Consider the following 115343-nt stretch of genomic DNA (forward strand, 5'->3'; position numbering starts at 1 on the left):
AAAAACCTATTTTCTTTATACTTTCAGCAATGCCTTTATTGATATCAACATCATCATTATTCCACACACTTCTATAATTTAATGAATCCGTTTTTTTATACTCATCAAAAGTAATATATTTTTTACCTTCTATTTCATGAGCTCCATAGAAATCCATTTTGCTTGCCAATACTTCTTTTATAGCTAAAGGATCAGAAAACTCGAGTAACTCACTATTTGAATCAAATAATGTAAACTTGTAATTGTTTTCAGAATATTTTTTATATGCAATGGCTATAACATGATCTTTGAATGCAATAATGGCATAATAATCATTATATCCCTGTATAATTCGATCTATATGATGACTGACTTCTTCTTGACTAAAACCAATATGATGAATATTTGATTTCCCCAACCCTTTTTTATTTAATACTTCATTATATTGAACCGACTTTAACGAATCAAAAACAAAGTATTGAACTTTATTACATAACCTTTCCATTTGAAAATATTGAGCAAAAATAATATTTTTTACTTCTTTCATTAAATTTAATACTTCATACTCTTGTATATTATTAAATAAAATAGAGTCTAATTTATTTAGTATAATTTCCTTTTCATTTTGATAAGAAGAAATATTTTCTTTTAGCCAAAATAAATATTTATGCCCCCCTTCTAATCCACTATTTCTAATCTCTAATAAATAACTCAAACTCAAACCATAGCATAATCCAGTAAGTGATTGGACATGACTAAAATCATAATTAGTTTCTTTTGAAGTAATAAGATTAATTCGACTCATTATTTTTTCAAGTGGCTTAAGTAGATCCTCAGATTGTGAAAACCGCTTTACTATATTATTTTTTATTTTGGTCGTAAACCAGCCAGTACCCACTTTGTAAATTAGATGCTCTCCATTTTCGAGTATCTGGCTATATTTATATTTCGCAATCGTAAACGCCTCTTCTATATCATCAGTATAGATATGTAATACTTTCTCGGTTTTTTCTATCTTATCCCGTATAATAAAAATATTTTTATAGGAGAAGCTTTCATTAAGCTCAATAGAAAAACGTGAGTCAATATCTATCTGTTTTTTTATTTTTATATCAATAATAATTTCATTTATTATATCGTTATTACTTACATTCCAATATTCATTTAAATTAAAATAATTAGAATACTCTTTTTTATTATAATTACGATAATATAAAAAATCGTTATTATTATTTTTTTTAATTGTATTTTCTATACTATTAATCAAATCACCTTTGCTATAAAAAAAAACGGATTCACCTTCAAAATCAATTATTTTAAATATATCATTTTCATTATCTATTTCTAAAATAAGTTTTTTGTTCTCCAATTCTACATAATAAGTTCCCGAAGAATGCTGAAAAAGAAGAGTGTTCATACGTTCTTTTTTTATTTTAATCGGCTCTCTAGCTGTTAATTTAGCACTATTTAAAAATAGATTCTCTATACTTAAATTGATTTTTACTCTGACAAAATCAATACTTTTAGTAAATTCATTTTTATTATAGAGTGAAAAATTATTTTCTATTCTTCTAAGAAATTCATTTGCTTCATATTCATTTTTAGAAATAAGGATAGAAGTGTAATTTTCAGTTAATACCCTTTTTACTGATTCAAATTTACAGAATAATTCTGCGCTATGCTCTTTTATATGATTTTCTATTATTAATGCAATTCTATTTATATCATCTTTAAAAATTAACTTTCTGAATCCATTCATATTTCATTCCTTTTTGTTGAATAGATATATTCTTCTAAAAAGAAAATATATAATTCAAATCCACTCTTTTAAATCCTTATTTTCCTATTTTTAAAATTTAGCTCATAAAAAAAGCCCAACATTATGTTGGGCTTTTTTCAGGATAAATAATTAATTAAATTAGAAATTAATTATTTCAAAATTATTAATTTTTATTTAGGCGCTCGTTCTAATAAAAAATCACGTAACTGCGCAAAATCAGCAGGTAAGAAGTGCGAAAGTAATTCTTTATCTGCACGCTCGGCTAGCTCTTTAGGTAATGGCAACTCCCCCCCTAAAATACGCTCTACACTCTCCTTAAATTTCGCGGGATGGGCTGTCCCCAAGAACAGACCATATTCGCCCTCTTTCAGCTCATCACGCAGTAAACGGTAAGCAACCGCGGCATGAGGCTCTGAAATATAGCCTTTCTTCGCGAGTTCACGCACCGTTTCTTCTGTTGTTTCATCACTCACTGAACCATGAGCAAGATCAGAAAGATCCCAACCTTTACGACGATACAATTCTTCAATACGTGGCCAGTTATTAGGTTGGCTAACATCCATCGCATTAGAAAGCGTCGCCACAGTGCGATGAGGTTCCCATTTACCATTATCTAAATAGCGAGGAACGGTGTCATTTACGTTTGTTGCCGCAATAAAGCGTTTTACAGGTAATCCCAGAGATTTAGCGAGTAAACCCGCCGTTAGATCACCAAAGTTACCACTTGGTACTGAAATCACTAGTTGCTCATGTTTTTCCGCAGGAATTTGAGCAACGGCCTCAAAATAATAACAAATTTGAGCAAGCAAACGACTGATATTAATGGAGTTCGCTGAGTTCAAATACATTGTTTTCTTTAAGAACTCATCATCAAAAGCCTGTTTCACTAATGACTGGCAAGCATCAAAATCATCTTTAATTGCAACAGTGTGAATGTTTTCACCTAATGTACAGAACAGTTTTTCCTGTAACGGGCTAATTTTGCCTTCAGGATAAAGAATAACAACTTGTACATTTTCTAATTTGTAGAAAGCATGAGCTACAGCAGCGCCTGTATCACCTGATGTTGCTGTTAAAATAGTAACAGGTTGGTTGCCAGCAACTTCTGACAACATTTGCGCCATAAAACGACCACCAAAGTCTTTAAATGCCAGTGTCGGGCCGTGGAAAAGCTCTAAACAACTTACATCATCTTCAACTTGGGTTACCGGTGCAGGAAATGCAAATGCGGTGCTAATACGTTTTTCTAATACATCAGCAGGAATTTCATCACCAATAAAGGCTGTTAAAATACGGCTACTACGTGTTGCAAAATCAAGTGCTAATAATTCATCAATTTCAGCTTTAGAAAACGAAGGTAAGTCTTGTGGAAAAAAGAGCCCTTGTTGTTTACCCAAACCTTGTTTTACTGCTTGAGCAAAACTGACTTGCTCTTGATTATCTTTCAAATTATATAATTTCATGACTTATCCTATCTGTCTTGCGCCACGCGTATCTATACGGCAGATATGTACAAAGCCTTCACTGTTTTGTACATAGTTTTGTTTCAGCCATTCGGCCATCTCTTGTGCGATTTCTAATGAATCACTAATCGTAAAAATGGTAGGGCCTGAGCCGGAAATACCACAAGCTAATGCACCTTTCTTCTGCGAAGCCTCTCTGGCTTTTTCAAACCCCGGAAGAAGTTGGGTACGATAAGGCTCTGCAATCACATCTTGCATCAAATTAGCGGCTAGTCCTGATTGCTGAGTATGGCAAGCATGAATAAAACCCGATAAATAACGACCGTGGTTAATGATGTCTGCTTTAGAGTATTGTTTTGGTAAAATCGCTCTAGCTTCTGCCGTAGAAACTTTAATTCCCGGATATGCCATAACCCAATACCAATCATCAAATGTTGGTACAGACTGACAAATAGTGCCATTTTGTTCCAAAATAAGTTGTAACCCACCTAAATAACAAGGTGCAACATTATCATAGTGCACACTACCTGAAATACGACCTTCAAGCTCCCCCATCATCAGCAGCAATTGTCTCTCACCAAAAGGCTTTTGGGCAAATTCATTAAGTGCAACCAATGCTGCAACAACAGAACAAGCACTTGATCCTAAACCAGAACCAATTGGCATATTTTTCTCAAGCGTCATTGCAACAGAAAGTTCTTTGCCTAATTTTTCACAAAATAACTGCCAACATTGATACACAATGTTTTGCTTAGGATCTGAAGGTAATTTGCTAACAAAGTGCCCTTTACTTTCAAGTGTAAATGCCGAAGCCGCTTCAACGGTGACACAATCACCCAATAATTGCCCATCAATAGGTGAAACTGCCGCGCCAAGGACATCAAATCCGACACTCACGTTGCCGATTGATGCCGGTGCATAAACTTTAACCACGCTTAAACTCCCAATTTCCATGATAAGGTACGTAATACATCTGCAAACACCCCAGCAGCAGTAACATCATTACCAGCACCATATCCACGTAATACCAATGGAATAGGTTGATAGTAGCGAGTGTAAAAGGCTAAAGCATTTTCACCATTTTTCACTTTAAACAGAGGATCATTTGCATCAACTGCCATTATTTTAACTTGGCATTTTCCTTCATTGATGATGCCAACATAACGTAATACCTTACCTGCTTTTTGTGCTTCTTCGACTTTTGCATCAAATTCAACATCAACTTGAGGTAAACGGTTTAAGAAGCTGACTACATCACCTGAGCTATCAAATGAAACAGGCAGCACAGGCTCTACATCGATATCACTGAGTTCTAATTTATAACCCGCTTCACGCGCTAAAATAAGCAGTTTACGCGCAACATCCATACCAGAAAGATCATCTCGAGGATCAGGCTCTGTAAAACCTTTATCTTTTGCTGAAAGAGTCGCTTCAGATAAGCTTTTACCTTCATCTAGTTGACCAAAAATGTATGACAAGGAGCCTGAAAGAATACCATTAAATTGAACTAACTCATCGCCCGCATTGAGCAAGTTTTGTAAGTTTTCAATAACCGGTAAACCTGCGCCAACGTTAGTGTCATACAAGAACTTACGGCGTGAAGCTTCCGCTGCTTGTCGAATTTGGTAGTAATAGTCCATCGACAGCGTATTCGCTTTTTTGTTTGGTGTAACCACGTTAAAGCCATTTTGTAAGAAATTTGCGTATTGTCGCGCAATTTCTTCGTTTGATGTGCAATCAACGATCACTGGATTTAAGAAGTGGTACTCTTTTTCTAAACGAATAAGCTGACTAAAGCTAAAAGGCTCTTTGGCTTCTTTAAGTTCTTGTTGCCAATTATCTAAATCAATACCTTGCATATCTGTCAGCATGGCTCTTGAGTTAGCAATACCACATACACGAAGATCGATATGCTTATTTTTCAACCATGCTTGCTGGCGATGGATTTGTTCAATTAATGCGTTGCCAACACCACCAACACCGACAATAAAGACTTCAACAATTTGATTAGTGTTGAAAAGCATTTGATGGCATAAACGCACCGCGTTAGTTGCAGAATCATTCGCAATAACGGCAGAAATAGAGCGCTCTGAAGAGCCTTGAGCAATCGCAACGATATTGATATTGCCACGGGTTAAAGCAGAGAAGAAACGCGCTGAGATCCCTTTTAAAGTACGCATACCATCACCTACAACGGAGATGATAGCGACGTTTTCCATGATATCTAATGGATCAAGTACACCGTCTTTTAATTCTAAATAAAATTCATCTGATAAGGCTTTTTGCGCTCTAATAAGTTCTTTTTGCGGTACACAAAAGCTGATGCTGTATTCAGAAGAAGATTGTGTAATCAGAACAACAGAAATACCCGCTCTTGACATAACAGAGAACACTCGAGCGGCCATCCCCACCATACCTTTCATACCAGGGCCTGATACGTTGATCATCGCCATATTATTAAGGTTGGTGATCCCTTTAACTGGTGTACTATCATCTTTTTGACCATCACCAATTAATGTACCTGGCGCATCTGGGTTGCCTGTGTTTTTTATTAAACAAGGAATTTGGAATTGGGCGATTGGAGCAATAGTGCGAGGATGAAGTACTTTAGCGCCGAAGTAAGAGAGTTCCATCGCTTCTTGATAAGACATGCCTTTTAACAGACGTGCATCAGGAACTAAACGAGGATCACAAGTATAAACACCGTCAACATCAGTCCAAATTTCACAACACTCTGCACGTAAGCAAGCGGCTAACACAGCAGCAGAGTAGTCTGAACCATTACGACCTAATACCACGAGTTCATTCTTTTCATTACCCGCAGTAAAACCTGCCATTAAAATCATATCGTCTTTTGCGATATTGAGTTCTAAGATGCGGCGAGTAGACTCAGGAATATCAACTGTTGATTCTAAATAATGACCTTGTGCGAGTAAATTTTTGACCGGATCGATCACAGTGACATTATAGCCACGAGCCTGCAAAACGGATCCCATTATAGCGATAGAGAGCTTTTCACCACGACAAATCATCGCTGCATTGATGCTATCAGGACATTGGCCTAATAAAGAGATCCCATGAAGGATATGTTTGATCTCTGCAAATTCACGCTCAACTTTATCTTTTAAGCGCTCATAGTCAAAACCAGGTTGTTTTTCTCTTAAACCTTGTAATAAGTTGGCAAAAATTTGCTCGGCTTCTCGTACTTGAGTGAGAGGATCTTCGCCTTCTGCCGTTTTTTCAATCATTGCAACCAAGTAGTTAGTTATCTTGGCTGGTGCTGATAATACAAGAGCGACTTGTCCTTGCTCTCTTTTTTTCTCAGCGATATCAGCAACATTCAGCACACGCTCTGCGTTGGCAACTGAAGTTCCCCCAAATTTTAACACTCGCATACAGCTCTCCTGATTTTTCACCCAAAAAAAAACCCGCATTTCTCAATGCGGGCTTTTTCGATTTTCGTTTTTTATATGCGACAGCCCGCCCCGCAATATAAGATTCCGGTGGTGGTGGTAATAATTGTCATTTTAGCTGGGCTGTAAATACGCATAACTATCCTGTCTGTCTCAAATTTAGTTTGACTATATACTGGTTAAAGCAAAGCGAGAGAGATGTCAAATTTTTTCTTTTTTTGCACCAAAAAATAAACTCAACTTAAATAAAATTTATTCGATCCTTACTCCTATTGTAGTATAGATATTGCTATCACAAAGGGATAAACAAAGAAAATAAAGCTACTATTTTAGAGTTATTTGGGGATTTGTACTTTTATTAGGAATAAGGTATTTTATGCTACTTTAAATTGTGTAACAAAACTGGAAAAAAAATAAACCCCCACTATATTTAACATATATTTTTCTTTTACATTACATAAATCAAATTATATAGTTAACTATTGAAATCAAGGTTAAGCTGTTATCTTGATTTTGATATGTGTCAACAAAAGTTAGCTTTTTAGATGGTATTTAATACAACTGGTGTTATATTGCTGTTAATAGACTATGGGCGTTTTGCATTCTGATTTTAGCGTTCATTGTCGATTAAAATTGCAAGTTTTGTAATAACGTGATGGTTATTTATCGAATTTCAATCTGGGTCTAGTTTTTACGTGCTAATAACAAAAATGAATAACCACACAAGCGCACACAGAAGTTAAACACAGATTTCCTTTTTCTATTTTTGGTAATTTTAGGTAGCAAATATGCAAACCCCGCACATTCTGATTGTTGAAGACGAAGTTGTTACTCGTAATACCCTGAAAAGCATATTCGAAGCTGAAGGGTATATCGTACACGAAGCCACTGATGGCAACGAAATGCACAATGTTCTATCTGATCATGATATTAATCTGGTCATTATGGACATTAACCTTCCTGGTAAAAACGGGCTGTTACTTGCTCGTGAATTACGTGAACAGGCAAGTGTTGCATTAATGTTCCTGACCGGTCGTGATAATGAAGTTGATAAAATCTTAGGCCTAGAAATTGGTGCCGATGATTACATTACTAAACCATTTAACCCTCGTGAATTAACGATTCGTGCACGTAACTTACTGTCACGTACCATGAATTTAGTTAATGGCACAGAAGAACGCCGTTTAGTGGAAAGCTATAAATTCAATGGTTGGGAGCTTGATATTAACAGTCGCTCACTAATCAGCCCTGCTGGTGAACAATATAAATTACCACGCAGTGAATTTCGTGCGATGCTACATTTCTGCGAGAATCCAGGAAAAATCCAAACTCGTGCAGAATTACTGAAGAAAATGACAGGCCGTGAACTGAAACCTCATGATCGTACGGTTGACGTAACTATCCGTCGTATTCGTAAGCATTTTGAGTCAACACCAGATACACCAGAAATCATTGCAACAATTCATGGTGAAGGTTATCGCTTCTGTGGTGATTTAGACGAGTGATTTTGATTCTATCTCAAACACTTTCTTAACAAAAACCCCCGAATTACCATTCGGGGGTTTCTTTTATCTAAAGAAGGATTAATAAAATCACAAATAGTGAAAATTGATCTCAGCAACTATTTTGATAAAAAATATAACTTCTTTTTTAAAAAAATTTTAAACCTTATTCGTATTAATTTTATTAACCATTAATTTCTCTAGTAAATAAAAATCACTCTTTCCACGGCATAATAGGTACTGCACTAATCGCATTTTTTGGCGAACCATCAATGACTTTATCTGAGTAAGTCAGATAAACTAAAGCATGGCGCTGTTTATCGTAAAAACGTACAACTTGAAGCTTTTTAAATACTAATGATGTTCTTTTCTGGAAAACAACATCACCATTATTTTTCCCTTTAATAACCTTTTCGCTTAGTTCAATAGGCCCTACTTGCTGGCAAGAGATAGCCGCATCAGCAGTATCTTCAGCAAGACCTAAACTCCCTGAAATGCCCCCAGTTTTTGCTCGGCTTAAATAACATGTGACATTTTTAACTTCAGGATCATCAAATGCTTCAATCACAATTTTATGGTTAGCGCCAAAAAACTTAAATACCGTATCCACGTAGCCAATTTCTTCTGCTTTTGCCATCAAAGAAAAAGGGAGTAATATAGATATTGCTAGCATCTTTTTGAAATTTAACATATTTACCTAGTTCCATTGAAAAGATGAGAAAATAGTTTTGTCTAGAATAAAACAATCTATTACTAACTGATAGAAGAATTTGTGTACATTAGTCGATGAAAAAGACTATATTTTACGATTGTCTAACAATATAACTTGTTATAGATGTTCAGGCTCTTTACCATCTACTTCTACTGCAATAAACAAACGAATATGACTAAGGGAGATGTATGGATCAAACCAACATCATACGTGATTTGCTCGCTTGGCTTGATAATAACCTAGACAAGCCATTATCCCTCGATAATGTCGCAACCAAAGCGGGTTACTCCAAGTGGCATCTACAACGCATGTTTAAAGAAGTTACAGGACAAGCGATTGGTTCTTATATTCGTTCAAGGCGTCTATCTCGTGCAGCCGTTGCATTACGTTTAACGAGCCGCCCTATTTTAGACATTGCTTTGCAATATCGTTTTGATTCTCAACAGACTTTTACCCGCGCTTTTAAAAAGCAATTTGATAGAACACCCGCACTTTATCGTCGTACTGATGAATGGTGTGCGGTAGGAATTTGTCCACCAATTACCTTAGATCCTCAAAATTTACCTAAATGGGAATTTGTAACGCTATCTGAGAAGAAATTAATTGGTATTGAGCAAACTTGTAGCCACACCCTTGAGCAATGGGCTGAAGCCTGCTCTAACATGCGCCAAACCTTCTGGCGTTACTACATGAGCAAGATAAGCGCTGTCCCTCATCAAGTTTATGGGCTTCACCACGCACAACATAGCGATGAGCATGAAGACGAACAACGTGTGCTTTACACAACTGCCGTTGAGCCAGATTATGCAACGTTTATCGATGATGATGCAGCAAATGAAGTCTCTCTTGCTGGCGGTGATTACATTCGCTTTGATTTTGAAGGTGAGGCAAAACGTGGTGCAATGCAGGAATTTTTATTCCTAATTTATGGTGTCTGCTTACCTAATATGGGATTAACGCGCCGTAAAGGCTATGACGTTGAAAAATACTATCTTAAAAATGTGAGTTACAGCAATGAGATGGTGACTGAGCCACAAGATCATATCGAACGTTTTGAATATTACATTCCAATTAAACGCGAAGATGTAACCGCATAAGAAAAAGCTCTCTTTGTAATATGAGAAAGAGAGCTTTTATTTTTTAGCGCTGAACTTCATCTAATGCAGTATCAGTAAGATGACTCACATCACCCGCTGTTTCAATCACCCAACCATTAGCAAGCCAAGGGCTATTTTGATAATCAACGCGTGAAATTGAGCAATTACGCAGTCTTAAACGGCGTTCTGCATATGCAGGTAATCCTAATACCGTACTCAGTAAGCACCCTAAAGCAATACCATGACTGACTAAGAGTGGGCGGCTATTTGCGGGTAAATCAAGACATTGATTTAGCGCAGCCTGCATACGACTTGCTAATTCTGCCATTGATTCTCCTTGGGGAATTCGTCCATCAGGTGTACCATCAATCAAACTCTTGCGCCAAGCCTCTTCTTGTGTCTTTAATGTTGCGATCTCTCGCTGTTCAAGAACGCCCATATTGAGTTCACGTAAACGTGGGTCAGTTATCACTTCACAGCCACAAGCTTGTGCAATGATTTCTGCCGTTTGACGAGTACGGCCAAGATCGCTTGAGATAATGTGGGTAATGCCTGCTGATTTTACTTTTTCAGCAACTTGCTGTGCTTGACGCACACCATTCGCTGTTAGTGGGCTATCAGATTGCCCTTGAATACGTCTCGCCACGTTCCATTCAGTTTCACCGTGGCGAACAAGATAGACCTGTAACATACATTTTTTCCGTTATACTGCTCTAATTTTTCAAAGGATGATTAATTCATTATGTATCATGTCATTGCAGCCACTACGAATCCAGCAAAAATCAACGCGATAAAACTCGCCTTTGAGCAAGTATTCGGTAAAGATACCTTTGATATTGAAGATATTAATGTCGATAGTCGTGTTCCACAGCAACCTATCGGAAATACAGAAACGAGAACTGGCGCACGTCAACGTGTGATGGCGGCTCGTCAAGTTCGCCCTGAAGCTGATTTTTGGGTTGGCGTCGAAGCCGGTATAGAAGATGATATGACCTTTGCTTGGATTGTTGTCGAACATGGTCAAATTCGTGGAGAATCACGCTCAGCAAGCCTTATGCTACCAGAACAGATCTTAAAAGGGATCCGTGAAGGTCGTGAGCTTGGCGATGAAATGGCTTTCTTAACAAAAATTGACAACATTAAACAGCGTGGCGGTGCGATTGGTTATTTTACTGATGGCCTACTCAGTCGTACTTCTGTGTATCAACAAGCATTAGTGCTGGCATTAGTACCAGTCACTCATGATATCTATAAAGAACTCAATCAAAAAGAAGATTAATAATTAATCTAATGCGTTTTTTTAGATAACCCAGCTTCTAGATAAGTTTGTTGTTAGATAAAAAAGAAACAAAAAAAGCCATTTAATCAAATAATTAAATGGCTTTTTATTATTCTAGTCTAGAGAGTAACAACGCGACTATTTTTTCGTCATTAGCTCTTTTTCAAGCCATAATTTCACATCATGTGGCGCTGTTTTTAAACTATTAGAGCCTCTAGTGATGGTGGCAATGCCAACGCCTAGCTCTTCTTTTAACTCACGCTGACTTAAATCCCCTCGCATTAACTCTTGCACAATGCGAACTCGGGTTGCCAAAGCACTACGTTCATCAGGTGTCATTAAAAGTTGTAAAATAGGAAATTGCACATCTTGCTCAAAAGCATGTTGTAATAACTCTACAAATCTTAGCCAGTGCTCATTCTCTTCAGGTGATAATGCAGGATCTTGCATCGTGGGAACCTCTTTTTGCCACACTCATTAACTAGTACAAACTATATCATACTTTGCTAATGTACAAAGAGGCTCCAACAATAAATCCTTTTTTTATCCTTTAATATCGGCTATTCCACTCATTTTCAGTCAGTACTGGCTGCTGTTCGCCCGCAAAATAGCTATAGAAAACAGCAAAAGAGAGTACGTTTTTCACATAACCACGAGTTTCAGCAAAAGGAATACTTTCAACAAAAGCAATTGCATCTAATTGACCATTTGCATCAGATAACCAACGATCAACACGCGCAGGCCCCGCATTGTACGCAGCACTTGCTAAAATACGGTTTTGGTTAAAACGCTGATAGACAGAATCAAGATAAGCGGTACCAATCTCAATATTCTTCACAGGATTTGTCAATTGCGCACTACTTGTATATCCCGTAATCCCCGCTTGTTTTACCGTAAACTCTGCTGTTTTTGGCATAACCTGCATTAAACCTGTTGCACCCGCTGAAGAACGGGCTTGAGGATTCCACGCACTTTCTTGGCGAGCAATCGCCATCGCATAATTGCGGTCGATCGATTTATCTTTCGTATATTGCTCAAACTCATTTTTCCAAGCAAGAGGGAAGCGTTCTTCTAGATGATCCCACATTTTCCCTGTGATCGTGGCTTGCACCGCTAAATCAGCCCATTTTTGCTCATACGCATAACGCGCTAATTCAGACTGTATTTGCGCTGGCTGTGAAGCAACATAGTTTGCCCACTCTGATCGCGCTAAGTTATCCATCTGCCAATACATCAATTCACGAACACGCTGTATTTCTGGCTGATTAGGAATGTTTGATGAAACACTTGGGGCTTTATCTATCACCATCACATAAGGCTTACCTAATTTGGCAGCTGCAACCATTGGGTAAAAACCACGATTTTGTGTTAGCGCTTCTAAAATAGCTTGTGCTTCACTGTTTTTACCTTGTGATTGCAACACCATTGCTCGCCAATAACGCCACTCTTCCTTATTTTTACTTTCCGGAGAGAGCCTTTCTAACCACAATGCCAATTCAGCAGGTTGGTTTTGGCTTAATGCTAGGCGTACACGGCGCTCACGCAATGTATCTGATGCTGTATCTTGAATAACGCTATCACGCCATTTTACCTGCTCTGGTGTCGCATAAGGCATATATTGCCACGCCACAGTATCACGCATTAACTGGCGTTCACTGGCTGTCATTTTTTGTGCATGCGCGATATTGTCCAGTTGTGCTCTTGCTGCATCTGCGTCTTTTCTTGCCCAACGTGAAAATGCAGATTGTATGATTGAACGTGTGAAATCTGTCGGTGAAAGAGTGGTTGCATAGCGTCCAACTAAATTGGGATAGTCTTGCAATTCAACCAAGGCATCACTAATGGTTTGATAATTTTCAGGGAGACGTCGAGCCAAGTAAGCAGCAAGCGCCGTATTACCATTTTTAACCGCTAAATTAATGCGTTCTAACACCAACTCGGGTGTTAATTGATTAGCTTTTTGCCATTCATCAAAAAGTGAATCACAACTTGATGGCATTGATGTGCCATTAAGCCATGCTTCGTTAGCCCCTACCCATGCCGTTTGAATATCACCTGTTGCCCATTTTGCATAATAATAATTACATCTTGCAGCTTTAGGATTTGGTGGATTGGGGCTAAAAGTCAGTAAGTTCTGCCACTCTTGGCGTTTAGCCAATTCATTCACAAACAGTGAAGGAAGCGCTTTTGCTGGTGGTAATGTGGGATATTTAGCAACAAATTCAGTAACCACTGCTGGCGCAATAACATCAAGATTATCCGTAATTTGACGGTATTCCAGATAAGGATAAAGTGGATAGTTTTGTAATGTAGGTAGTAGTTTTTCTACTTCATCTGTTTTTTTCAGATCCCATGCTGACTTAATTTCTTGATAACGGGCACGTTGTTCACTTAATGAATCTGCTTGCACCCATGTAGAAAAACACAATGCCCCAATTGCCAATGCTAACGACCACTTTTGCTTCACCACGTTATTTCTCCCACCTCAAATAGAACCACCAAAGAGTGAATACATTAGCTAATATGATAATCATTAACAATGTAAGTTCCCCTCTTTAAGAGAAATTTTCTTTACTTTCAGAGGAAGTACGAAAGGTGGATAAAAACCTCTCTTTTGACTAAGGTTTTCTTTTATAAATCGGGTATACTGGCGACTTTCATCATTTTCGGGTCTTTGGCAAAATACTGGCATTGACTTTGCTATTGTTCATTTTGGTACCATAAACACGCGGCTTAATCACAAAAAATTTGTTTTTAGCGCAAAAAGTGGCACCTCAGATAAAATCTCTTTTATAATCAAAGGGTAATTATAGTGGCTCAATACGTTTATAGTATGTTGCGTGTCGGGAAAATTGTCCCACCTAAGCGACATATCCTTAAAAACATTTCACTCAGCTTCTTCCCGGGCGCGAAAATTGGTGTGCTTGGTCTTAATGGTGCTGGTAAATCAACATTACTACGCATCATGGCAGGTATTGATACTGATATCGAAGGTGAAGCACGTCCACAACCAGGTATTAAAATTGGTTACTTACCACAAGAACCAAAATTAAACCCAGAACATACAGTACGTGAAGCCGTTGAAGAAGCCGTCAGCGAACTGAAAAACGCATTAAACCGCCTTGATGAAGTTTATGCGGCTTATGCCGATCCTGATGCTGATTTCGATAAATTAGCAAAAGAACAAGGTCAGTTAGAAGCGATTATTCAATCTCATGATGGCCATAACCTTGAAAATCAATTAGAGCGTGCAGCAGAAGCGCTACGTTTACCTGAATGGGACGCAAAAATTGAGAAACTTTCAGGGGGTGAACGTCGCCGTGTTGCTATCTGTCGTCTCCTGTTAGAAAAACCAGATATGCTGTTATTAGATGAACCAACTAACCACTTGGATGCAGAATCTGTGGCTTGGTTAGAGCGCTTCTTACATGATTATGAAGGTACTGTTGTGGCGATCACCCACGACCGTTACTTCCTTGATAACGTAGCGGGTTGGATCTTAGAACTTGACCGTGGTGAAGGTATTCCATGGGAAGGTAACTACTCTTCATGGTTAGAGCAAAAAGACGCGCGCCTTGAGCAAGAAGCGGCAACTGAAGCGGCTCGTCATAAATCTATTCAGAAAGAACTTGAGTGGATCCGCCAAAATCCTAAAGGTCGCCAAGCAAAAGGCAAGGCACGTCTTGCTCGCTTTGAAGAACTTAACAGCGTTGATTATCAAAAACGTAATGAGACCAGTGAACTCTTTATTCCACCTGGACCACGTTTAGGGGATAAAGTGTTAGAAATTAATAATCTAACAAAATCTTATGGTGATCGCGTTCTGATTGATGATTTAAGCTTCTCTATTCCTAAAGGGGCGATTGTCGGTATTATCGGCCCTAACGGTGCAGGTAAATCAACACTATTTCGTATGATCTCGGGTCAAGAACAACCAGACTCAGGTACACTCACTTTAGGTGATACTGTTAAACTGGCATCTGTTGATCAGTTCCGTGACAGCATGGACGACAGTAAAACTGTTTGGGAAGAAGTTTCAGGTGGCCAAGACATTATGCGTATTGGCAACTTTGAGATCCCAAGCCGTGCCTATGTTGGTCGTTTTAACTTTAAAGGTATTGACCAAGGTAAACGTGTTGGCGAACTTTCTGGTGGTGAGCGTGGTCGTTTACACCTTGCGAAGCTGCTACAAGTTGGCGGTAACATGTTGCTGCTCGATGAACCAACTAACGACCTCGACGTTGAAACTTTACGTGCATTAGAAAACGCCCTATTAGAGTTCCCAGGTTGTGCAATGGTTATCTCGCATGACCGCTGGTTCCTTGACCGTATTGCCACGCATATCATCGATTATCAAGATGAAGGTAAAGTGGAATTCTTCGAAGGTAACTTTACTGAATATGAAGAATACAAAAAACGTACATTAGGCAACGACGCTATTCAGCCTCGTCGCATGAAATACAAACGTATGACAAAATAGTTTTAATTATTTTCCTTACGACTAAAAATAAAAGCAGAGATTATTCTCTGCTTTTTTATATTTAATTAGTTTGAAATTTAATAAATATATTTAAAGTTTAAAATAGAAAAAATAAAGTCACATTAATCTAAAATAATCCCGAAAACACAGATATATCTCACTATTACTTAACGGATTATATTATGATAAGAATTAATTATTTTGAATTTTATAATTATCGGACTGAAATATTATTAGGTCATGTTATTCTAAATGGTATAAATGAAATTATCACTCCACTATTTAGAGATAACATTGATAAAGAAAATTTCTATCCTGTTTTTATCACAAAATCATTTATCGGTAGAAAAGAACACAGATGGGAAATAAAAAGTTCAAAAATTCAAACTCTATCTGAGAACAATATTATTATAAATATTTGGCTATCTCCAAGAAATGTTTCAGATGATATTTATTTATCTCAAACATTAAAAAATAAAAATTATAAAAGTGCTAAATCAATATTATATCTTGGTAAAATTATTATTGTTGAATTTGGACATATCTTCTCATGTGTCACTTTGGATGCCAGTATAAAAACAAATAAACGCTATCCTGATAATATTCAACAGGGTGAAATGCATAAGAGAAGGCCTGCGATTGTCGTAAAAGCAGATGACAGAGGAGTTAAAGTCATTCCACTCACATCAAAAAAGCCTCATGACTTAGCCGTTAATTCCTCTATTTTTAAATTATCAGATGAATCAATAAAACACATTGGTGATCTTGCTAAAAAAGAAACTTATGCTTTATGTGATATGATCCAAACTATTTGTGTAACGCGAATACTTCCTCCTTTATTTAAATTAAAAGGATACAATCAATATTATAGAAATGAGGATTATCGAGCTTCACTTTGTCGTAGAGATAAAAAATTATTAGATAAAGGGCTACTATCATCAATATCAAAAAATAAATTATATACAGAAATTGAAGAATTAAGAAAAACAAATAAAAATTTAGAATCAGAGTTATATTCTTTAAAAAATGACTTATTGATATTAAAAGAAATGTATATGTATACCCATGAAAGCAATGCATTATATATTGATGAGGTTGATAATGAGATTTTATTATACAAAAACTCTATTGAATAATTATATTGCTGTTATATTTTCACTATGATACTCTTATTTCGTTGGTGGGGACAAAAGAGGCGGCAATCTTCCCCGCGACGCTGAAAAATTGCGATGCCGACGAACACAAAGATTAAAACTAGAAAACCACCTTACGGTGGTTTTTTAGTTTCTGTTTCTTTAAATTATTTATTTTTAATAGTTAGTTTATTATGTAGTAAATAATTATAAATAATAACTTAGCTCTCTTGCCTATAATCAAACGTTAAAGGCGCAGTAAATGAAATATTACCATTTACTAAACGATAGCTTTCAGGCGCTGGAAATGGCGAAGCACGTTTAATCGTATTTAACGCTTCTCTATCAAGAATACGATTACCTGATGATGTTTCTACTTTCGCGTCTAATAACTCACCTTTTGCATTTAACACAATAGAAACTTGTGTCACGCCCGTTGCTTTAAAGCGCAATGCTGTGCGTGGGTAGCGTTTATAGGCATTAATATGGCTATGAACTAAGCTTTCCCAGCCCATTTGCCCACTCACAGAAGAAGTAGATAAACTATTAAATTGAGCACTACTACTTGTATTAGAACCAGAAATAGGTGCGCTTGTTACATCTGATGGTGCTTCTGAGACAGGAAGATCATCAGGTACTTTCACCGCAACAGGTTTTGGTTTCACCACTGGTTTTACTTTTGGCTTTTCTGGAATACGCTCATAAGTACCTTGTTCTACTACAGGCATTTTAGGTAAATCTAACACTTCTTTGATAGGTTCTGGCTCTACCTCTGCGGGTTCAGGAACAGACATCACTTTTTCAGGCCCAACAGGAACTTCTTTTGTTTCTGCCTGTGCTAATTGATAGATACCAAGATCCATTGTCATCGCTGGTGGTAAAACACCATGGCGTTCATCTTTAGATGTTATCCAGCCAATAGCGACAACAGCTAACGTTGCATGAAATAAAATACTGGCGGTTAATCCACCAATAGAAAATGATCCACGGCGTGAAAAAGTCGCCGACATACTACTCATAATTCTTGCCTCTGATTTTCTTTCTTGTGAATTATAGGCATAATACAAACACAAATGATATTGCTTATTATTAATAATACAATAAAAAATTAGCTTGATAATTATCATAACTTGTTCGCATGAGAAGCAGTAAGAGCTTATTATTTCACTCTTTTTTAGACACCAGAGATTATGGCTAGCGATAAATCATTGGCACAAAAAATTAGTTGTGCCTATCAATCAACCTATGGACAACTTGTGCGTTTTTTCCACAAACGTACGGGTAATTACCATGATGCAGATGATTTGTCTCAAGATGTGTTTACACTATGGCTAAACAGAAAAGAACAAACACCTGTGCAAGAACAGCGTGCTTTTCTGTTTAAAATAGCGAACCACGTTTTGATTGACCATTGGAGAAAAAATCAAAAGCAAAAAGATATCTATCAGGATGATTGTGAATTAGATGACGCCGCTCAAAGTTATACCACGGAGCTTGATCCGGGGTATGTCGTTGAGCATCAACAGCGTTTAGATCTACTTAGCGAAGCAATTGAAACATTACCTCCACGCCGTCGAGAAGCATTTGTTCTTTATCGTTTTGATGGACTATCACAAAGCGAAATTGCAGAGCAAATGGAAATCTCAATCAGTATGGTGGAAAAACATATTGCCGCTGCCCTATTACATTGCAAAAGATATGTCGATGCAGGACAGGAGAAATGCTCGAATGATGAGTAAGCCGGAAAAAAATATACCGGAAATAAAACCTCACACAGATGAGGAGCTAGACTCCCTTTTTTTGGAGACTAATGATGAATTACTCAATGGATCGACTGATGAGCAAGCAGCCCTTTGGTTCACCCGACAATATAGCCAAAGGATGACACCTCAGCAACGTCAAGCGTTTAAAGTGTGGATAGAAAATGATGTAAATCGGCAAGCGTATCAAGATATTGCTGGGATCTGGCGTCAATGCGATGCATTACCACGACCAACAATCGCCACCGTTGAAAAGAAAAAACGCTCTTTTTGGCGCCCAATGATCCACACCACGGCTACTCTTTGTTTACTCACCGTTTTATATCTTCCTTATAGTCATTTACCTGCATTACTGATGGATAATATGACGCTTGCAACCAGCGATTTACCGAAAGAAATGACCTTAGCTGATGGCTCTAAAGTCTATTTAGACAGAAATACACAGGTAAGAGTGGCTTATGTGCAAGAAGAAAGGCGTTTATGGTTGGATAAAGGACAAGCCTATTTCAAGGTAAAATCAAATCCGTATCGCCCTTTCTATGTGCATGCTGATACCCGATTAATTAAAGTAGTTGGCACTGAATTTGAAGTTAGTCGCTATGATAACAATCAAATTAACGTTGCTGTCCATGAAGGGATCGTTGAAGTAAAAGCAACACCGAAATCTTCGCCAGCCTATTTGTACGCAGGCTCTCAGGCTACAAGCAAATTAGCCAGCGATAGCTTTGTTATCTCTTCGGTCAATATTGATTCCGTGGGAAGTTGGCGTTTTGGTCAACTGCATTTCTTTGAGCGCCCATTGAATGAAGTGATAACCAAGCTCAAACCTTATCTTGATATCAATATTCAAATTTCCTCCCCCGAAATCGCCAAAATGAAAGTCTCAGGGATCGCTAACATAAATGATGCCAAAGACTTTATTACCGCAATTCCACTGATATTGCCGGTTAATGTTGTTTTCACTGATAAAAATAATGCTTTAATTATCAATAAGTAAAAAGAAATATGAAAAATATTCTTTTTTACAGGTGAGGATAATTCTCATTTCACCCTCTTCCCTAGTAACAACAATTATTAAGTTAGTGAATGGGATTGGTGAAATGAGAATGAATAACAAAAAAAAGACCCTTAAGAGGTCTTTACTAGCATTGCTAATAAGTACCACTATTGCCACACCTTGCGCTTATGCATCTACAGTTTCAGTGGCTTTACCAGAGCAGTCTTTAGCTGATTCATTAAGTGCCATTGCAAAACAAGGACAAGTACAAATTTTATTTGATGCAAATTCGGTTAAAAACCTACGTGCTCCAGCACTTTCAGGTCAATTTGAAACCCAAACTGCATTACAAAAAGTCTTAATCGGGAGTGGATTAGAAATTATTCCACAAGGCAGTGGGTTTGTTATTCGTCCCCTTGCAACTGCCAACGCGATCGTTATTCCTGAAGTTAAAGTAACCGGTGTCGGTAGTACATATCATCCAGCTACTGATGTGGTTTCAGCCCCACAATACATCACCTCAGAAGAGATAAAACAGCGTAATACAGGTGATGGAAACGTTACTGACTTACTAAAAAGTAACCCTGCTGTTCAATTTTCCAATAACGACAGCACCTCAATGAATCAGGGTGAAATTAAACCTTCGCGTATCTCTATTCACGGCTCTAGTAGTTATCAAAACTCTTACAAACTTGACGGTGTCAGTTTTAACAACGATTTTGACCCTGCTAATTCAGGTTTAGGTGAAACCAACACACGCATTAGTAGTGATGAACAAGGGATGTACCTTGATAGTCGCTTAATTGATAGCGTCGCAGTTTACGATAACAATATTCCTGTCGAATTCGGCGGATTTACGGGGGGAACGGTTGAAGTACAAAGTCGTCGTTGGTCTGGTGAAACACACGCCAACGCCTATTATCGTACAACACGTTCAAGCTGGAACAATATTTTCACCGATCCAAAACTAAATTTTGATACCGCAAATAACGATTTTAGTAATCCTGCTCGATTCCAGAAAAAATACGATAAACAAAACTTTGGTGGTTGGTTTGAAACAGGCTTAACAGACAACACCGGACTTATTTTCTCTGCATCTCGTCGTGAATCAACGATCCCGATGATGATAAGTGCAGAAGGCGGAATTATTCTGACTCCAGATGGTCAGTTAGAACAAGTTGAGCAAACGCCTCATTATAAAGATCAAACTCGAACATCAGATAACTATTTTATTAAATATTCATGGGATATCTCAGAGAAACAATCTCTTGATTTATCGAGCAATATTGCACGTTATAATAGTTATTTATTCTCAGGTTCTGTCTATAACTCAGGCTATGACAACGAACATAATGGTTTAAGTTTTACCGCACTTTATAAACACCAACTTGATCTTGGTTCATTGGAATTAACGGCGGGTTATCAAAACCTTGAAGATAAGCGTACTAATGATCAAGACTACTTTATCACCATTAAAGATTATACCGATTGGCAAAACCCACAGCAGGTTAGCAGTGGTGGTCAAGGTGATCTGAAAAGTAGACAAGAAACCTATAACGCAAAAAGTATTATGCGATTTAACCCTGTTGAATGGGGTGCCGTGAGTCACCAGCCAACGACAGGATTTGAGATTAGCCGAACTAAAGGCTCTTATATCCGCGACAAAACCTATTACAACTACACCTATACAGGTTCCACATGGGATAATCAGTGGATGGGTTCATTGCAGCAAACAACGCGTTTCTTAGCGGGCACATATGATGCTTCGTATACTAACTACGCTATTTATCTCGACGATAATATCCAATATAAACGCCTCACATTACGTCCTGGTATCCGTTTAGATCGTGATGATTTTGTTCAAAAAAATAATATTTCTCCACGTTTAAGCGGAACTTATGATCTTTGGGGAACAGGTGATACCTTAATTATTGGTGGTGTAAACCGTTATTACGGTCGTTCCATGCTGACTTACGCACTGTATGGCGCACAAAATGCAGGCTTACAGCACTGCTATTTCTCTTGTGATAACAACAATCCAAATGATTGGGAAAACCGTACCGACTTTGAAGGTGTTGATTCTCTCAAAACACCGTATAACGATGAAATTACGTTAGGTTTACAACAAGAAATTGTGTCTACAACTTGGCGTCTGCAATACGTTCATCGTGAAGGTCGTGACGAAGTCCGTAGTGATACAAAATACCCGAATGACAAAGACAAAATAAGAATTCGTCACTTCAATAATAATGGTCGCAGCACTCACGATACCTTAACGCTTTCAGTGAAAAACAGCCAGCCTTGGGAATTAGCCCAAGCAGATCATGTTTTTAATGCTTCTATTAGTTGGCAGAAAAGCAAAACCAATACCCCTAAAGATTCTGGTTACGCCAATTTCGATCCTAGTTCACAAGGAATGAACTATGACAAAGTTTGGTATGACGGAAAAATCATCAATGCCAAAGACTTACCTTCTGGCAATTTTAACTCACCATTAAAAGTCACGGCTGAACTCACCAGTGTTTGGGATGATTGGGATATTACTTGGTATAACCGACTTCAATGGAATGGTGCTCGTTCACAAGCAGAAAAAGTCAATAATGGCGCGCCAAAACCAAGTGAATATGGTCCATTATTTGAATACAAAAAACGTAATTACAGTAGTCGTTTTACTTGGGATACCAAACTGGGTTGGAAACCTGAATTTGCTTATGGTGTCGGTATTTCTGTTGAAGTGAATAATGTCCTTAACACCAAAAATGTGGCTGACTACTTCACTTACCAAGATAAAGATTACAAATCTTATGAACCAGGTCGTCAATTCTGGTTACAAGTCAGCTACGACTATTAATAAATTGACGAAGTTAATGTGAGCAACCTAGTCGATAAACAATAAAAATATGACCAATAAGCAATGAAAACAATAAAACAATTTTTCTATTTAGTTTCACCTTTTTGGGGGCGGCGTGCCGCCCTTTACTGCTGGTTTCTGTTGATTGTCTCATTAACCTTAACCCTGTCATCGGTTTGGTTTAACGTCAAAATGAATGAATGGAATGGCAGTTTCTATAACGCATTACAACAACTTGACGGACAAGCGTTATACAAGCTCCTTCAACAATTTGTCATTATTATTGCGGGATTAATTACTGTGGTAGTAATGGGCGATTTTTTACGCCAAAAAATGGTCATTCGCTGGCGAGAAGGCATGACTGAACAAGTGCTTGATCGCTGGTTATCAAAAAACAGTAAACACTATATGTTAAGACTCACTTCTCAAGAGCCTGATAACCCAGATCAGCGTATTGCAGAAGATATTCGTTTACTGATCGAATCAACAATGCGTTTAACCGTGACATTTTTGCACTCGTTACTCACGCTTATCTCTTTTGCCACCATTCTTTGGTCACTGTCTGGCGCTATCTCTTTCACATTAGGTGGTAGCGAGTGGACAATTCCTGGCTATATGTTCTGGGCTTGTATTGTGTATACCATTATTGGGATCACTATTACGCAGTTTATTGGTTCGCCACTGCGTAAAATTAATATGGATAAACAGCGCAAAGAAGCTGATTACCGTGCTGCTCTCATCACCCGTAAACAACATGGCGATGCAATTGCAGGCCAACGTGGTGAAATCAGTGATCGTAATGAATTAATGGGCCGTTTTTTAGGGGTTATTCATAACTGGAATAACCTTATCCGCTACGAAAGAAATCTTGCATTCTTCACTGTGGGCTACCAACAAGCTACTGCAATGGCGCCAATTATTTTTGCCTTACCTAAATTCCTTGCTGGCGAATTAATGCTAGGGGGATTAATGCAGTTGAGACAAGCATTCTCTAGCGTTGCGGGTGCATTAAGCTGGTTTATTTTCTCCTATAAAGAGATTGCTGCATGGCAAGCAACGGTGACGCGTCTTTACAATTTCGTGGTGCTTTTAGAGCACGATCATGAGCCAGAAGTCACTGATTTAAATGATAAACAGATTAAGTTGAAAGCCAATCTTTCTCTATTTATGCAAGATAACAGCCTGTTAATCCAAGATATTAACTTCTCTGTAAAAGCGGGTGAATTAACCGTTATCGAAGGTTGTTCTGGTTTAGGTAAATCAACACTGCTTAGAGCATTAAGTGGACATTGGCCTTATTTCAAAGGGGAAATTCAACGCTCACCAAATGTATGTTGGATCCCACAACGTATGTATCTGCCTTTTGCGCGTTTAGATAGTTTGCTCGCTTATCCTTATCAGCCTAATCAATTCTCCGCCAAAGAGTACGAAGAAGCGCTTCATTCGGTGGGCTTAGATAAAATAAAAAATCAACTTTCACTGGAAACTGATTGGACAACACGCCTATCAGGTGGTGAGCAACAACGCCTTATTTTTGCCCGTTTATTACTCAATAAACCAGAGCTTATTTTACTAGATGAAACCACATCAGCACTTGATGAACAAAATGCATTAAGCATGTTGAAGTTGCTAAAACAACATCTGCCAACTGCGGGTATTGCCTTAGTCAGCCACCAGCGCTTTACACATGTGATTGCAGATAATGTGCTTTCATTAAAAGCCCCTACCGTATCCTCCTCTCAACCTGCTGGAGCTACCGAATATGTATCGTAATTTACTGATTGTTTCAGTCAGTCTTTCACTTTTAGGGTGTGCTGCAAGCACCCCTAATCAAAATGACAAAAATACGCTATCTCTGCGCCCTGATGTTCGCCATTTTACATTAGATAATGGTTTAGACGTCTACTTACTGCAACGCCAACAAACTGGCGTTGAAATGCGTCTTTTAGTGAAAAGCGGTTCTGTGCAAGAAGATGAAAAGCAACTTGGTTTTTCACACTTTACCGAACATATGGCGTTTAAAGGCACCACACACTTTCCGGGTACAACGGGCTTTAAACAACTTGAAAGCCTAGGCATGAAATTAGGTAGCCACGTTAATGCAGCAACTAGTTTAAATGCAACTACCTATAAATTGTCATTGCCGAATGCAAATCCCATCCAAATTAAAACAGGGCTAAAAATCTTATCAGATTGGGCATTTGAAATGACATTTGACCCTATTGAGTTTGATAAAGAGCGCCCTGTTATTGTTGAAGAATGGCGTTTACGTCAGGGGATTGGTTTTCGAATTAACCGCCAGTTAGAAGAATTGCGTTATTACGGTAGCCGTTATCTGGATCGTGATCCTATTGGTGATTTAGACATCGTTAAATATGGCGATGTAAAAGATGCGAAACGTTATTATGATGCTTGGTATCAACCAGAAAGAATGGCTTTAGTGCTGGTGGGTAACTTTAATCAAGGCGATGCAATCGCAGATATTAAACAACTGTTTAACGCTAAAAATAGCGAGAACAAAGGGATTGACGACCCATCTTGGCACAACTTTATCGATCATAAAGATTTACTCGTTAAGACTATTTTCGATAAAGAACAAGGCTCACGTATTTTGCAATTTACCTTGCAACGTACTTTGCCTGCACCTTTAAATAGCCGCCAAGGTCAATATGAAGACCTAATGGATTCATTATGGCTATCGATTTTAAATCAACGCTTCTCAACTATCGTCGATAATGGCTTGATTGCGTCCATTAGCGCTAATGCGCAAGGCGCAATGTTAGACGCTCGTCGCTCACAGCAATTGATGATTGCGCACCCTAAAGGTAATGATTACCAAGGCGCATTAGATATCTTATTTACCGAAGTTCAACGCCTAGCCTCTGTTCCAGTAACTCAAGAAGAGTTAGATAATGCTCGAAATGCGATGTTAAAACGTCTAAGTCAACAAGCAGCGGGCGAAGAACGTTACGAGCACGATTATTTAGCCAATCAAATTACCACTGCGATCGAATTGGAGATGCCAATTCAAACAAAAAAACAGGCATTAAATTTAAGCTATCAACTCATCAATAAAGTGACACCTGAAACACTTGAACACTATTTTGCTCAATACCTAAAACAAGCATCACCACGAGTGGCGGTTATTGGCCCTGATAGTGATGCCAATGTATTTAGTGCAACTAAAGCGGCACAACGCTGGCAAGAAATTAGACAATCAAATCCAGGTGCATTTACGTTAAAAACACAAGCCGTTGTGTTAGATATCAAACCTGAACAAACAGGCTCCATTGTTTCAACGCAATCACTGCCGATTGAAAAAACACAAGCGTGGACACTGAGCAATAACGTAAAAGTGATTGTGAAAAATGACAGTTATCTTAAAGATAATATTCAAGTTTCACTGCGTATTCCGGGTGGTTCATCCCTTGAAACCAATCAAAGCTTAGGCATGGTGCAATGGGCATTAAAATTACCTGAAGTCAGTGGATATGGTCATTATAACGCTCGCGAATTAGCGTTATTTACCAAACAACACCAAATTAGTTTACGCCCTTACAGTGAACTATTATTCCACGGTTTCCGTGGTGAAGCGCCCATTGATGAATTGGAAACTTTACTCACGTTAATGCACTTAAAAATCACATCACCGCAATTTAATGGCGAGAAATTAGAGCAACAAAAACAAGCGATGGCATTAGGCATTTCAAAAACGCCTGTTGAACGCACGTTCTTAGATAATATCAATAAAGAAAGTTATCAAAATGGCGATCGTTTAGTGGTTTCTCCTCAAGGTGCTTGGAAGCAATTTACTGCCCAACAATTACAGCAAACCAACCAAATGATTTTAGGGCAACCTGCTGATATGACGTTAGTTATCAGTGGTCCCGTGAACCTTAATCAAGTTAAACCGTTAATTGAGCGCTGGATTGCGAGTCTGCCAACACGTTCAGAGCAACGCTTATTTTGGGCAGATCCCGCTATTAATCCTAAACTCACCTCGTTTAGCAAAACATATCCTATTGCAAGTAGTGATAAGAGCATGATTAGCATTCAATATGCAGCGCCAGCTCAATGGTCACAGCAACAAGTATTAGCGCTAAATTTACTCGATACGATGATCAGCCAACGCTTAAGACTTAATCTACGTGAACGTGCTGGAGGAATTTACTCTCTTGGTTTCTCTGAAATGTTAACGAAAGTTCCTACAAGCTACTATACTGGCCGTTTAAACTTTACGGCATCACCTGAGCGTGCAGATGAATTAATTACTCTCGCGCGTAAAGTGGTCAACGAAGTTAAGCAGTCAGGCATTACAGATAAAGAGTTACAAGAGGCTAAAAATATCTGGCTAACTGAAAATTCACAAGTAAATGACAGTGCAAGCTATTGGACAGATGCCCTTGCACAAGTTGCAACTGATGACCAGCAGTATCAGCGTTTACTTACTGACCCTGCCATTATAAAAACATTAAGTGTTAACGATATAAACCAAGTAGCTCGTCAGTGGCTAGGCGAAAATGAAAAAGTATTTAAATTAACGCCACCAAATCAAAAATAAAAACGACTTTAGTTTATAAACGATAATTAACTACGTTGTCGAAAACAAAACGCCCAGTTCAAGATAAAACTGGGCGTTCATTCATCAATTTTAATCAAGTTATAAAGATAATATTCAAATTTATTGATTATTAAATTTATTAATCTTTTTTAACAGCGAAACGACCGCTACCTAAAAACATGACAGCAATTGCCGCAAATAAATAGAAGCCCGCGCTTTCTGGTGCCCATCCCCCTGTTTAGGGTTTAGTGCAAATAAATCACCTGAGTGCACCATCAGTACAGCAACAAACATTGTACCCGCTAAAACCAGCGCTGAAGCACGAGTAAATAAACCAATAATCAATAGAATAGGCGCAACAACTTCTCCAATCACTGTGCCATAAGCAATAAATGCAGGTAGATTAGCATTAGCCAACATTCCCTGAATACCTGCTAATCCACCCGGTTCCATTTTATGAAGTCCATGTAATAACATTAAAACGCCAAGAGAAACACGTAATACCAATTTACCCAAGTCAGAACAGTCAACAAGTTGATTAAATTTATTAATCATAACGTCTCCAAATTCAAAATAGTGAAGTGTGTTTTTAATACGTATTAATAGGTACACTACATTATATGATGAAATATTATGAATGAGTGTGATTTTTATTATCACTATTTGTTCTCATTAACTAATCACTTAGATTATTATTGATTTATAGCCCGCCATTCACCTTTTCCATGATTAAGATCACAACTTATTAACATAATAAACTCTTAATCACTCACTTCTCGTTATGCTAATAGATATCTCATCTGACCAGTATAAAAAGGGTATCTGATGGCACATTATTCTCATCTATTTTCGCCTCTTGATTTAGGGTTTACCGTACTTAAAAACCGTATTCTTATGGGCTCTATGCATACTGGACTTGAAGAAAATCCGAATGATGCCCCAAAACTTGCACAGTTTTATGCCCAAAGAGCCGCGGCAGGTGTTGCACTAATAGTGACTGGAGGGATCTCTCCCAATAAACAAGGCGTGTTATTGCCACACGCTGCAACATTGATGTCTGAAAGCCAACTGGCAACTCATCAACTTGTTACTGATGCGGTTCATCAACAAGACGGTAAAATTGCATTACAGATATTGCATACAGGCCGTTATAGCTACCAACCTAATTTAGTTGCACCTTCAGCTATTCAATCGCCAATCACCCCGTTTATGCCAAAAGCCATGAGTCATGAACAAATCGAACAAACCATCAATGATTACATTCATTGTGCTCAATTGGCTCAAAAGGCAGGTTATGATGGTGTTGAGATAATGGGATCGGAAGGCTATTTAATTAATCAGTTTTTAGTCAGACAGACTAATCAGCGAGACGATCAGTGGGGAGGAAATATCGAAAATCGTTGTCGCTTTGCTTTACGTATTCTTGAAGGCATTAAGAAAGCCGTGGGTGAGGCGTTTATTATTATTTACCGCCTTTCTATGTTGGATTTAATCAAAGATGGCGCAGAGGCATCAGAGGTACTTTATCTTGCCAAAGCCATTGAAAAAGCGGGCGCTACAATGATTAATACAGGGATCGGTTGGCATGAAGCGCGAATTCCGACCATTGCCACGATGGTACCAAGAGGCCAATTTGCGAATGTCACACGCGAATTAATGGGAAAGGTGAATATCCCACTGATTACATCAAACCGAATTAACACACCACAAACCGCAGAAGCTATTTTAGCTGAAGGCTGTGCTGATATGGTTTCAATGGCTCGCCCTTTCCTTGCTGATCCTGAGTTTGTGCTTAAAGCACAACAGGGGCGCGAAGATGAAATCAATACTTGTATTGCTTGCAATCAGGCATGCCTTGATGAAATATTTTCAGGTCAAACTTCCTCTTGCTTAGTTAATCCCTTTGCTTGTCAAGAAACCGAACTTCTGGTTATTCCAACTCAACAACCTAAAAAACTGGCTGTTGTTGGTGCGGGACCCGCGGGATTATCTTTTGCGGTAACCGCCGCGAAACGAGGCCATCATGTCACACTGTTTGAAAAAGAAGATGTGATTGGTGGTCAACTTAATATCGCCAGTCAAATTCCGGGGAAAGAAGAATTTCAAGAGACATTACGTTACTTCAAACGACAATTACAACTCACGGGAGTCATTGTTAAAAATAATACCGAAGCCACTCCTGAACATCTTGAAAACTTTGATGAGGTGATTTTAGCAAGTGGCGTTAAACCTCATATTCCTGAGATTGAAGGACTTGATGATCCCATTGTGAAATCTTATCTCGACGTTCTTAAATACCACCAGCCAGTAGGTAAAAATGTCGTGATCATGGGGAGTGGCGGAATTGGCTTTGATACCAGCCTTTATCTCACGCAAAAAGGGCAATGTAGTAGCCTAAGTCCTTGCGCCTTTAATAAAGAGTGGGGTATTGATCCGACACTTTCTTATCGTGGTGGCATAAAACCCGCAAATCATTCAAAAGACGATACTAAACACATTGTTATGACACAGCGTAAAGCAGGGAAAATAGGCTTAAGCTTAGGTAAAACAACGGGATGGATACATCGTTTAACGCTAGAGAAAAAAGGCGTTAAATTTTTAACCCATTGCAACTATCAAAGGATCACACCAGAAGGTCTCATTATTGAACAGGATGGAAAGCAACAGCTTATCCCTGCTGATAATATTATATTGTGTACAGGGCAACGTGCTTATCACCCATTACTTACGCCTTTAGAAAAAGAAAACAAAACAGTTCATCTTATTGGTGGAGCAAAAGATGCCAGTGCATTAGATGCAAAACGCGCTATTAGGCAAGGCACAGAACTCGCCCTTGAAATTTAATCAATTAAAGTTAGCAAGACAAAAAGAAACCCCACAAAATGTGGGGTTCTATTTTTTTATTAATTATTATTTTTACTACTCTTCCTGTCTTACTACTTACCCTTTTTACCCATTATTTTTTTCAGTTAATGGATTTTCTGAAATACGATTATCTTCAGCGATACAAACTGTTGCAGTAAACAGAACATCAGTTGATGAGTTCAGTGCGGTTTCAGCTGAATCTTGTAACACTCCGATCATCACGCCCACAGCAACCACTTGCATAGCGATATCATTGCTAATACCAAACATGCTACAAGCCAGTGGAATTAACAGTAAAGAACCACCTGCAACACCTGATGCACCACACGCACAAATCGCAGCAACAAGACTTAACAATAACGCAGTTGGAATATCGACTGGCATACCCAGTGTATTAACCGCAGCTAATGTCAAAATAGTGATAGTGATTGCAGCACCACCCATATTAATGGTTGCACCTAATGGAATTGAAACAGAATAAGTATCTTCGTTTAAATTCATACGACGACACATTGCCATATTCACTGGAATATTTGCAGCTGAGCTACGTGTAAAGAAGGCAGTTACACCACTTTCACGCAAACATGCCCACACTAATGGATATGGATTACTGCGGATTTTCCAAAATACGATCAGTGGATTCACGATTAAAGCAACGAACAACATACAGCCAATCAATACAGCAAGAACTTGTAAGTAACCTGCTAAGACTTCAAAGCCAGTTGTTGCAATCGTTGATGACACTAAGCCGAAAATACCGATAGGCGCTAAACGAATAACAACACGCACTAAGTTAGTTACTGCGTCAGCTAAATCTTGCGTTAAGGCTTTAGTAGTATCACTTGCGTGGCGTAATGCTAAACCAAGCCCGATAGACCACGCTAAAATGCCCATATAGTTACCATTGATAAGCGCATCAACAGGGTTTGCAACCACATTAATTAATACGCCTTTAAGAACTTCAGCAATATTTTCAGGTGGTGACAATTGTGATTCGTTAACAACTAGCGTTAAAACTGATGGGAACATAAAGCTGGCAACAACTGCGGTTAACGCAGCAAAGAACGTTGCTAACAGATATAAAATTAATACAGGACGAATATTAGATTTTTGCCCTTGACGGTGGTTTGCAATTGAAGCCATAACCAGCACCCAAACTAAGATAGGGGCAACAGCTTTTAATGCACTAATAAACAGAGTACCTAACAGGCTCATCATTTTGGCAGCTTCTGGCGCTAACCAAGCAAGTAAGATCCCTGCGACTAATCCCACGAGAATTTGTTTAACGAGACTTCCCTGAAAGAACAGGCTGAAGACTCTGGATTGTTGTTTATCCATAGCTATTCCATTACTTAAAATAATATTTAAAAAAGGCATTTTTGAGTGTTTGCAATGCCAGTATAAGGAATTGAATCGCGCTGAAAAGCTGATTATGCAAAATATACAGCATTAACCATTTTTGTTAACAATAAAATAACATAACTGTGATCATAATAGGATTTTGTTCTTTTTAATAGACCAACATGAAATGAAAGAAATTATTATTATCAGTAAGTTATACCTAGTCACCTTACTTATTTTTTATTTTGTTTCTCTTCTTTTAGATTTTCTTAATCAATTAATAGTCTTTTTTATTAACATTATCACTAACAATTATTCTCTCTAGCCCTTCTTGATTTGAATAAATAATAAACAAGATAATGCTTTATTTTTGCACAATTAATATTAAAAACTTATCTTTTATGAACGCTATAAAATAGAGAACACCTCTTGGTATTATCCCTCATCTTAAGCTTTTCTTTTTTAAAAGCGCCTATTCTGAACTCAAAAAGAGATTAGATGTCTATTTTTCGAGATCCAATATCCATGTATAAATAGTGTCGTCATCCAGTTAAAAAATTTTCTGTCTAGTTTTTCATGATTTTGTTAGAGTGTTGCTGTTTTAAACAATGAAAAATAGACCCTATGAAGTAGAAAACGGGTAAATAGATTACAACACCTATTGATTCTATATTTACCCCCAAATGACTCAGTTTTAGGAAGCCTTTTATATGGAAATCGTAAGAGAGCTATTCTTGGCGCTATGGCACCAAGATTACGAAACCTTAGCTAATCCTTCATTAATATGGATTATCTACATTTTATTATTCACCATACTATTCCTAGAAAACGGAGTATTGCCCGCAGCTTTCTTACCAGGAGATAGCTTATTAATTTTAGTGGGCGTGTTAATTGCTAAAGATACAATGGATTTTCCATTAACCTTACTTATTTTGACTGCAGGCGCGAGCCTAGGCTGTTGGTTGGGCTATCTTCAAGGGCGATGGCTTGGAAATACTAAATTAGTACGCAGTTGGCTATCGCATCTGCCAGAACATTACCACCAACGTGCTCATGGGCTTTTTCATCGTCATGGCTTAGCCGCACTGTTAATTGGACGTTTTTTAGCCTTCGTAAGAACACTGTTGCCAACAATTGCAGGTCTTGCTGGATTAAACAACACGCGCTTTCAAATCTTCAATTGGTTAAGTGGGCTTTTATGGGTTGGTATACTGACCACGTTAGGTTACTTATTAGGTAATAGCCCGCTCTTTCGCCAATATGAACACCATTTAATGAATATCCTTATGCTATTACCAGTTTGCCTATTAGTTATGGGATTAATTGGTAGTATCTGGGTTGTGATTAAAAAGAAAAAGAAAGTGAGCTAAAGCGCTGCTTTTTCTAATAATATCAAGATATTCTGAATACAAAATAGAGTCATAAAACTCATACTTAAAGCCTGTTTCAGATAACTGAACAGGCTTTTATTTTATGGGTGACCTCTTCTTTTTTTATCTCAAGCAATACAGTAAATATTCCCGTTTAATTAAGACTTTTCTCTTTTTTACCTCATTACATCAATATTTAATTTTATTAAGAGATAAAATTGGTCTATGGTTATAAGTATTAACCTGTCACTATTAAAGGAGTTAATTATGTCTCATCAACGTTCAAATGAAGATCTGCGTAGTGAATTGAAATCTCTTGCTGATACTCTAGAAGAAGTGCTGAACTCCTCTGCTGATAAATCCAAAGAAGAAATCCAAAGCTTACGCGCAAAAGCTGAATCGGCAATCAAAGGTTCTCGTGCAAAATTGAGCGATGCCGGTCGTGAAATTGTCGATAACACCAAAGAAATTGCAGGCAAAGCAGACAACTATGTTCGTGAAAATCCGTGGACAGGTGTCGGCATTGGTGCTGCAGTTGGTGTTGTTCTTGGTGTTCTTCTAGCTAAACGCTAATCACCCATGAGTGATACGCAAAGACCACAGGGCCCCGCATCTGGGGTTCTGAATTCTCTCAGTAAGATTGGCGCTATCATGATAGGCATGGTTGAAACACGCCTAAACTTGATTGCCGTTGAGCTAGAAGAAGAAAAAACCACGCTTATCCAGCTTATTTTAATGGCTGGTGTTACTTTGTTGCTCACCGCTTTTGGCTTAATGAGCCTACTTATTCTGATTTTTTGGGTTATTCCACCTGAATATCGAGTCCATGCTTTAGCCATCACAACCGCTACTTTACTTTTTTGTGCACTGATTGGTGCCATCATGACATTAAGAAAAGCGCGAAATTCCACCTTGTTAGGCGATACTCGCCAGCAATTGGAATTAGATAAACGTCTTTTGGAGCAATATCATGATGAACAAACAAAATAAGCAGGCGATCCTCGCAAGACGTAAAAAGCTGTTGTTGAATAAAATTCAGCAACAGCGCTCTGATTTAGGGCAAAGCACGCAAACTTGGCTTGATGTGACTGAGCCTTATGATAAAGCATGGAGAATTATCATTTCGTTAAAACCCGCGCTTTTAGTGGGTGCCAGTTTTATTTCTCTTTACAGCATTAAACATCCTAAAAAAATCATACGATTAGGACAACGTGCTATCGGTGCAATTGGTTTAATTCGTACAATCCAAAAGTCCTTCAAAAAAACCTCAGATTGAACATCAATTTTTTTGTCTAAGAATGTTAATTCTTCTTAATATCCTCTTTACTCAACTCACATTATTATATATCTCACAACGTAGCCGTGGTTATTAAATCTAAAAACAGAAAAATAGCCGACGAAAATACAATACAAATCGATATACATTGCAAATAATAGAGTTTAATTAGGAATAAACATCATGAAAAAATTTGAAGATATTGCGTTATTAATTGCCCGCATTTTAATGCCAATTTTATTTATCAGCGCAGGCTACGGAAAAATTGGTGGTTACGAAGGTACACAGCAATATATGCAAGCAATGGGTGTTCCAGGTTTCTTATTACCACTGACTATTTTATTAGAATTAGGCGGTGGATTAGCAATCTTATTTGGTTTCTTAACTCGCACAACAGCAATCTTTACCGCGGTATTTACTCTTCTAACCGCACTACTGTTCCATAGTAATTTTGCTGAAGGCATGAACCAATTAATGTTTATGAAAAATATGACAATCGCAGGTGGATATTTATTACTGGTTATCACTGGTCCAGGTAAATGGAGCTTAGATCGTATTTTCAATAAAAATTGGTAATAACGAATTTAGAAACAAAAAAGATCCTCTAGGGGATCTTTTTTTGTTTTAAGCATAAAATCTAAAGATTATCTGAGCTTCAAAACTATTTTTTATTGTTCGCAAAGAGTTTAGGTATTTCACGTAAACACCACGATTTTGCTTCGCCCATGCTGTCTCTTCGCCATGCCATAATAATATTATTTTCATGGTGATATTCAGGGCCAACAACACGTAAACGCCCTTCTTTGATATCATCTTCAATTAAATCAATTGGCATCGTCGCCACACCTAAACCCGCAATTAAAGCACGGCGTTTATCTTCAATAGAACTGACCGTTAAACGGCGCTGTTTATCCAATAGCAGCACAGTTAAAACTGGGCGCTCTCTTGCGGTATCTGCAATGGCAATACCACGATATTTTAAGCGAGTTTCTTCGGCTAATGGCTCAGGTTCGTTATGGATGGGATGATCTGGGCTGGCGACATAAACGCTAGTGGTATTGTATAAAGGACGAAAGTTGATTTCTGATGAAGTGCGAAAATGCATATCGGGTGAAATCACAATATCACATTTACCGCTTTCTAAGCTTTCCCAAGCACCTGCTAAGACTTCAGTCACTAAAGAGAGTTGGGTATTGGATTTTTCAGCTAATTTATCAACCAAAGGAAAGAGTCGAGATGCAGGAGTAAGTGCTTCACAAACGATAGTGATATGAGGCTCCCAACCTCTTGCTAAGGCTTCTGCGTCTGACGTTAATTTGTCAGCAGCCTCAAGTAATATGCGTCCTCTATCAAGCAGCATTCTGCCAACATTAGTAAATTTAGTTCTATGGCCAGAACGGTCAAAAAGGACAACGTCTAAATCTTCTTCTAATTTTTGCATGGTATAACTGAGTGCCGATGGAACTCGATTTAGTTCATCAGCTGCAGCTGCAAAACTCCCTCTACGATCAATGGCATCCATCACTCGTAAAGATTCCAACGTAATTGCTTTGTCTTTACTCATTATACTTATCTCTATCAAATAATTTGATTATTGGCACCAGATTAACTTGCTAACAATAGACAGTCCATACCTCTATGATAAATATATTGATAATCTACTCGAAAAATACCGCTATGATAAAATACAGAACAGCACAACAATGTGGTAAAGCGGATTATGGTTGGCTACAAGCTCGCTACACATTTTCCTTTGGCCACTACTTTGACCCTCATTTTTTAGACTATGGCACGCTAAGAGTTCTCAACCAAGAAGTGCTTGCCCCAAATTCTGAATTTAAAGCAAAGACTTATCCTCATGTTGATGTGGTTAACTTGATCCTTCAAGGAGAAGCGACATACCTTGATAATATGGGACGTACAGTGACGGCAAAAGAAAATGAGTGCTTACTTATTTCACCGCATAATACTGATACGTATGTAGAGAAAAACAGTAGCCCTGATACACCGTTAACCCGTATTCAGTTGTGGTTAAATGCGTGCCCACAACAAGAAAGTTTAGCTTCACAAAAATTGGCTTTAGATGAAAACTTAAAATATCAATTGTTAGCTTCACCTACCGGTGATGATGGCTCATTAATATTAAGGCAAACAATTTGGCTTTATCATATTCATTTGCAAGCAGGCGATGAAATTACGCTACCAATAAAAGGACAGAAAGGCTTTTTACAATCCATAAAAGGTGGCACCTATTTGCAAACATCAACACAAGAAAATGGGCAAATTCAGTGTGGTGATGGAGCTTTTATCCAAGAGAGCCACAGTATCACGTTAAAAAGCTCGGCTGAGTTTCGTGGCTTATTTATTGATATTATTTCGTGATAGTTGATTTAGATTGGCTTAAAAACAGAAAACCCTCGAAACACAATGTGAATCGAGGGTTTTTTATGAGGTGAGTTGACCGTTAAGCCGGGTTCTGTCGTGGACAACCATTCATCTAGGCCAGAACTTGCGCGCTGGCTCCAGCAACCTACCCGGGTTCAATGCGGGCCGCACCATAAGAACCCCTATTTGGTCTTGCTCCGGGTGGAGTTTACCATGCCACAAACTGTTACCAGTTGCGCGGTGCGCTCTTACCGCACCCTTTCACCCTTACCTGATCCTGTAAACAGGCCATCGGCGGTTTACTCTCTGCTGCACTTGTCGTAGGCTCGCGCCTCCCAGACGTTATCTGGCACCCTGCCCTGTGGAGCCCGGACTTTCCTCCCCTCTATCCGTCTCCCCCGAAGGGACAACGATAAAGCAGCGGTTGTCTAGTCAACTCAGGGTGCGGATTATAGGGATTTTGGTAGAAAATGTATAGCAAAAGAAGCTAAAAAATCACTTTACTCGTCTTGAGCTTCACCATTTTGCTCAATGACATGTTTATAGAGTGCATTTTTCTTCACGCCATAAATCTCAGCAGTGACTGCTGCCGCTTTTTTCAGTGGTAACTCTTTTTGTAAAATCGCAAGTGTCCGTAATACTTCTGGGGAAAAATCGTCATCAACGGGTTTTTCATAACCTTCAACAATTAATACCATTTCGCCTTTACGACGGTTTTCATCTTCAAGTACCCACTTAAGTAATTCACCAACAGGCATGCCTTGAATAGTTTCCCACGTTTTTGTGAGCTCTCTCGCTAATACTACGTAGCGATCTTCACCCCAAACTGTCACCATATCAGCTAAACTATCTAACAGTCGATGTGTTGATTCATAAAAAATCAATGTACGAGGCTCTTCTGATAATGCGCGTAAACAATCTTGACGACTTTTTGTTTTTGCTGGCAAAAATCCTTCATAACAAAAACGATCAGAAGGAAGCCCTGCCGCAGAAAGTGCCGTAATAGCAGCACAAGCGCCGGGTAATGGCACGACATTGATGCCATTCTTACGACATTGATTGACTAAATGATAGCCAGGATCGTTAATTAATGGTGTACCTGCATCAGAGACTAATGCGATACTTAGCCCCTGTTGTAATTTGCTAATTAATTGATCCGCTTTTTGCTGTTCATTATGATCATGTAACGCATACAAACGTGCGTTAATGGCAAAGTGCTGTAATAGAAGCCCTGTATGACGGGTATCTTCTGCAGCAATTAAATCGACATGAGACAGCACATCAAGTGCCCGCTGGGTGATATCGCCCAGATTACCAATAGGTGTGGGTACTATGTACAGTGTGGATGTCGTTACCGCTGCTCGATTAGGTTGATTCATTGTTTATTCCGAATGACCGATTTAAAATTGAGCATAATTATAAAACATCACTGGGTACAGTATGCTTTCCTCAATTTTTGTGCGTTTTAAAACAGGTTTATCCTATACTGCGATACTCTCTGCGTTGATTATGTCAGGTTGTACCCTGACGGGGCAACAAGAACAACCTCTCACTCCAGCTGCAAAAGCAGAAATGGAGATGAAACAATTTCAAAAAGTGATTGATGACGCTCAAGGGCTAGCATCTTTAGATGTTATTAGAGCCTATATTGGGTTAGAAACATTAATTACTGATCCTCAACTGCATCAGAAAAATATTGATGATACATGGCTCACGCTAACCAAACTCACACCAGAGCAACGCCGTGGCGTTGTTATCAAAGCAGATGAAAATACACTGCAAGGTTGGTTAGATTTACTGAATACCTATGAATACAACAAAGATGATGCTGATAAGCTATCAGCGGCAGTCAGAGAATGGCAGACTCGCTATCCTCGTAATCCAGCGGCATTAACCCTTCCAGCAGCATTATTACGTCTTTCACAACCCTCTGTGAGTACGAGTAGCCAAATCGCATTATTATTACCTTTAACAGGGCAAGCGAAAGTCTTTGGTGAAGCTATTCGCCAAGGTTTCCTTGATGCACAAAGTGGTTTACCGCAACCTCAAGCTATGCCAACAGCACCGCAAGAGCCTAAAAAAGATGACAGCCTTGCATCAATTTTAGAAGAGTTGGGCATCAATAATACAGAGACGCCAGCAACAGATACGGCAAAAGAAACAACCGAAAATACGCAAGCGACTCAAGATCAAGGAAAAGAGAGCTCAACATTTTCTGGTGATACAACATTACGCTTAGATCCTATTGCACAAAACTCACGCCAAGTGATTGTTTATGATACCAATAGCCAGCCTATTGATGTTTTAATGAAAAAAGTGCAGCAAGACGGCGCTAGCTTAATTGTTGGCCCGCTGCTAAAACCTGAAGTCATGAAGACGATAGAGCTTCAAAGTGGTTTACCTGTATTAGCACTCAATGAGTTAGATAATGTGCCTTCTGCAACCACGGTTTGCTTCTTCTCGCTTTCGCCAGAAGATGAAACACGTAATGCGGCACAACATTTACGTCAGCAACAAAAATCAAACCCATTAATTATTGTTCCTGATAATAAATTTGGTCAAAGAATGGCTCAAACATTTGCTGATGAGTGGCAACGCACAGGTGGTGGCACCGTTTTACAACAAACTTTTAGTTCTGTTGATAGCTTAAAAGCCTCTATTAACCGTGGTGTGGGTATTCGTATGACAGGTACGCCTGTTCTACCAACAGCTAATGCACCTTTACCATTAGAGACACAATCTATTCCATCTGCGGGTGGTGCCATTGATTCGGTTTACATCATTGCCACCAGCGATGAATTAACCTTAATTAAGCCAATGATTGATATGGCGATCAGCACCCAAAAACGTCCACCAATTTATGTTAGTTCGCGGAGTAACCAAGGTGGAACAGGCCCTGATTTCCGTATGGAGATGGATGGTATTCAATTTAGTGATATTCCATTGATGGCTGGCGCTAATTTGCCATTAATGCAAAAAGCATCCAGCAAGTTTGCGAACGATTACTCATTAATGCGTCTTTATGCCATGGGAATTGATGCATGGTCATTAGCAAACAATTACAATGATCTGACAAAAGGCACATTACGTTTTAATGGTATTTCAGGTTCATTACGTGTTGAAAACAACTGTACTGTTTATAGAGAACTTCCTTGGATGCAGTTTAAACAAGGTAAAATTGAACCTGTGGTACAGTAATACACATATTTAGTTATCATTAAAATAAACCGCCATAAAGGCGGTTTATTTTATGAGTGAGATAAAGAAGGAAATCATGGATGATTTTTTCTAAAAACCCTTATTTTTTAGGGCTGTATTATGAGCAAAAAGCGCTAAAATATTTACGCCAACAAGGATTAGTATTGATTGAGCGTAATGTCCGATATCCCTGCGGAGAAATTGATCTTATTATGCAGGAAAAGAGGACATGGGTATTTGTTGAGGTTCGTTTTAGACGTAACATCTTATTTGGTGATGCAATAAGCTCTATTACTGCCTCAAAACGACGTCGCTTGTGGCGTACAGCACAGTGTTGGTTAGCACAACGCCAAGAAAGTATCGAGACATCAGACTGTCGCTTTGATATTTGTGCATTTAATCAACGCCAGCTAATATGGTTAAAAAACATTCTCGATTATACGGAATTTATTCGTTAAATTAGATTATATAGGTCTTAACGTGCTTGATAGAATCAAAGTCTGCTTTACAGAGAGTATTCAAACTCAAATTGCAGCAGCAGAAGCATTACCAGATGCCATTTCCAGAGCCGCCATGATGATGGTTCAATCTTTGTTAAACGGCCATAAAATATTAAGCTGTGGAAACGGTAGCTCAGCAGCAACAGCACAGCGATTTGCCGCAAGCATGATCCATCGTTTTGAAACTGAGCGCCCAAGCTTGCCTGCATTATCGTTAAACACAGATAGCGTTGTGATGACTGCAATTATGGGGAATCAGCAGCACGATGAAATCTATGCAAAACAAGTGCGTGCATTAGGACAAGCTGGAGATGTGCTACTTGCTATCTCAACGCACGGTAACAGCAGAAGTATTATTAAAGCCGTTGAAGCCGCTGTTACACGAGATATGACCATTGTTGCATTAACAGGTTATGATGGCGGAGAGCTTGCTGGGTTATTAGGCCCTCAAGACGTTGAAATTCGTATTCCATCTCAACGCACCGTCAGAATACAGGAAGTTCAGATGCTAACAGTCAATTGTCTCTGTGATTTGATTGATAATACATTATTCCCACATCAGGATGACTAAGGAGTTACTATGAAATTGCTTCCTATCACTGCAGTGCTGTGTTCTGCACTTTTACTGCAAGGTTGTATCGGCGCAGCTGTTGTCGGCACAGCCGCAGTTGCGGGTAAAACTGCAACCGATCCTCGCTCATTAGGGCAACAAGTTGACGATGGTACCTTGGAAGCTCGTGTTTCTGGTGCTCTAAACAAAAACGAACAGATCAAGAAAAGTAATTCACGTATTGTGGCGACTGCTTACCAAGGCAATATTCTGTTAACAGGTCAAAGCCCTGATATGTCTGTTGCGAATACGGCAAAACAAGTCGCAAGTCAGGTTGAAGGGGTGAATAACGTCTACAACGAAGTGCGCCAAGGTGAGCCTGTGACATTAGGCACTGCATCTTCAGATACATGGTTAACAACCAAAGTTCGCTCTCAAATTTTAGGCAGTGATTCAGTAAAATCCTCTTCTGTAAAAGTGATCACTGAAAATGGTGAAGTGTTCTTGTTTGGTATTTTAACCCGCCAAGAAGGGGCTGCTGTTGCAAAAATTGCCAGTGAAACCAAAGGGGTAGTAAAAGTCACTACCGCATTTACTTACCTTAACTGATCCCATTGCTAATATCGTTTTTAGATTATCCTGACAGTATCGGTCTTTATAATAAAATGACCGATACTATCAGTTTCTTTCTCGACTAAAACTCGCCTTTACTCAACAAGCAGTTAGCGTCTTAACATCCCTTTATCAATGATAAAATCGATAATCGTTTCCAAGCCAACTTTTTCTTTTAGATTTGTGAAAACATAAGGCTTCACAGGGCGCATTCTTGCTGTGTCTGCTTCCATCACTTCTAATGATGCTCCAACATAAGGTGCTAGATCGATCTTGTTGATCACGAGTAGATCGGAATGAGTAATACCAGGACCACCTTTACGAGGGATCTTTTCACCTTCGGCAACATCAATTACGTAAATAGTTAAATCAGCAAGCTCAGGGCTAAATGTCGCACTTAAGTTATCACCACCGCTTTCCACAAAAACGATATCAAGATTTTTGTGGCGCATAGCTAATTCTTCAACCGCCGCAAGGTTCATTGATGCGTCTTCACGAATAGCAGTATGAGGGCAACCGCCCGTTTCGACACCAATAATACGATCCGCATCTAATGCTTCAGCACGTGTTAAGATCTTGGCATCTTCTTGAGTATAAATATCGTTAGTCACAACCGCGATTTCATAAGTGTCGCGCATTGCTTTACAAAGAACTTCTAACAGTGCGGTTTTTCCTGATCCAACAGGGCCACCCACACCAATACGTAGTGGTTGATTATATTCTTGCATATAGATTTCTCATGAACGAAAAAGTCGAGTGTATTGTGTTTCATGGCGACTACTGGCAATAATTTGTGCGGGTGTAAAACTCCCAATATCTTCCGTTGCCCAATGTGCGGATTGCTCAACAATTGCAGGGATCTGCTCTGCTAATGTAAACAATATTTTCTGCCCCGCACTTTGCCCTAATGGGATCAGTTTTACGCCTGACATCACTGTATTTTCAAGCCAACCCCAAGCGTAAGCACAACATAACTTTTCAGAGGAGATATTCCATTTCACAGCAGCTAACGCAAACGCCATGAGTTGTGTCTGTTTTACACATGCTTGTAAAGTTTCATCTAACTCAATATCTAATTGAGGAAGTAAACGAGCAAAAGCGATACCTCGTTGGCGCTCTTCTTGTCTTAACTCTTTAGTTTCACGACTTGCGACAATAAAATCACACCAATATTTCACTTCACTCATTTTGGCTTGTGCCAAATTTTCTTGTAATCGCCGTAAGATAGGGAGCTCTAACGTTGCTATAGTGCTGGTCATTTGGGTACTTAGCCAATCCGATAATGTTTGCGGACAACAAACCCAATCCTTTTCAATCGCCCACTCTAATCCTTGGGAATAAGTAAACGATCCCACAGGTAAAGAAGGACTGACTAATTGATATAAGCGCAGATCTGCAAGCATCAATAGGCTCCCTTATTCAAATAATTAGTAATGATGATGGTGATCGTCATGAGAGTGATGGTGATGATGACCACCTGACGATCCACCATAAGCGCCTGGCTCAGGTTGGTATTTCTCCAAACCCACCACTACATTGGCGCCTAAACCTCTCGCCATATCATCTAAAACATGATCATGAAAATAGCGACACCAACCCGCTTCGATTTGTAATGGAACATGACGATTACCTAAGTGGTAACAAACACGAGCCAATAACAGCGGATCGTCACTATACACGGTTGAAACTTGCTCTTTAGCTGCTTCAATCGTTACCAGCGTATTATCTTCTGACAGTAAGATATCGCCCTCTTTTAGCACCGTACCACGGGGCAAAAATAGCCCAGCTTCTTGCCCATCACTTAAGGTCACTTTTAAACGACTTTTGGTTCTTTCATCCATCGTTAAGCACAAAGTAAGAGCCTGTTTTTCTGAAGTTGCTATTTCAAGCGCTTTTTGTTTATCAATAAGTTGAGTAAATCTTTTCATTCTCTACATTCTCGGTAAAACGCGGATCAAAAGAGGAAATAGCGTTGTGCCATAGGTAATTGCGTTGCAGGTTCGCACACTAATGGCACACCATCCGCTTTCACAATATAGGTTTGAGGATCAAGCTCGATATGAGGCACATAACTATTGTGGATCATCGAAGCTTTAGTCACATTACGACAACCTTTAACACGACCAATTAAGCTCTTTAAGCCCAGCTTTTCAGGTACACCTGCGTCGATCCCCGCTTTCGACATAAAGATCATCGACGTTTGATATTTCGCTTTACCTAAACACGCATACATTGGACGATAATGCACAGGCTGAGGCGTTGGAATAGCCGCGTTAATATCACCCATTGGCGCATAAGCCACCATGCCACCTTTCATGATCAATGCGGGTTTCACACCAAAGAAAGCCGGATCCCATAAAACCAGATCAGCCAATTTTCCTTTTTCAATAGAACCAACTTCATGTGCAATACCATGCGCTAAAGCAGGATTAATAGTGTATTTCGCCACATAGCGTTTAATGCGATGGTTATCACTTTCAGGTGTGTCACCTTCTAATATGCCACGTTGTAATTTCATTTTGTGTGCACATTGCCAAGTACGAAGGATCACTTCACCTACGCGCCCCATTGCCTGCGAGTCCGACGACATAACAGAAATAGCGCCCATATCATGCAAAATATCTTCTGCAGCGATAGTTTCACGGCGAATACGAGATTCAGCAAAAGCCACATCTTCAGGAATAGAAGGATCAAGGTGATGGCAAACCATCAACATATCAAGATGCTCATCTACCGTGTTAATGGTATAAGGCATTGTAGGATTGGTTGAAGCGGGGAGAATATTCGGCTCTCCGACTGATTTAATTACATCGGGGGCGTGCCCTCCACCCGCGCCTTCGGTGTGGAAAACGTGGATCACACGACCAGCAATTGCTTTCACAGTTTCTTCATAGAAACCGCCTTCATTTAAGGTGTCAGAGTGAATAGCAACTTGCACATCCATTTCATCGGCAACATTAAGGCAGTTATGAATTGCCATTGGTGTTGCGCCCCAATCTTCATGAATTTTTAAACCAATAGCACCCGCTTCAATTTGCTCACGAACGGCTTCAGGTTGACTCACACAGCCTTTACCAAATAAACCAACATTAATCGGGAGTTCATCAACAGCCTCTAACATGCGGTGCATGTTCCAAATACCCGGAGTGACTGTGGTTGCATTTGTTCCAGCTACTGGTCCTGTACCACCACCAATAAACGTGGTGACACCAGACACCAAACCTTCTTGTGCTTGTTGAGGGCAGATAAAGTGAATATGCGTATCAACGCCACCTGCGGTAACAATTTTACCTTCACCAGCAACCACTTCAGTAGCAGGCCCTACAACAATATCCACATTAGGCTGTACATCAGGATTACCAGCTTTACCGATACCCACAATGCGACCATCTTTAATACCGATATCCGCTTTTACGATACCCCAATGATCTAAAATAATGGCGTTTGTAATAAGTACATCGACACATTCAGCATTGATGACTTGGCTCTGCCCCATACCATCACGAATAACTTTACCACCACCAAACTTGACTTCTTCGCCATAAGTGGTGAAGTCTTTTTCAATTTCAAGAAAAAGCTCAGTATCGGCTAATCGCAGACGGTCGCCAGTTGTTGGGCCAAACATATCTGCATAAGCTTGACGTGAGATAGTTTTCATTTTTTCTCACTCTCCAATTTACCCATCACTTTGCCATGAAAACCGTAAATTTCACGTTTTCCTGCAAAAGCCACCAATTCGACTGTGCGGCTTTGACCGGGTTCAAAACGAACCGCCATGCCCGCTGGAATATTTAAACGAAAACCCAAAGTGCCTTCTCGTTCAAATTTCAGTGCGTCATTCACTTCATAAAAATGATAATGAGAACCAACTTGCACGGGTCTATCACCATGATTGGCAACCTGTATTGTTTTTGTCTCTCGACCGGCATTAAGCTCGATATCCCCTAATGCCTGATTAACTCTAATTTCACCGGGTATCATGTTGTTACCTACACAATAGGATCGTGAATAGAAACAAGCTTTGTGCCATCAGGGAATGTGCATTCTACTTGAATGTCTTTGATCATTTCTGGCACCCCTTCCATGACTTGTTCTGCCGTCAAAACAGTACGTCCATCACTCATCAATTGGGCAACAGTTTTACCTTCGCGCGCGCCTTCCATAATGGCGCAACTGATAAGTGCAACCGCTTCAGGATAATTAAGCTTGAGCCCTTTCGCTAAACGTCTTTCAGCAACAAGACCCGCTGTAAAAAGCAGTAATTTATCTTTTTCTCTTGGTGTTAATTCCATTTCTGCTCCTAAAATTAACGATTATGTCGCCCATATACGAGGCGGCTCAGGGCAATACCCTAACCAGTGTTGTCTGACGGTTTGCCAAACTTGAGCAAAACACGCCATCATCGGCTCTGTTTGCGAGCCTAATAACCGTAAAACTAAAATACCGTCTACATCCGTTAAACCATATTCAATAACAGGATCGTAAGTGGCTGAAGAAATCTCAACGCTCTGTTGAATAAGGTTTTTTAATTCGTCTGTTGCGGGATAAATATAAAGTGACCCCAACATAGGAAATTCACGCATGGCAGCCGATCTTTTTTGTAAACCATCGACAAAAAGCGACTCAGTTAATGTCAACTTTTCATCAATATAGAAATTTAAACACCCTTTTACATTGCCATTTTCAAACCATTCATTTAAAACAGGGCGACCAAAACATTGGATTTCCCAGCCAATAAATCTGGCTGTAGATGCAATATGAATATGCGTTTCTAGGCAAACTTGAGCTTCAGGAAAAAAGATATTTTCTTGAGGTAACCACTCTAAAAAGCCATTAGCTGCCACTTTTAAGGTTTGAACTTGCCGAGCAACACCGCCTGCACTACGGTAAAACTTAGTGGCTCCAGGTGTTGTAAGCAACGCGTGCGCTTGAGGCTGCACATCAATATTGATCAATAGGTTATCGCCACCAACCACACCGCCTGGGGGATGAAGCAAATAAGTGTGTGCAATACCTTGCTCAGGATAAAAAGGACGCTGAACCATTAATGGGCCGATATGGCGCTTTTCTGTAAGACGTGTTATTTCACGTTTTACTTCATAACGTAAAACGATTTCAGCAAGCCAACCCTTCCCTGAAAAGTCAGACATACTCACTCCTGCCAACTCGGCAAAATTATCAATAAATCAGGAAAATACGTGAATACATACAGCGCTATCCATAAGATTGAGTCATTCAAAATCAAATAGAAAATAAGCTAATGAATGTTGGATAGGGTGTGGATAAAAGACAAACAGTGATATCCTAAGAACAGGATAATCTCCTTCGTCTTTGACGCGCGATTCTACACCTTATTACGAAAAATGCGTTTTGAATAAATAACAATTTATTTAGAAAAAATGACACTGTTTAAAATAAATGTAAAAAATGAGCAAATATCTATATTGTCATGTTTTATCAGCAAGATTATATTCTGTTTTGCTCTCATTCAGCTTTGCATGACAACACTAATTTAAACTAGAATAATCTCTCTATTTATTATTCTAGACGTGGCTTATCAGTTTATACAGCAAATGAGCTAATTTTGAGTATTGTTCATTTAAGCAAGATTAATGCTTAACTTGCCTACGGTATATCGGAGATCATGGAATACAAACACATCCTGTCCTCTAACCAAATGTCTTTAAAAACGTTTTACATCGAAAACCCGATGATAGCGATGGTTAGTGGCGCAAAAGGTACAATTTGCATCAATGGGCAAACTATTGATGTATCAAGCCATTTAACCCTTATTATTCCGAAATACAGTCAAATTTCTTGCGATATTGTCAGCCAATTTACGCATAAATCTATTGAACTACACACTCTGGTGTTATGTGAAACAGAGCTTCAATCGGTTTTCTCTTTACTAAAACCTTTAATTAAATCTAGCTCGCCACTCACAAGCCACCTTCCTTCTTACCATTTATCAACTCCTGAAGTGATAAAAAGTAATTTTGGAATTTTAAAACAGTGTTTACCGCTACCACATGGCTCTCCATCACAAGAAACCATGTTTATGCAGCAGTGCTTATTCTTTATTTTAATGGCGGTACATCAGGCAGGTGTGGATATTCTAAATATCTTTCGTTTTAACTATGATGAGCCGAAAAATCAGGCCATTACACACCTGATAACACAAGATCCACAGCGAAAATGGCATTTAGAAGATGTCGCAAAAACATTGTTTACGACGCCATCGACATTACGTCGGCATTTAAATAAAGAAGGGGTTTCATTCTGCCAATTGCTATTAGATGTCAGAATGGGGATCGCTTTAAACTACCTCACATTCTCTAATTACTCGGTATTTCAAATCAGCCATCGTTGTGGATTTGGAAGTAATGCTTATTTTTGTGATGCCTTTAAACGTAAATATGGCATGACACCGTCACAGTTTCGCATTCAATCTCGTCAAGCTAATGATCCATCGACGATAAACAAAATGTCAGAAAAAATTGCAGAGCCAGAAAGTAAAGTGTTTCCGACCTTATAAAGGTGTTACAAATTATTTTTCTTTAAAAAGGCTATTCCACCCATTAGTCGCATCTGATTTAAGATCCACTGTTGCCGTTTTAAGGTATAAGCAGAAGGTTTATTTACGTGATAAATATGCGGGTTAGGCAATACCGCAGCCAATAATGCAGCTTCATGGCTTGTAAGTTGTTTCGCTGGCTTTCTAAAATAGTGTTGAGAAGCCTGCTCTACACCGAAGATCCCATCACCAAATTCAACAATATTCAGATACACCGTTAAAATACGTTTTTTTGACCAAATAAGCTCGACAACTGGCGTCATTCCCGTCTCAAGCCCTTTTCTTATCCAACTACGACCATCCCATAAAAAGAGATTTTTGACCGTTTGCTGAGAAATAGTCGATGCACCACGTAATGTTTTCCCGTTGTTATGATTTTTTTTGAAAACTTTCTCAATAGCATCAAAATCGAAGCCCCAATGTTTGGGAAAATTTTGATCTTCAGAAGCAATAACGGCTAAATACATCACAGAAGCTATCTCTTTTTCACTTACCCAAGTAGAATGTGATACATAAGAGAAATCAAACTCACTCCAAGCAGAAATTTGTCTTTGAACCATAACAGCAGAAAAAGGCACAGGTAAAAAAGAAAACAGAACAACTGTTAACAGCCATAAAGCAATTAAAATAATTAATAGTTTCTTTAACTTTCTCACCAGTACCATCTGCTGTTTTTACCTACTATTTATGCCATCTCAAGGACTTTCTTAACTAGTTTCTCAATACCTACCTGTGCTTGTGCAATAGATTGTGCAAGCATATACGCAGGAGTTGTGACAACACGATATTTTTCATCAACAACAATATCATCAACCGGGCAATCTATATGGATGCCACCCATCTTTTCAATTGCACGAGCTGTTTCTGCGTCATTTCCAATTGTTAATTTTACTGGAGAATTTAACATTTTTGGTAACATTACAGGCGCAATACATATTAACCCTAATGGCTTATTTTGCTGATGCATCTCTTGTACAAATCTTAAGAGATCTTTGTTAATTTCACAGTCACTCCCTTTTGTTGCGAAATTGCATAAATTCTTCGCCGCACCAAAGCCACCAGGAATAATGACAGCATCAAAGTTTTCAGCCTTTGCCTCTGATAAAGGGGAGATTTTTCCACGAGAAATACGAGAAGATTCTTCCATCATATTCCTTTTTTCTGATTTTTCCTCACCTGTAATATGATTAATTACAGTTGGTTGCAAATCATTAGGTGAAAAATAATGAACTTCAGCATTATTTTGGCTTAAAGCAAGCATTGTGAGCACTGATTCATGGATTTCACTCCCATCGAATACACCACAGCCACTTAAAATTACCGCAATTGATTTCATATCTTTCTCCGTTTGTAGTAGATTACTAGTTACCCATTTATAGGTGTAAACACCAATCGGCATCACATATTTAAATGTTTCTTGTAACAAAAAAACTTATCTTTGCTATTTTGTTGCTTGTATGATGTATGGAATAGTTTCATCCTATTCGCCTATGTAATGAGAATCAAAAAAAGCGGATAGAAAAGTTTCCCTGGTGTTGGCGCAGTATTCGCGCACCCCAACTTCGGTTGGGGTTATTTTTTTCTAGCGTCTGCCAACCAGTTTCTTAAACTTTCTACATCCTTTCTCCAATCCTTCCCTAGCTCATCGACCCACTCTTGTACATTGTCCCACCAAGCAGGTAATTCCGGTGATTGGATCTGTTTAGCGAGTTGCTGTAAATGTTTTAAACCAATAGAACCTGCTGCACCTTTAATTTTATGTCCTTCCTCAGTGATGCCCTTCTGATCACGCGCTGTTAGGTTAGATTCAAGAACTGACATATAACTTGGCATCATCTTTTCAAAAACATCTAAACCATCAGTGATTAATTGAGGTCCGACAAGTTCGATGTATTGATTCAGCATGTCTATATCTAATAATTCTTCATTTTTATTCAACAATTCCGATGACTCATTACATGGCACAGAAACCGCACCATCACCCCAGAATTTGTTGATAATCGCGGTAAGTGCATCCACAGAAAGTGGTTTACTTAGCACATCATTCATTCCCGCATCCAAATACTCTTTTTTGTCTTTCAAAACATTTGCTGTTAAAGCGATAAGAGGAGGAAGTTCATTACTGTCGAATTCTTGACGTAATTTTCTTGAAATATCGAAGCCAGTCATATCAGGTAATTGAATGTCTAGTAGCACTAAGTCATATTCATCAGGCTTAAACATCGATAACGCTTCTTGTCCTGTCATTGCCACATCAACGGTATTACCCAATTTTTCTAAAACAGAGCAGGCAACAATCACGTTAAGTTCTATATCTTCAACAAGCAGAATATTTAAAGCAGGTAATAAGAGTTCATCATCACTTTCGATATCGTGGTGCTCTTCAATCGCAGGAGCGACGATAGAGAGGGTAAAGGTAGAACCCTCACCTAACTCACTCTCAACACGAATATCGCCGCCCATATGCTGTGCTAGGCGTTTTGAGACAGCAAGTCCGATACCCGTTCCCGTTGCAGAACGACCACCTTGACTATCATTGACTTGATAGTACATAGCAAAGATCTTCTCAAGCTCACTTTTTGGAATACCAATTCCGCTATCTTTCACTTCAAATAACAACTTATCTGGCGCTTCTTGCCAAATACGCACTTTGATTTCACCTTCTTGAGTAAATTTCACAGCATTACCAATGAGATTCCATAAGATCTGACGTAATCGAGTCCCATCAGAGGTTATCTTATGCGGTAGCGTTTCTTCAGCTTCGAGTGTGAATTTCAATCCTTTTGGCTGTACTAACAATCCAGACAGGTTTTCTAAATCAGAAATAAATTCAGTAAAGTCAATTGGCTGGTTATCTAACTGAATTTTTCTACGCTCAATTTTGTCCATCTCAATCACGTCATTAAAAATATTCCCTAACGTAATCGCACTCACATGGATCGTTTTTAAGTAATTGAGTTGTTCTGGTGAAAGCTCGGTATCCAATAAGATACGGCTTAATCCAACAATACCATTTAGCGGTGTACGCAATTCATGGCTGATTGTTGAGATAAAGGTGGTTTTATCACGGCTCGCGTTCTCTAATGCGTCTTGATAGCGCTTACGCTCTGTAATGTCACGTCCAAAGCCCATTAAGCCATGACGTTTACCAATACGATCATAAAACGGCACTTTGCGCAGTTCAAAACAAGCCTTGCGGCCATCAGGATAAACTAACCACTGCTCATAAGTGAGCGACACATTATGACGGAAGACTTTTTCATCCGTTTCCATCACTTTTATCGCAATATCTTCGTCATACACATCAAGTGGTGTTAAACCGATAAGTTGCTTTTCACTTTTGCCTGTCAGTAATTCCGTCGCACGGTTACATCCTGAAAATTCATTATCTTCATTGCGGTAATAAACTAAGTCAGGAGAGGCATCTAAGAATGAGCGTAAAAGTGAGGATTGCTGTTCAAGCTCGATTTGCGTCAATTCACGACGCTTCATTTCACTTTTTAGTTTTTCTAGTAGTTCAAGGTGTGCTTTTTCAACTTTTTCACGCTCTTGAATTTCCAAGTTTAATTGCTCAATATTCTCTTTCAATTGAGAGTTAAGCTCTAAGTCGCGCTGGCGCATTACACCTAGTTTATCCACCATACGAGATAAACGGCGTCGTGATTCTTCAAGTTGTTCAACCACAACAGAGAGAAAATAGACAGCCCAAGGCGTAATAATCAGCCCAAAGAAAATAGAGCGAACAAGGTCAATACTGGTAACATCACCTGCAAGCAAGAATGTCACCGCCATTTGAACAACCATCGCTAAAACAACTAATGCAGAAGCTAACAACAATGAGAAGCGAATTAGCCCCAGCCTCATCATTAAGTCAACGTAGTATTGGGCAAGCCCTTTGAGCAATTTCATTGAAAACTCCAATATATTGAATCTATGGAATGATAACCCAAAAATGAATTGGCGCAGTGGCGAACATTCAGAAATCTTGCTAAGAGTGGTTATTTCTCATTACTTTGTTTGATTTAACCCTCTATTTTCTCTCAACGAATCTATTCAGACATATGCATTCATAAAAATAATACAAAAACTAAGCAACATAGACGATAGCAATATCAACGATAAATAGACCTTATTAGAAAAAATTCAATTTGTCTTTTTTTATACAAAATGTATAAAAACAATAAAACTCCAAAATCAATATATTCAGTAGAATAACTCACTACCCGTTTTTATCATTAAAGGATGAGATAAAGCTAAACCGCTCAAATAAAGTGATATAGCTCACATTAAAAAATCGCTCTCATACTATTTTAAAATAGAATAATTTAGTTATTAATCAATGCATTAAAATAAAAATATCCTTATCTATTTTATCTCAGTCAAATATCCCTACACATTGACCTGATTTTTATTTATCGATAAGTTGAAAAGGCATTGCATAGCAATATAAAAAACACTCCAAGCTAGGCAAATACAACATCACCCGACTGAGCACCCATAAATTTACCTACATACTTTGAGCCAAAACGTTCCTTTTGCGCTCTGTTTTGAGGTGCTCAGTAAACAAAGTAGGAAGCAAAAAAATGCTCTATCAAAAGACACAGGAAAAAGACAATTGTGGGTTTGGGTTGATCGCGCATATTGAAGGGCAAGCCAGCCATAAGATTGTCAGAAATGCCATACATGGTCTTGCCAGAATGCAACATCGTGGTGCTATTCTTTCTGATGGTAAAACCGGCGATGGATGCGGATTACTCTTACAAAAACCAGAGCGTTTCTTCCAATTAGTTGCACAAGAAAAAGGCTGGCATTTAGCAAAAAATTACGCCGTAGGGATGCTATTTTTAAGCCAAGATCCCAATATTGCCAAACAATGCCGTCTCATCGTTGAAGAAGAGCTACAACGTGAAACACTTTCTATTGTCGGCTGGCGTGAAGTGCCTATTAACACTGATATTTTAGGGAGTATTGCCCTTTCTTCTCTTCCTTTAATCGAACAAGTTTTTGTTAATGCCCCCGCAGGATGGCGGATAAGTGATATTGAGAGACGACTCTTTGTTGCCCGCAGACGTATTGAAAAGCGCATTACTGACAATGATTTTTATATTTGTAGTCTTTCTAATTTAGTGACCATCTATAAAGGTCTCTGCATGGCCATTGATTTACCGCGCTTTTTTACCGATCTTGCCGATCTACGCATGGAATCTTCAATTTGTTTATTCCACCAGCGTTTTTCAACTAACACCACACCAAGATGGCCTCTTGCGCAACCTTTTCGCTATCTTGCTCATAATGGTGAAATAAATACCATTACAGGCAATCGTCAATGGGCAAGAGCGCGTGCCTATAAATTCCATACGCCACTTATTCCTGATCTACAAAGTGCAGCACCTTTTGTCAATGAGAGTGGCTCAGATTCAAGTTCACTCGACAATATGCTAGAACTTTTTCTCAATGGCGGTATGGATATTGTTCGTGCAATGCGATTGTTAGTGCCGCCTGCATGGCAAAACAATCCACAAATGGATGAAGATCTTCGTGCCTTTTTTGATTTTAACTCAATGCATATGGAGCCTTGGGATGGCCCCGCAGGTATTGTATTATCAGATGGTCGTTACGCTGCGTGTACGCTAGATAGAAACGGTTTGCGCCCTGCTCGTTACGTTATTACCACAGATAACATCATCACTTGTGCTTCTGAAATTGGTATTTGGGATTATCAGCCTGATGAAGTGCGAGAAAAAGGACGTGTAGGTCCTGGCGAGCTGATGGTCATTGATACTCATCAGGGGCGTATTTTGCACTCTGCCGAAACCGATGAAGATTTAAAAAGACGCCATCCTTATAAACTGTGGTTAGAGCGCAATGTCAAACGTTTAACGCCCTTTGAAGAGTTACCAGAACAACAAGCTACAGGACAACGTGCCTTTGATGACACTTTATTAGCCACTTATCAAAAACAATTTGCATATAGCCAAGAAGAACTTGAAAGCATTTTGCATGTGTTTGCAGAAAACGGGCAAGAAGCCACAGGATCAATGGGCGATGACACGCCATTTGCTGTACTTTCTCAACGCCCTCGGCTTATTTATGACTATTTCAGACAAAAATTTGCGCAAGTAACAAATCCTCCCATAGATTCATTAAGAGAAGCACATGTTATGTCTTTAGCGACCTGCATTGGGCGCGAGATGAATGTGTTTTGCGAAGCGGAAGGTCAAGCTCATCGACTGAGTTTTAAATCGCCTATTTTGCTTTATAGCGATTTCCAACAGCTTATTAATCAAGAAAGTCCTTATTACCAATCTGTTCATCTTGATATCACATATCAACCAACAGAATGCAACTTAGAAACAGCGTTACGCCAATTATGCGCAAAAGCACAACAGGAAGTTCACCGTGGTGCGGTATTATTGGTTTTATCAGATAGAAATATCACTAAAGAGCGATTGCCTATTCCTGCTCCTATGGCAGTTGGCGCGGTACAAAAAGCATTGGTAGATAATAACTTACGCTGTGATGCCAATATTATTGTCGAAACCGCTAGTGCCCGTGATCCTCACCATTTCGCCGTATTACTCGGATTTGGTGCTACCGCTATTTACCCTTACCTTGCTTATGAATCTTTAGCCCAACGTGTTGATAAAAAAATCCTGCAAGCAAGCTATGCCCAAGTAATGCTTAATTACCGCAACGGCATAAATAAAGGATTGTATAAGATCATGTCCAAAATGGGCATTTCAACCGTAGCTTCCTACCGTTGCTCTCAACTTTTTGAAGCGGTGGGATTAAATGATAGCGTTGTCGAACTCTGCTTTGCGGGCGTTGATAATCGGATTAATGGCGCTGACTTTAGTGATTTTGAACACGACTTATTTAATCTATCTAAACGAGCTTGGTTAACCCGTTACCCTTTAGATGCGGGGGGATTATTGAAATATGCACATAAAGGGGAATATCACGCCTACAATCCTGATGTCGTTCAAGCACTGCAACAAGCGGTAAATAGCGGGGAATATGCCGACTATCAGCATTATGCTAGTCTGGTACAACAACGCCCAATAACCACATTGCGCGATATGCTAGTCCTCAATAACAAGGCAACGCCTATCTCGATTGAAGAAGTCGAACCTGAAACAGAATTATTTAAACGCTTTGATACCGCCGCAATGTCAATTGGGGCACTAAGCAAAGAAGCTCATGAGGCCCTTGCGCAAGCGATGAATACATTGGGCGGCTTTTCAAATTCAGGCGAAGGCGGTGAAGATCCGGCTCGTTACGGTACTAATAAAGTCTCACGCATTAAACAAATTGCCTCGGGTCGTTTTGGCGTGACGCCTTCTTATCTAATGAGTGCAGATGTTTTGCAAATCAAAGTCGCACAAGGAGCAAAACCCGGTGAAGGAGGACAACTTCCCGGCGATAAAGTCACCCCTTATATTGCGCAATTACGCTACGCTGTTCCTGGTGTTACTTTAATATCACCGCCACCTCATCACGATATCTATTCTATTGAAGATTTAGCACAGCTTATTTTCGACTTAAAACAGATCAATCCTACTGCACTGATTTCTGTAAAACTCGTATCAGAGCCTGGTGTGGGCACCATTGCTACTGGTGTTGCCAAAGCCTATGCGGATTTGATAACCATTGCAGGTTATGACGGAGGTACAGGTGCAAGTCCTTTAACTTCTGTAAAATATGCAGGTAGTCCGTGGGAATTAGGTTTAGTGGAAACCCAACAAGCGCTAGTGGCAAACAATCTTCGTCATAAAATTCGTTTACAAGTCGATGGCGGATTAAAAACAGGACTCGATATTATTAAAGCGGCGATTTTAGGCGCAGAGAGTTTTGGTTTTGGTACAGGCCCTATGGTCGCGTTAGGCTGTAAATACTTACGTATTTGTCATTTAAATAATTGCGCAATGGGTGTTGCAACTCAAGATGAAACGCTACGTCGTAACCATTATCATGGATTACCTGAACGTGTTATTAACTACTTCCGCTTTATTGCACAAGAAACCCGTGAGTTAATGGCATTGCTCGGAGTACGAAAAATTACCGACTTAATCGGTCGTACTGATCTGCTTTCTTGTTTAGAAGGTGTGACAAGCAAACAACAAAAACTATCATTAGGCGGATTACTAGAAACAGTGACATCCCCCATAGGTAAATCCCTTTATTGTCAGGAAAATAATGAAACTTATGATAAAGGTGAATTAAACCAGCGTATTGTTACTCAAACGATTGAAGCCGTTGAACAGCAAAAAAGCCAAACACACTATTTTGATATTCGTAATACAGACCGCTCTGTGGGTGCAACGTTATCTGGCATTATTGCTAAGAAATATGGCGAGAATGGGTTATCTGCAACACCTATAAAACTCAATTTTACGGGCACCGCAGGTCAAAGCTTTGGTGTCTGGAATGCACAAGGCGTTGAATTAACCTTAGTCGGTGATGCAAATGATTATGTTGGCAAAGGTATGGCGGGCGGTCGTATTGTAATTTCGCCTCCAGTTGGTTCTGCTTTTAAAAATCATCATGCAACCATTATGGGTAATACGTGCCTTTATGGCGCAACAGGCGGGAAACTGTATGCTTCAGGCTTGGCAGGTGAACGTTTCGCCGTCAGAAACTCCGGCGCGATTGCTGTTGTTGAAGGCGTTGGTGATAACGGCTGTGAATATATGACGGGCGGTATTGTCTGCGTTCTCGGTAAAACAGGGATTAACTTTGGTGCAGGAATGACGGGGGGATTTGCCTATCTATTAGATGAAGACCTCACATTATCGCAACGGATCAACACTTCGTCGATTGAGTTGCTTCCTGTTGCATCCTTTGCCATTCTCGCTGAACATCTACGTGGCATGATTGCAGAACATGTCAGACTAACAGGCTCACAGCAAGGAGAAAGATTACTTTCACAGTGGGAATATTGGTCACAACACTTCAAGTTGGTTAAGCCAAAGTCCAGTGATGTCAATGCGTTGCTTGGTCATCCTCGTCGTTCATCTGCTGAATTACGCGTTCAGGCACAATAGGAGAATATTATGAGTCAGAATGTGTATCAGTTTATCGACTTAAATCGTGTTGAGCCGACTAAAAAACCGTTAGCAATTCGTAAAATTGAGTTTGTTGAAATCTATGAGGCCTTTTCACCACAGCAAGCCTCCGCACAAGCTGATCGCTGTTTAGGTTGCGGGAATCCTTATTGTGAATGGAAATGCCCTGTTCATAATTACATTCCTAATTGGTTAAAGCTGGCAAACGAAGGACGTATTATTGAAGCGGCCGAGCTTTCTCATCAAACAAACAGTTTGCCTGAAATTTGTGGTCGCGTTTGTCCTCAAGATAGGCTTTGTGAAGGTGCCTGTACGCTTAATGATGATTTTGGTGCAGTCACAATTGGCAATATTGAACGTTACATCAATGACACCGCCTTAGCACAAGGATGGCGCCCCGATCTTTCTCACGTCACAATGACTGATAAAAAAGTTGCGATTATCGGCGCAGGCCCTGCGGGTCTTGCCTGTGCAGATGTTCTTATTCGTCAAGGTGTGAAACCAGTTGTTTATGATAAACATCCAGAAATTGGGGGATTACTTACGTTTGGGATACCCTCTTTTAAACTCGAAAAATCACTGATGATCCGACGCCGCGAATTATTTAGTGAAATGGGTATCGAGTTTTGCCTTAATACGGAAATAGGCAAGGATATCGCCCTAAATACCCTAATAACACAATATGACGCGGTTTTTCTAGGATTGGGCACTTATCACAGTTTAAGCGGTCATTTTCCTAATGAAAATGCTGATGGTGTTTATAGCGCCCTACCTTATTTAATTGGTAATACACGTTATTTAATGGGTTATGGTGAAGATCCTCAAACACCTTATATCGACCTTAAAGATAAAAATGTAGTGATATTAGGCGGTGGCGATACCGCAATGGACTGTGTGCGTACTGCAATTCGACAAGGTGCAAATAAAGTCACTTGTGTTTATCGTCGTGATGAAAGCAATATGCCAGGTTCAAAACGTGAAGTAAAAAACGCCAAAGAAGAAGGCGGCGAATTTTTATTTAATCTTCAACCTATAGATATTGAAGTTGATAATCAAAATAAAGTGGTTGGTATTCGCGTTATTAAAACTCAAAGTGATAAAACATTAACGCCGATTGAAGGAAGTGAGCATTTGTTATCTACTGATGCGGTTATTCTGGCATTTGGCTTTAAACCTGCACATTATCCATGGTTAGATGAAAATAATATTGAATATGCATCTTCAGGCAGAATTATTATTTCAGATAATCAAGAAATACCAAATCAAACAACAAATCCTAAAGTGTTTGCTGGAGGCGATATTGTACGAGGCTCTGATCTTGTGGTAACAGCAATAGCAGAAGGAAGAGAAGCTGCCGAAGGAATATTGCAATATTTATCATGTTAAATATTTTTTATTTCCGTTATTTTAAATAACAATTTCTCTTGTTTATTATCCCATTTAATTTAAGTGGGATAATTTTGCAATATTATCGGTGAAATTAATAAATAGTATTTAAGGATCATCAAGATATCAGACCAAATAATCATTCTCATTACCATTTAATATAATTTATAGAATAATATTTTGATAAAAAGCGATATTCTTTTTTGTATCAAAATAACACTCCTTATCTATAGTAAATATAATTTATTTTCGTATTTTTTACTTTATCTCTTTTTATTTAACCTTTTTGTCATCTTTTAATGATCATTGTTTTACAGCATTTGTTAATAACATCACAGTCTAAAAAAATAGATTTTATTTCGGCTATTAAATTTGATAACAATCAAATATTGTCAACCTACCAACTTCATAATGGAGTCACCTAATAACTTTACAGAAAAATATAATTTATTGATGTTAGGTTCGCTTTCATAATTAATAGTATTGTCATAATTAACTAGGGGATCACCATGGTGATGCAACTTATAGCCGTAGCCGTTATTATCGTAACTGTCTATTTGCTAATAAAAAAATATGAAACCCGAATGGTACTTATCGGTGCGGGTTTATTGCTTTGTATTTTGAGCCTAAGCCCATTAGATGCGTTTGCCGCATTTAGTGAGCGCATGGTATCTTCATCATTAATTCAAGCAATCTGTTCGAGTATGGGTTTTGCTTATGTTATGAAATATACCAAATGCGATATGCATCTGGTTCATGTTTTATCAAAAGTAATGACTCGTCTGGGCTTCTTCCTTATTCCAGCTACGGTTGTCGTAACGTATTTTATTAATATCGCAATCCCATCAGCAGCAGGTTGTGCGGCAGCGGTAGGTGCGACACTCATTCCATTATTAATCGCAGCACGTATTCACCCAGCTATTGCTGGTGGTGCAGTGTTATGTGGTACTATCGGCTCAATGCTAAGCCCAGGTATGTCGCATAACGCCTTCGTTGCTAACATGGCGAATATGGAAGTGGTTGATTTAATCGCTCGCCATAGCCCATATAGCTTAATGGCTGGTGGTATCGCAGCAGTTTCACTGGCGGTTGTCGCTTTAGTGAAAAAAGAGTTCAAAATGGCTTCTGTTGCGGGTGATGCATCATCTTCATCAGCACAAGCAACGCCAGAAGCTATTCGCCCTAACTACTTATATGCAACAGCACCTTTCATTCCATTAATCCTGTTAATTCTGCCATTCTTCGAGACTTTCAGTACATTTAAACTGTCTGTACCAGCGGCAATGTTAATCGGTTCTATCTATGCTCTGTTCATCACATTAACTAACCCAGCTCAAATTACGAAAGAGTTCTTTAAAGGTATGGGTAATGCTTATGGTGATGTATTAGGTATCATCATTGCAGCAGCAGTATTCGCAGCAGGTCTGAAAGCATCTGGTTTAATCGACGCGTTCATCAACTTCTTAACTCATTCTCCTGAATTCGCTCGCTGGGGTGGTACTTTAGGGCCATTCTTAATGGGTATTATCACAGGTTCTGGTGACGCAGCAGCATTCGCATTCAACGAAACAGTAACACCTCATGCTGCACAATTCGGTTATGAAATCCCAGACATGGGTATGGCAGCGGCATTATCTGGCGCGTTAGGTCGTACTATGTCACCACTGGCAGGTGCAGCAATTGTTTGTGCTGGTCTTGCAAACGTAAACCCTATGGAAATCGCAAAACGTACTGCACCGGGTATGATTATCGGCGTCATCGCTGTTGCGTTATTCATGTTATAAGTGGAGAAATGAATATGTCAGCAATTACACTAGAAAAATTAATTAAATGGCGTCGTGAGTTTCACCAATATCCAGAAATTGGTTGGTCAGAATTTTTAACCACAGCAAAAATCGTCAAAGAACTACGTAGCTTAGGTTTAGAAGTTAAAGTTGGCCCAGACGTTATCAATCAAGAGTTTGCTTTTGGTCGCCGCCGTCAAGTCGTTGAAAAAGGTCTAGCTGTTGCAAGAGAGCATAAAGTTGATGAAGCTCTACTTGATGAAATGAAAGAGCTAACTGGCTGTGTGGCTATCTTTGACAGTGGTAAAGCAGGCCCAACAGTAGCACTGCGTTTTGATATTGACTGTGTTGGTGTTAACGAAGCAACAGAAGCAAAACACCGTCCTCATGCAGAAAACTTTGCTTCTTGTCACGCAGGCGAAATGCATGCTTGTGGTCACGATGGACACATCTCTATCGGTTTAGGTGTTGCTCACTGGTTAGTTGAGAATAAAGATAAAGTGGTTGGTAAAGTTAAAATTCTATTCCAACCAGCAGAAGAAGGTGTTCGTGGTGCTCGTGCAATGGCAGAAAGTGGTATCGCAGATGATGCTGATTACTTCTTAGGTGCTCACTTAGGCTTTATCGCCAACAGTGGTGAAATTGTTATTAACCCAACACATTTCTTATGTACCACTAAATATGACTTCCGCTTTAAAGGCGCACCATCTCACGCAGGCGCAGAGCCAGAACTTGGTCGTAATGCTTTAGCGGGTGCTTGCCACGCGGCAACACAAATGCTGGGCATTTCTCGCCATGGTAAAGGAATGTCACGTATCAACATCGGTGTATTAAAAGCCGGTGAAGGCCGTAACGTCACCCCAGCTAACGCAGAAATGCAAATTGAAGTTCGTGGTGAAAATGAAGAGATCAACAGCTTTATGGCTGCAAATGCAGTACGTATGGCTGAAGGCGCAGCACATAGCTTCCAGTTAGAAATGGAAAGCGAAATCATGGGTGAAGCCGTTGACTTGACGAATGACCAAGAACTGATTGATGTTATGACCAAAGTTGTAGGTAAACATTCTGAACTAACTGCGGTTGCAACTCGCCCATTCGGTGGTAGTGAAGATGCAACAGTATTAGCAAAACGTGTACAACGTTGTGGTGGTAAATCACTGTACTTCGTTGTTGGTGCCGATAGAACAGCGGGTCACCACCAAGCAGGCTTTGACTTCGACGAAAAACAATTAATGACTGCAGTTAATCTTTACACTGGTTGTTTAGAAGAACTGCTGAAATAATTTCAGCCCAATCATTAATTTAAACGCCCTATAGAAATATAGGGCGTTTTTTTATGTACAAAAAAAACCAGTTCAATGAACTGGGTTTTTCATTAATACAAATAAGATAATCTCTTATTTCACTACACGCAATGATGGACGACCTGTAGGACGAGGTGGCTCTGGATCATCATCTGGTGGCGTTACATCATCAGAAACAGGTTTATCCGTTACTAATGATAAGACTTCGCCAACAGGAGCATCTGGTGTTTCTTGATGCTCATCTTCAGCAAACTGTAATGATGCACCAGATTCATAAGCAGGCTCTGGCTCAAACATCATTCCCGCACCGTTTTCTCTCGCATAAATAGCCATAACAGCAGCCATAGGCACTCGCACTTTACGAGGTATGCCACCAAAGCTTGCACTAAATAAAACCTGATACGGTGTTAACTCTAATTCATCTACAGCACGAGATGAAATATTTAGTACAATTTGACCATCATGCGCATATTCCATTGGGACTTGAACACCGACAACATTCACATCAACAACTAAATGTGGTGTTAAATCGTTTTCGATGATCCAGTCATAATGCGCACGTAATAAATGCGGACGACGCGGAGACATATCCATAATCTCCATACTTAATTACCCTCTTGAAGGTAAGCGCATCTCACGCTCTGCTTCGGTTAATGACGCGAGGAAAGAATCACGCTCAAAAACACGCTGCATATAAATTTGTACATCTTTAGCGCCAGCACCACTTAAATCTACACCGAGCACTGGTAAACGCCATAACAGAGGAGCAAGGTAGCAATCTACTAAGCTGAACTCTTCACTCATAAAGTAAGGATATTCTTTAAACACAGGAGATACAGCCAGTAGCTCTTCTGCTAACTGTTTACGAGCAGCATTTGCTTGCTGTTCAGTTCCTTTTTCGATGGTGTTCATTAAAGAATACCAATCATGCTCGATGCGATGCATCATTAAACGGCTGCTACCACGAGCAACAGGATAAACTGGCATTAAAGGAGGATGAGGGAAGCGTTCATCAAGGTATTCCATGATGATGCGTGAATCATACAGAGTCAGCTCACGATCAACCAAAGTCGGTACACTTTGGTAAGGGTTTAGATCGATAAGATCCTGTGGAAGATTACCAGCTTCAACCTGTTCAATTTCAACACTGACACCTTTCTCCGCTAGGACAATTCTGACCTGATGGCTGAAAATATCAGTCGGACCGGAAAACAAAGTCATTACCGAACGTTTGTTGGCAGCGACAGCCATGAAAACCTCCAAGTTAATCAATTAAAGAAATGAATTAGCACAATGCCTTTTCCATTTCCCCATTCCTAAAAGACAAGCACACAAACGCAGTAGACCTAAATAAACATTTAAGCTATTAACTGCATTGGGTAACTACCTGTATAACAGTGTTATCGTGGGATAATCATATTTTACAGGGTTAAAAACTCACCTGTCTTTGCGGCACATATCATTATCAAGTAATACCAAAATAATCATTCAACAATCATATTGTCATAATAATTTTGGTATGACTTTCAAACTCATCACTGGTATTACGATCAATATACCCATTGGCAACATGATGAAGTCATAGAAAGAAAGACATCAAAGCTCGCTATTCTACCAGAATTCATGTTACTTAGGGGGGCTAATGCAAATAATTCAACACAATATGCCACACTACCTTAAAAGTAAGATTATAATATCAAAAAATGAAATTATTTAGAGATAACATCTGAAAAATAGACTTTTTAATACTATCGTTATCTTACATATAGCCTGTTTTATGAGTAACAGCCTCATGTATTAGCAACATTATGTTTTTATTATTAATAAGCACAAATAAGTTAAAAATAAAAAACCCGCCTGTGAAGACGGGTTTTCAACATCAAATTGATATCTAAAAGATAACAAATTAACGTTTAGAGAACTGTGGACGACGACGTGCTTTACGCAGACCCACTTTCTTACGTTCAACAGAACGCGCATCACGGGTTACGAAACCAGCTTTACGCAGATCAGAACGTAGAGTCTCATCATATTCCATCAGTGCACGAGTGATACCGTGACGGATCGCGCCAGCTTGACCAGAAATACCACCACCTTTAACAGTGATGTATAAATCTAATTTACCCAGCATATCAACTAATTCCAGCGGTTGACGAACAACCATACGTGCTGTTTCGCGGCCGAAGTAAACTTCTAGGCTACGTTTGTTGATTACGATATTACCGCTACCTGGCTTAATGAAGACACGTGCGGAAGAACTTTTGCGGCGACCTGTGCCGTAGTATTGATTATCAGCCATTGCCTATTATCCCGATTAAATGTCCAGAACTTGCGGTTGTTGTGCCGCGTGGTTGTGCTCAGATCCTGCGTAAACTTTCAGTTTACGATACATCGCACGACCCAGAGGCCCTTTTGGCAGCATGCCTTTTACCGCGATTTCGATTACACGCTCAGGACTACGGGCGATCATCTCTTCGAAAGTCGCTTGTTTGATACCACCTACGTGACCAGTATGACGGTAGTAAACTTTGTCAGTACGTTTATGACCAGTTACCGCTACTTTCTCAGCGTTTAAAACGATGATGTAATCACCAGTATCAACGTGCGGAGTGTATTCCGCTTTGTGCTTACCGCGTAAACGGCTAGCAATTTCAGTTGCTAAACGGCCTAAAGTTTTGCCGTCTGCATCAACAACGTACCAGTCGCGTTTTACGGTTTCTGGTTTAGCTGTAAAAGTTTTCATTATTGAAAATTACCCAATGTTTAGTTACACGTTGGTGAACGCTCGGTTCAAATACTATTGAGGTTCACACGACTCTTGTGTCCAGCAAACCTACCCCTTCGAGTAGCACTGCTGACTCTAAAATGCGAGTTTTTTGGGAAATAAAAAACTTGCTGCAACGTGGGGTCGCAAGATTATAGAGAAGTCAGAAAAAAAAATCGAGTCATAATTGAAAAACAATTGAATTCTTTTTCAATATTTCAGCGAAAAAAACGAATCTGGCACTTTTTCTGATTTGACTGATAAATTCTTGCTACCTGAAGAGAAGAATTGTTCCTTTCCAGAGCGCTTGTAAGCTGCCTAATGCACTCTATTTTCATAGAAAAAAACATCAAGCAACTTAACCTGCGTCATCCTACCATAATGAAAGATGACTTTCTTCAAGAATTAAAAATTAAGCGAGATGGGGTTGTACTAAATATTCTTCACTTTGCATCTCTTGTAAACGAGATAAGCAACGTTGATATTCAAAACGTAAAAAATCACCTTGGTAAATCTCGTTCATTTCTACATTTGCATTAATAATAAGTTTCACCTTACGCTCATAAAACTCATCAACAAGCGCTAGAAACCGACGCGCAGCGTCTTCATTTAATGTCCCCATTTGCTCCATGTCATATAACAAAACAGAGTGGTAATGCTTAGAAAGCTCAATGTAATCAAGCTGACTACGTGGTTCCATACACAAGGTTGAAAAATTAATAGCGAGTACCCCATTAGATGCTTTTCTTACTTTCATGGGGCGATGGTTAATGGTTAAGGTACAATCAACTTGCGGTTCGCTGGTTGCCAAGTGCATGAAAATTCTATCCATCTCCTGACGATTTTTATCATTAAGTGGAGATAAAAAAAGATGCGCTTGCGTTAATGTTCTTAGTCGATAATCAATCCCTGCATCCACATTTAAAATATCGCAGTGTTGTTTGATTTGCTCTATTGCAGGTAAAAAACGAGAACGCTGTAATCCGTTACGATAAAGCTCATCAGGTGGAATATTTGATGTCGCCACCAATGTGATACCTCTAGCAAATAACGCCTCAAGCAAGGTACCTAAAATCATCGCATCAGTAATATCAGAAACGAAAAACTCATCAAAACAGAGCACATCAGTTTGCGTTTTAAATCCATCAGCAATAATTTCTAGCGGATTTTCATGGCCTTGTAAGTTTTTTAGTTCTTCTTGAACACGTAACATAAAGCGATGGAAATGTAAGCGAAGCTTTCGTTCTGTCGGCAAGCTTTGATAAAACATATCCATGAGCCATGTTTTACCTCGTCCAACACCGCCCCACATATATAGACCACGTTCTGGTGTAACAATCTGTTTTTTTGTACGAATTCGCCCGAATAATCGTTGGGTTAGCGAATTTTTTTCTGGTGGAGTCTCTTTTAATAATGCATGGTATATCTGTTGAAGATGAAGAACCGTTTTTCTCTGAACATCATCAGGTTGATAATCACCTTGCTTCAATGCGGCTTCATAAAGTGATAACGGCGTACTAACAGTCATGAATGCCCTCTTATCCTTAATTTTCTGACATACTGATTTGTGTCTGTCGAATGGCTCTATTATAAGCATTAAGAATTGTTTTAACATCAACGTAACACACGAATTTTATATTAAGCTTAAGGATATTATTCCACCCATGCCTTTTAGCGGTTATGATGTTATAAGAATCCATCGTCCTCACTATTAGATGAAAAGGAGTTGCCATGGTTTGGGTTTATGCACTGATTGGATTAGTTGTCGGTCTTATTATCGGCGCACTTGCAATGCGTTACGGTAACAGCACCCTTCGTCAACAAGATGCTATCAAAGCAGAGTTAGACACAAAAAAAGAAGAACTTGATACTTATCGCAATGAGCTTGTCAGCCACTTTGCTAGAAGTGCTGAACTATTAGATAACATGGCGAGAGATTACCGTCAGCTTTATCAACATATGGCAAAAAGCTCTAATGAGCTCATGCCTGATATGCCTGCTCAAGAAAATCCATTTAATTACCGTTTAAGCGAATCAGAAGCAGCGAATGACCAATCTCCAATAAAAATGCCACCTCGTGATTACTCCGAAGGAGCATCTGGATTGTTCAGACCCACAGATAAAAAAGACAGTTAATATTAAAAACGCCACATTTTTTGTGGCGTTTTTCTTTCTAACAAACGTCATAAAATGACAATTATTTGCTATGGTTTTAAAGATAGCTTTTGTCTTGTAAATCCGTGTAAAAGGAAGCAAAGCACATCATGTCTTAATGAACTTTCCTTTGTCAGTACAGGTCTTAGTGACATCGCGCTCATTTTGAGCAAAAACTTTTATTTTGATAACTGTATCAAGAGACTCTAATTCATGTTGACTAAAAAAAGAAAATTATTACTTAGTGCATTAGCAATGAGTGTCGGACTTTCACTCTCTACTATTCCAGCAACCAGTATGGCTGCACTACCTGCTGTGATGCCATCAGGCGAACAACTGCCAAGCCTTGCACCGATGTTAGAAAAAGTGTTACCTGCGGTTGTCAGTGTGCACGTTTCAGGAACGCGAGTACAAAACCAGCAAGTGCCCGAAGAGTTCAAATTCTTCTTTGGCCCCAATTTCCCATCACAACAACAAAGTGTACGCCCTTTTGAAGGCTTAGGCTCTGGCGTCATTATTGATGCACAAAAAGGCTATGTATTAACAAATAACCACGTTGTTGATGGTGCAGATAAAATTCAACTGCAAATTAATGATGGCCGTGAATTTAGTGCAAAATTAATTGGTAGCGATCCACAAACCGATATCGCATTACTGCAAATTGAAAAACCAACCAACTTAACCGCAATTAAAATGGCGGATTCTGACCAACTACGTGTTGGTGACTTTGCGGTTGCAGTCGGTAACCCATTTGGTTTAGGCCAAACAGCAACATCCGGTATTATTTCCGCACTAGGTCGTAGCGGTTTAAATCTTGAAGGTTTAGAGAACTTTATCCAGACCGATGCTTCAATCAACCGTGGTAACTCTGGTGGCGCGCTCGTTAACTTGAATGGTGAGTTAATCGGAATTAACACTGCTATTTTAGCACCAGGTGGTGGCAACATCGGTATTGGCTTCGCCATCCCAAGTAATATGGCGCGTGACCTTAGCCAACAACTGATTTCTCATGGTGAAGTTAAACGTGGCATATTAGGTATTCGCGGTACAGAAATGAATTCTGATCTGGCGAAATCCTTTAATATTGATGCACAACGCGGTGCTTTTGTTAGCGAAGTAATGCCAGATTCATCTGCTGCAAAAGCAGGCATTAAACCGGGTGACGTTTTAATTTCAGTTGATGGTAAACGTATCAATAGCTTTGCTGAATTAAGAGCTAAAGTGGGTACAACACCGCCAGGTAAAGAGATCCTAATTGGTTTAATCCGTCAAGGTAAACCAATGGATGTGAAAGTGACATTAGAGAAACAATCGGCAGATGCAACACGCGCAGATAACTTCTCTCCTGCACTACAAGGTGCAACATTAAGTAACTATGTGAATAAACAAGTGAAAGCTGTTGCAGTCGATTCTGTCGAAAAAGATTCAGCCGCTGCTGCATCTGGTTTACAAAAAGGCGACCTTATTATTGGTATCAATAATACGCCAATTACATCACTAGGCGATTTACGCAAAGCAATTGATGCTAAACCGCCTGTTCTTGCATTGAATATTCAACGTGGCAATGAACAAATTTATCTGCTGTTACGTAATACACCGCGCTAAGAAGTAAGCTTTCACCTATCTAATTTATTGATTTCCTTAGCCCTGTAATATCTATTATAGGGCTTTTTTTATATCTATTTTTGATGAGCGTCATTGGCTTAAAAGGGGATTTTATGCGTTGAGCGATGCTTTCATAAGTTAAACTATGCTATTCTCACCCCTTCTACGCGAATAATTTCACAGTCAGACATAAATACAGGATTTTTATGTTAACTAAATTACTGCGATCAACTCTAATTGGTCTTCTCACAGCAGCAATTCTTTTGATTGCAGTTCCTTCAATTCGCCCTATTTTTATTGAACGCCTACTTAATGGCGATTTTCTCAATGCGCCTTTTAGCTATAACACAGCAGTACGACGAGCCGCCCCTGCGGTTGTTAATGTTTATAGCAGTACGATGGGAAGCTTTTCTCAAGAAGGTCGTGAGCTGACATCTTTAGGCGCTGGCGTCATTATGGATGGTCGTGGTTATATTCTGACAAATCAACATGTTATTAATAATGCTGATCAAATTATTGTTGCGTTACAAAATGGTGATCTCTATGAAGGTTTGCTCGTTGGCTCTGATCCATTAACTGATCTTGCTGTGTTAAAGATTGATGCAGATAAACTCCCGACGATCCCCATTAATAGTAAACGAATTTCTCATGTTGGTGATGTTGTACTGGCTATTGGTAATCCCTTTAATATTGGACAAACTATTACTCAAGGGATCATCAGTGCTACGGGTCGAGTTGGGTTAAGTCCAACACGCTACCAAAACTTTCTACAAACAGATGCCTCAATTAATGAAGGCAACTCGGGTGGCGCATTAATTAATACTGAAGGCGAACTTGTGGGTATTAATACCATGACGTTTGATTCAGGTACTTATAATGGATATCGCCCTAGTGCAGAAGGATTAGGCTTCGCTATTCCGACTGAACTTGCTGTAAAAATTATGAATAAGCTTATTCGTGATGGTCGTGTTATTCGTGGTTTTATTGGTATCACAGCAAAAGAATTACCTAAAATTCGTTCATCAAATACCGACATCAAACAAATTCAAGGGTTGCGCATTTTCCGTATCACACCAAATAGCCCAGCAGATAAAGCAGGAATAAAAACTGGCGATATTATTCTTAGCATTAATCATGCACCAGCGACTTCTGCGATGGAAATGATGGATTATATTGCTGAGACGCGCCCCGGTACGGTATTACCTGTAACATTATTGCGTGATGGCAATGAAATTAATGTCGATGTCACCATTTCGGAATACCAACCAGAATCATAACTAACAAAAAAATCTCCCTATTTTTGGCTAGTAGGGAGATTTCATATAGAACGTTGCACTTTGTAAGCAACTTTCTTTAAAGCTTTGGGTATTACGATAGTCCTCTAATGTGCTGTGATTACAACCGCTATATTGTCCTTCTTTAGTACCATCATTTTGCCAGCCACATACGGGGCAGATCTCAAAAAATGCCTCATCTTTATCTTTGAAAACAAAATAATGGCATGCAACACAGCTCACTTCTAAAGGAAGATGACAACTTCGCTTTTCCATAGGATTAGCTCTCCTATCATATCGTTAATTATACTATTCGCTCTTACTCTCTTTATTAGCAATTGAGTTATTTTCAACAGCATGCCAAATTTTTTCGGCTTTTCGTCCAATTAAAATCAGTGAAACCGCCAAAATAAAGAAAAAAATCGCACTGTGTAAACTATCCCAGAAATATTCAAAGAATCGGGTATAAAGGTTGATACCAAGGAATGTTAGGCCAAATCCTCTTAACATACCGTCATCTGTTTTAAGGCTTATATAAATACAGATAACGGCGACAACACCAAATAATAGCGCCCAAGGCAATAAATTCACACTTGAAGTGCGATACCACGTATCTGGATCGTAATTACCGAAAATAGACATTATCCATAGTGCAATAAACAGATAAGTCAGCCCCATTATTTTTGTCATGGTAAATAAACGACGGTGTATCAATATATTTTGTAGGAAATAACAGCCTGCTAATAATACTGAGCCAAAGAAGACAAAGCGGATAGGATAGTTCATCCCTAACCAATAAGCGCCCCATCCTGACATATAGCCAGTTTCAGCACCAAACCAATTTCCTAACATCAATAAGAAGAATAACCACACCAACGAGGAACGACTGATAAATCCAATTGCACCATAAATAACACAACCGATTAGAAAGAGAGGAGCAATATGACCACTTCCTGTATCCAGTAATTCTCCCAGTTGCCAAAGGAAAATAGCCGTAAACATCACACCTAAAAAGAGAATAAACTCAGTACTGTAATGCCACTGTGTCTCTTCTCGCTGACGTTTAAATCCCCATAAATAGAGCGCAGAAGCAATAAGTGCAGGAGAGATAACTCGCATAATTTCAGAAACACTAAAAATCTCAATTAAATAATAGACTAATGCGCTATCGCTAAAGATACTCCCAGCGGCAATAATCAAACAGACCATTGCTATCCAAAATGCGTAGCGACTTAATCTTTTCCAATCAAAAGGAATACGATGCAACGTACTTCCTAATTGTTGATATTCTTGTGTCGAGATTGCACCAGATTGTTGCCATTCATCCAGTGCTTGGCGAACTAGGCGCTCTTGTTTCCTTGTTACCTGCATATATGTCCCTTCCTTTTAGCTCATAGAGATTTCTCTAAAACAGGTCTATTTTCTTACTGTATCTTGTCACGCAAGAAATGCCTTATGAATTATCCTATTCTATTGAGAGTCCTATTGAAATAATGCGCAAAAAAAACCATAGCACAACAATGCACTATGGTTTTAAATCGCTAAAAAAGGATAACTAAAATAAATTAGTCATTAGAGCGCAAACGTTCTATTTTTGCCCCTAATCCTTGTAATTTGGCTTCAATATTTTCATAACCACGGTCGATATGATAAATACGATCAACAATGGTTGTGCCTTCAGCAATACAGCCTGCAAGTACTAGACTTGCAGAAGCACGTAAATCGGTTGCCATCACTTGTGCGCCTGACAGTTTTTCAACACCGTGGCATAACACAGTATTGCTTTCAATTTCAGCGTGAGCGCCCATACGGATAAGCTCAGGAATGTGCATAAAACGATTTTCAAAAATAGTTTCAGTGATCATGCCCGCGCCTTCAGCAACTAAATTTAAAAGGCTAAATTGTGCTTGCATATCGGTTGGAAAACCCGGATGTGGCGCAGTACGCAATGTTACCGCTTTAGGGCGTTTACCATGCATATCAAGGCTTATCCAATCTTCACCCACTTCAATATCTGCACCAGCTTCACGTAATTTTGCTAACACAGCATCTAACGTATCAGGTTTTGCATTACGACAAACAACGCGACCACGCGAAATAGCAGCAGCAACTAAGAAAGTCCCTGTTTCAATACGATCAGGTAGAATTTGATAAGTACCGCCACCAAGGCGTTCTACACCTTCAATAGTAATGCTGTCTGTACCTGCACCACTAATTTTGGCACCTAATGTATTGAGGAAGTTTGCGGTATCTTCAATTTCAGGCTCTCTTGCCGCATTCTCAATGATGGTTTTGCCTTCAGCTAATACCGCAGCCGTCATAATAGTGATAGTGGCGCCCACACTCACTTTATCCATGACAATATGTGCGCCTTTTAAACGCCCATCAACACGTGCTTTCACATAACCTTCATCCAGTGTAATTTCAGCGCCTAATTGCTCTAAACCTGTGATATGAAGATCAACAGGACGAGCACCAATGGCACAGCCACCCGGTAAAGAAACCTGACCTTGACCAAAACGAGCCACCAGCGGACCTAAAGCCCAAATAGAAGCACGCATGGTTTTTACTAACTCGTAAGGAGCGCAAAATTCATTAATGTTACGAGCATCAACAAAAACAGAGCCATTACGTTCAACATTAGTTCCCAAGCGATTAAGTAACTTAATCGTTGTATCGATATCTTTTAATTTAGGAACATTGGTTAATTCTACTGGCTCTTCGGCAAGGATCGCAGCGAACAGGATTGGTAGTGCGGCATTTTTTGCGCCTGAAATAGTGACCTCACCTGATAAACAGGTTGGTCCTTGTACTCTAAATTTATCCATCTGTAGAACTCTCTTTTTATTTTGCTGTACGCTGTATACCTACTGGATTAAAGCCCGTTAAGTTTACGATCTCTCTTCCACTCTTCAGGTGTGTAGGCTTTAATAGACAAAGCGTGAATACGGTTATCTGCGATATATTCCATCAAAGGGGCATAAATGGTTTGTTGTTGTTTTACTCTGCTCATTCCCTCAAACATTGCGCCAACAACGACAACTTGAAAATGACTACCATCACCATTGACGATGACTTCATCTAACGACAGGCTGTCCATTAATACTTGTTTGATTTCATTTGTATCCATAATTGCTCAATCTCAACGTTAAAATAATAATCAGTCGTCTATCCTAATGGAATCCGCTCTACTCTTAAACCATCAAAAACCCCCTTAATGATAAAAGTATCACGAAGGGGGCTTTTTAATACCTTTACTCAAAAATCTGTATTAGGCAATATTCATAATTTCATCAAGATCATAGAGTGTAATTAATGTTTGAAAACGCTCACTTACACCTTGAATAATAAATTGACGATTTTGCTCTCCCATTTCTGCTTTTAAGTGAACAAAAAGTGCCAACCCTGTTGAATCAATATGTCCTAAGGCAGAAATATCAATGATATTAATATCAGCTAATAATGCTTTACGCTGCTGCCAAGCAGGCAATAACGTTTCACGATCTAGCGTTCCTTGGAAATAGAGGACACCCTCCTTTTTTTCCCAATTTAACGAAGCTGACATGTTATTTTTTCTCATCCAGTGTGATTGGTGTTTTAGCACTGATTTCTAACTGTTTTGTTAAACCATCAACACCTTTAGAATTTAAAATATCTGACCACTCATTCTGTTTTGTTGTGATCATGCTTACACCTTCAGCAATCATATCATAAGCTTGCCATTCACCTGTTTTACTGTTTTTACGCCATTGGAAATCAAGGCGAACAGGTGGGCGGCCATTTGTATCGATAATGGTGACGCGAATAGTTAGCGTTGACTTATCTGCGAAAGGTTTTGCTGGCTCAATACGGTATTCTTGACCTTCATACATGGCTAATGCTTGACCATAGACTTGAGCAAGATACGCTTCAAATGCAGTGAAATAAGCATCACGTTGCGCTGGTGTTGCATTACGATAATGTGGGCCTAACACTAATGCACCTGCATATTTAATATGTACATAAGGCAGTAATTCTTGCTGAACAATTTGACGTAAAAGTTCAGGATTTTTACGAATTTCAGGCTGTTCATTTTTTAATTTACTAAAGGTCTTTTGTGCCGCATCTTCCATCAATGCGTAAGGATTGGTTTTATCTACCGCCATAGCAAAAGGCGTTATCACTAATAGTGCGACCATCAATAAGCGTTTAAACATACGTTCGCTTCTCCTCAAATAGGGTTTCAATAATACGATGCATTTATTACGCTAAATCTAGCTAAATGTATAAGTGCATCGTATAGGAATTCATGATTAAGGTAATGCAGAGTGTTCTTCTGTTGGTTTAGATTCAGATTTAGCTGAATCATCACCATCACCCGTTTTATAAAGGAATTGACCAATAAGATCTTCTAGCACCATTGCTGAATTAGTGTTTGTGATCCGTCCCCCGTCTTTTAACAGAGTAGAATCTAACGCTTCATCATAAAAACCTAAATTCAATGCAAGGAACTGCTCACCTAATAAACCAGATGTACGAATAGACAGTGAGCTACTTTCTGGAATGTGGTCATAAATGCTCAGAATATCGAGCGCGACTTCAGGGCGATAGTTTCCTTCATCTTCTTCTTTTAAGGTGATAGAAGAAACACGACCAATCACCACACCACCAATCTTAACTGGAGAGCGCTCTTTTAACCCACCAATATTACCGAAGCTGGCATAAACGCGATAAGTCGGTTGGTTACCCATTTCTTTAATATCAGCGACTTTAAGACATAAGAAAATCACAGCAGCTAACGCAATCAGAACAAATAGACCAACCCAAACTTCAATTTTTTTACTTTGCATGACTTAGTTCCCAAACATCAGTGCTGTTAGCACAAAATCTAAACCCAATACGGCTAACGATGAATGAACAACAGTACGTGTTGTTGCTCTGCTAATCCCTTCTGATGTTGGGATTGCGTCATACCCGTTAAAGAGCGCTATCCAAGTGACGGTAATGGCAAAAACGACACTTTTAATAAAGCAGTTCACTAAATCGAGTCGCCATTCAACGGCACCCTGCATAGATGCCCAGAAAAAGCCTTCATCGATCCCTTTCCAATCCACACCCACAATTGCACCGCCCCAAATACCGATGGCAACAAAAATAAGTGAAAGTAATGGCATACTAATAAGCCCCGCCCAAAAGCGAGGAGCAACGACACGTCTTAAAGGATCGACTGCCATCATTTCTAAACTAGAAATTTGTTCTGTGGCTTTCATTAAGCCGATTTCAGCGGTTAAGGCTGAACCTGCTCGACCTGCAAATAATAATGCAGTCACCACAGGACCTAATTCTCTTAACAATGAGAGTGCGACCATCATGCCAAGACTAGCTTCAGCACTAAAAGTGGTTAAAACAAGATAGCCTTGTAATCCCAACACCATGCCAATAAACAGCCCAGACACCATGATAATTAATAAGGATTGAACACCAACGTTATACAGTTGCTTCATTAACAGAGGCCACTGTTTACGAAATTCGGGTTTACCGACTAATGCTCGAAAGAGCATAATGCCAGCTCTCCCGAAGGTTGCAAAAATCGCTAATGCTCTAGTGCCAATGCGAGATAATAAATTTACCACGTACTAATTTCCTCGTCCTAATAGGTCGTCCTGATAATCTCCCGCAGGAAAACGGAAAGGCACAGGGCCATCAGCAATACCATCTAAAAACTGCCTTACTTGCCTATCTGGATTATCCTGTAATTCTTGTGCACTGCCTTGAGCAATCACTTTCTGCTCTGCAACAATATAGGCGTAATCTGCGATACTCAACACTTCGGGTACATCATGGGAAACCACAACACAAGTCACACCAAGCGCATGATTTAACTCATCAATTAGCTTAACCAGCACACCCATTGTGATAGGATCTTGCCCAACAAAAGGCTCATCAAACATAATCAGTTCAGGATCAAGCGCGATAGCTCTTGCTAATGCCGCCCTTCTCGCCATTCCTCCTGATAATTCAGAAGGCATTAAACTTGCCGCACCACGTAATCCCACGGCTTCAAGTTTCATCATCACCGTTGTACGGATCAATGCTTCAGGTAAATTTGTATGCTCTCTTAGTGGAAAAGCCACATTTTCAAACACATTCATGTCTGTGAACAGTGCGCCTGATTGAAAAAGCATACTCATTTTTTTTCTTGCCTGATACAACGCAGAACGTGATAGCGCAGGAATATTGTCGCCATCAAACCAAATTTCACCACTATCTGGAAGGATTTGTCCTCCCATTAGACGTAACAAGGTTGTTTTACCAATCCCTGAAGGGCCCATAATCGCAGTCACTTTCCCTCTCGGTACAACAAGATTGATCTCAGAGAAGATCTTTCTGCTACCGCGAGTGAAGTTCATATTGCGCACTTCAATTAGATTGTCAGATTGTGCGTTCATGAATAAAACATCCTCAAGCCTGTCTGCATAAACGAATTTTTACGCTATTTTGGCAGGTCATTCGCCATGTTACAAAGAAATCACCACTATTTAGCAATTTATTGCACGGTTAATTTTACTTTTCGTGCTTGGCTAGTCAAAATATGGTTAATTAGCAAAACCTTTTGACAATATGTTTTTTTATCAGCCCTGTCTTATTGGTTTTTTCTTTATTCGCTCATTGTTGGAAAACTGATGGCATGTTGATTACTTTATCTCTTTTAATTTTTGGGTTGATGTTACTTGTTTATGCATCAGACCGATTAGTTTATGGTGCGAGCGTTTTTGCGCAATCGTTAAAAATTCCGCCAGCCGTTATCGGTATCTTAATTGTAGGTACTGGTACTTCACTGCCTGAGCTTTTTGTTTCAACTGATGCCGCAGTTCATAATTTGCCTGATATCGCTATCGGGACAGCCATTGGCTCGACACTCACCAACCTTCTCCTCATCGCAGGTATTGGCGCGATGATTTACCCCATGAACATTCAGTCCGCGGTGCTAAAAAAAGAGCTTCCCTTGATGATTATAGTCATCATGCTCGTTGGCATTATTGTTTCTAGCGGAAACTTAGGGCTTAGAGAAGGCTCACTGCTCTTTTTTATTGGTTTTGCATCCATTTTTCTAATGATAAAAACAATGCATAAAACACTAACACAAGAGCGCCACGTATTACCTTTAGAAACCTTAACCCGTTTTGAATTACAGACAAATCCCCGTAATTCTGTTGCACTTTTTTGGGTCGTTATTGCTTTACTGATTATTCCAGTTGCGCCCCAAATGATATTAGATAATGTCTTTATTTTAATGCAACAGTATCATCTTAGTGGATTTTTTGTTGGTTTAACCTTGCTATCTATTGGAACAAGCCTACCTGAGTTAGCAACAACCATTGTGGCAGCACTAAGACGCGAGAATGAGTTAGCATTAGGGAATATTATAGGTGCTAATATTTTCAATCTAACTTTTGTCTTGGGCATGCCAGCATTACTCTCACCAAGCACATTTAATATCAATACATTTTATTTTAGTTTTGCTGTACTTGGTGTCGCCAGTTTACTGTTTTCTCTCTTTTCATTAGGGCGCAAACAGCGTCTTAATCGAGGAAAAGGGATATTCTTGTTAGTTTGCTTTATTGTTTATATTACGGTGTTGTGCGTCGCACATTCTCTCTTAACCTAAAATAAATGGTACAAAAAAATGACCGAGTTTGATTTTCAGCAAGCGGGTAAAAAAGTCCTTCATATTGAGCGTGATGGGTTAGCTGAACTAGAACAATATATCAACGATGATTTTACGCTTGCCTGTGAAAAAATTTTTCACTGCCAAGGTCGAGTGATTGTGATGGGTATGGGTAAATCTGGCCATATTGGGCATAAAATTGCTGCAACATTCGCCAGTACAGGAACACCTTCTTTCTTTGTTCATCCTGGTGAAGCCAGCCACGGTGACTTAGGAATGGTGACAGAAAAAGATATCGTTCTAGCGATTTCAAACTCAGGGGAAGCCAGCGAGATCCTTGCGCTTATTCCAGTACTGAAACGTAAACAGATAACACTGATTTGTATGACACGCACTCCTCAAAGTACAATGGGGAAAGCGTCTGATATTCATCTTTGTATCAAAGTACCTAAAGAAGCCTGTCCTTTAGGGCTTGCCCCAACAACCAGTACAACGGCAACCTTAGTCATGGGGGATGCGCTAGCGATCGCACTTTTACGTGCCCGTGGTTTTACCGCTGAAGATTTTGCGCTTTCTCATCCTGGTGGTGCACTAGGTCGTAAATTACTCCTTCATGTCAGTGATTTAATGAATAAAGAGGCAGATATTCCGCGCGTCACCAAAGATGCCACTTTACGTGAAGCTCTTGTCGAGATAACCCGTAAAAAATTAGGAATGACCGTCATTTGCGATGATAGTATGCTGATCAACGGTATTTTTACTGACGGTGACTTACGAAGAATATTTGATTTAGGGATAGATCTAAATAATGCCAAAATCTCAGATGTGATGACAAGAGGCGGTATTCGTATTCGCCCAGATTGTTTAGCGGTTGAAGCACTGAATTTAATGCAAGCAAAACATATCACCTCGCTATTAGTGACGGAACAAGATAGTGATATCCTGTTAGGTGTTTTGCATATGCATGATTTATTACAGGCTGGTGTTGTATAAGATAGTCATAACGTTCGAAGGATAAAAATGAATACAATGATAGAAACTTGTTATGGTGCAGTAAGCGAACAAATCATCAAAAAAGCAGAAAAAATCCAATTGCTGATTTGTGATGTTGATGGTGTGATGTCAGACGGACTCATTTACATGGGCAATAATGGCGAAGAATTAAAAGCTTTTAATGTCCGTGATGGGTATGGCATCCGTTGTTTGCTTACATCCGGCATTGAGGTTGCTATCATTACAGGTCGTCAGTCTAAACTGTTAGAAGGTCGTGCTAAGACCCTTGGCATTACATATCTTTACCAAGGTCAGCATAATAAGCTTTTGGCGTATCAACAACTGTTAGATACACTAAACCTTAAACCTGAACAAACAGCCTATATTGGTGACGACCTGATTGATTTACCTGTAATGGAAAAAGTAGGACTTTCCGTTGCCGTGGCTGATGCTCATCCATTACTTACACCTCATGCTAATTATGTAACCCGCATTGCGGGAGGGCGTGGTGCAGTACGAGAGTTGTGTGATTTAATCCTTTTAGCGCAAGGTCGGCTTGAAGAAGCTAAAGGTCTTTCGATTTAACGTATAACGATACAGAATGAATAAATTAAAATCCTGGTTTACCTTAATTCTTGCCATTATCGCCCTTGCGCTGATTGGCTGGAACTACACTAATAACACTGAATTCGGTGATGGTGAGATTGTTGATGATGGTCAGCCAACTTATCAATCCAAATCATCGATATCTTTTGTTTACGAGCCAACGGGTATACTCGGATATAAACTTGTTGCTGATGATGTCAAAAATTATGCTCAACAGAAGTTTACATGGTTTACTAACCCTGTCTTAACTACCTATTCACCGACAGGGGATGCAACATGGACAGTACGCGCGAATAAAGCCAAGCTGACAAACAGTAAAATGCTCTATCTTTATGGCGATGTTCAAATTGATAGCTTAACCGATGATTCTCAACTACAGAGAATAAGCACAGACAACGCTATCGCAAATTTAGATACACAGGATGTTTCCTCTGATGATGAAGTGACTATTATCGGCGTCGGACTGAAATCAGTCGGCTTAAAAATGCGAGGCAATCTGCGCGAGAAACGTGCAGAGCTGATTGAAAAGGTAAACACCTATTATGAGATCCCTAATGAATCAAAAAATCCGTAATACACTGATTATCGGTACACTTTTAGCGATAAGTGTACCTGTGATGGCGCTTAAAGATGACACACAACAACCTATTGTTGTGAACTCAGAGAAACAGTCGCTTGATCTAGAAAAAAACGTCACAACCTTTACACAAAATGTTGTGATCAAACAAGGATCTATCGATATTCGTGCTGATAAAGTTGTTGTCACACGCCCAGGTGGTGACTCCAAAAGGATCGTCATAGAAGCTTTTGGTAACCCAGTGACTTTTTATCAGTTACAAGATGATGGTAAACCTATCAAAGGTCGTGGCGAGAAAATGACCTATGAAATGGATAAAGAGTTAATGACCTTAACGGGTAAAGCCTATCTTGAACAATTAGACAGTAATATCACCGGTGATAAGATCACTTATCTCGTCCCAACTCAGCAAATGGAAGCTTTTAGCGGTAAAGGTAAACAAGTGACTACTGTTTTACTGCCTTCCCAGTTGCAAGAGAAAGGCCCTGGTGTTAACAACAAAGGTAAGTAACACTTTATGGCGCTGTTAAAAGCTGAAAATTTAGCGAAAGCATACAAAGGGCGCACCGTTGTCGGTGATGTAAGCCTGAACGTTAATTCAGGTGAGATTGTCGGCTTACTTGGACCAAATGGTGCAGGTAAAACAACCACATTCTATATGGTTGTTGGCATTGTCGCTCGTGATGCAGGTAGTATCACAATTGATGATGAAGACATTACGCTGTTACCGTTACATGAACGAGCACGTAAAGGCATTGGCTATCTTCCTCAAGAGGCGTCTATTTTTAGACGCTTAAGCGTTTATGACAACATTATGGGGATCTTAGAAATCCGCCATGATTTAACGCCTGAAGAACGAAAAGATCGAGCAGAAGAACTGTTAGAAGAGTTTAATGTCAGCCACTTACGTAACAGCTTAGGGCAATCATTATCAGGGGGGGAACGCCGCCGCGTTGAAATCGCGCGGGCATTGGCAGCAAACCCTAAATTCATTTTATTAGATGAACCTTTTGCGGGTGTTGACCCTATTTCGGTATTAGATATTAAAAAAATTATCCAGCATCTACGTGATTATGGATTAGGTGTACTGATTACTGACCATAACGTTCGTGAAACATTAGATGTGTGTGAACGTGCTTATATCGTCAGCCAAGGTCACCTTATCGCTCATGGTTCACCAGAAGAAATTCTTGAAAATGAGCAAGTTAAACGTGTTTACTTAGGTGAAGGCTTCCGCCTGTAATCTTTGATTCACTTTTACTCTGTCATGGATGACAACAGCAAAGGACTCATCGCATTATTATGAAACAAAGTCTGCAACTTCGTCTTAGTCAGCAACTGGCAATGACGCCACAGCTACAACAGGCTATTCGTTTGTTGCAACTTTCGACGCTTGAATTACAACAAGAAATTCAGCAAGCGCTTGAGTCTAATCCACTTCTAGAACAAGACGACGATCAACAAGATCCCGTTTCAGATGAGACCTCTCATACAGAGAATCAGTCAGACTCTACAACAGAAACAACAACTGAAAACGGAGTTGAAGAGTTCGACACGCTGGATGCTTTAGAGCAAAAAGAGATGCCTGATGATCTCCCTTTGGATACTCAATGGGAAGAGATCTACACCGCAGGCACGCCTTCTGGCACCAGTAATGACTATACTGATGATGAGCTTCCATTGTATCAAGGTGAAACAACTGCCTCATTGCAAGATTACCTAACATGGCAGGCTGATCTCACTCCATTTTCAGAAACAGACAGAGCGATTGCTATAAGTATTATCGATGCTGTTGATGAAACAGGATATTTAACGGTCACAACAGATGACATCCTTTCTGGAATGGGCGATGATGAATTAGAGCTTGATGAAGTCGAAGCCGTATTAAAACGTATTCAACGCTTTGATCCTATTGGTGTTGCTGCTCGTGATTTAAAAGAGTGTCTTTTGATTCAGCTATCCGCTTTTTCAACAGAAACACCCTACCTTAAAGAAACGCAGTTAGTTATTAGCCAATATTTAGAGTTGCTAGGTAACCGTGATTTTCGTCAATTGATGCGTCAAACAAAGTTACGAGAAGAGACACTAAAATCTGTTATTGAGATGATCCAGTCTCTTGATCCTAAGCCCGGATTAAGTATTGATACAGGCGAGTCAGAGTATGTTATTCCAGATATACTGGTAAAAAAATCAGGTGAACGCTGGCAAGTTGAGTTAAATACAGATAGCATTCCTCGCCTACGAATAAATGAGACTTATGCAGCTTTGGGTCAATCGACTCAAAATGAAAGTGATGGAAAATTTATTCGTGACAATTTACAAGAAGCCAAATGGCTGATAAAAAGTTTAGAAAGCCGTAATGAGACATTATTAAAAGTCGCTCATTGCATTGTTGACACACAGCAGGCATTTTTCGAATTGGGTGAAGAGCATATGAAACCCCTAGTGTTAGCCGATATTGCTGAACAGGTTGAAATGCACGAATCCACCATTTCTCGCGTGACAACGCAAAAATTTTTGCATTGCCCGAGAGGAATTTTCGAATTGAAGTATTTTTTCTCTAGCCATGTGAATACTGATAGCGGAGGCGAAGCCTCTTCAACAGCAATCAGGGCTTTAGTGAAGAAACTAATCGCAGCAGAAAATCCAGCGAAACCACTTAGTGATAGTAAACTGGCTGATATGCTCGCAGAACTTGGAATACAAGTTGCTCGACGCACTGTTGCGAAGTATAGAGAGTCATTATCCATCCCGCCTTCAAATCAACGCAAAGAGTTGGTTTGAGCATAATTGAGAAGGAAGACACTATGGAACTTCAAATCACTGGTCATAATATTGAATTAACCGATGCTCTGCGTGATACCGTCAAAGCAAAAAGCGCGAAATTACCTCAGTTCTTTGACAAAATTAATAACGTTCAGGTTATCCTGAAAGTCGAGAAAGTTAATAAAATCGCGGAAGCGACCATTCAAGTTAATGGCGGTGAATTGCATGCCTCTGCAGAAGCAGAAGATATGTACGCAGCAATTGATGGATTAATGGATAAACTGGCTCGTCAATTAACCAAACACAAAGATAAACTGAGACAACATTAATTCATTTCCCATTGTGAAATGGAGATACAATCGGCGAAGTTACTGCGTTGTTTATGACTCGGTTTAAACCAACGCCTAATCAATATCAGTAACGAAAAACCAGATGTCACTTTGTGGCATCTGGTTTGCTGGTCTAAGTGAATAAGACAATGAACAACGATACAAAGATGAATATTAGCGACGTACTTTCTCTGGCATGTACGCATAATGATGTACATTGCACGAGTAAAAAGCGCGCGTTAGAAATTATCAGTGAAAATGCAGCAAAAGCACTTAATTTACCCGAAACACTGATATTTGAAGCCTTATTGACGCGTGAAAAAGTCGGTACAACAGGGATTGGGGGTGGCTTGGCTATCCCTCATGGACGTATTGAAAGTGATGAAACAGAAAAAGTAGTTGGTGTGTTTCTTCACCTAAGCGAACCTATTGCCTTCGACGCTATTGATAATCAACCTGTCGACTTGTTGTTCGCATTACTCGTTCCTGCAACACAATGTAAGGAACATTTACACACACTGTCTTTGATTGCAAAACAGTTGGCAGACAAAAATTTATGTCGCCGACTACGCTCCGCACAAAGTGATGAAGAGCTTTATCAGATTATCACTGAATAACCCCTACGGGTTTAGTAGGACGCGAATAGCATACAGTGGAATGATATTCATCACTGGGAAATTATAGGGGAGCTACCTCATGGTGCTGATGATAGTCAGCGGACGCTCTGGTTCAGGTAAGTCGGTCGCTTTGCGTGCGCTTGAAGACATGGGATTTTATTGTGTTGATAACTTACCTGTTGATCTTTTACCTGAGCTCGCAAAAACACTGGCTGAACGTGATGCTTCTGCTGCCGCAGTCAGTATTGATGTCCGAAATATGCCAGAGTCGCCGGAGATCTTCGAAAAAGCGCTGGAAAGTTTACCCGCTGAATATTCTCCACAACTCTTATTTTTAGACGCAGATAGAAATACCTTAATTCGTCGTTATAGTGATACACGACGTCTGCACCCTCTCTCAACTAAAAATCTTTCATTAGAAATGGCGATTGATACAGAGAGTGATCTGCTTGAGCCATTACGATCACGAGCTGATCTCATCATTGACACCTCTGAAATGTCAGTTCATGAGCTTGCAGAAATGCTGCGTACTCGCTTATTAGGCAAGCGTGAACGTGAGCTAACGATGGTTTTTGAATCCTTTGGCTTTAAGCATGGTATTCCTATTGATGCGGATTATGTTTTTGATGTGCGATTCTTACCAAATCCACATTGGGATCCTAAACTGCGTCCAATGACAGGTCTAGATCGCCCTGTCGCGGCATTTTTAGATAGACACACCGAAGTTCATAACTTTATTTATCAAACTAGAAGCTATCTTGAACTTTGGTTGCCGATGTTAGAAACCAATAACCGTAGTTATTTAACGGTTGCGATTGGTTGTACGGGAGGTAAACACCGTTCTGTTTATGTTGCTGAGCAACTCGCAGATTATTTCCGCTCTAGAGGGAAAAACGTACAATCACGCCACAGAACACTAGAAAAACGCAAATGACCCAATATCGACAAGTTGCGATTAAAAATCGACTCGGTATGCATGCAAGACCTGCAATGAAGTTGTTTGATTTAGTAAAAACATTTCAATCAACCGTCATTTTACGCAACAACGAAGGGGTTGAAGCACAAGCGGATAGTGTGATTGCTATGCTAATGTTAGATTCAGAGCAAGGCAGTCAAATTGATATAGAAGTTACTGGTAGTGATGAAAATGAAGCTATTGATGCTATTATCGCATTATTTGAATCGGGGTTTGATGAAGAATAATCGCAATAGAAAACAATAGATTAGCATTTCTTAACTAAATAACCCGAAAGAGACTGTGATCACTGTCTCTTTCTTTTTTATACAGAACCGCCTATTATCTCTTATATGAGTTTAACAACACCCCCACCTCACCCGTGGGGGTGTTGTTTTGCATTGGAATAAATTGGAGTGTGGTATGACAAAGCCAACAATTATCATCAACGAACTTGATGCAGAACGTTTAGATTCATTACTTGAACAACCGGCATTTGCAGATAGTCCGATTGCTGAAGCATTGAATGAAGAATTAGATCGTGCTGACATTGTTACACCAGCTGATATCCCTGCTAATATTGTCACAATGAACAGCAAAGTCCGTTTTATGGACTTAAAAAATAATGAAGAGCGCACTCGTACTTTAGTGTATCCCGCTTCATTAAAAGACAGCACTACTGAACTCTCCGTCATGGCACCAATGGGTGCTGCGCTATTGGGTTTAGCCATTGATGATGAAATTAGTTGGAAGCTGCCTAATGGCCTTGAAACCAAGGTTAAAGTATTAGAAATTCTATACCAACCGGAAGCTGCGGGTGAATTACACCGTTAAGCAGAGCTGAAGGTTCGCGTCTTATTTTTATCTTATCGTTTGAAAAGCACACTGATAAACGCGATATCTCAGCCCATTGCGGGCTGAGATTAAAGGTTGTGATGAGTATCTAAAATTTACTCACCTGCAATGCTCATTTCTGGTAACAACAACGATCCACACTGAACATTACTGCGCGTCTCAATATCATCACCCATCGTGGCAATATTTGCCCACATATCTTTTAAGTTACCTGCAATAGTCACTTCGCTTACAGGATATTGAATTTCGCCATTCTCAACCCAAAAACCGCTCGCACCACGAGAGTAATCACCTGTTACTGTACTGACACCTTGTCCCATCAATTCCGTAACAACAAGACCTGTTCCCATCTCTTTTAACAGTGCATCAAACGATAAACCTTGCCCAGGGATATACCAGTTATGAATACCACCAGCGTGACCATTACTCTTTAAGCCCAGCTTTCTTGCTGAATATGTGGTTAACAACCACTCTTGTAATACGCCATCTTTGATAATTTCAGCATCTGTGGTACGCACACCTTCACTATCAAACGGTGTTGATGCCAAACCTCTCATTAAGTGAGGACGCTCTTGAATATTTAACCACTGAGGGAAAATTTGCTTACCTAAGCTATCGAGTAAACAAGATGATTCACGATAAATCATGCTACCACTGATTGCTGCAACCAAATGACCAAAAATACCTGTCGCCACATCTGCCGCAAAAATAACGGGGGCTTTCATGGTTGGTAGTTTACGAGGTGCAAGGCGAGATAAAGTACGGCGAGCGCACTCTTGACCAACCCATTCAGGTGATTCTAGATCATCAAAGCGACGACTAATAGTGTAAGCATAGTCGCGCTCCATATCTTCACCATCACGAGCAATAACACAACTCGACATCGAATAGCGTGAAGATGAATAGCTTTTTAATAAGCCAAGGCTATTACCAAATACACGGGTTCCACTGTGACTATTAAAACTGCCACCCTCGGTGTTGATAATACGGCTATCGCTATCTAAAGCGGCTTTTTCTGCTCTCGATGCTAATTCAATCGCTTTATCTGCTGTGACTTCGGTAGGATGGTAAAGATCAAGGAAAGGTGCATCAAACGCTAATAGCTCTTGATCAGCAGGCCCTGCATATGGGTCAACTGAAGTGTAGCGTGCAATATCCACAGCAGCTTGTACAGCTCGCTTAATCGCATCAGGACTTAAATCTGTTGAAGATGCACTACCTTTGCGTTGTTGTTGATAAACAGTGATGCCTAAAGCGCCATCACTGTTAAATTCAACATTTTCAACTTCACCATAACGCGTACTTACACTAATACCCGTCGATTTATTAATAGCGACTTCAGCACCATCACACTGTTTTGCAGCCAGCTCTAATGCGAGAGAGACGGCGTCTTCAAGCTGTTTTACCTGATCTGAATTATTCATTGAGAACCATTTTTCCTAAGGAGAACACCACTTTTTACTTATTTTTAGCAAAGTAAATCAATTGACAGGTGGTCAACAAGCGATTTTCCCAGTTACAATAGAAGATATATGAATGTTATCACCCGTCGGGCTTTTGGTCATTCACCAAATCACACTCCCGGCTTACTCTGCAACAGGAATTTTTATTATGGCAAAGCAGCCTGAAGAGTGGCATTACCTCAATCCTGAATTTGACGATACCTCGTCAGAAGAGGAAGAAGAGGACGAAATCATCTGGGTCAGCAAAAGCGAAATTAAACGTGATGCTGAAGCACTCAAAAAACTGGGTACTGAATTAGTTGAATTAAGTGCACAAGAATTAGAACGTGTGCCATTAGATGAGAAATTATTAGCCTCTATTCAATTAGCACAAAAAGTACAGCGTGAAGCACGCCGCCGCCAAATTCAATATATTGGAAAACTACTGCGCAATGTAGACGAAGATCCGATCCGTCAAGCGCTTGATAAACTCAAAAACCGCCACAATCAACAGATCTTAGTGTTACATAAACTTGAAGATCTGCGAATTCGCCTTGTTGAAGGTGGCAATGAAGTGATTGAAGAAGTCGTTGCGCTTTATCCAATGGCTGATCGCCAACAATTACGCACACTTATCCGTAATGCGAAAAAAGAAAAAGAAGCGAATAAACCGCCAAAATCATTCCGCTTACTATTTCAATATCTAAAAGATTTATCAGAATCAGCATAAAACCTGATCATCCTGAAAACGCAGTGTAAATTCAGCCTCACTGCGATTTTCAGGGCGTATTTTCTATTCTGAATTACTTTTGTGTTTTATGCTCACAATGAAAGCTTAAAACGTCTTTACCAAGCTCATTTTGTGCTTCTTGCATCAATTCCACCAAAGGTTGAAAATCACAGGAATGATGAGGCAAATGCCTGAAAACAATACTGACTGGCAATTCTATTCCACCCACTAACGCATCCCATAGTGCATCTAGGTTATCGCCAAATTTATCATCTAACTGAAATTGCAGTGCAAAATCGTGATAAAAGGCTTCTCTATCTGCCAGTGTCTTAAAATTGAAGATAACCTGTTTCATTAAGGTGCGACCTTTGTCATTGTACGATAATGATCAGTGGTAACATAAATCAGCCCATCATTCGAATAGAGCAATCTGTCACTGCCACGATGACCACACTGATAATTTACATCCGCTTCATACCACTGGCGTCCAGCTTCTTCTGGCAACTGTTTTTCACGGTTCATAAAGCGATCGCCTCCGATTGCTCTTCCCGGTAAGACTTCACATAAATTGCCCGCTTTCGCATTCCAGCCTTTTTCTCTCGCCTCTTTTTTAGTGAGATAAAAATCTGGCAATTGTTGATGACGTTGCAAATAGTTAGCTACCACATTGGCTTGTGTTTTCTCATCAATAGATAGTGGGATTTGTGCTGGTTTATTGGTGTTATTGCTTGATGATGTCGGAATAGGAGCTGAGGATGAAGGCATTGGCGCTTTGGTTTCAGACAATAAACCTTTATAAAGAACACCAAATAAAACCGCAATAACAATAATAACTGGTAATAAACGTTTACCCATAAGTTAACCCCCTTACTGTTGCTAGGATAAAAAACTCCATCAAAAGATGGAGTTCAATAGATACTGACAAATAACGATAGCGATAATTAAGCTGTACCGCCAACCGTGATTTTATCAAGCTTCAACGTTGGTTGACCCACACCAACAGGGAGACTTTGTCCTTCTTTACCACAAACGCCAACCCCTTTATCTAAAGCAAGATCATTACCTACCATAGAAACTTGTTGCATAGCTTCAATACCTGAACCAATTAGAGTTGCTCCTTTAATTGGTTTGGTTATTTTTCCATTCTCGATTAAATAAGCTTCTGAGGTTGAGAAAACAAATTTGCCCGATGTAATATCAACCTGACCGCCACCAAAGTTTGGTGCGTAAATACCGCGATCAACACTGGCAATAATCTCTTCTGGTGAAGACTTACCTGCTAACATGTAAGTGTTTGTCATACGAGGCATAGGAAGATGCGCGTAAGATTCACGACGACCATTTCCCGTTGGTGCAACCCCCATTAAACGCGCGTTCATCTTATCTTGCATATAGCCTTTTAAGATGCCGTTTTCGATTAAAACATTGTATTGACCTGGTACACCTTCGTCATCAATAGCCACAGAGCCACGACGACCTTCAATTGTGCCATCATCAACAATAGTACAAAGCTCAGAAGTTACTCTCTCGCCAATGCGTCCCGAAAATACAGAGGTTTCACGACGATTGAAATCACCCTCTAATCCATGACCGACTGCTTCATGCAATAACACACCTGGCCATCCTGCGCCCAATACAACAGGCATCGTTCCCGCAGGTGCCGCAATTGCAGATAAATTCACTAATGCCATACGCACAGCTTCACGCGCATAAGTGATAGCGTGGCTTTCACCATCGACTTTAGTTAGGAAATAATCATAACCAAAACGACCACCGCCACCACTTGCGCCACGCTCACGTTTGCCATCTTCTTCCACCAGCACACTCACTGAAAGACGAACTAAAGGACGCACATCGGCGGCTAACGTGCCATCGGTTGCTGCAACAAGCACATGCTCATAAACACCTGTTAATGACGCATTAACTTGTTTAACGCGTTTATCTTCAGCGCGAGCCGCTTTATCTACCTCATGCAATAACGCAATTTTCTCTTCACGAGAGAGGCTTTGCAGAGGATCGTTTAAGCTGTATAGCGGAGAATGTTGAATAGCACCTAAAGTATGGATGCGACCATTACCTTTAGCCTGAACAATACTTCGTGCAGCATGAGCACTTTGGTTAAGTGCATTAAGCGTTAGTTGGTCTGCATAAGCAAAACCGGTTTTTTCACCGTAAATTGCTCTAACACCAACACCTTGATCAATATTGTAAGAGCCATCTTTAATAATCTGATCGTCTAGGATCCAAGCCTCGTGATAACTTGACTGAAAATAAAGATCACCATAATCAATTTGACGCTGTGCAAGCTGCTCTAGTGTTGATGCTAAATCATCTAAACTAAGTTTGTTTGCTTCCAACAGACTTTCGCTGACAACAGCTAAACTCATAATTCTTCTTTATCCTTAACTTTTTTGATTAAGTGGGTCAGTTTCGGGCGAAAGCGGTTATGTTTTACAACCCGTATCTGTTCACGCATACCGTGTAGACTTTCGACACCAACATTCAGCGTTAGCGCACTAACAGCATCAGGGTTCTTTTTCAAGACTTTACCCCAACCATCAATCGCCATCGTATGACCCCAAGTCCGGCGCGTATCATGTGTACCCACTTGTGCTGGCGCTAAGATAATACACTGATTTTCAATGGCACGAGCACGTAATAAAGGCTCCCAGTGCGCTTTACCTGTTAAACGGGTAAAAGCCGCAGGTACAGAGATTATCTCTGCCCCTTTTTCTCTTAATGCTTGGAAAATACCAGGGAAGCGTAAGTCATAACAGATTGTTAAACCTAATTTCCCAACCGGAGTATCAACGACTGTTAGGCGCTCACCGCGTTGATAAATAGAAGATTCGTTATATTCGCCTTGCTCATCATCAATACTGACATCAAACATATGGATTTTGTCATAACGAGCTCGAATAACACCTTCATCATCAAACACCAAACTACTGCTGGTAATTTGGTCTGGGGAGTCTCGACTAATCAATGGCATAGAACCGACTAAGATCCACACTTTATAGCGCTGAGCCATTTTAGCGATAGCATTTTGTAAAGGCCCATCGCCCTGAACTTCAGCATGTTTATGATAATCTTTAGAGTTCGAAAAAAGTAACGCATTTTCAGGTGTTAATACAAGCTTCACTGAATCGGGTAATTGCTTAATCTGTTGCTCAATTTGCGCCAGATTATTTTTTGTGTTTTTACCGCTACAAAGTTGCAAAAGTGCGACATTAACTTTTTTCATAACGCCTGATTCTCCTTAAGCTGACGCAGTACTTCGTCAATTTTGGGTTGTTCCATAGTTCCGGTCACATGATAACGGATAACTGAAATCTTACTCCAAAGTGGCCCCAGAACCTTTGATGCCGCAAACACTGCGGCGCCTGCAATTGGGTTTATCGCGAAAGCCGTAGCAACACCGACAGTTGCTGAAATCTCTGGCGTTACCACAACTTGTAGGTCCATTTTACGTTCAAGTAAATCAACTTTCCCACTTATCGCAATATCAGCAATAACACCATCAACTCGGACACTCTCAGCATTCATAATACCTTGATTGATCGTAATTTCACTCTTAATCGAGTCATACTCAAAATGCTCGCTGAAAGTATCCCTAAAATCAAACTGTAATTTACGTAAAAGCGCATCAAAACTCACAAGGCGCAGTAATTTACCCGCTTGTCCAACATTCACTTTTTCGATACGCCCTTTCCCTAAGACAGATTTAATATCACCATTTAAGGTCGCCAGATTAAAATTCCACGGCGTATCACGCCATTGTAATGAAAAATCAGCAGAAAGTGGGGACTGGATAATAGGAATAATAAAACCGAAATAAGCGGCCATTTCATCAATTTCTTCCGCTTTTAATTTACCTATTAACTTCGTCGTATTATTACCTGCATTATCTTCAGACCACACACCATTAACAGACAATTCACCGCTGCTATTTTCCAACTTACCGTCAGTTAGAAATAAAGCACCCTGATTTTGTTTTAACGAACCTTCAATTTTCCCTAAAAGCAAGCCATTTACCCAACATTCTCGGCACTCAAAATCAATAGAAGGAATGTTTTTAACTGAAAACTTCAATGCATTCACATCAGAAGTGTTTGCCATTTTTAACGGTTTTTCTTCTTGAGATAGAGTTGCACCATTAAAATAGAGATAATTAATATTCACTTGCCAAGGTGTCGATGCTTCAGGAATAAACACATCGCCTCGTAATTCACTTCCTGAAAAGGCAAATTTTACCCCTTCACTAACGCGCATAATCTCAGTTTGAGGATTACGCCATTTTTGCCCTGCAAAATTTAAATCAGGCAAACTGATATGCACATTATCAGGAAAAGTGACTTCATTTTCAGACGGCGTTAAAGACGAAAAAGCCATTAATGTCGGCAACCATTTATCCCCCTCTAATCCTTTAAGAGCGATAGTTAAGCGTTGTTGTGAATTTAATTCAGGTAATTTAATAGAAGAAGAAACAACATGGCCTTGTAATAAACGTAGCTGTTTTCCTAATGCCCACTGGCTATTAAGTTTCCACTGTTTCTCAGCACTGGCATTCACGGTTAAGGTTTCACTGTTACCCTTGGCAGAAATCACAATAGGTGATGAATTTTTTAAATCCTGTGTTTCAGGCGCTGTTAACTTGCTGCTTAATGCATTGATATTTCCGGTTAAATCGACTTGATAATCAACATCACCTTTTTCGGGGATCTTAACATTAACGTTGCCATGCCATGGAAATACACCACTAAACTTATGTTGAATATCGCTAGGTAACCCTTGAATTTTTTGAATATCCCATTGGCCTTTTAAGCCGACATCAACCTGATAATTATCCGTATCATTGTGACTTGTAAATGAGAAAGCAAGCGGCTGCCCAAACCAATTAGCCGTTAATGTATCACTTTCAAGTTTGTCATTATGGTAACGAAACTGCCCACTCACGCCTTTCAATGTGGTATCCATGAAGTTCAAAGTGACATCACTATTTTTTAAATTAACCTCACCAGAAGCCACAACCTCATCACCACCAAAGGGGATATCAAGTTTCAATGTACCGTCAATTTTTCCCGCTACTTTTAGCTCTTCAAGTGTATGACCAATACTCGCCATTTGAGAATCTAAGAAATACTCTTTCAGCTCGTCGCCTGTGGCTTGAATATCCGCATTAATTAAGATTTTTTCTTGTCGATAGCTTTCAATGACTGCACTTAAATTCGTGGCTGTCGCTTTACCCACTTTTGCTTGTGCAGAAGACATCCATAAGCCGTCATTTTTAAAGTCTAGATTAATATCGAGATCAAATAACGCAGGCCATTCACTATCAAATTTAAAGGTCGCGTGTTTGACGGGCGCATAAACTTGGAACCATCCTTTGTGGTTATCAAAAGGAAAATCAGCGGGATCGCCATCAAAAATAAAGGTTCCATTATCGATATTACCCGCAATAATCGCATCTGAGAGATATTGAGTCAGTGCCTTCCCGACATACTCCTCAGGCAAATAACGCCATGTATCACCCGCATTTGTAACTCTAACGCCTGATAAAATGGAAAGACGCTGATCTTCACCTTGTTTCTCATAACGAAAATCGCCCGCAACCCATGCTGATGTAGCTTTAACATCGAGCCCTTGGCTCCAAAGAGACAGGTTATCCCCTGAATGTTGCCAATAAACCGTTCCTTTCCCTTTTTCAATATTCAACGGCGCCTTAAATAATTCGCCCGTGTCTATTTCACTATCTGCTAGGGCAAAGTTAAGCTCACCACGTTGCATACTCCCTTTTAATTGACCGCTGAAATGCTGTACTGAGGGGATCTCTTGCCAACGCTTCCAACTCACATTTTCCCAAGAGAGATTAATAGCGCTTTGCTCGAAGTTTTCTGGAGTGAGATCTAATGCAAAGTCATTAACCACACCAGAAAATTGGCGATACTGCCACTGGCGAACAAAATCAGGTGTTAAAAAAGAGAATAATGGCAATACAGCATATAACCTATCTAACTCAATATTCTTGGCGCGAATGCGCCATGCTTCATCATGCTGTTTTTCTTTTGGTTGATAAAGCACCGCTAAATAACCGTCAGGCCACTCTTCACCATCCATTGTAATTTTTCGAGTATAAGGAACATCCGCAAGCCAGCCATTTTCTTGCCTTCTCATACGTAAAATTAAGTCTTCAACATTTAATACGTGCGAGGTTCCATCACTACTCCAATCCATTTCACCTTGATGAATTTGCAACTGACTTCCAGTAATACGCCCTTGAGTAATTTCAATCCAGTTAGACAAACTGGCTTTAGCTTCACCTACGCCACTATTATTTTTTACCCACTGACTAAGCCAAGGTGAGATATCGATATCATCTGCGGTAAGAAATACTTTACCGTTATCGATCAAACCGTTCTCTTTGGTATAGAGATCAAGGCGTACCTTTAACCCCCCATAATGATTAATGGGTGTATCAAGAGTGACTTCACCTTGAGCTCGGTGACGATTTTTCTGATTCAACCACATTAATTCAGGCACATGTAATGTACTGGTATCTCCTGAAGGGGTTAAAAAAATAAAACGGCTTTCAATCAGTTTAAAACGATCAAACTGTTCGAGAAAAAGTGAAGAAATATCATCAGGTTCGGTTAAGGTAATATCACCACTTTGCCCCGTAAAAATTGGCTGTTGGTAATTAACATATAACTGTTCAAAGGTCAGTTCACGAAAATGAAGACGAAAAGCGAATAATGAACGCCACACGTCAAAAGAAAAAGTGACTTTTTCTGCCGTAACGTTCACATCTTTATTGGTAATATTCAGTCCTTCCACTTGAATATCAGGACCAAAATTTTGCCACTCCCCCGTGATCTTTGTCATTGAGACAGGGCTATTGAGTTGCTTCGTAAGATACGTTTCTATTTCAGGGCGATAACTATCTAAGCGTGGCAGAAAGTAGCGAAATCCGCTTAATACCAAGGCAAAAACGATGAGGCAAAAAACTGTTATCACTAACAGGTATTTAGGCAGCCGCTTCATTTTTGTCTCCTTTCTGCCATCATATTCATTAGGAAGGCGAATCCATTACATCATCACCACATCAAATTGCTCCTGACTATAGAGTAGCTCAGTTTGCACTTTCACTTGTTTACCGACAAAAATTTCAACCTCTGCTAATGCATGTGATTCATCGCCTTTTAATGCTTCTGCAACTGCTGAGGAGGCGTAAACTAAGAAGCGATCTGCATCAATCGTTTTATGCACGCGCACTATTTCACGTAAAATCTCATAACAAACTGTTTCAACTGATTTTACCGTACCTCGCCCTTGGCAAGTTGGGCAGTCATCACAAAGCACATGTTCAAGGCTTTCCCGCGTTCTTTTACGTGTCATTTCTACTAAGCCAAGTTGAGAGAAGCCATTAATCGTTGTTTTCACTCTATCTTTACTTAGCGCTTGTTCAAGTGATGCCAATACTCTGCGTTTATGTTCATCATTATTCATATCAATAAAGTCAATGATGATAATACCGCCTAAATTACGTAACCGTAATTGACGTGCAATGGCTTGGCTTGCTTCAATATTAGTATTAAAAATAGTTTCTTCTAAATTTCGATGACCAACAAATGCCCCTGTATTGATATCAATAGTGGTCATTGCTTCAGTTTGATCGATAATCAGGTAACCTCCTGATTTCAATTCAACTTTGCGCTCTAAAGCCCGCTGAATTTCACTTTCTACACCATAGAGATCAAAAATAGGCTGATTACCTTGGTGTAATTCAAGTTTAGCGGTTAATTCAGGAATATATTCACCAATAAATTCCTGTAGTTGATTGTAGGTCAATTTAGAATCAACTCGTATGCTATCTAATTCAGAGCCTGCAAAATCACGTAAAATACGCTGGGCTAACGCTAATTCGCCATAAATTTGAATACGGGTTTTATTTCTTTTCTTACGCTCAATGATTTTATTCCATAGGCGTTTAAGAAAGGCAGCATCTTGCTTAATTTCGTGTTCACCAACACCTTCGGCAGCGGTACGAATAATAAAGCCGCCATTTTCATCGCAATACTCTTCAACCAATTGTTTTAAGCGCTCGCGCTCTTCTTCACTGTCAATTCGCTGAGAAACGCCTACATGAGACGCACCAGGCATAAACACTAAATAGCGAGAAGGCAATGTAATATCCGTGGTAAGGCGAGCGCCTTTTGTTCCTAAAGGATCTTTAACCACTTGTACAATTAAATCTTGCCCTTGATGCACCAGTTGCGCGATATCACGAACATTAAATTTCTTCTGCTCTTCTCCAGCAATACATTCCGTGTGAGGCATAATATCAGAAGCATGTAGAAAAGCGGCTTTATCCAGCCCGATGTCAATAAATGCAGCTTGCATCCCGGGTAATACGCGACTTACCCGACCTTTGTAGATGTTTCCGACGATACCTCGTTTAGCTTCTCTTTCAACATGGATTTCTTGAAGTATGCCTCCGCGAATATAGGCGACACGGGTTTCAGAAGGCGTCACATTCACTAATAACTCTGCTGTCATGAAATCTCCTTCTCATTAGCTAGAGACGAAAATTGAGCTATCAATGCTTCGGTTTCAACAAGAGGCAATCCGACAACAGCATGATAACTCCCCTCAATCCGTTGAACAAAACGGCCTCCTTTTCCTTGAATACCGTAAGCGCCAGCTTTATCCATTGGCTCTCCTGACTCAATATACGCGCTAATCTCACTCTCTGTCATCACTCTAAAAGTGACGTGTGTGACGACTAATTGACTCAATGTGTGTGTTCTATTAGAGATAGCAATTGCTGTCATCACTTGATGTGTTGCGCCTGAGAGTGAACGTAGAATTTGCGCGGCATGGGTTTTATCACGAGGTTTTTCAAGAATATGACCATCATAAACCACAATAGTATCAGAGCCCAAAACGGGATAATCTTGAGGTGCTTGTCTTACACCTTCTTGTGATTTTTCTTTTGCTAAACGAAGAACATACTCTTCTGGTTTTTCACCTTGTTGCCAAATTTCATCAATTGCTGGCGTGATAATACTAAATTCAACATCTAATAACGCGAGAAGTTCACGTCTTCTTGGTGAGCTGGAAGCAAGGTAAAGTGTGGTCACAAATAATGTCCTCATGACGGTAACGCAAAAGTGACCGCCATGATCCAATAACTTAGTGAACTAAAAACTGGTGACGGATTTTGCGAAGTAAAAAATAAAGCCATGGCCAAAGAATACCACTGACTGGGCTATTCCAGAATACTTGAGGGTGAAAAGTCACAGGTGAAAGTAAAAATTCTGCCCAAAATACAGCAAGATCAACAACGACAACACTTAACATTACCACTAAGGCTTGTTGCCATAACGCTAAATTACAAAAAAGCTGATATTTAAAGGCGATGACATAACTCACTAAAGTATAGGCCAATGCATTGACACCTAGGGTAGTTCCTTGGACTAGATCCATAATCATACCTAAGACAAATGCGGTTCCGACACTAACACGATGAGGTATTGCTGTTATCCAATAAATAAGAAATAACATCGGCCAAATAGGTCGATACACTTCTAACTGTTCTGGCCACGGCATAATTTGTAAAACTAATGCGACAAGAAAAGAGAGCCAAACAACCCAACGCCCACGACTTTGATATGGATTCATCGTGTCTACCTACTTCTATTTGTACTAGTAGGTGTATTTGTTGCAGCAGGTGTTGTTGCTGGTGTCGTGGTTCCGTTAGTTTCTTCTGTCGTACTGTCTAACGGCTCTTGAGACATAGAACGAGGAAGCGGTGGTCCTGCTTGTTCATAATTAGGTAAAACTTGAGGCATCAGTTGCATTAAACGCTCATTAGCCGCGTGATAAACCTCTGAAGGTAGAGGAGGCTCTCCCATTTTGTCTGATGCATTCCATAATAAAAGCAAATAGCGTAAACGTTGTAGCTCTGCTGAAGGTCGAACATTAATCACGGAATAAGCCCGTTGATTATCCACTTTAACTGAAGATACCACACCAACAGGATACCCTTCTGGGAAACGGCCGCCCAATCCTGATGTCACTAAAACATCGCCTACACGAATATCAATATTGGCAGGTAATGCTTCTAACAATAAATCATCGGCACAGCCCGCACCAGAAGCTATAACACGAATATCGTTACGTAAAACTTGTACAGGTAATGCATGAGAAGTGTCGCATATTAATAGTACACGACTCGTAAGCTCACTTACGGCAATAACTTGTCCCACAACGCCTTTATCACTAATAACAGGTTGTCCTTCATAGACGCCATCGTTGGTTCCTTTATCAATAACCACTTGATCTCGATAAGGCGTGCTATTCCCAGACAAAACTTGCGTTACTGTCATTTGTTCATTTTGGCGCAGTGGTGAACCAAGTAATTCTCGTAAACGGGCATTCTCTTGCTTAAATTGCTCCAGTAATTGGCTTTCTCCGCTACGGACTAATAACTCTTTTCTTAACGCTTGATTCTCAAATTGTAAACGCTCACGCGTGGCAAATGTTTCTGAAATTTGATCAAGGAAACGGCGTGGACCATTTGCAAGAAAATAGAAGGGACTAACAGCAGTATCAAGATACTGGCGGACTTTAGAAAATGCACCAATACGGTTATCAGCAATCAATAAAGAGATAGCGACAACCACGGCGATTATTAATCTTAGTTGCAGGGAAGGACCCCGACTAAAAATTGGCTTCATAAACTCTAAGATCACTCACACGGAGAAGTAAAAGAACAGGTGTTAATATTCTCATCAAGGGGGAATCCATTCTCCCTTGTTAGAATTAATCTCAATCTTCGCTAAACAGATCGCCACCGTGCATATCGATCATTTCTAATGCTTTACCACCACCACGAGCGACACAAGTCAGAGGATCTTCAGCAACAATCACAGGAATACCTGTCTCTTCCATTAATAAACGGTCTAGGTTACGTAATAATGCACCACCACCAGTTAATACCATGCCGCGCTCTGAAATATCAGAGGCCAATTCTGGTGGACATTGTTCTAATGCAACCATCACTGCACTAACGATACCCGTTAATGGTTCCTGTAATGCTTCAAGAATTTCATTAGAGTTTAAAGTAAAGCTACGAGGTACACCTTCTGCAAGGTTACGACCGCGAACTTCAATCTCATTGACTTCATCAGAAGGATAAGCTGAACCGATATCGTGTTTGATACGTTCTGCGGTTGCTTCACCAATCAGTGAGCCGTAGTTACGACGCACATAGTTAATGATAGCTTCATCAAAACGGTCACCACCGATACGAACAGAAGAAGAGTAAACGACACCGTTTAATGAAATCACGGCAACTTCTGTTGTACCACCACCAATATCGACCACCATTGAGCCTGTTGCTTCAGAAACAGGTAAGCCTGCACCGATTGCCGCAGACATAGGTTCTTCAATTAAGAACACTTCACGAGCACCCGCACTTAATGCTGATTCACGGATAGCTCTGCGTTCTACTTGAGTGGCTCCTACTGGTACACAAACTAATACACGAGGACTTGGACGCATAAAGCTATTGTTATGAACCTGTTTTATGAAGTGCTGAAGCATTTTTTCGGTTACATAAAAATCAGCAATCACACCGTCTTTCATTGGACGGATAGCAGCGATATTCCCAGGTGTACGCCCTAACATCTGTTTGGCTTCATGCCCTACAGCTGCAACACTTTTTGATGTGCCAGCGCGATCTTGGCGAATAGCGACAACGGAGGGTTCATCGAGAACAATACCCTGTCCTTTGACATAAATAAGGGTATTGGCGGTACCCAAGTCAATAGACAAATCGTTGGAAAACATGCCACGAAATTTTTTAAACATACGAAAGGATAATCCTGCAAGCCGGGACGGAAAAATCCGTCTACTCTATCAACCACAATAAGCAGCGACAAGGCGCGATTCACTACTTAGATTAAAGTGGACACGTAAATAATCATAAAGGCACAATATTCTACGTTACTTTTCCCAATTGGAGCAGAAAAAAACTGCATAAAAATGGGCTAATTAGAACGATTAACGCATAATTTCGATCCTACGCTGTTTATATTTGACTTATGTAACAATACAAACAACGTTCACATCAATAAAGAAAAATCTTACTTAGTTGCCACACTGTGACTCAAAAGTCTCATTGCAAGTTCAAATAAAATTTATTCATTTGAATAAGCACAATTATTCTATTGATATTAAATGGTGTTTCACTGGCAAAATTTGACTGAGATAACAACCAAAGTACCCACCTCGAATACTTCTAAGACAACACATTATCTTTATTTCGAGCATAAAGAGAAATGCTAATTTTTATCCAATCGTAACCCATTAACGGTGTTATCTAATTACCAAGATATAAAACTCAGAATAATCTCTGCACCAATAAACGTAGAACCCCCGTTTATACACTAAAAAAGGATTATTTGTCTCATTATTACAATAGATATTGTGCACAATCACGACGAGATCTAAAAAATCACCTATCATGACACAAATAGAAATCGATGAGGGGTCAAGATGAAAGCATTATTAGTAGAACAAAATGACAACAAACTCAGTACCAACGTACAAAACATTGATGAAAAAATACTGCCTATTCATGAGGTTATTGTCGATATTCATTACTCAACGCTTAACTATAAAGATGGGCTCGCTATCACGGGCAAGGGAAAAATACTGCGCCAATTTCCAATGGTGCCGGGTATCGATTTTTCGGGTGTTGTTCATCACACCGAAGATCCTCGCTTCCACATTGGTCAACATGTCTTATTAACCGGCTGGGGGGTAGGTGAAAATCACTGGGGTGGCCTTGCACAAAAAGCAGGTGTAAAAGGTGATTGGTTAACCGTTGTGCCAGAAGGACTCTCTTTAAAAAATGCCATGATAATTGGGACTGCGGGTTTTACTGCCATGCTTTGTGTGATGGCATTAGAACAAGGCGGCATTACACCTGAAAGTGGTGATATTTTAGTCACTGGAGCCAGTGGTGGTGTCGGAAGTACCGCTATTAGTTTGCTAACAGCATTAGGCTATCAAGTTACCGCATTAAGTGGCAGAGCGAGTAACCATGACTATTTACGCAAACTTGGCGCCAAAAATATTATCACTCGTGAAGAGTTTGAGCCTGCGGGCAGAGCTTTAGATAAACAACGCTGGGCGGGTGCAATTGATACCGTAGGTGGGCAAATTCTTGCCAATATTCTGTCACAGACAAACTATAACGGAACAGTAGCGGCTTGTGGATTAGCTGGCGGTTTCTCTTTACCAACAACTGTCATGCCTTTTATTTTACGTAATGTTCGCTTACAAGGCGTCGATTCTGTTTATTTCCCAGCAGAAAAACGCGCTCAGGTTTGGCAACGTTTATTAAAATTACTACCAGAAACGTTCTATCAGCAAGCGATGACAGAAATTACACTTGATGAAGTTCCTCGTTATGCTCAGATGATTATGGATAATCAAGTGACAGGTAGAACCTTAGTAAAACTGTAACTGCTCCCCACCCGCATTAGGCGAGGGTTTACGGCATTTTTTTGCTAATTCTCGGTTTTTATCTGCTTATTTCTGGCATTAATTCACCTTATTTAGTGCCAGAATAAGCTTCTTTGTGTGTGAAACGAATATGAAATTGTGATTCAGATCACATTTATGATATATATTGATGATTGTTCTCAAAGAAGTTCAGATTTCCAGTGACATCAATAAATAACGTGGTGTTATGATTATTTTTTAGACACCTGTTTATTTTGCTTTCTCGCGTTTACAATCTTGTAAAAACTTTTAACTTTTCATCAAAATAAACCCTTCATTCCCTGATTAGACCAGTATTTTGCTGTTATCTTCTGTGAAATGTCTATAATGTCGGACTTTGTGATATGTATCGTAGCAATGGATACAATAAAAGATGACAAAACGAAAAGCACAGGTTATTTTGTCATTTCGTTGACGAATTGACGGAGATAGAAGCATAATGTCGGAAAATTTTCATATTTTGCTCCTGAATGGTCCGAATTTAAACCTGCTTGGAACAAGAGAGCCGGAAACCTACGGACACTTAACTCTGGATGATATCGTTCAAAGTTTGTCAGCAGATGCTCAGGCATTAAATGTGAAACTCAGTCATTTTCAGTCTAACGCTGAATTTGAGCTGATAAATAAAATTCATGCAGCTCGGGGTAATGTCGATTATATATTAATCAATCCTGCAGCTTTCACGCATACCAGTGTTGCACTGCGTGATGCATTATTAGGGGTGAATATTCCATTTATTGAAATTCACCTGTCCAATGTCTACAGTCGGGAGCCTTTCCGTCACCATTCATATCTCTCTGATATCGCAACAGGCGTAATCTGTGGATTAGGTGCAGAAGGTTATCGATTTGCTTTACAGGCAGCGGTCAGCCGCTTGTCTTAATAAAAAACATCAAAAAGAGTACGGAATCAACTCATGGATATTCGTAAAATTAAAAAACTGATCGAGCTAGTCGAAGAGTCTGGCATTTCTGAACTGGAAATCTCTGAAGGTGAAGAGTCAGTACGTATTAGTCGTAACTCTGGTCTTCAGGGTCAAATGGCTCCTCAGCAATATTTTGCGGCACCAGTGGCACCTCAACCTGCATTAGCAAATGCAGTTGCGCCTGTAGCGCCAGAAACACCAGCGGCTACACCAACGCAAGAAATCAGCGGTCACGTTGTTCGTTCACCAATGGTCGGAACGTTCTACCGCTCACCAAGCCCTGAAGCTAAGAAATTTGTTGAAGTCGGTCAGCAAGTCAATGTAGGCGATACTCTGTGCATCGTTGAAGCAATGAAAATGATGAACCAGATTGAATCTGACAAAGCGGGTGTTGTTAAATCTATCCTTTGCCAAGATGGCGACAACGTTGAGTTTGACGCTCCACTCTTTGTTATCGAATAACGAGGCAGGTCCATGCTAGAAAAAATCCTCATTGCCAACCGTGGTGAGATTGCACTGCGTATCCTAAGAGCATGTAAAGAGCTTGGGATCAAAGCAGTTGCTGTTCACTCCACGGCAGACCGTGATTTAAAACACGTTCTGCTGGCAGACGAGACTATCTGTATTGGTCCCGCTGCTTCAGCAAAAAGTTACCTAAATATCCCTGCAATTATCGCAGCGGCTGAGATCAGTGGCGCACAAGCCATTCATCCAGGATACGGTTTCCTGTCTGAAAATGCTGATTTCGCAGAGCAAGTTGAACGCTCTGGCTTTATTTTTATCGGCCCGAAAGCTGAAACCATCCGTCTAATGGGTGATAAAGTTTCTGCTATTGAAGCGATGAAAAAAGCGGGTGTTCCTTGTGTACCAGGATCGGACGGTCCTTTGGGTAACGACACTGCGAAAAATATTGAAATTGCTAAACGTATTGGCTACCCAGTTATCATCAAAGCCTCTGGTGGCGGTGGTGGACGCGGTATGCGTGTTGTTCGTGCTGAAAAAGATCTAGAACAATCCATTACAATGACGCGTGCAGAAGCAAAAGCGGCATTTAGCAACGACATGGTATACATGGAAAAATACCTTGAAAACCCACGCCATGTTGAAATTCAAGTTATGGCTGATGGTCAAGGTAATGCAATCTATTTGGCTGAACGTGATTGCTCAATGCAACGTCGTCACCAAAAAGTTGTTGAAGAAGCTCCAGCACCAGGTATTACCCCTGAAATCCGTAAAAATATCGGCGAACGCTGTGCGAACGCATGTATTGAAATCGGCTATCGTGGTGCAGGTACATTCGAATTCCTGTATGAAAATGGCGAATTCTACTTTATTGAGATGAACACCCGTATTCAGGTTGAACATCCAGTAACAGAAATGATCACAGGCATCGACTTAATCAAAGAACAGTTACGCATTGCATCTGGCTTACCTTTATCAGTAACGCAAGATCAAGTTAACGTTCATGGTCATGCAATTGAATGTCGTATCAACGCAGAAGATCCAAAAACCTTCATGCCAAGCCCGGGTACAATTACTCGCTTCCACTCACCAGGTGGATTTGGTGTGCGTTGGGAATCGCATATTTACGCAGGTTATACTGTTCCACCTCACTATGATTCAATGATTGGTAAATTGATCACTTATGGTGAAACACGCGAAATCGCGATCTCTCGTATGAAAAATGCGTTGGCGGAACTTATCATTGATGGTATTAAAACCAATATTGAACTGCACCAGTTCATTATGAATGATGAGAATTTCCAAAAAGGTGGTACAAACATTCACTACCTTGAAAAACGTTTAGGTTTAGCTGAGAAATAATCTTTCTCGCTTAACAAAAAAAGGCATAGTTTATTTACTATGCCTTTTTTATTGCTGATGACCCGCCATAAACAGATCCATAGAGGACAAATTAAACGCATTTCTTAATTAAAACCTGTACTGTTTTCTTTCATATTTATATTTAAAAACAATAAGATAATCTATTTTTAATATTCCCTCATGACTTTGTGATTAATTTTCACTGAATCAATACTCACTTTCCCGTACAATCCTCCCATTCATTTTTAACCCTATTAAGATTGGGAGAACAGATGGACAAACGTTTTGTTCAGGCCCACAAAGAAGCCCTTTGGGCCCTAATTTTAACTTTTATGTATTTGTTGGGTTGGTTAATTACCGCCTATTTACCTGATAACACACTAGGCATTACTGGTTTACCTCTTTGGTTTGAGCTTTCATGCTTATTCCTACCTGTTTTGTTTTTTCTGTTGTGCTATCTGATGGTGCGCTACTTTTTCAAAGATATGCCGTTAGGAGATGAGCATGACGATGCAAACTGAGGTCATAGTGCCACTGATTGGCTACCTTCTGTTAGTTTTTCTGCTGTCAGCTTATGCTTATCGTAAGCGCGAAAAAGGCGAATTTCTTAACGAATATTTTCTTGGTAACCGCTCAATGGGTGGCTTCGTGCTAGCCATGACTATCACTGCAACTTATGTCAGTGCAAGCTCCTTTATTGGCGGGCCGGGTGCTGCCTATAAATACGGTATTGGTTGGGTATTACTTTCAATGATCCAACTTCCCGCTATTTGGCTCTCTTTGGGTGTTTTAGGGAAAAAGTTTGCCATTTTAGCGCGCCGTTATAATGCTGTTACCTTAAATGACATGCTTTATGCTCGTTACAAAAGTCGTTTCCTCGTCTGGTTTGCCAGTTTAAGCCTGTTAGTCGCTTTTGTCGGCGCGATGACTGTTCAATTTATTGGTGGAGCACGCTTATTAGAAACTGCAGCAGGCATTCCTTATGAATTCGGCTTGCTGATCTTTGGGATCTCCATTGCGCTGTATACTGCGATTGGCGGATTTAGAGCCAGCGTATTAAACGATGCCTTACAAGGCCTTGTGATGCTACTTGGTACATTTATTCTCCTGTTTGCCATTATCTATAAAGCAGGTGGATTAGATATTGCGATACAAAAACTCAATACCATCGATCCTGCATTAACCTCTCCTCAAGGGGCTGATGGGATTTTAAGTGGCCCGTTTATGGCATCATTCTGGGTACTTGTCTGTTTTGGTGTTATTGGCTTGCCACATACTGCGGTACGTTGCATCTCTTACAAAGACAGTAAAGCCATGCATAAAGGGATCATTATTGGCACAATCGTGATGTCATTATTGATGTTTGGTATGCACTTTGCTGGCGCATTAGGTCGGGCGATCATTCCTGATCTCACGGTTCCTGATCAAGTTATTCCAACATTAATGGTTGAAGTATTGCCGCCTATTGCAGCCGGTATTTTCCTTGCTGCGCCTATGGCCGCCATTATGTCGACGATAAATGCGCAACTGTTACAATCGTCAGCAACTTTGGTCAAAGATCTCTATCTCAATATCGCTCCGCATGCGATAACTAACGAGAAACGCATCTCTCGTTTATCGAGCCTTTCGACCTTGATTTTAGGTGTGTTACTGCTATTTGCAGCATGGAACCCACCATCAATGATTATTTGGCTTAACTTACTTGCTTTTGGTGGCCTACAAGCTGTTTTCTTATGGCCTTTAGTTCTTGGGCTTTATTGGGAAAAAGCTAACCGTTATGGTGCTATTGCGGGCATGATCACAGGTGCCACACTCTATGCCACCCTTGCGACATTTAACATCCAGATCGCTGGATTTCACCCCATTGTTCCATCACTGTTATTGAGCTTAGTCGCGTTTCTTGTGGCTAATCGATTTGGAGAGCATACTCTGCCTCAATCAGCATCATTACAGTGAATTCGTTTTTAAAGAGACTAATTATGCCTTGGATACAATTAAGACTTAATGCAACCGCCGCTAATGCAGAAGCTATTGGTGATGAATTGGTTGAAAGCGGTGCCGTTTCAGTGACTTTCCAAGATAGTCACGATACCCCTATTTTTGAACCGTTACCGGGTGAAACTCGCCTTTGGGGTGATACTGACGTTATCGGTTTATATGATGCAGAAACTGACATGAAAATCGTTGTGGCGATGTTAGAAAATACGCCACTACTCGGTAAAGGCTTCCTGCACAAAGTTGAACAACTCGAAGATAAAGATTGGGAACGTGAATGGATGGATAACTTCCACCCGATGCGTTTTGGCGAGCGTTTATGGATTTGCCCAAGCTGGCGTGAAGTACCTGATCCTAACGCCGTAAACGTCATGCTAGACCCTGGCCTTGCGTTTGGTACAGGTACCCACCCTACTACCTCATTATGCCTTCAGTGGCTTGATGGATTAGATCTAGAGGGTAAAACCGTTATCGACTTCGGTTGTGGCTCTGGCATTTTAGCTATTGCGGCATTAAAGCTGGGTGCAGCTAAAGCAATTGGTATTGATATCGATCCTCAAGCCATCCAAGCAAGCCGTGATAATGCACAGCGTAATGGCGTTTCTGACGCACTCACACTGTATCTTGCAAAAGACCAGCCTGATAACCTCAGTGCCGATGTTGTCGTCGCTAATATTTTAGCAGGTCCATTGCGTGAACTTGCACCTGTTATCAGTACACTGCCACGTCAAGGTGGACACCTAGGCCTTTCTGGTGTGTTAGCGACACAAGCAGAAGGTGTAGCAGCCGCCTATGAAGGACTATTTAACTTAGATCCTGTTGCCGAAAAAGAAGAGTGGTGCCGTATTACCGGTGTGAAAAAATAACATCGAACAAATATTAACCAAAATGAGATAATCTCATTGCGTTAAAATTTCACTTAATTATTGTTTATCAGGCATTAATCACATTTTTGCCTGATAAACTCTACTTAGTTCCACTTGTTTATCAATTCTATATCATCAATTTTTAATTTTTTAAAAACAGATAACGTTATGTTTTTATTGATTAAATAATCAATTCATAAAAAATCAAGTGTAAAAAAGTAACTTTTTTTCGCAATTTGGTTAAACTTTGTCCTTTCATATCTGGCAAAAAATGCGTAATATACGCGCCCTTGCAGTCACAGTTTGGCCCTCTTTTCATCTATGCGAATCGGACAGTATCAGTTAAAAAATTGCCTTATCGCGGCTCCCATGGCTGGCGTTACAGACCGACCTTTTCGGTCACTTTGCTATGATATGGGTGCGGGTATGACAGTTTCTGAAATGCTTTCTTCCAATCCTCAGGTTTGGCAGACAGACAAGTCTCGATTACGAATGGTACATAGTGATGAATTGGGGATCCGCTCCGTACAAATTGCAGGAAGTGATCCCGTTGATATGGCGGCAGCTGCGAAAATAAACGCAGATAGTGGCGCTCAAATTATCGACATTAACATGGGTTGCCCTGCAAAAAAGGTGAATAAAAAGCTAGCCGGTTCAGCACTACTTCGTCATCCCGACCTTGTCGCAGAGATCCTCTCTGCTGTGGTTAACGCGGTAGATGTTCCTGTTACTCTCAAGATCCGTACTGGCTGGTCACCTGATGAACGTAACTGTGTAGAGATTGCCAAATTGGCTGAACGTTGTGGTATTCAGGCTCTCACTATTCATGGACGTACACGCGAGTGTTTGTTCAAAGGGGAAGCCGAATACGACAGTATTCGGACAGTTAAGCAGAGTGTTTCTATTCCCATTATTGCGAATGGAGACATAACAGACCCGCTAAAAGCCAGAGCAGTATTAGACTACACTGGAGCCGATGCTTTGATGATCGGTCGCGCTGCTCAGGGAAGACCCTGGATCTTTCGGGAAATCCAGCACTATCTGGACACAGGTGAACTGTTGCCCCCTCTGCCGATTGCAGAGGTACAACAAATAATGCAAAAGCATGTGCGTGAGTTGCACGACTTTTACGGTCAAGGCAAAGGAACTCGCATTGCACGCAAGCATGTCTCTTGGTATCTCAAGGAACATGCCCCTGATGACCAGTTTCGGCGCTCCTTCAACGCCATAGAGGATGCCAGCGAACAGCTGGAGGCGTTGGAAGCATATTTCGAAAATTTTTTGCGTAAATAAATAAAAGAGCTGACAGAACTATGTTCGAACAACGCGTAAATTCAGACGTACTAACAGTTGCCACCGTAAATTCACAAGATCAGGTGACCCAAAAACCTTTACGTGACTCAGTTAAACAAGCACTGAAGAACTATTTTGCTCAATTAAATGGTCAAGATGTTAATGACTTATATGAGCTAGTATTGGCGGAAGTTGAACAGCCATTGTTGGACATGGTAATGCAGTACACCCGTGGCAACCAAACGCGTGCAGCGCAAATGATGGGCATTAACCGCGGCACACTGCGTAAGAAACTGAAAAAATACGGCATGAATTAATAGAAGTCTTATAACACATTGAATTAAAAAGCCCTTTTCATTATTTGTTAAGGGCTTTTTTGTTATTATTACCCCACCGTGTACCCCACATTAAAGCTCACAGCATCTATTAACAATAATTAGCTCCAGTACATACATATAAGTATTTAGTTATAAAAGGCATGATCAAAATGGTGATACCTGTTTCGCCAGATCGATTACTTAATGTGAAAAGAGAAAGATAAGTAAACTACAAAATTTTAATAGCTTAAATTATGTACAGTACAACTCTATTATCCTGCAATTTGTTCCCTACCCCCCTATAAATCTTTTTGAAGCCCTCAACTGTGCACCCTATGCACCATTAACTTAATCCATTGATATTAAATAATAAATAAGGGTGAACACGGTGTGCACCAACTGTGCATACTGTGCACCTTTTTGCTGATAATTTACTCTTTTGGAGATTTACACTAGGTGGGCGACGCCTTGATATTAAGGCGTCCTAATCGAGGTGAGTGTGTTTAACGTTCTAACCTATTGATAATTTCACAAATATGTTTTTCTCAATAACTCGGGGACAATTTTGTCCTCTGGAAGACCAAAGCACTAATAAATGCTTTGGCTCAGATTTAAGCTGTGGTGTGACTGTAAAGGTATTGCGATTTCCACCATACCTATACTATGGTGATTTCCACCATGGTTGATAACGAAAATTTGCAACTAACAATAAGTCAGCTACACCCCATCAAATGAGGCTAAACGTTCTTTTTGCTCCCCCGTTAAGTTGAAAGCAAAGTCTTCATGCTCAATTTGCCATGTACCAAAGCTCATAAGGAAAGCAATAGCAGGGTCAATCTTGTTGGCTGATTTCTTTTTATTGGGCTTGATATTCGCGTTTGCGTCCGTTTCCATGACGACATTAGCCATCGCCCACGCAAGCACCGGATCGCCATTGTGACGAATGATTTTACGATTAACAAATACCTCGGCTGATTTCGCCACAGGGCTAAACTTCATGTAAGTTTGAGGAAATGGCTCAACATCTAACCCCGCACCTTGTAGCTGTGTCCTTAGGTGAGTTGCATTCCATGTATCAAAGCCTGTCAACTTGATATTGAATTGTTGGCTATCTCTAAGCACATCATCACGAATGCGATCATAATCAATACAATCACCAGGAGTGGTACGAAGCCAACCTGATTTAACCCATTGACGGTAAATCGCCCTGTTCTTATTGGCGGGGTTCTGTAACTGCGCTTCGGGGATATAGTGGCGAGTCAATAACAACAATTCATTATCAACGGGAAAGGTATAGCAGACACTGGTAATATCCCCCGTAGAAGATAAATCCATTCCTGCATAACACGCTAAGCCTTTAAGGTCAGTCTCGGTATAGTCCATTTCACACGCTAACCATGCGCCCTCACCCATCCAAGGCGTTTCCCCCTGACACCAGATATTAAAACGCTTAGTTAACATTTCTGTCCATTGTGAGGGAATACCTCGCGCCTTTTGTATCGTGTCATACAAAGCATCACCATCAACCGACACATTAAGATTGGGGTTCGCCTTTATCCACAGGCGTTCATCGTCAATTTCTTTTTCGTCATCAAGTTCATAAATCAAAGCAAATAACGATTCATTTTGTTCTTCACCAGCGAGAATTTGACAACAATAATCATAATGTTGCTTACAGGCTGAAATAACGTTACTCCCTGACGTTGTGATCGCAAATAAAATCCCCTCAGGACGTGCCCCCATCCCTAACTCAAGAGCAGAATAAACCGCATTATCAGGGTGTAAGTGATATTCATCAACAATCGCTAAACTGGGATTGGTTCCCTCAATAGTGGCGGCTTTAGCGGCAAGAGGTTTCAATAAGCTATTACTTTTCGGATTAATGACTTTATGTTGCTGTATGGCCACCCGTTTTTTAAGCGGTTTAGACAGCACACACATTTGACGGGCATCATCAAAAACAATACGCGCCTGATCTCGACTAACTGCAGCGGTATAAATATCTTGTTGCCCGTTTTCCATCACCAAGAACCAATTAGCCAGTATTGCCGCAACGGTGGATTTTGCATTTTTGCGGGGAACCTGAATATAAGCACTGCGGTATTTTCTTCGCCCCGTTGAGATCACCTTGAAACCAAGGAGATTCGCAAAGGCAAATTGTTGCCACGGCTCAAGCTCTATCGGCTTACCTCGCAAGTGCCCTTTAACATGTGGGCAAACACGGGAGAACCCGATAAAACGCTCTACAATCTCATTATCAAAGGTGTAAAGCGGATTATTTAAGTCATTATAGTAACGTTCAACAGCTTGTTTTAACCGCTGACAGGCGGGGATTTTGCCTGTTTTGATGTCACTTGCGTACTGCTCCCATGCGTTCATAGGCGATCTAATTCGTCCTCTTCCTCGGTTTCAATTGGATTTTTACGACGAGAAACAGGATCGAACCCCAGTAAGGAAGACATTTTAATCATGATTTTTTCAGCATCAGCCTTGGCACTCAATGAGGGATTACGGCTCTCACTGCCTTGACTATTGATAATGCTAAACCCTCGATTATCTAAGTCTTCAACCGCTTTACGGTACATCGCATAATTGACGCAATACAATTCTAAATTGTTCCAATCGGCTAACGTCAGATCGTCACGTTCTGCCAATATTTTGGCTTTTGTTTTCCACTCTTTCGTCGCTATCTCATTAAGATAAACGGGGGGTTTAGGTGCTCTTGCCATAACTATTTCTATTTCCTAGTAAATTATTTTCAAAAAAATTACCGTGCGTAAAAATTCGAGGAGGGGGGCGGTTCCTGAGACGAGGCCGTTTGTCATTTTTGATACCCCTACCCTTTCTATATGTTTCTCTAACGATTTCTGAAACATTCCATTAGCTCCCTATCACGTTGAGTATTGCGCCCTGTAATGGGCTTTGTAGGCGTTTTTAATTGTCGTTGTCTATACGGTTCACTGTGCTTTAAGAGTCCTTTAACCAACTGATTTATTTCATTTTCACGCATTACGGTTATACTCATCTCGCCAATCATTATTCCGTGTTGCTTTTGCCTCTAACTCTCGATACTCCCCATTTTTACGCTTTTGCTTAGTGAGTGGATCATGCTTAAAGGTTTTGGTGTTATGACAACTGTGACATAACGCTTGATGGTTAAAATCCACCCAAAACAATACGTCACTATCACCGTTAATAGGAATAATGTGGTCAACAATGGTTGCAGGGGTATATATCCCTTTATTGAGGCAATGCACACATAACGGATTTAACTTGAGATACTGTAAACGGTACTTGCCCCACTGATTGCTATAACCTCGTTCGGTTCGTGTCCCTCGCTGGCTATCCTGTTGTCGTCTGGCTTCTTGTTTATGTTCTTCACACCGTCCAGACTTCACCCGCTTATTACAGCCTTGATAACTACAACGCTTTAGGGGTTGCCATGGCATCTAGTACACTCCCACATCTCGATAGGTTGACCACAGAGAATGAATAGTCAGCGGAACTTCTTTTAATCCATCACTGCCTATCATCTCTCGGTTCTCATAAAGCAAACTGATATACATTAGACAGCCCACCTTGATCGCTGGAGTGAACGACAATCCATCATCAAATCGTTTACCGATATGTTGTTGGCACACTTCTAATGCGGCATCAATATAGATAGCTAATATGGCATCGTCATAATCATCATCAATACGGCAATGCAACTTCACTTCATCAAGGCTGATATTAGGTTTAGTCACGCTCTACACCCTCACAAATAATTTCCATACTGCCCTTGGCTTTATCGGCCACAATACTTTTAATATCCCAATGATTACCGTCCGTGCCGGCGTAGCTAAACATCAATCGATCTGCTGTGGTGATATCAGGAAAATAACGTAACCAAACTCTCACCGTGGTTTCACTCTGTGTTTGCTGACTGCTAAAATACTCGCGCCCTCGGATCCCTTTTACCTCAGCCCAAACTTTCGCAATATCGAACCACATCACCTCATTACCACTAAGCGCATCCGGTTTAAGCTTTGAGCGCTGAATAGTTACCCGTTGATTCATGCGCCCCGCTTTCATTCATCCACCTTGTCAGACTCTTTTTTAACTTCAACGGTCTGTTTCCATGCCTGACTAAATTCATCACCACCTTCACGAGGAGGCAATCCCTCACGCTCACGGGCTTCATTCGGACACATGACTCCCGACTTAATCGCGGTTTCATAACTGCGGAAACGCTCCGTAGGATTAGCGCGGAGTAAATCTGCCGTATCAAATTCCACTTGATAGCGAATATTCGGTGTAGGTGAAGTCAATAACAGCGCTGATTTAATTTGTTGCTCAAAGTTGGCTAACCATGGGCGCATAGTGATGCTCAGTAAGGCACGACTTGCCTCACTAAAGTTGCTGTAAGTACTGTTGGAATATTCTTGTAAAAAGATAGGGCTAATGTTGAACATACGGGCAATATCTTCAATGGTAAAACGCCTTGAGGCTAACCACTCCGCATCTTGGTTACTCATGCCTAATTGTTCATATTCCATGCCCCCCTCAAGAATGGGGGTTTTCCCTGCATTACGTGCCCCTTTGTAGCGTTCTAGGGCTTCTAATGCCTTAGTTCCTTTGAGGCTATCGAGCCATTCACCCGATTTAATAATGCCAGATGCCATCATGCCGTCTTTCATGATACTCGCGCCGTGTCGTTGTTGAGCTAATCCTAAGCCCAATGTTTCACGGCAAATCGTGACGGGTGAGCGACCTAAAAAACCGTCATCGGTCGCATAACGTAAATGCAAGATTTCTTCTTGTAGGTAGGTTTTCACCTTACCGCTATACGGTTCAGTCACGGTATAACTGTATCGGTGATCCCCAAGTCGATTAATCACCACCGCACTAGGGGGATAAGGATGTATTGATTTAGGCTGTCCATCTTTGCCCCACGTAATCACCGCATAGGCGTTACCATTGAGCAAACAATGACGCATTAAAGTGCGCTTAAATTGAAAAGCGGTCTGACAGTCATTCGGTTTTTCATTGAGAAGATAATCAACAGGATGATCACTTAACCACTCTCTTGATTCTCGCCCTTTATCATTGTGTACCCGATACAGAAAACAGGGCATGGAGGCAATAGCTTCACTAATGACCGTCACCGCATTCATCACGGCAGGTAAGCCCTCCGCTGTTGATGAGCTAACGTGTTCCCCTGAGTTTGTGTTAGATATCCCCGCCAGAGAAAGAAACTCATCAATACTTAGACTGCGGGATTCGGAGGCTTTACGTTTGAATGGCCACATTATTCCACCTCAACCAATTGTAACCAGCGGTCAAAATCTTTTACCGCTTGTGGTTTACTGAGTGTTAAGGAGCGTTTGGCAATTTCTACGCCACTATCAGGATAAGCGGGTAAACTGGTGATGGTGATTTCATGGAGTTCGGCTTCTAATACAGTTCTGACATACGGCTCTTGACCAATATCCCACTGATCTTTAATCGCTCGGAAACCAAAACTCATACCGTCAATATCACCTCGTTCAACCAAGGTGAGAACATCACGCCCTAGTTGCGTATCAGGCGGAGTGAGTTCAAAACGTAACCCTGTTTCATCTTCGGTGAGTTGTAATGTGCCAGAAGTCGTGCGCCCCAATAGGTTAGTGTAATCATGTTCATAAAGCGCCCTGACATCACTCCTTTTTGATAAGCTGTTACTAAACGCATTTTGGGCAAATTGCTCGACAAACTCATCCCAAAGCACATGAGAGCGTAAGCCCCATTTAATGACATAACCCACCAGCTTTTTATCACTGGCAGAAAGTGTTGCAGTACGGATTTCTAACTCGGTCTTTTTCATAGCCTATTCCTGACAAAAAGAGCGCTCCTGAGATCACAGGAACGCCCCTTGAGTTATTTACCCGCGACTTTAACTTCCAACACTTTAATGGCGTTAGAATCCACCAGCCCACCGCCTAAATATTTATCGGTGTGAACTTTGATAAAGCCGGGTTCAGTAATGTTGTCAGGACGAGTACGTGTACCCGTTTCATGATCCACAATGAAGTAACCGCGTTTAAAGTCACCTAATGCAATCACATCATCAGCCATGTTTTCGAGGTAATGAACTGACAAGCCTAACAAGGTATCAGGATCGCCAGACTGTAAACGATCACGCCAGATATAGTCACCATTGCCATTTTTCAGCTTCTGCACTTTAGCAGCAGTATTGGAATTCATCACCCAAACGGCATTTTTGCGATATTTCGCACGCAATTTAAATTTCAGGTCAATCAGGTTATCGGCTTCAATGCTGGCAACGTCAAGTTTTTCCAATGTACCGAACGCGCGCGCTTTATCGGCTTTGGCTTCACGAGGATAAGCTAAGAATCCTTTTGCTTTTTTCGTACCATCACCCGTCACAAGATCGGTTTCTTCGGTATCAACAAACGTGTCGCCAATTTCAGTGGTTAACCAGCTAAGAATATCCACATCACTAAAATCAATAATTTCTTGCGTAGTTTTGGGGTAGGCGTAGATAGGGAATAATTTGATACTGACTTCTTCTAATTTCGGTGTGTCAGTTTCGGTGCGGGCTTGACCTTCTTCACCGTGATTGACCTTTGCCCCACCCACAGAAACCAGTTGTTTATATTCGTTGCTGTGAGTCGTTTTGATGGTACAAATTTTACGCATCACCGAATCATCGGTTAATTGCTGCATAATCTGCTTATTCAGTTCAGGAATAACGGTATAGCCACCATCAGCCGGAACCCCTGTCGATAAAGTACGGGTTTCCCCTGTCAGGATATAATGACGCAATTCATCATTACTGACGGCTTTATCACCTAATACGTGTTTCCCTGTTTGAGTGCGTTCTTCCTCTGCAATCGCTTCATAACGGGCAATTTCAGTATTCAGAGACTCCGACTGACTACGCAATTCATCAAAGTTTTTTGCTTCATCTTCGGTGAGTGAGCGTTTTTCTGTTTCTGCTTTAGTGAGCAATGAGCGCATTTGCTCGGTGAGAGTTGCCTTTTGTTGGCGTAATTCGAGTAGTTTTTTCATGAAGTGGTTTCCGTAAACAATAAAATGTTAAGACGTGAAACCAGCTCGGAAATAGGGGAGACCGTTTAACTGGAGATGCTTGTCTGATGAGCAAGGATTAAACGGTCAAGTGGCGGCTCACGTCTGAGTGCCACTCATTAATATATATCTGAAAAATATAATAAAAAGCCCCTATTATTGAGAAGGCAAGCATACAAAAACATGGGAACAGATAACTTACACTTCTTTACATTGTAATAAAAAACAATTATCTACTGTTCATAATATTGGGTCACGTAATCTTCAAATTTTTTTATTTCTAATTTAGTTGGTGGCGAAACTACCAAAGATATTAAATAAGTTGCAAAAGCAAAAATCAGAAAGAGAATTGTGGATATGAATTCTTCACGGTATATAGTAAACACAGAACCCCAAAAAATAATGATACTTTCTAAGAGTAATAACATTGCTATATTTTTATCTTTTCTAACTATATTTTTATCTAAAGTTATTTTTTTATCATTCAATATTAAATATTTGTCAAATTTCTTAAAAAATCTCATTGATTCATATCCATCAGGATGGTTATTTAAAATTAAAATTGCTTGATGTTGAATCTTATCATTCGATATGCCTAATAATTTTTTTCTTATAATTCTATTTTCTTCCTTTTTTGAAAAAGAAACTATTGAATCATCATCAATATAATCAGAATTACTGGCAATGCTTTTTAAAAAAGTAGATGTTTTTATCTCTAACTTATTCTTTTCTTTATATTCATAAATAAAACCATTTTTATATAAAAACAAACCTATAATACTAAGAATAAATACTATAAAAACGCCTAACAACCCATAATTATTTATAATGTTATTAAAAACACTCTCTATAGTTCCCCACATATATTAAATCCTTTTTTTAATTATTTATCACTCAACCATTCGGGTACATCATTCATTATTTTTCTAAACTCTTGCAGTTGTT

General features: G+C 39.9%; 108 protein-coding genes, 1 other RNA gene and 1 pseudogene (2 of these 110 running past the window's edge). 51 read left to right on the forward strand and 59 right to left on the reverse strand.

The annotated features are described in order from the left end of the window. The 4 genes from ACNARN_RS05345 to thrA all read right to left on the reverse strand — a co-directional run. Positions 1 to 1738, reverse strand: partial view of an RTX toxin gene (locus ACNARN_RS05345; protein ID WP_416304219.1) — the start only. Its footprint begins 6449 nt before the window's first position; 1738 of the gene's 8187 nt are visible here — the first part of the coding sequence; it begins with the start codon at positions 1736 to 1738; the stop codon falls past the left edge of the window. A 191-nt stretch (positions 1739 to 1929) separates the two neighbouring features. Beyond that, positions 1930 to 3222, reverse strand: coding sequence for a threonine synthase (gene thrC, locus ACNARN_RS05350; RefSeq protein WP_198632072.1), 1293 nt, complete (start codon positions 3220 to 3222; stop codon positions 1930 to 1932). A 3-nt stretch (positions 3223 to 3225) separates the two neighbouring features. After that, a complete protein-coding gene (gene thrB, locus ACNARN_RS05355) occupies positions 3226 to 4176 on the reverse strand; it encodes a homoserine kinase (RefSeq protein WP_198619304.1) in 951 nt (316 codons plus the stop codon). Beyond that, positions 4158 to 6617, reverse strand: coding sequence for a bifunctional aspartate kinase/homoserine dehydrogenase I (thrA, locus tag ACNARN_RS05360; RefSeq protein WP_416303721.1), 2460 nt, complete (start codon positions 6615 to 6617; stop codon positions 4158 to 4160). The genes thrB and thrA overlap by 19 nt, the downstream gene beginning before the upstream one ends. A gap of 806 nt (positions 6618 to 7423) precedes the next feature. Between thrA and arcA the strand changes: the two genes are divergently transcribed. Further along, the gene (gene arcA / locus ACNARN_RS05365; RefSeq protein WP_006535263.1) at positions 7424 to 8140 is read left to right on the forward strand and encodes a two-component system response regulator ArcA; all 717 of its coding nucleotides are present in this window, start codon (positions 7424 to 7426) and stop codon (positions 8138 to 8140) included. Positions 8141 to 8351: 211 nt separating this feature from the next. Here the strand turns inward: arcA and creA are convergent, their stop codons facing one another. Then, entirely contained in the window at positions 8352 to 8810 is a 459-nt protein-coding gene (gene creA / locus ACNARN_RS05370; protein WP_198619446.1) for a protein CreA, read from the reverse strand. Positions 8811 to 9037: 227 nt separating this feature from the next. Between creA and robA the strand changes: the two genes are divergently transcribed. Then, positions 9038 to 9946, forward strand: coding sequence for an MDR efflux pump AcrAB transcriptional activator RobA (gene robA / locus ACNARN_RS05375; protein ID WP_198619302.1), 909 nt, complete (start codon positions 9038 to 9040; stop codon positions 9944 to 9946). A gap of 43 nt (positions 9947 to 9989) precedes the next feature. Here robA and gpmB read toward each other — a convergent pair whose 3' ends face one another. Further along, complete coding sequence (gene gpmB, locus ACNARN_RS05380; RefSeq protein ID WP_109371869.1) at positions 9990 to 10637, reverse strand: 2,3-diphosphoglycerate-dependent phosphoglycerate mutase GpmB; 648 nt, start codon at positions 10635 to 10637, stop codon at positions 9990 to 9992. Positions 10638 to 10688: 51 nt separating this feature from the next. Between gpmB and yjjX the strand changes: the two genes are divergently transcribed. Beyond that, positions 10689 to 11225 carry an inosine/xanthosine triphosphatase gene (yjjX, locus tag ACNARN_RS05385; RefSeq protein ID WP_023580954.1) on the forward strand — a complete coding sequence of 179 codons (537 nt, stop codon included), beginning with the start codon at positions 10689 to 10691 and terminating at the stop codon, positions 11223 to 11225. A gap of 138 nt (positions 11226 to 11363) precedes the next feature. Here the strand turns inward: yjjX and trpR are convergent, their stop codons facing one another. Both trpR and sltY read right to left on the reverse strand, forming a co-directional pair. Then, positions 11364 to 11675, reverse strand: coding sequence for a trp operon repressor (trpR, locus tag ACNARN_RS05390; RefSeq protein WP_036911763.1), 312 nt, complete (start codon positions 11673 to 11675; stop codon positions 11364 to 11366). A gap of 100 nt (positions 11676 to 11775) precedes the next feature. Continuing rightward, on the reverse strand, positions 11776 to 13695 hold the full coding sequence (sltY, locus tag ACNARN_RS05395) for a murein transglycosylase (RefSeq protein WP_198632069.1): 1920 nt from the start codon (positions 13693 to 13695) through the stop codon (positions 11776 to 11778). A gap of 342 nt (positions 13696 to 14037) precedes the next feature. Here sltY and ettA point away from each other — a divergent pair, with 342 nt between their 5' ends. Then, positions 14038 to 15705 carry an energy-dependent translational throttle protein EttA gene (ettA, locus tag ACNARN_RS05400; RefSeq protein ID WP_198625961.1) on the forward strand — a complete coding sequence of 556 codons (1668 nt, stop codon included), beginning with the start codon at positions 14038 to 14040 and terminating at the stop codon, positions 15703 to 15705. A gap of 182 nt (positions 15706 to 15887) precedes the next feature. Continuing rightward, the gene (locus tag ACNARN_RS05405; protein ID WP_416304220.1) at positions 15888 to 16841 is read left to right on the forward strand and encodes a hypothetical protein; all 954 of its coding nucleotides are present in this window, start codon (positions 15888 to 15890) and stop codon (positions 16839 to 16841) included. 218 nt (positions 16842 to 17059) lie between these two features. On the opposite strand, the gene ACNARN_RS05410 is transcribed toward ACNARN_RS05405, so the two are convergent. Next, complete coding sequence (locus ACNARN_RS05410; RefSeq protein WP_198625959.1) at positions 17060 to 17857, reverse strand: energy transducer TonB; 798 nt, start codon at positions 17855 to 17857, stop codon at positions 17060 to 17062. A 171-nt stretch (positions 17858 to 18028) separates the two neighbouring features. On the opposite strand from ACNARN_RS05410, the gene ACNARN_RS05415 reads away from it, so the two are divergent. The 5 genes from ACNARN_RS05415 (at position 18029) to ACNARN_RS05435 (ending at position 27007) form a co-directional block, all read left to right on the forward strand. Beyond that, positions 18029 to 18577: an RNA polymerase sigma factor gene (locus tag ACNARN_RS05415; RefSeq protein WP_109371879.1), complete on the forward strand. Its 549-nt coding sequence runs from the start codon at positions 18029 to 18031 to the stop codon at positions 18575 to 18577. Then, positions 18567 to 19595, forward strand: a complete 1029-nt coding sequence (locus ACNARN_RS05420; protein ID WP_232797545.1) for a FecR family protein — start codon at positions 18567 to 18569, stop codon at positions 19593 to 19595. The genes ACNARN_RS05415 and ACNARN_RS05420 overlap by 11 nt, the downstream gene beginning before the upstream one ends. 103 nt (positions 19596 to 19698) lie before the next feature. Next, complete coding sequence (locus ACNARN_RS05425) at positions 19699 to 22446, forward strand: TonB-dependent receptor (RefSeq protein WP_349442715.1); 2748 nt, start codon at positions 19699 to 19701, stop codon at positions 22444 to 22446. 63 nt (positions 22447 to 22509) lie between these two features. Next, positions 22510 to 24219: an ABC transporter ATP-binding protein/permease gene (locus ACNARN_RS05430; RefSeq protein ID WP_416304221.1), complete on the forward strand. Its 1710-nt coding sequence runs from the start codon at positions 22510 to 22512 to the stop codon at positions 24217 to 24219. Continuing rightward, positions 24209 to 27007, forward strand: a complete 2799-nt coding sequence (locus tag ACNARN_RS05435) for a M16 family metallopeptidase (RefSeq protein WP_416304222.1) — start codon at positions 24209 to 24211, stop codon at positions 27005 to 27007. The genes ACNARN_RS05430 and ACNARN_RS05435 overlap by 11 nt, the downstream gene beginning before the upstream one ends. Before the next feature lie 139 nt (positions 27008 to 27146). Here the strand turns inward: ACNARN_RS05435 and ACNARN_RS05440 are convergent. Beyond that, positions 27147 to 27562, reverse strand: a pseudogene (locus ACNARN_RS05440) (DoxX family protein). A 270-nt stretch (positions 27563 to 27832) separates the two neighbouring features. Here ACNARN_RS05440 and ACNARN_RS05445 point away from each other — a divergent pair. After that, positions 27833 to 29851 carry an FAD-dependent oxidoreductase gene (locus ACNARN_RS05445; protein ID WP_416304223.1) on the forward strand — a complete coding sequence of 673 codons (2019 nt, stop codon included), beginning with the start codon at positions 27833 to 27835 and terminating at the stop codon, positions 29849 to 29851. Between the two features lie 105 nt (positions 29852 to 29956). Here the strand turns inward: ACNARN_RS05445 and sstT are convergent, their stop codons facing one another. After that, positions 29957 to 31210 (reverse strand): serine/threonine transporter SstT, encoded by a 1254-nt coding sequence (gene sstT / locus ACNARN_RS05450; RefSeq protein ID WP_416304224.1) that lies wholly within the window; start codon positions 31208 to 31210, stop codon positions 29957 to 29959. 713 nt (positions 31211 to 31923) lie between these two features. Here sstT and ACNARN_RS05455 point away from each other — a divergent pair. From ACNARN_RS05455 to ACNARN_RS05475, 5 genes are all read left to right on the forward strand, one after another. Then, the gene (locus ACNARN_RS05455) at positions 31924 to 32583 is read left to right on the forward strand and encodes a DedA family protein (RefSeq protein ID WP_109371893.1); all 660 of its coding nucleotides are present in this window, start codon (positions 31924 to 31926) and stop codon (positions 32581 to 32583) included. Positions 32584 to 32850: 267 nt separating this feature from the next. Next, positions 32851 to 33156, forward strand: coding sequence for a DUF883 family protein (locus tag ACNARN_RS05460; RefSeq protein ID WP_098941181.1), 306 nt, complete (start codon positions 32851 to 32853; stop codon positions 33154 to 33156). A gap of 6 nt (positions 33157 to 33162) precedes the next feature. Next, on the forward strand, positions 33163 to 33573 hold the full coding sequence (locus tag ACNARN_RS05465) for a phage holin family protein (RefSeq protein ID WP_160229968.1): 411 nt from the start codon (positions 33163 to 33165) through the stop codon (positions 33571 to 33573). Then, a complete protein-coding gene (locus ACNARN_RS05470; protein ID WP_232797544.1) occupies positions 33554 to 33859 on the forward strand; it encodes a YqjK-like family protein in 306 nt (101 codons plus the stop codon). The genes ACNARN_RS05465 and ACNARN_RS05470 overlap by 20 nt, the downstream gene beginning before the upstream one ends. Before the next feature lie 183 nt (positions 33860 to 34042). Next, positions 34043 to 34435 carry a DoxX family protein gene (locus ACNARN_RS05475; RefSeq protein WP_023580968.1) on the forward strand — a complete coding sequence of 131 codons (393 nt, stop codon included), beginning with the start codon at positions 34043 to 34045 and terminating at the stop codon, positions 34433 to 34435. Between the two features lie 85 nt (positions 34436 to 34520). On the opposite strand, the gene ACNARN_RS05480 is transcribed toward ACNARN_RS05475, so the two are convergent. Then, positions 34521 to 35423 carry a LysR family transcriptional regulator gene (locus ACNARN_RS05480; protein WP_023582840.1) on the reverse strand — a complete coding sequence of 301 codons (903 nt, stop codon included), beginning with the start codon at positions 35421 to 35423 and terminating at the stop codon, positions 34521 to 34523. Between the two features lie 113 nt (positions 35424 to 35536). Here ACNARN_RS05480 and ACNARN_RS05485 point away from each other — a divergent pair, with 113 nt between their 5' ends. Next, complete coding sequence (locus ACNARN_RS05485) at positions 35537 to 36241, forward strand: pirin family protein (RefSeq protein WP_416304225.1); 705 nt, start codon at positions 35537 to 35539, stop codon at positions 36239 to 36241. A 67-nt stretch (positions 36242 to 36308) separates the two neighbouring features. Here the strand turns inward: ACNARN_RS05485 and rnpB are convergent. Beyond that, positions 36309 to 36684, reverse strand: an RNA gene (gene rnpB / locus ACNARN_RS05490) — RNase P RNA component class A. A gap of 60 nt (positions 36685 to 36744) precedes the next feature. Further along, a complete protein-coding gene (gene rsmI, locus ACNARN_RS05495; protein ID WP_023582842.1) occupies positions 36745 to 37623 on the reverse strand; it encodes a 16S rRNA (cytidine(1402)-2'-O)-methyltransferase in 879 nt (292 codons plus the stop codon). Between the two features lie 61 nt (positions 37624 to 37684). On the opposite strand from rsmI, the gene ACNARN_RS05500 reads away from it, so the two are divergent. The 4 genes from ACNARN_RS05500 (at position 37685) to dolP (ending at position 41101) form a co-directional block, all read left to right on the forward strand. Further along, positions 37685 to 39442, forward strand: a complete 1758-nt coding sequence (locus ACNARN_RS05500) for a penicillin-binding protein activator (RefSeq protein WP_198625955.1) — start codon at positions 37685 to 37687, stop codon at positions 39440 to 39442. 80 nt (positions 39443 to 39522) lie between these two features. Then, positions 39523 to 39900, forward strand: coding sequence for a YraN family protein (locus ACNARN_RS05505; protein WP_416304226.1), 378 nt, complete (start codon positions 39523 to 39525; stop codon positions 39898 to 39900). A gap of 22 nt (positions 39901 to 39922) precedes the next feature. Continuing rightward, on the forward strand, positions 39923 to 40513 hold the full coding sequence (gene diaA / locus ACNARN_RS05510; RefSeq protein WP_004245257.1) for a DnaA initiator-associating protein DiaA: 591 nt from the start codon (positions 39923 to 39925) through the stop codon (positions 40511 to 40513). A gap of 9 nt (positions 40514 to 40522) precedes the next feature. Next, positions 40523 to 41101 carry a division/outer membrane stress-associated lipid-binding lipoprotein gene (gene dolP / locus ACNARN_RS05515; protein ID WP_023582845.1) on the forward strand — a complete coding sequence of 193 codons (579 nt, stop codon included), beginning with the start codon at positions 40523 to 40525 and terminating at the stop codon, positions 41099 to 41101. 113 nt (positions 41102 to 41214) lie between these two features. Here the strand turns inward: dolP and ureG are convergent, their stop codons facing one another. From ureG to ACNARN_RS05550, 7 genes are read right to left on the reverse strand one after another with little or no spacing between them, the layout of a single operon-like run. After that, positions 41215 to 41832: an urease accessory protein UreG gene (gene ureG, locus ACNARN_RS05520; RefSeq protein ID WP_006535303.1), complete on the reverse strand. Its 618-nt coding sequence runs from the start codon at positions 41830 to 41832 to the stop codon at positions 41215 to 41217. 9 nt (positions 41833 to 41841) lie between these two features. Beyond that, positions 41842 to 42507 (reverse strand): urease accessory protein UreF, encoded by a 666-nt coding sequence (locus ACNARN_RS05525; RefSeq protein WP_416304227.1) that lies wholly within the window; start codon positions 42505 to 42507, stop codon positions 41842 to 41844. Positions 42508 to 42531: 24 nt separating this feature from the next. Beyond that, a complete protein-coding gene (gene ureE, locus ACNARN_RS05530; RefSeq protein ID WP_416304228.1) occupies positions 42532 to 43032 on the reverse strand; it encodes an urease accessory protein UreE in 501 nt (166 codons plus the stop codon). 26 nt (positions 43033 to 43058) lie between these two features. Beyond that, on the reverse strand, positions 43059 to 44762 hold the full coding sequence (gene ureC / locus ACNARN_RS05535) for an urease subunit alpha (RefSeq protein WP_109371909.1): 1704 nt from the start codon (positions 44760 to 44762) through the stop codon (positions 43059 to 43061). Next, on the reverse strand, positions 44759 to 45085 hold the full coding sequence (locus tag ACNARN_RS05540; protein ID WP_069368686.1) for an urease subunit beta: 327 nt from the start codon (positions 45083 to 45085) through the stop codon (positions 44759 to 44761). Before ACNARN_RS05540 ends, ureC begins: the two co-directional genes overlap by 4 nt. 8 nt (positions 45086 to 45093) lie before the next feature. Then, the gene (locus ACNARN_RS05545; protein ID WP_198619288.1) at positions 45094 to 45396 is read right to left on the reverse strand and encodes an urease subunit gamma; all 303 of its coding nucleotides are present in this window, start codon (positions 45394 to 45396) and stop codon (positions 45094 to 45096) included. Positions 45397 to 45417: 21 nt separating this feature from the next. Continuing rightward, positions 45418 to 46254 carry an urease accessory protein UreD gene (locus tag ACNARN_RS05550; protein WP_416304229.1) on the reverse strand — a complete coding sequence of 279 codons (837 nt, stop codon included), beginning with the start codon at positions 46252 to 46254 and terminating at the stop codon, positions 45418 to 45420. A 494-nt stretch (positions 46255 to 46748) separates the two neighbouring features. Between ACNARN_RS05550 and ACNARN_RS05555 the strand changes: the two genes are divergently transcribed. Further along, on the forward strand, positions 46749 to 47639 hold the full coding sequence (locus ACNARN_RS05555; protein ID WP_196532370.1) for an AraC family transcriptional regulator: 891 nt from the start codon (positions 46749 to 46751) through the stop codon (positions 47637 to 47639). A 5-nt stretch (positions 47640 to 47644) separates the two neighbouring features. On the opposite strand, the gene mtgA is transcribed toward ACNARN_RS05555, so the two are convergent. The 3 genes from mtgA to arcB all read right to left on the reverse strand — a co-directional run bounded on the left by mtgA (position 47645) and on the right by arcB (position 51587). Continuing rightward, the gene (mtgA, locus tag ACNARN_RS05560; protein WP_196532371.1) at positions 47645 to 48343 is read right to left on the reverse strand and encodes a monofunctional biosynthetic peptidoglycan transglycosylase; all 699 of its coding nucleotides are present in this window, start codon (positions 48341 to 48343) and stop codon (positions 47645 to 47647) included. A gap of 20 nt (positions 48344 to 48363) precedes the next feature. Further along, the gene (gene elbB / locus ACNARN_RS05565; RefSeq protein ID WP_198625954.1) at positions 48364 to 49014 is read right to left on the reverse strand and encodes an isoprenoid biosynthesis glyoxalase ElbB; all 651 of its coding nucleotides are present in this window, start codon (positions 49012 to 49014) and stop codon (positions 48364 to 48366) included. A 236-nt stretch (positions 49015 to 49250) separates the two neighbouring features. After that, positions 49251 to 51587 carry an aerobic respiration two-component sensor histidine kinase ArcB gene (gene arcB, locus ACNARN_RS05570; protein ID WP_198619285.1) on the reverse strand — a complete coding sequence of 779 codons (2337 nt, stop codon included), beginning with the start codon at positions 51585 to 51587 and terminating at the stop codon, positions 49251 to 49253. 674 nt (positions 51588 to 52261) lie between these two features. On the opposite strand from arcB, the gene gltB reads away from it, so the two are divergent. The 4 genes from gltB to ACNARN_RS05590 all read left to right on the forward strand — a co-directional run bounded on the left by gltB (position 52262) and on the right by ACNARN_RS05590 (position 61196). Next, positions 52262 to 56722: a glutamate synthase large subunit gene (gene gltB / locus ACNARN_RS05575; RefSeq protein ID WP_416304230.1), complete on the forward strand. Its 4461-nt coding sequence runs from the start codon at positions 52262 to 52264 to the stop codon at positions 56720 to 56722. A gap of 9 nt (positions 56723 to 56731) precedes the next feature. Continuing rightward, a complete protein-coding gene (locus tag ACNARN_RS05580) occupies positions 56732 to 58129 on the forward strand; it encodes an FAD-dependent oxidoreductase (RefSeq protein WP_198619283.1) in 1398 nt (465 codons plus the stop codon). Between the two features lie 509 nt (positions 58130 to 58638). Further along, a complete protein-coding gene (gene dcuC, locus ACNARN_RS05585; protein ID WP_109371925.1) occupies positions 58639 to 59913 on the forward strand; it encodes a C4-dicarboxylate transporter DcuC in 1275 nt (424 codons plus the stop codon). Between the two features lie 14 nt (positions 59914 to 59927). Further along, positions 59928 to 61196 (forward strand): amidohydrolase, encoded by a 1269-nt coding sequence (locus tag ACNARN_RS05590; RefSeq protein WP_109371927.1) that lies wholly within the window; start codon positions 59928 to 59930, stop codon positions 61194 to 61196. 114 nt (positions 61197 to 61310) lie between these two features. On the opposite strand, the gene sspB is transcribed toward ACNARN_RS05590, so the two are convergent. From sspB to zapE, 5 genes are all read right to left on the reverse strand, one after another. Then, on the reverse strand, positions 61311 to 61820 hold the full coding sequence (sspB, locus tag ACNARN_RS05595; protein ID WP_160229959.1) for a ClpXP protease specificity-enhancing factor: 510 nt from the start codon (positions 61818 to 61820) through the stop codon (positions 61311 to 61313). 6 nt (positions 61821 to 61826) lie between these two features. Continuing rightward, the gene (sspA, locus tag ACNARN_RS05600) at positions 61827 to 62468 is read right to left on the reverse strand and encodes a stringent starvation protein SspA (RefSeq protein WP_023582862.1); all 642 of its coding nucleotides are present in this window, start codon (positions 62466 to 62468) and stop codon (positions 61827 to 61829) included. 655 nt (positions 62469 to 63123) lie between these two features. After that, positions 63124 to 63516 carry a 30S ribosomal protein S9 gene (rpsI, locus tag ACNARN_RS05605; protein ID WP_004245284.1) on the reverse strand — a complete coding sequence of 131 codons (393 nt, stop codon included), beginning with the start codon at positions 63514 to 63516 and terminating at the stop codon, positions 63124 to 63126. A 15-nt stretch (positions 63517 to 63531) separates the two neighbouring features. Next, positions 63532 to 63960, reverse strand: a complete 429-nt coding sequence (gene rplM / locus ACNARN_RS05610; RefSeq protein ID WP_006535327.1) for a 50S ribosomal protein L13 — start codon at positions 63958 to 63960, stop codon at positions 63532 to 63534. Positions 63961 to 64393: 433 nt separating this feature from the next. Beyond that, on the reverse strand, positions 64394 to 65509 hold the full coding sequence (gene zapE, locus ACNARN_RS05615; RefSeq protein WP_196532379.1) for a cell division protein ZapE: 1116 nt from the start codon (positions 65507 to 65509) through the stop codon (positions 64394 to 64396). Between the two features lie 203 nt (positions 65510 to 65712). Between zapE and zapG the strand changes: the two genes are divergently transcribed. The 3 genes from zapG to degS all read left to right on the forward strand — a co-directional run bounded on the left by zapG (position 65713) and on the right by degS (position 69017). Continuing rightward, positions 65713 to 66117, forward strand: a complete 405-nt coding sequence (zapG, locus tag ACNARN_RS05620) for a Z-ring associated protein ZapG (RefSeq protein ID WP_023582864.1) — start codon at positions 65713 to 65715, stop codon at positions 66115 to 66117. Positions 66118 to 66348: 231 nt separating this feature from the next. Further along, positions 66349 to 67740 carry a serine endoprotease DegQ gene (degQ, locus tag ACNARN_RS05625; RefSeq protein WP_109371935.1) on the forward strand — a complete coding sequence of 464 codons (1392 nt, stop codon included), beginning with the start codon at positions 66349 to 66351 and terminating at the stop codon, positions 67738 to 67740. Positions 67741 to 67946: 206 nt separating this feature from the next. Then, on the forward strand, positions 67947 to 69017 hold the full coding sequence (gene degS / locus ACNARN_RS05630) for an outer membrane-stress sensor serine endopeptidase DegS (protein ID WP_109371937.1): 1071 nt from the start codon (positions 67947 to 67949) through the stop codon (positions 69015 to 69017). 27 nt (positions 69018 to 69044) lie between these two features. Here the strand turns inward: degS and ACNARN_RS05635 are convergent, their stop codons facing one another. The 9 genes from ACNARN_RS05635 to mlaF form a co-directional block, all read right to left on the reverse strand. Continuing rightward, positions 69045 to 69290, reverse strand: coding sequence for a CPCC family cysteine-rich protein (locus ACNARN_RS05635; RefSeq protein ID WP_198630126.1), 246 nt, complete (start codon positions 69288 to 69290; stop codon positions 69045 to 69047). A 33-nt stretch (positions 69291 to 69323) separates the two neighbouring features. After that, entirely contained in the window at positions 69324 to 70385 is a 1062-nt protein-coding gene (locus ACNARN_RS05640) for a DUF2157 domain-containing protein (RefSeq protein ID WP_416304231.1), read from the reverse strand. A gap of 194 nt (positions 70386 to 70579) precedes the next feature. After that, positions 70580 to 71842, reverse strand: coding sequence for a UDP-N-acetylglucosamine 1-carboxyvinyltransferase (gene murA, locus ACNARN_RS05645; RefSeq protein WP_088493805.1), 1263 nt, complete (start codon positions 71840 to 71842; stop codon positions 70580 to 70582). A 47-nt stretch (positions 71843 to 71889) separates the two neighbouring features. Beyond that, complete coding sequence (ibaG, locus tag ACNARN_RS05650; RefSeq protein ID WP_006535338.1) at positions 71890 to 72144, reverse strand: BolA family iron metabolism protein IbaG; 255 nt, start codon at positions 72142 to 72144, stop codon at positions 71890 to 71892. A gap of 141 nt (positions 72145 to 72285) precedes the next feature. After that, positions 72286 to 72579, reverse strand: coding sequence for a lipid asymmetry maintenance protein MlaB (gene mlaB / locus ACNARN_RS05655; RefSeq protein WP_416304232.1), 294 nt, complete (start codon positions 72577 to 72579; stop codon positions 72286 to 72288). A gap of 1 nt (position 72580) precedes the next feature. Then, positions 72581 to 73210, reverse strand: a complete 630-nt coding sequence (mlaC, locus tag ACNARN_RS05660) for a phospholipid-binding protein MlaC (protein WP_109371945.1) — start codon at positions 73208 to 73210, stop codon at positions 72581 to 72583. Between the two features lie 96 nt (positions 73211 to 73306). After that, positions 73307 to 73843 carry an outer membrane lipid asymmetry maintenance protein MlaD gene (gene mlaD / locus ACNARN_RS05665; protein ID WP_099074096.1) on the reverse strand — a complete coding sequence of 179 codons (537 nt, stop codon included), beginning with the start codon at positions 73841 to 73843 and terminating at the stop codon, positions 73307 to 73309. 3 nt (positions 73844 to 73846) lie between these two features. Continuing rightward, entirely contained in the window at positions 73847 to 74626 is a 780-nt protein-coding gene (gene mlaE, locus ACNARN_RS05670; protein ID WP_109371950.1) for a lipid asymmetry maintenance ABC transporter permease subunit MlaE, read from the reverse strand. 3 nt (positions 74627 to 74629) lie between these two features. Then, entirely contained in the window at positions 74630 to 75442 is an 813-nt protein-coding gene (gene mlaF, locus ACNARN_RS05675; protein ID WP_100159974.1) for a phospholipid ABC transporter ATP-binding protein MlaF, read from the reverse strand. Positions 75443 to 75681: 239 nt separating this feature from the next. Here mlaF and ACNARN_RS05680 point away from each other — a divergent pair, with 239 nt between their 5' ends. The 12 genes from ACNARN_RS05680 to rnk all read left to right on the forward strand — a co-directional run bounded on the left by ACNARN_RS05680 (position 75682) and on the right by rnk (position 84339). Further along, a complete protein-coding gene (locus ACNARN_RS05680; protein ID WP_416304233.1) occupies positions 75682 to 76662 on the forward strand; it encodes a calcium/sodium antiporter in 981 nt (326 codons plus the stop codon). 18 nt (positions 76663 to 76680) lie between these two features. Further along, positions 76681 to 77655, forward strand: a complete 975-nt coding sequence (gene kdsD, locus ACNARN_RS05685; protein WP_075671453.1) for an arabinose-5-phosphate isomerase KdsD — start codon at positions 76681 to 76683, stop codon at positions 77653 to 77655. A 27-nt stretch (positions 77656 to 77682) separates the two neighbouring features. Beyond that, positions 77683 to 78240 (forward strand): 3-deoxy-manno-octulosonate-8-phosphatase KdsC, encoded by a 558-nt coding sequence (gene kdsC, locus ACNARN_RS05690; protein ID WP_198619276.1) that lies wholly within the window; start codon positions 77683 to 77685, stop codon positions 78238 to 78240. A gap of 16 nt (positions 78241 to 78256) precedes the next feature. Further along, positions 78257 to 78835, forward strand: coding sequence for an LPS export ABC transporter periplasmic protein LptC (gene lptC / locus ACNARN_RS05695; RefSeq protein ID WP_196569980.1), 579 nt, complete (start codon positions 78257 to 78259; stop codon positions 78833 to 78835). Next, the gene (gene lptA, locus ACNARN_RS05700) at positions 78816 to 79349 is read left to right on the forward strand and encodes a lipopolysaccharide ABC transporter substrate-binding protein LptA (RefSeq protein WP_198625948.1); all 534 of its coding nucleotides are present in this window, start codon (positions 78816 to 78818) and stop codon (positions 79347 to 79349) included. The genes lptC and lptA overlap by 20 nt, the downstream gene beginning before the upstream one ends. Positions 79350 to 79355: 6 nt before the next feature. Then, entirely contained in the window at positions 79356 to 80081 is a 726-nt protein-coding gene (lptB, locus tag ACNARN_RS05705; RefSeq protein WP_006535352.1) for an LPS export ABC transporter ATP-binding protein, read from the forward strand. A 59-nt stretch (positions 80082 to 80140) separates the two neighbouring features. Then, positions 80141 to 81622: an RNA polymerase factor sigma-54 gene (rpoN, locus tag ACNARN_RS05710; protein ID WP_109371958.1), complete on the forward strand. Its 1482-nt coding sequence runs from the start codon at positions 80141 to 80143 to the stop codon at positions 81620 to 81622. Positions 81623 to 81645: 23 nt separating this feature from the next. Then, positions 81646 to 81933 carry a ribosome hibernation promoting factor gene (gene hpf / locus ACNARN_RS05715; protein ID WP_036913954.1) on the forward strand — a complete coding sequence of 96 codons (288 nt, stop codon included), beginning with the start codon at positions 81646 to 81648 and terminating at the stop codon, positions 81931 to 81933. A 149-nt stretch (positions 81934 to 82082) separates the two neighbouring features. Beyond that, a complete protein-coding gene (ptsN, locus tag ACNARN_RS05720; protein ID WP_023582879.1) occupies positions 82083 to 82550 on the forward strand; it encodes a PTS IIA-like nitrogen regulatory protein PtsN in 468 nt (155 codons plus the stop codon). 79 nt (positions 82551 to 82629) lie between these two features. Further along, positions 82630 to 83484 carry an RNase adapter RapZ gene (rapZ, locus tag ACNARN_RS05725; protein WP_023582880.1) on the forward strand — a complete coding sequence of 285 codons (855 nt, stop codon included), beginning with the start codon at positions 82630 to 82632 and terminating at the stop codon, positions 83482 to 83484. Continuing rightward, positions 83481 to 83753, forward strand: a complete 273-nt coding sequence (npr, locus tag ACNARN_RS05730; RefSeq protein ID WP_006535359.1) for a PTS phosphocarrier protein NPr — start codon at positions 83481 to 83483, stop codon at positions 83751 to 83753. Before rapZ ends, npr begins: the two co-directional genes overlap by 4 nt. 175 nt (positions 83754 to 83928) lie before the next feature. Further along, the gene (rnk, locus tag ACNARN_RS05735; protein ID WP_075671465.1) at positions 83929 to 84339 is read left to right on the forward strand and encodes a nucleoside diphosphate kinase regulator; all 411 of its coding nucleotides are present in this window, start codon (positions 83929 to 83931) and stop codon (positions 84337 to 84339) included. A gap of 116 nt (positions 84340 to 84455) precedes the next feature. Here rnk and pmbA read toward each other — a convergent pair whose 3' ends face one another. After that, the gene (pmbA, locus tag ACNARN_RS05740) at positions 84456 to 85784 is read right to left on the reverse strand and encodes a metalloprotease PmbA (RefSeq protein ID WP_109371960.1); all 1329 of its coding nucleotides are present in this window, start codon (positions 85782 to 85784) and stop codon (positions 84456 to 84458) included. A 187-nt stretch (positions 85785 to 85971) separates the two neighbouring features. Between pmbA and yjgA the strand changes: the two genes are divergently transcribed. Further along, entirely contained in the window at positions 85972 to 86532 is a 561-nt protein-coding gene (gene yjgA / locus ACNARN_RS05745) for a ribosome biogenesis factor YjgA (protein ID WP_088495963.1), read from the forward strand. Between the two features lie 73 nt (positions 86533 to 86605). Here yjgA and ACNARN_RS05750 read toward each other — a convergent pair whose 3' ends face one another. The 10 genes from ACNARN_RS05750 to mreB form a co-directional block, all read right to left on the reverse strand. Beyond that, positions 86606 to 86887, reverse strand: coding sequence for a barstar family protein (locus tag ACNARN_RS05750; protein ID WP_198619275.1), 282 nt, complete (start codon positions 86885 to 86887; stop codon positions 86606 to 86608). Continuing rightward, on the reverse strand, positions 86887 to 87387 hold the full coding sequence (locus ACNARN_RS05755; RefSeq protein WP_368927440.1) for a ribonuclease: 501 nt from the start codon (positions 87385 to 87387) through the stop codon (positions 86887 to 86889). Before ACNARN_RS05755 ends, ACNARN_RS05750 begins: the two co-directional genes overlap by 1 nt. A gap of 86 nt (positions 87388 to 87473) precedes the next feature. Then, positions 87474 to 88919 carry a metalloprotease TldD gene (gene tldD / locus ACNARN_RS05760; RefSeq protein ID WP_109371966.1) on the reverse strand — a complete coding sequence of 482 codons (1446 nt, stop codon included), beginning with the start codon at positions 88917 to 88919 and terminating at the stop codon, positions 87474 to 87476. After that, on the reverse strand, positions 88916 to 89776 hold the full coding sequence (gene nit1, locus ACNARN_RS05765; protein WP_151434176.1) for a deaminated glutathione amidase: 861 nt from the start codon (positions 89774 to 89776) through the stop codon (positions 88916 to 88918). Before nit1 ends, tldD begins: the two co-directional genes overlap by 4 nt. Further along, positions 89773 to 93573 (reverse strand): AsmA2 domain-containing protein YhdP, encoded by a 3801-nt coding sequence (yhdP, locus tag ACNARN_RS05770; protein ID WP_416304234.1) that lies wholly within the window; start codon positions 93571 to 93573, stop codon positions 89773 to 89775. Before yhdP ends, nit1 begins: the two co-directional genes overlap by 4 nt. 45 nt (positions 93574 to 93618) lie before the next feature. After that, the gene (gene rng, locus ACNARN_RS05775; RefSeq protein WP_109371972.1) at positions 93619 to 95088 is read right to left on the reverse strand and encodes a ribonuclease G; all 1470 of its coding nucleotides are present in this window, start codon (positions 95086 to 95088) and stop codon (positions 93619 to 93621) included. Continuing rightward, positions 95085 to 95672 carry a Maf family protein gene (locus tag ACNARN_RS05780; RefSeq protein WP_196532389.1) on the reverse strand — a complete coding sequence of 196 codons (588 nt, stop codon included), beginning with the start codon at positions 95670 to 95672 and terminating at the stop codon, positions 95085 to 95087. Before ACNARN_RS05780 ends, rng begins: the two co-directional genes overlap by 4 nt. A gap of 52 nt (positions 95673 to 95724) precedes the next feature. Further along, the gene (gene mreD / locus ACNARN_RS05785) at positions 95725 to 96213 is read right to left on the reverse strand and encodes a rod shape-determining protein MreD (RefSeq protein WP_100159963.1); all 489 of its coding nucleotides are present in this window, start codon (positions 96211 to 96213) and stop codon (positions 95725 to 95727) included. A 5-nt stretch (positions 96214 to 96218) separates the two neighbouring features. After that, positions 96219 to 97271, reverse strand: a complete 1053-nt coding sequence (mreC, locus tag ACNARN_RS05790) for a rod shape-determining protein MreC (RefSeq protein ID WP_109371976.1) — start codon at positions 97269 to 97271, stop codon at positions 96219 to 96221. Between the two features lie 91 nt (positions 97272 to 97362). Then, entirely contained in the window at positions 97363 to 98406 is a 1044-nt protein-coding gene (gene mreB, locus ACNARN_RS05795) for a rod shape-determining protein MreB (RefSeq protein WP_023582893.1), read from the reverse strand. Positions 98407 to 99093: 687 nt separating this feature from the next. Here mreB and ACNARN_RS05800 point away from each other — a divergent pair. The 9 genes from ACNARN_RS05800 (at position 99094) to fis (ending at position 107327) form a co-directional block, all read left to right on the forward strand. After that, complete coding sequence (locus ACNARN_RS05800) at positions 99094 to 100068, forward strand: MDR family oxidoreductase (protein ID WP_198619271.1); 975 nt, start codon at positions 99094 to 99096, stop codon at positions 100066 to 100068. 478 nt (positions 100069 to 100546) lie between these two features. After that, positions 100547 to 100990, forward strand: a complete 444-nt coding sequence (gene aroQ / locus ACNARN_RS05805) for a type II 3-dehydroquinate dehydratase (protein WP_006535378.1) — start codon at positions 100547 to 100549, stop codon at positions 100988 to 100990. Between the two features lie 33 nt (positions 100991 to 101023). Beyond that, positions 101024 to 101494, forward strand: coding sequence for an acetyl-CoA carboxylase biotin carboxyl carrier protein (gene accB, locus ACNARN_RS05810; protein ID WP_023582895.1), 471 nt, complete (start codon positions 101024 to 101026; stop codon positions 101492 to 101494). Between the two features lie 12 nt (positions 101495 to 101506). Next, positions 101507 to 102856 carry an acetyl-CoA carboxylase biotin carboxylase subunit gene (accC, locus tag ACNARN_RS05815; RefSeq protein ID WP_109371980.1) on the forward strand — a complete coding sequence of 450 codons (1350 nt, stop codon included), beginning with the start codon at positions 101507 to 101509 and terminating at the stop codon, positions 102854 to 102856. Positions 102857 to 103128: 272 nt separating this feature from the next. Continuing rightward, positions 103129 to 103377: a YhdT family protein gene (locus ACNARN_RS05820; protein ID WP_023582900.1), complete on the forward strand. Its 249-nt coding sequence runs from the start codon at positions 103129 to 103131 to the stop codon at positions 103375 to 103377. Next, positions 103367 to 104812: a sodium/pantothenate symporter gene (gene panF / locus ACNARN_RS05825; RefSeq protein ID WP_198632139.1), complete on the forward strand. Its 1446-nt coding sequence runs from the start codon at positions 103367 to 103369 to the stop codon at positions 104810 to 104812. Before ACNARN_RS05820 ends, panF begins: the two co-directional genes overlap by 11 nt. Before the next feature lie 23 nt (positions 104813 to 104835). Further along, entirely contained in the window at positions 104836 to 105717 is an 882-nt protein-coding gene (prmA, locus tag ACNARN_RS05830; protein WP_198619269.1) for a 50S ribosomal protein L11 methyltransferase, read from the forward strand. A gap of 321 nt (positions 105718 to 106038) precedes the next feature. After that, positions 106039 to 107010: a tRNA dihydrouridine synthase DusB gene (dusB, locus tag ACNARN_RS05835; RefSeq protein ID WP_069368388.1), complete on the forward strand. Its 972-nt coding sequence runs from the start codon at positions 106039 to 106041 to the stop codon at positions 107008 to 107010. Positions 107011 to 107030: 20 nt separating this feature from the next. Then, a complete protein-coding gene (gene fis / locus ACNARN_RS05840) occupies positions 107031 to 107327 on the forward strand; it encodes a DNA-binding transcriptional regulator Fis (RefSeq protein WP_004245342.1) in 297 nt (98 codons plus the stop codon). Positions 107328 to 108044: 717 nt separating this feature from the next. Here the strand turns inward: fis and ACNARN_RS05845 are convergent. The 10 genes from ACNARN_RS05845 to ACNARN_RS05890 all read right to left on the reverse strand — a co-directional run. Next, on the reverse strand, positions 108045 to 109706 hold the full coding sequence (locus tag ACNARN_RS05845; protein WP_161738183.1) for a terminase large subunit: 1662 nt from the start codon (positions 109704 to 109706) through the stop codon (positions 108045 to 108047). Further along, positions 109703 to 110056: a phage terminase small subunit P27 family gene (locus tag ACNARN_RS05850; protein WP_004245345.1), complete on the reverse strand. Its 354-nt coding sequence runs from the start codon at positions 110054 to 110056 to the stop codon at positions 109703 to 109705. The genes ACNARN_RS05845 and ACNARN_RS05850 overlap by 4 nt, the downstream gene beginning before the upstream one ends. Before the next feature lie 273 nt (positions 110057 to 110329). Then, positions 110330 to 110776: an HNH endonuclease gene (locus ACNARN_RS05855; RefSeq protein ID WP_004245346.1), complete on the reverse strand. Its 447-nt coding sequence runs from the start codon at positions 110774 to 110776 to the stop codon at positions 110330 to 110332. Next, a complete protein-coding gene (locus ACNARN_RS05860) occupies positions 110777 to 111073 on the reverse strand; it encodes a head-tail connector protein (RefSeq protein WP_004245347.1) in 297 nt (98 codons plus the stop codon). Continuing rightward, positions 111066 to 111401 carry a phage head closure protein gene (locus tag ACNARN_RS05865; protein ID WP_049194561.1) on the reverse strand — a complete coding sequence of 112 codons (336 nt, stop codon included), beginning with the start codon at positions 111399 to 111401 and terminating at the stop codon, positions 111066 to 111068. The genes ACNARN_RS05860 and ACNARN_RS05865 overlap by 8 nt, the downstream gene beginning before the upstream one ends. Further along, on the reverse strand, positions 111398 to 112618 hold the full coding sequence (locus ACNARN_RS05870; protein ID WP_416304235.1) for a phage portal protein: 1221 nt from the start codon (positions 112616 to 112618) through the stop codon (positions 111398 to 111400). Before ACNARN_RS05870 ends, ACNARN_RS05865 begins: the two co-directional genes overlap by 4 nt. Further along, positions 112618 to 113172, reverse strand: coding sequence for an HK97 family phage prohead protease (locus ACNARN_RS05875; protein WP_215754808.1), 555 nt, complete (start codon positions 113170 to 113172; stop codon positions 112618 to 112620). Before ACNARN_RS05875 ends, ACNARN_RS05870 begins: the two co-directional genes overlap by 1 nt. Before the next feature lie 53 nt (positions 113173 to 113225). Then, positions 113226 to 114380, reverse strand: coding sequence for a phage major capsid protein (locus ACNARN_RS05880; RefSeq protein ID WP_416304236.1), 1155 nt, complete (start codon positions 114378 to 114380; stop codon positions 113226 to 113228). 251 nt (positions 114381 to 114631) lie between these two features. Next, positions 114632 to 115261, reverse strand: a complete 630-nt coding sequence (locus tag ACNARN_RS05885; RefSeq protein WP_064718843.1) for a hypothetical protein — start codon at positions 115259 to 115261, stop codon at positions 114632 to 114634. A gap of 20 nt (positions 115262 to 115281) precedes the next feature. After that, positions 115282 to 115343: the end of a hypothetical protein gene (locus ACNARN_RS05890; RefSeq protein ID WP_064718842.1), read on the reverse strand. The gene runs 199 nt beyond the window's last position; only the last 62 of its 261 coding nucleotides appear in the window; its start codon lies off the right edge, out of view; its stop codon occupies positions 115282 to 115284.

It is taken from the genome of Proteus sp. TSJ240517 (genome assembly GCF_047921575.1).
Lineage (GTDB): Bacteria > Pseudomonadota > Gammaproteobacteria > Enterobacterales > Enterobacteriaceae > Proteus.

What these genes read in the sequence shown, in the direction of transcription:
- arcA (WP_006535263.1), top strand. Translation starts at nt 7,424, where the DNA reads ATGCAAACCCCGCACATTCTGATTGTTGAAGACGAAGTTGTTACTCGT.
- ACNARN_RS05800 (WP_198619271.1), top strand. Translation starts at nt 99,094, where the DNA reads ATGAAAGCATTATTAGTAGAACAAAATGACAACAAACTCAGTACCAAC.
- ACNARN_RS05435 (WP_416304222.1), top strand. Translation starts at nt 24,209, where the DNA reads ATGTATCGTAATTTACTGATTGTTTCAGTCAGTCTTTCACTTTTAGGG.
- ACNARN_RS05850 (WP_004245345.1), bottom strand. Translation starts at nt 110,056, where the DNA reads ATGGCAAGAGCACCTAAACCCCCCGTTTATCTTAATGAGATAGCGACG.
- npr (WP_006535359.1), top strand. Translation starts at nt 83,481, where the DNA reads ATGACCCAATATCGACAAGTTGCGATTAAAAATCGACTCGGTATGCAT.
- dusB (WP_069368388.1), top strand. Translation starts at nt 106,039, where the DNA reads ATGCGAATCGGACAGTATCAGTTAAAAAATTGCCTTATCGCGGCTCCC.
- ACNARN_RS05445 (WP_416304223.1), top strand. Translation starts at nt 27,833, where the DNA reads ATGGCACATTATTCTCATCTATTTTCGCCTCTTGATTTAGGGTTTACC.
- ACNARN_RS05640 (WP_416304231.1), bottom strand. Translation starts at nt 70,385, where the DNA reads ATGCAGGTAACAAGGAAACAAGAGCGCCTAGTTCGCCAAGCACTGGAT.
- kdsC (WP_198619276.1), top strand. Translation starts at nt 77,683, where the DNA reads ATGAATACAATGATAGAAACTTGTTATGGTGCAGTAAGCGAACAAATC.
- ACNARN_RS05555 (WP_196532370.1), top strand. Translation starts at nt 46,749, where the DNA reads ATGGAATACAAACACATCCTGTCCTCTAACCAAATGTCTTTAAAAACG.
- ACNARN_RS05750 (WP_198619275.1), bottom strand. Translation starts at nt 86,887, where the DNA reads ATGAAACAGGTTATCTTCAATTTTAAGACACTGGCAGATAGAGAAGCC.
- ptsN (WP_023582879.1), top strand. Translation starts at nt 82,083, where the DNA reads ATGAACAACGATACAAAGATGAATATTAGCGACGTACTTTCTCTGGCA.
- ACNARN_RS05430 (WP_416304221.1), top strand. Translation starts at nt 22,510, where the DNA reads ATGAAAACAATAAAACAATTTTTCTATTTAGTTTCACCTTTTTGGGGG.
- lptA (WP_198625948.1), top strand. Translation starts at nt 78,816, where the DNA reads ATGAATCAAAAAATCCGTAATACACTGATTATCGGTACACTTTTAGCG.
- gpmB (WP_109371869.1), bottom strand. Translation starts at nt 10,637, where the DNA reads ATGTTACAGGTCTATCTTGTTCGCCACGGTGAAACTGAATGGAACGTG.
- ACNARN_RS05470 (WP_232797544.1), top strand. Translation starts at nt 33,554, where the DNA reads ATGATGAACAAACAAAATAAGCAGGCGATCCTCGCAAGACGTAAAAAG.
- mreB (WP_023582893.1), bottom strand. Translation starts at nt 98,406, where the DNA reads ATGTTTAAAAAATTTCGTGGCATGTTTTCCAACGATTTGTCTATTGAC.
- ACNARN_RS05460 (WP_098941181.1), top strand. Translation starts at nt 32,851, where the DNA reads ATGTCTCATCAACGTTCAAATGAAGATCTGCGTAGTGAATTGAAATCT.
- thrB (WP_198619304.1), bottom strand. Translation starts at nt 4,176, where the DNA reads ATGGAAATTGGGAGTTTAAGCGTGGTTAAAGTTTATGCACCGGCATCA.
- ibaG (WP_006535338.1), bottom strand. Translation starts at nt 72,144, where the DNA reads ATGGATACAAATGAAATCAAACAAGTATTAATGGACAGCCTGTCGTTA.
- thrC (WP_198632072.1), bottom strand. Translation starts at nt 3,222, where the DNA reads ATGAAATTATATAATTTGAAAGATAATCAAGAGCAAGTCAGTTTTGCT.
- degS (WP_109371937.1), top strand. Translation starts at nt 67,947, where the DNA reads ATGTTAACTAAATTACTGCGATCAACTCTAATTGGTCTTCTCACAGCA.
- zapG (WP_023582864.1), top strand. Translation starts at nt 65,713, where the DNA reads ATGGTTTGGGTTTATGCACTGATTGGATTAGTTGTCGGTCTTATTATC.
- aroQ (WP_006535378.1), top strand. Translation starts at nt 100,547, where the DNA reads ATGTCGGAAAATTTTCATATTTTGCTCCTGAATGGTCCGAATTTAAAC.
- yhdP (WP_416304234.1), bottom strand. Translation starts at nt 93,573, where the DNA reads ATGAAGCGGCTGCCTAAATACCTGTTAGTGATAACAGTTTTTTGCCTC.
- panF (WP_198632139.1), top strand. Translation starts at nt 103,367, where the DNA reads ATGCAAACTGAGGTCATAGTGCCACTGATTGGCTACCTTCTGTTAGTT.
- rsmI (WP_023582842.1), bottom strand. Translation starts at nt 37,623, where the DNA reads ATGAATCAACCTAATCGAGCAGCGGTAACGACATCCACACTGTACATA.
- ACNARN_RS05480 (WP_023582840.1), bottom strand. Translation starts at nt 35,423, where the DNA reads ATGAGTAAAGACAAAGCAATTACGTTGGAATCTTTACGAGTGATGGAT.
- rpoN (WP_109371958.1), top strand. Translation starts at nt 80,141, where the DNA reads ATGAAACAAAGTCTGCAACTTCGTCTTAGTCAGCAACTGGCAATGACG.
- prmA (WP_198619269.1), top strand. Translation starts at nt 104,836, where the DNA reads ATGCCTTGGATACAATTAAGACTTAATGCAACCGCCGCTAATGCAGAA.
- ACNARN_RS05485 (WP_416304225.1), top strand. Translation starts at nt 35,537, where the DNA reads ATGATAAAATACAGAACAGCACAACAATGTGGTAAAGCGGATTATGGT.
- thrA (WP_416303721.1), bottom strand. Translation starts at nt 6,617, where the DNA reads ATGCGAGTGTTAAAATTTGGGGGAACTTCAGTTGCCAACGCAGAGCGT.
- rapZ (WP_023582880.1), top strand. Translation starts at nt 82,630, where the DNA reads ATGGTGCTGATGATAGTCAGCGGACGCTCTGGTTCAGGTAAGTCGGTC.
- mtgA (WP_196532371.1), bottom strand. Translation starts at nt 48,343, where the DNA reads ATGGTACTGGTGAGAAAGTTAAAGAAACTATTAATTATTTTAATTGCT.
- ACNARN_RS05465 (WP_160229968.1), top strand. Translation starts at nt 33,163, where the DNA reads ATGAGTGATACGCAAAGACCACAGGGCCCCGCATCTGGGGTTCTGAAT.
- ACNARN_RS05540 (WP_069368686.1), bottom strand. Translation starts at nt 45,085, where the DNA reads ATGATACCCGGTGAAATTAGAGTTAATCAGGCATTAGGGGATATCGAG.
- ACNARN_RS05475 (WP_023580968.1), top strand. Translation starts at nt 34,043, where the DNA reads ATGAAAAAATTTGAAGATATTGCGTTATTAATTGCCCGCATTTTAATG.
- sstT (WP_416304224.1), bottom strand. Translation starts at nt 31,210, where the DNA reads ATGGATAAACAACAATCCAGAGTCTTCAGCCTGTTCTTTCAGGGAAGT.
- ACNARN_RS05820 (WP_023582900.1), top strand. Translation starts at nt 103,129, where the DNA reads ATGGACAAACGTTTTGTTCAGGCCCACAAAGAAGCCCTTTGGGCCCTA.
- ACNARN_RS05755 (WP_368927440.1), bottom strand. Translation starts at nt 87,387, where the DNA reads ATGGGTAAACGTTTATTACCAGTTATTATTGTTATTGCGGTTTTATTT.
- ACNARN_RS05865 (WP_049194561.1), bottom strand. Translation starts at nt 111,401, where the DNA reads ATGAAAGCGGGGCGCATGAATCAACGGGTAACTATTCAGCGCTCAAAG.
- fis (WP_004245342.1), top strand. Translation starts at nt 107,031, where the DNA reads ATGTTCGAACAACGCGTAAATTCAGACGTACTAACAGTTGCCACCGTA.
- rpsI (WP_004245284.1), bottom strand. Translation starts at nt 63,516, where the DNA reads ATGGCTGATAATCAATACTACGGCACAGGTCGCCGCAAAAGTTCTTCC.
- ACNARN_RS05580 (WP_198619283.1), top strand. Translation starts at nt 56,732, where the DNA reads ATGAGTCAGAATGTGTATCAGTTTATCGACTTAAATCGTGTTGAGCCG.
- elbB (WP_198625954.1), bottom strand. Translation starts at nt 49,014, where the DNA reads ATGAAATCAATTGCGGTAATTTTAAGTGGCTGTGGTGTATTCGATGGG.
- mreD (WP_100159963.1), bottom strand. Translation starts at nt 96,213, where the DNA reads ATGAATCCATATCAAAGTCGTGGGCGTTGGGTTGTTTGGCTCTCTTTT.
- ACNARN_RS05885 (WP_064718843.1), bottom strand. Translation starts at nt 115,261, where the DNA reads ATGTGGGGAACTATAGAGAGTGTTTTTAATAACATTATAAATAATTAT.
- kdsD (WP_075671453.1), top strand. Translation starts at nt 76,681, where the DNA reads ATGACCGAGTTTGATTTTCAGCAAGCGGGTAAAAAAGTCCTTCATATT.
- trpR (WP_036911763.1), bottom strand. Translation starts at nt 11,675, where the DNA reads ATGCAAGATCCTGCATTATCACCTGAAGAGAATGAGCACTGGCTAAGA.
- ACNARN_RS05845 (WP_161738183.1), bottom strand. Translation starts at nt 109,706, where the DNA reads ATGAACGCATGGGAGCAGTACGCAAGTGACATCAAAACAGGCAAAATC.
- lptB (WP_006535352.1), top strand. Translation starts at nt 79,356, where the DNA reads ATGGCGCTGTTAAAAGCTGAAAATTTAGCGAAAGCATACAAAGGGCGC.
- dcuC (WP_109371925.1), top strand. Translation starts at nt 58,639, where the DNA reads ATGGTGATGCAACTTATAGCCGTAGCCGTTATTATCGTAACTGTCTAT.
- murA (WP_088493805.1), bottom strand. Translation starts at nt 71,842, where the DNA reads ATGGATAAATTTAGAGTACAAGGACCAACCTGTTTATCAGGTGAGGTC.
- arcB (WP_198619285.1), bottom strand. Translation starts at nt 51,587, where the DNA reads ATGAAATTGCTCAAAGGGCTTGCCCAATACTACGTTGACTTAATGATG.
- mlaD (WP_099074096.1), bottom strand. Translation starts at nt 73,843, where the DNA reads ATGCAAAGTAAAAAAATTGAAGTTTGGGTTGGTCTATTTGTTCTGATT.
- degQ (WP_109371935.1), top strand. Translation starts at nt 66,349, where the DNA reads ATGTTGACTAAAAAAAGAAAATTATTACTTAGTGCATTAGCAATGAGT.
- mreC (WP_109371976.1), bottom strand. Translation starts at nt 97,271, where the DNA reads ATGAAGCCAATTTTTAGTCGGGGTCCTTCCCTGCAACTAAGATTAATA.
- ACNARN_RS05855 (WP_004245346.1), bottom strand. Translation starts at nt 110,776, where the DNA reads ATGCCATGGCAACCCCTAAAGCGTTGTAGTTATCAAGGCTGTAATAAG.
- dolP (WP_023582845.1), top strand. Translation starts at nt 40,523, where the DNA reads ATGAAATTGCTTCCTATCACTGCAGTGCTGTGTTCTGCACTTTTACTG.
- ureC (WP_109371909.1), bottom strand. Translation starts at nt 44,762, where the DNA reads ATGAAAACTATCTCACGTCAAGCTTATGCAGATATGTTTGGCCCAACA.
- sspA (WP_023582862.1), bottom strand. Translation starts at nt 62,468, where the DNA reads ATGGCTGTCGCTGCCAACAAACGTTCGGTAATGACTTTGTTTTCCGGT.
- accC (WP_109371980.1), top strand. Translation starts at nt 101,507, where the DNA reads ATGCTAGAAAAAATCCTCATTGCCAACCGTGGTGAGATTGCACTGCGT.
- yjjX (WP_023580954.1), top strand. Translation starts at nt 10,689, where the DNA reads ATGTATCATGTCATTGCAGCCACTACGAATCCAGCAAAAATCAACGCG.
- mlaB (WP_416304232.1), bottom strand. Translation starts at nt 72,579, where the DNA reads ATGTCAGCTTCGTTAAATTGGGAAAAAAAGGAGGGTGTCCTCTATTTC.
- ACNARN_RS05505 (WP_416304226.1), top strand. Translation starts at nt 39,523, where the DNA reads ATGATTTTTTCTAAAAACCCTTATTTTTTAGGGCTGTATTATGAGCAA.
- ACNARN_RS05410 (WP_198625959.1), bottom strand. Translation starts at nt 17,857, where the DNA reads ATGAGTAGTATGTCGGCGACTTTTTCACGCCGTGGATCATTTTCTATT.
- ACNARN_RS05880 (WP_416304236.1), bottom strand. Translation starts at nt 114,380, where the DNA reads ATGAAAAAACTACTCGAATTACGCCAACAAAAGGCAACTCTCACCGAG.
- yjgA (WP_088495963.1), top strand. Translation starts at nt 85,972, where the DNA reads ATGGCAAAGCAGCCTGAAGAGTGGCATTACCTCAATCCTGAATTTGAC.
- ACNARN_RS05525 (WP_416304227.1), bottom strand. Translation starts at nt 42,507, where the DNA reads ATGCTTGCAGATCTGCGCTTATATCAATTAGTCAGTCCTTCTTTACCT.
- robA (WP_198619302.1), top strand. Translation starts at nt 9,038, where the DNA reads ATGGATCAAACCAACATCATACGTGATTTGCTCGCTTGGCTTGATAAT.
- ACNARN_RS05405 (WP_416304220.1), top strand. Translation starts at nt 15,888, where the DNA reads ATGATAAGAATTAATTATTTTGAATTTTATAATTATCGGACTGAAATA.
- ACNARN_RS05635 (WP_198630126.1), bottom strand. Translation starts at nt 69,290, where the DNA reads ATGGAAAAGCGAAGTTGTCATCTTCCTTTAGAAGTGAGCTGTGTTGCA.
- ureE (WP_416304228.1), bottom strand. Translation starts at nt 43,032, where the DNA reads ATGAAAAGATTTACTCAACTTATTGATAAACAAAAAGCGCTTGAAATA.
- hpf (WP_036913954.1), top strand. Translation starts at nt 81,646, where the DNA reads ATGGAACTTCAAATCACTGGTCATAATATTGAATTAACCGATGCTCTG.
- nit1 (WP_151434176.1), bottom strand. Translation starts at nt 89,776, where the DNA reads ATGAAAAAAGTTAATGTCGCACTTTTGCAACTTTGTAGCGGTAAAAAC.
- gltB (WP_416304230.1), top strand. Translation starts at nt 52,262, where the DNA reads ATGCTCTATCAAAAGACACAGGAAAAAGACAATTGTGGGTTTGGGTTG.
- ACNARN_RS05680 (WP_416304233.1), top strand. Translation starts at nt 75,682, where the DNA reads ATGTTGATTACTTTATCTCTTTTAATTTTTGGGTTGATGTTACTTGTT.
- lptC (WP_196569980.1), top strand. Translation starts at nt 78,257, where the DNA reads ATGAATAAATTAAAATCCTGGTTTACCTTAATTCTTGCCATTATCGCC.
- ACNARN_RS05500 (WP_198625955.1), top strand. Translation starts at nt 37,685, where the DNA reads ATGCTTTCCTCAATTTTTGTGCGTTTTAAAACAGGTTTATCCTATACT.
- zapE (WP_196532379.1), bottom strand. Translation starts at nt 65,509, where the DNA reads ATGACTGTTAGTACGCCGTTATCACTTTATGAAGCCGCATTGAAGCAA.
- ACNARN_RS05455 (WP_109371893.1), top strand. Translation starts at nt 31,924, where the DNA reads ATGGAAATCGTAAGAGAGCTATTCTTGGCGCTATGGCACCAAGATTAC.
- mlaF (WP_100159974.1), bottom strand. Translation starts at nt 75,442, where the DNA reads ATGAACGCACAATCTGACAATCTAATTGAAGTGCGCAATATGAACTTC.
- ACNARN_RS05870 (WP_416304235.1), bottom strand. Translation starts at nt 112,618, where the DNA reads ATGTGGCCATTCAAACGTAAAGCCTCCGAATCCCGCAGTCTAAGTATT.
- rng (WP_109371972.1), bottom strand. Translation starts at nt 95,088, where the DNA reads ATGACAGCAGAGTTATTAGTGAATGTGACGCCTTCTGAAACCCGTGTC.
- pmbA (WP_109371960.1), bottom strand. Translation starts at nt 85,784, where the DNA reads ATGAATAATTCAGATCAGGTAAAACAGCTTGAAGACGCCGTCTCTCTC.
- rplM (WP_006535327.1), bottom strand. Translation starts at nt 63,960, where the DNA reads ATGAAAACTTTTACAGCTAAACCAGAAACCGTAAAACGCGACTGGTAC.
- sspB (WP_160229959.1), bottom strand. Translation starts at nt 61,820, where the DNA reads ATGGAGATTATGGATATGTCTCCGCGTCGTCCGCATTTATTACGTGCG.
- mlaC (WP_109371945.1), bottom strand. Translation starts at nt 73,210, where the DNA reads ATGTTTAAACGCTTATTGATGGTCGCACTATTAGTGATAACGCCTTTT.
- accB (WP_023582895.1), top strand. Translation starts at nt 101,024, where the DNA reads ATGGATATTCGTAAAATTAAAAAACTGATCGAGCTAGTCGAAGAGTCT.
- ACNARN_RS05425 (WP_349442715.1), top strand. Translation starts at nt 19,699, where the DNA reads ATGAGAATGAATAACAAAAAAAAGACCCTTAAGAGGTCTTTACTAGCA.
- ACNARN_RS05875 (WP_215754808.1), bottom strand. Translation starts at nt 113,172, where the DNA reads ATGAAAAAGACCGAGTTAGAAATCCGTACTGCAACACTTTCTGCCAGT.
- ACNARN_RS05420 (WP_232797545.1), top strand. Translation starts at nt 18,567, where the DNA reads ATGATGAGTAAGCCGGAAAAAAATATACCGGAAATAAAACCTCACACA.
- rnk (WP_075671465.1), top strand. Translation starts at nt 83,929, where the DNA reads ATGACAAAGCCAACAATTATCATCAACGAACTTGATGCAGAACGTTTA.
- ACNARN_RS05415 (WP_109371879.1), top strand. Translation starts at nt 18,029, where the DNA reads ATGGCTAGCGATAAATCATTGGCACAAAAAATTAGTTGTGCCTATCAA.
- ACNARN_RS05550 (WP_416304229.1), bottom strand. Translation starts at nt 46,254, where the DNA reads ATGTCTGACTTTTCAGGGAAGGGTTGGCTTGCTGAAATCGTTTTACGT.
- tldD (WP_109371966.1), bottom strand. Translation starts at nt 88,919, where the DNA reads ATGAGTTTAGCTGTTGTCAGCGAAAGTCTGTTGGAAGCAAACAAACTT.
- ACNARN_RS05590 (WP_109371927.1), top strand. Translation starts at nt 59,928, where the DNA reads ATGTCAGCAATTACACTAGAAAAATTAATTAAATGGCGTCGTGAGTTT.
- ACNARN_RS05545 (WP_198619288.1), bottom strand. Translation starts at nt 45,396, where the DNA reads ATGGAATTAACACCAAGAGAAAAAGATAAATTACTGCTTTTTACAGCG.
- creA (WP_198619446.1), bottom strand. Translation starts at nt 8,810, where the DNA reads ATGCTAGCAATATCTATATTACTCCCTTTTTCTTTGATGGCAAAAGCA.
- ureG (WP_006535303.1), bottom strand. Translation starts at nt 41,832, where the DNA reads ATGCAAGAATATAATCAACCACTACGTATTGGTGTGGGTGGCCCTGTT.